Annotated in this window: 96 protein-coding genes and 1 tRNA gene (2 of these 97 only partly in view); 62 read left to right on the top strand and 35 right to left on the bottom strand. The window is 55.3% G+C overall.

Going from position 1 to position 115,343, the window contains the following annotated elements; all coding sequences use genetic code 11:
• Positions 1-1,217: the 5' portion of a sulfatase gene (locus SH421x_RS17730; RefSeq protein WP_488850965.1), read on the bottom strand. It extends 298 nt beyond the left edge of the window; the window shows 1,217 of its 1,515 coding nt (coding positions 1-1,217); it begins with the start codon at positions 1,215-1,217; its stop codon lies beyond the left edge, outside the window.
• Between the two features lie 1,175 nt (positions 1,218-2,392).
• Between SH421x_RS17730 and SH421x_RS17725 the strand changes: the two genes are divergently transcribed.
• From SH421x_RS17725 to SH421x_RS17705, 5 genes are all read left to right on the top strand, one after another.
• Positions 2,393-3,280 (top strand): leucine-rich repeat domain-containing protein, encoded by an 888-nt coding sequence (locus SH421x_RS17725; protein ID WP_488850963.1) that lies wholly within the window; start codon positions 2,393-2,395, stop codon positions 3,278-3,280.
• Positions 3,281-3,545: 265 nt separating this feature from the next.
• Positions 3,546-4,421: a hypothetical protein gene (locus tag SH421x_RS17720; protein ID WP_488850961.1), complete on the top strand. Its 876-nt coding sequence runs from the start codon at positions 3,546-3,548 to the stop codon at positions 4,419-4,421.
• A gap of 27 nt (positions 4,422-4,448) precedes the next feature.
• Complete coding sequence (locus tag SH421x_RS17715) at positions 4,449-4,847, top strand: RHS repeat-associated core domain-containing protein (RefSeq protein WP_488850960.1); 399 nt, start codon at positions 4,449-4,451, stop codon at positions 4,845-4,847.
• A gap of 12 nt (positions 4,848-4,859) precedes the next feature.
• Positions 4,860-5,063 carry an RHS repeat-associated core domain-containing protein gene (locus SH421x_RS17710; RefSeq protein WP_488850958.1) on the top strand — a complete coding sequence of 68 codons (204 nt, stop codon included), beginning with the start codon at positions 4,860-4,862 and terminating at the stop codon, positions 5,061-5,063.
• A gap of 66 nt (positions 5,064-5,129) precedes the next feature.
• Positions 5,130-5,627, top strand: coding sequence for an Imm26 family immunity protein (locus SH421x_RS17705; protein ID WP_488850956.1), 498 nt, complete (start codon positions 5,130-5,132; stop codon positions 5,625-5,627).
• Between the two features lie 87 nt (positions 5,628-5,714).
• On the opposite strand, the gene SH421x_RS17700 is transcribed toward SH421x_RS17705, so the two are convergent.
• Positions 5,715-5,909, bottom strand: a complete 195-nt coding sequence (locus tag SH421x_RS17700) for a hypothetical protein (RefSeq protein WP_488850954.1) — start codon at positions 5,907-5,909, stop codon at positions 5,715-5,717.
• 511 nt (positions 5,910-6,420) lie between these two features.
• Between SH421x_RS17700 and SH421x_RS17695 the strand changes: the two genes are divergently transcribed.
• The 3 genes from SH421x_RS17695 to SH421x_RS17685 all read left to right on the top strand — a co-directional run bounded on the left by SH421x_RS17695 (position 6,421) and on the right by SH421x_RS17685 (position 8,741).
• Positions 6,421-6,972 carry a hypothetical protein gene (locus SH421x_RS17695; protein WP_488850952.1) on the top strand — a complete coding sequence of 184 codons (552 nt, stop codon included), beginning with the start codon at positions 6,421-6,423 and terminating at the stop codon, positions 6,970-6,972.
• Positions 6,973-7,377: 405 nt separating this feature from the next.
• Positions 7,378-7,749, top strand: coding sequence for an RHS repeat-associated core domain-containing protein (locus SH421x_RS17690; protein WP_488850950.1), 372 nt, complete (start codon positions 7,378-7,380; stop codon positions 7,747-7,749).
• Between the two features lie 365 nt (positions 7,750-8,114).
• Positions 8,115-8,741 carry a hypothetical protein gene (locus SH421x_RS17685; RefSeq protein WP_488850948.1) on the top strand — a complete coding sequence of 209 codons (627 nt, stop codon included), beginning with the start codon at positions 8,115-8,117 and terminating at the stop codon, positions 8,739-8,741.
• On the opposite strand, the gene SH421x_RS17680 is transcribed toward SH421x_RS17685, so the two are convergent.
• Positions 8,678-8,986 (bottom strand): transposase family protein, encoded by a 309-nt coding sequence (locus SH421x_RS17680; protein WP_488850945.1) that lies wholly within the window; start codon positions 8,984-8,986, stop codon positions 8,678-8,680. The two genes, SH421x_RS17685 and SH421x_RS17680, sit on opposite strands and share 64 nt — an antisense overlap.
• A 661-nt stretch (positions 8,987-9,647) precedes the next feature.
• Between SH421x_RS17680 and SH421x_RS17675 the strand changes: the two genes are divergently transcribed.
• From SH421x_RS17675 to SH421x_RS17645, 7 genes are all read left to right on the top strand, one after another.
• Positions 9,648-10,880, top strand: a complete 1,233-nt coding sequence (locus SH421x_RS17675) for an RHS repeat-associated core domain-containing protein (protein ID WP_488850943.1) — start codon at positions 9,648-9,650, stop codon at positions 10,878-10,880.
• 10 nt (positions 10,881-10,890) lie between these two features.
• Entirely contained in the window at positions 10,891-11,274 is a 384-nt protein-coding gene (locus SH421x_RS17670; RefSeq protein ID WP_488850941.1) for a hypothetical protein, read from the top strand.
• Positions 11,274-11,420, top strand: coding sequence for a hypothetical protein (locus tag SH421x_RS17665; RefSeq protein WP_488850939.1), 147 nt, complete (start codon positions 11,274-11,276; stop codon positions 11,418-11,420). Before SH421x_RS17670 ends, SH421x_RS17665 begins: the two co-directional genes overlap by 1 nt.
• Before the next feature lie 135 nt (positions 11,421-11,555).
• Positions 11,556-12,041 (top strand): hypothetical protein, encoded by a 486-nt coding sequence (locus tag SH421x_RS17660; RefSeq protein WP_488850937.1) that lies wholly within the window; start codon positions 11,556-11,558, stop codon positions 12,039-12,041.
• Between the two features lie 172 nt (positions 12,042-12,213).
• A complete protein-coding gene (locus SH421x_RS17655; protein ID WP_488850936.1) occupies positions 12,214-13,452 on the top strand; it encodes an RHS repeat-associated core domain-containing protein in 1,239 nt (412 codons plus the stop codon).
• The gene (locus SH421x_RS17650) at positions 13,452-13,724 is read left to right on the top strand and encodes a DUF7660 family protein (protein ID WP_488850934.1); all 273 of its coding nucleotides are present in this window, start codon (positions 13,452-13,454) and stop codon (positions 13,722-13,724) included. The genes SH421x_RS17655 and SH421x_RS17650 overlap by 1 nt, the downstream gene beginning before the upstream one ends.
• A gap of 295 nt (positions 13,725-14,019) precedes the next feature.
• Positions 14,020-14,265: a hypothetical protein gene (locus SH421x_RS17645; RefSeq protein ID WP_488850932.1), complete on the top strand. Its 246-nt coding sequence runs from the start codon at positions 14,020-14,022 to the stop codon at positions 14,263-14,265.
• Here SH421x_RS17645 and SH421x_RS17640 read toward each other — a convergent pair.
• Positions 14,254-15,186 carry a LysR family transcriptional regulator gene (locus SH421x_RS17640; protein WP_488850929.1) on the bottom strand — a complete coding sequence of 311 codons (933 nt, stop codon included), beginning with the start codon at positions 15,184-15,186 and terminating at the stop codon, positions 14,254-14,256. The two genes, SH421x_RS17645 and SH421x_RS17640, sit on opposite strands and share 12 nt — an antisense overlap.
• A 294-nt stretch (positions 15,187-15,480) precedes the next feature.
• Here SH421x_RS17640 and SH421x_RS17635 point away from each other — a divergent pair, with 294 nt between their 5' ends.
• From SH421x_RS17635 to SH421x_RS17610, 6 genes are all read left to right on the top strand, one after another.
• On the top strand, positions 15,481-17,973 hold the full coding sequence (locus tag SH421x_RS17635; protein WP_488850928.1) for a PSD1 and planctomycete cytochrome C domain-containing protein: 2,493 nt from the start codon (positions 15,481-15,483) through the stop codon (positions 17,971-17,973).
• Positions 17,974-17,976: 3 nt separating this feature from the next.
• On the top strand, positions 17,977-19,398 hold the full coding sequence (locus SH421x_RS17630; protein ID WP_488850926.1) for a DUF1501 domain-containing protein: 1,422 nt from the start codon (positions 17,977-17,979) through the stop codon (positions 19,396-19,398).
• A gap of 53 nt (positions 19,399-19,451) precedes the next feature.
• Positions 19,452-20,627, top strand: a complete 1,176-nt coding sequence (locus tag SH421x_RS17625) for an aminotransferase class V-fold PLP-dependent enzyme (RefSeq protein ID WP_488850924.1) — start codon at positions 19,452-19,454, stop codon at positions 20,625-20,627.
• Positions 20,628-20,714: 87 nt separating this feature from the next.
• Positions 20,715-21,965 (top strand): M20 family metallopeptidase, encoded by a 1,251-nt coding sequence (locus SH421x_RS17620; protein WP_488850922.1) that lies wholly within the window; start codon positions 20,715-20,717, stop codon positions 21,963-21,965.
• Positions 21,966-21,996: 31 nt separating this feature from the next.
• The gene (locus tag SH421x_RS17615) at positions 21,997-23,250 is read left to right on the top strand and encodes an MFS transporter (RefSeq protein WP_488850920.1); all 1,254 of its coding nucleotides are present in this window, start codon (positions 21,997-21,999) and stop codon (positions 23,248-23,250) included.
• Entirely contained in the window at positions 23,250-24,197 is a 948-nt protein-coding gene (locus SH421x_RS17610) for an amidohydrolase family protein (protein ID WP_488850918.1), read from the top strand. Before SH421x_RS17615 ends, SH421x_RS17610 begins: the two co-directional genes overlap by 1 nt.
• A 47-nt stretch (positions 24,198-24,244) precedes the next feature.
• Here the strand turns inward: SH421x_RS17610 and SH421x_RS17605 are convergent, their stop codons facing one another.
• From SH421x_RS17605 to SH421x_RS17580, 6 genes are all read right to left on the bottom strand, one after another.
• Positions 24,245-26,392, bottom strand: coding sequence for a DUF7133 domain-containing protein (locus tag SH421x_RS17605; protein ID WP_488850916.1), 2,148 nt, complete (start codon positions 26,390-26,392; stop codon positions 24,245-24,247).
• Positions 26,393-26,423: 31 nt separating this feature from the next.
• Complete coding sequence (locus SH421x_RS17600; RefSeq protein ID WP_488850914.1) at positions 26,424-27,968, bottom strand: N,N-dimethylformamidase beta subunit family domain-containing protein; 1,545 nt, start codon at positions 27,966-27,968, stop codon at positions 26,424-26,426.
• A 123-nt stretch (positions 27,969-28,091) separates the two neighbouring features.
• Positions 28,092-29,606 (bottom strand): sodium:solute symporter family transporter, encoded by a 1,515-nt coding sequence (locus SH421x_RS17595; RefSeq protein ID WP_488850912.1) that lies wholly within the window; start codon positions 29,604-29,606, stop codon positions 28,092-28,094.
• A gap of 358 nt (positions 29,607-29,964) precedes the next feature.
• Entirely contained in the window at positions 29,965-31,485 is a 1,521-nt protein-coding gene (locus tag SH421x_RS17590; protein ID WP_488850910.1) for an HTTM domain-containing protein, read from the bottom strand.
• Positions 31,486-31,528: 43 nt separating this feature from the next.
• On the bottom strand, positions 31,529-31,975 hold the full coding sequence (locus tag SH421x_RS17585) for a hypothetical protein (RefSeq protein WP_488850908.1): 447 nt from the start codon (positions 31,973-31,975) through the stop codon (positions 31,529-31,531).
• A gap of 160 nt (positions 31,976-32,135) precedes the next feature.
• Complete coding sequence (locus tag SH421x_RS17580; RefSeq protein ID WP_488850907.1) at positions 32,136-32,999, bottom strand: DUF1559 family PulG-like putative transporter; 864 nt, start codon at positions 32,997-32,999, stop codon at positions 32,136-32,138.
• A 423-nt stretch (positions 33,000-33,422) separates the two neighbouring features.
• Between SH421x_RS17580 and SH421x_RS17575 the strand changes: the two genes are divergently transcribed.
• The 5 genes from SH421x_RS17575 to SH421x_RS17555 all read left to right on the top strand — a co-directional run bounded on the left by SH421x_RS17575 (position 33,423) and on the right by SH421x_RS17555 (position 41,999).
• Complete coding sequence (locus SH421x_RS17575; protein WP_488850905.1) at positions 33,423-34,412, top strand: leucine-rich repeat domain-containing protein; 990 nt, start codon at positions 33,423-33,425, stop codon at positions 34,410-34,412.
• Between the two features lie 78 nt (positions 34,413-34,490).
• Positions 34,491-35,930, top strand: a complete 1,440-nt coding sequence (locus SH421x_RS17570; protein WP_488850903.1) for a purple acid phosphatase family protein — start codon at positions 34,491-34,493, stop codon at positions 35,928-35,930.
• An 842-nt stretch (positions 35,931-36,772) separates the two neighbouring features.
• A complete protein-coding gene (locus tag SH421x_RS17565) occupies positions 36,773-38,125 on the top strand; it encodes an efflux RND transporter periplasmic adaptor subunit (protein WP_488850901.1) in 1,353 nt (450 codons plus the stop codon).
• 64 nt (positions 38,126-38,189) lie between these two features.
• Positions 38,190-41,393 (top strand): efflux RND transporter permease subunit, encoded by a 3,204-nt coding sequence (locus SH421x_RS17560; protein ID WP_488850900.1) that lies wholly within the window; start codon positions 38,190-38,192, stop codon positions 41,391-41,393.
• Between the two features lie 72 nt (positions 41,394-41,465).
• On the top strand, positions 41,466-41,999 hold the full coding sequence (locus tag SH421x_RS17555; protein ID WP_488850899.1) for a hypothetical protein: 534 nt from the start codon (positions 41,466-41,468) through the stop codon (positions 41,997-41,999).
• Positions 42,000-42,120: 121 nt separating this feature from the next.
• On the opposite strand, the gene SH421x_RS17550 is transcribed toward SH421x_RS17555, so the two are convergent.
• Complete coding sequence (locus tag SH421x_RS17550; protein WP_488850897.1) at positions 42,121-43,572, bottom strand: TolC family protein; 1,452 nt, start codon at positions 43,570-43,572, stop codon at positions 42,121-42,123.
• 129 nt (positions 43,573-43,701) lie between these two features.
• Between SH421x_RS17550 and SH421x_RS17545 the strand changes: the two genes are divergently transcribed.
• Positions 43,702-44,085, top strand: a complete 384-nt coding sequence (locus SH421x_RS17545; protein WP_488850895.1) for a hypothetical protein — start codon at positions 43,702-43,704, stop codon at positions 44,083-44,085.
• Between the two features lie 299 nt (positions 44,086-44,384).
• Here SH421x_RS17545 and SH421x_RS17540 read toward each other — a convergent pair whose 3' ends face one another.
• The 5 genes from SH421x_RS17540 to SH421x_RS17520 form a co-directional block, all read right to left on the bottom strand.
• Positions 44,385-45,125 (bottom strand): IclR family transcriptional regulator, encoded by a 741-nt coding sequence (locus tag SH421x_RS17540; protein ID WP_488850894.1) that lies wholly within the window; start codon positions 45,123-45,125, stop codon positions 44,385-44,387.
• A 129-nt stretch (positions 45,126-45,254) separates the two neighbouring features.
• Positions 45,255-47,990: a sulfatase-like hydrolase/transferase gene (locus SH421x_RS17535; RefSeq protein WP_488850893.1), complete on the bottom strand. Its 2,736-nt coding sequence runs from the start codon at positions 47,988-47,990 to the stop codon at positions 45,255-45,257.
• Positions 47,991-48,283: 293 nt separating this feature from the next.
• Positions 48,284-49,528, bottom strand: coding sequence for an NAD(P)/FAD-dependent oxidoreductase (locus tag SH421x_RS17530; RefSeq protein WP_488850891.1), 1,245 nt, complete (start codon positions 49,526-49,528; stop codon positions 48,284-48,286).
• Positions 49,529-49,554: 26 nt separating this feature from the next.
• A complete protein-coding gene (locus SH421x_RS17525) occupies positions 49,555-50,517 on the bottom strand; it encodes a proline racemase family protein (protein WP_488850890.1) in 963 nt (320 codons plus the stop codon).
• 11 nt (positions 50,518-50,528) lie between these two features.
• A complete protein-coding gene (locus tag SH421x_RS17520; protein ID WP_488850889.1) occupies positions 50,529-51,431 on the bottom strand; it encodes a dihydrodipicolinate synthase family protein in 903 nt (300 codons plus the stop codon).
• 139 nt (positions 51,432-51,570) lie between these two features.
• On the opposite strand from SH421x_RS17520, the gene SH421x_RS17515 reads away from it, so the two are divergent.
• From SH421x_RS17515 to SH421x_RS17500, 4 genes are all read left to right on the top strand, one after another.
• Positions 51,571-52,431 (top strand): GntR family transcriptional regulator, encoded by an 861-nt coding sequence (locus tag SH421x_RS17515; RefSeq protein ID WP_488850888.1) that lies wholly within the window; start codon positions 51,571-51,573, stop codon positions 52,429-52,431.
• A 175-nt stretch (positions 52,432-52,606) separates the two neighbouring features.
• Positions 52,607-55,270 (top strand): AMP-binding protein, encoded by a 2,664-nt coding sequence (locus SH421x_RS17510; RefSeq protein ID WP_488850887.1) that lies wholly within the window; start codon positions 52,607-52,609, stop codon positions 55,268-55,270.
• Between the two features lie 39 nt (positions 55,271-55,309).
• Entirely contained in the window at positions 55,310-56,074 is a 765-nt protein-coding gene (locus tag SH421x_RS17505; protein WP_488850885.1) for an ABC transporter ATP-binding protein, read from the top strand.
• Complete coding sequence (locus tag SH421x_RS17500) at positions 56,055-57,656, top strand: ABC transporter permease/substrate-binding protein (protein WP_488850883.1); 1,602 nt, start codon at positions 56,055-56,057, stop codon at positions 57,654-57,656. The genes SH421x_RS17505 and SH421x_RS17500 overlap by 20 nt, the downstream gene beginning before the upstream one ends.
• Before the next feature lie 115 nt (positions 57,657-57,771).
• Here SH421x_RS17500 and SH421x_RS17495 read toward each other — a convergent pair whose 3' ends face one another.
• Entirely contained in the window at positions 57,772-58,434 is a 663-nt protein-coding gene (locus tag SH421x_RS17495; RefSeq protein ID WP_488850881.1) for a 3-keto-disaccharide hydrolase, read from the bottom strand.
• Positions 58,435-58,529: 95 nt separating this feature from the next.
• A complete protein-coding gene (locus SH421x_RS17490) occupies positions 58,530-59,594 on the bottom strand; it encodes a PA0069 family radical SAM protein (RefSeq protein WP_488850880.1) in 1,065 nt (354 codons plus the stop codon).
• Between the two features lie 183 nt (positions 59,595-59,777).
• Between SH421x_RS17490 and SH421x_RS17485 the strand changes: the two genes are divergently transcribed.
• Positions 59,778-60,650: a S1 family peptidase gene (locus tag SH421x_RS17485; RefSeq protein WP_488850879.1), complete on the top strand. Its 873-nt coding sequence runs from the start codon at positions 59,778-59,780 to the stop codon at positions 60,648-60,650.
• Between the two features lie 3 nt (positions 60,651-60,653).
• Here the strand turns inward: SH421x_RS17485 and SH421x_RS17480 are convergent, their stop codons facing one another.
• Positions 60,654-61,532, bottom strand: a complete 879-nt coding sequence (locus SH421x_RS17480; RefSeq protein ID WP_488850877.1) for an SMP-30/gluconolactonase/LRE family protein — start codon at positions 61,530-61,532, stop codon at positions 60,654-60,656.
• A 289-nt stretch (positions 61,533-61,821) separates the two neighbouring features.
• Here SH421x_RS17480 and SH421x_RS17475 point away from each other — a divergent pair, with 289 nt between their 5' ends.
• Positions 61,822-62,775, top strand: coding sequence for a 3'(2'),5'-bisphosphate nucleotidase (locus tag SH421x_RS17475; RefSeq protein ID WP_488850876.1), 954 nt, complete (start codon positions 61,822-61,824; stop codon positions 62,773-62,775).
• A gap of 69 nt (positions 62,776-62,844) precedes the next feature.
• On the opposite strand, the gene SH421x_RS17470 is transcribed toward SH421x_RS17475, so the two are convergent.
• The gene (locus SH421x_RS17470; RefSeq protein WP_488850875.1) at positions 62,845-63,309 is read right to left on the bottom strand and encodes a cupin domain-containing protein; all 465 of its coding nucleotides are present in this window, start codon (positions 63,307-63,309) and stop codon (positions 62,845-62,847) included.
• A 400-nt stretch (positions 63,310-63,709) separates the two neighbouring features.
• Between SH421x_RS17470 and SH421x_RS17465 the strand changes: the two genes are divergently transcribed.
• The 9 genes from SH421x_RS17465 (at position 63,710) to SH421x_RS17425 (ending at position 73,197) form a co-directional block, all read left to right on the top strand.
• On the top strand, positions 63,710-64,249 hold the full coding sequence (locus SH421x_RS17465; RefSeq protein WP_488850873.1) for a sigma-70 family RNA polymerase sigma factor: 540 nt from the start codon (positions 63,710-63,712) through the stop codon (positions 64,247-64,249).
• Complete coding sequence (locus SH421x_RS17460) at positions 64,246-65,676, top strand: hypothetical protein (RefSeq protein WP_488850872.1); 1,431 nt, start codon at positions 64,246-64,248, stop codon at positions 65,674-65,676. The genes SH421x_RS17465 and SH421x_RS17460 overlap by 4 nt, the downstream gene beginning before the upstream one ends.
• A gap of 308 nt (positions 65,677-65,984) precedes the next feature.
• Entirely contained in the window at positions 65,985-66,968 is a 984-nt protein-coding gene (locus SH421x_RS17455) for a DUF1559 family PulG-like putative transporter (protein ID WP_488850870.1), read from the top strand.
• Positions 66,969-67,071: 103 nt separating this feature from the next.
• Complete coding sequence (locus SH421x_RS17450) at positions 67,072-67,530, top strand: hypothetical protein (RefSeq protein ID WP_488850869.1); 459 nt, start codon at positions 67,072-67,074, stop codon at positions 67,528-67,530.
• A 302-nt stretch (positions 67,531-67,832) separates the two neighbouring features.
• Positions 67,833-70,565, top strand: coding sequence for a hypothetical protein (locus tag SH421x_RS17445; protein WP_488850868.1), 2,733 nt, complete (start codon positions 67,833-67,835; stop codon positions 70,563-70,565).
• 621 nt (positions 70,566-71,186) lie between these two features.
• Entirely contained in the window at positions 71,187-71,588 is a 402-nt protein-coding gene (locus tag SH421x_RS17440; RefSeq protein WP_488850866.1) for a hypothetical protein, read from the top strand.
• A gap of 287 nt (positions 71,589-71,875) precedes the next feature.
• On the top strand, positions 71,876-72,112 hold the full coding sequence (locus tag SH421x_RS17435) for a hypothetical protein (RefSeq protein ID WP_488856510.1): 237 nt from the start codon (positions 71,876-71,878) through the stop codon (positions 72,110-72,112).
• Positions 72,042-72,287: a hypothetical protein gene (locus tag SH421x_RS17430; protein ID WP_488850865.1), complete on the top strand. Its 246-nt coding sequence runs from the start codon at positions 72,042-72,044 to the stop codon at positions 72,285-72,287. The genes SH421x_RS17435 and SH421x_RS17430 overlap by 71 nt, the downstream gene beginning before the upstream one ends.
• Positions 72,288-72,453: 166 nt before the next feature.
• The gene (locus SH421x_RS17425; protein ID WP_488850864.1) at positions 72,454-73,197 is read left to right on the top strand and encodes a hypothetical protein; all 744 of its coding nucleotides are present in this window, start codon (positions 72,454-72,456) and stop codon (positions 73,195-73,197) included.
• Between the two features lie 194 nt (positions 73,198-73,391).
• Here SH421x_RS17425 and SH421x_RS17420 read toward each other — a convergent pair whose 3' ends face one another.
• From SH421x_RS17420 to SH421x_RS17405, 4 genes are all read right to left on the bottom strand, one after another.
• Positions 73,392-74,384 carry an SHD1 domain-containing protein gene (locus tag SH421x_RS17420; protein ID WP_488850863.1) on the bottom strand — a complete coding sequence of 331 codons (993 nt, stop codon included), beginning with the start codon at positions 74,382-74,384 and terminating at the stop codon, positions 73,392-73,394.
• 277 nt (positions 74,385-74,661) lie between these two features.
• On the bottom strand, positions 74,662-74,976 hold the full coding sequence (locus SH421x_RS17415; protein ID WP_488850862.1) for a Rieske (2Fe-2S) protein: 315 nt from the start codon (positions 74,974-74,976) through the stop codon (positions 74,662-74,664).
• 235 nt (positions 74,977-75,211) lie between these two features.
• Positions 75,212-76,297: a 3-deoxy-7-phosphoheptulonate synthase gene (locus SH421x_RS17410; RefSeq protein WP_488850860.1), complete on the bottom strand. Its 1,086-nt coding sequence runs from the start codon at positions 76,295-76,297 to the stop codon at positions 75,212-75,214.
• A 172-nt stretch (positions 76,298-76,469) separates the two neighbouring features.
• Positions 76,470-76,922: a hypothetical protein gene (locus tag SH421x_RS17405; protein WP_488850858.1), complete on the bottom strand. Its 453-nt coding sequence runs from the start codon at positions 76,920-76,922 to the stop codon at positions 76,470-76,472.
• 27 nt (positions 76,923-76,949) lie between these two features.
• On the opposite strand from SH421x_RS17405, the gene SH421x_RS17400 reads away from it, so the two are divergent.
• The 14 genes from SH421x_RS17400 (at position 76,950) to SH421x_RS17335 (ending at position 93,212) form a co-directional block, all read left to right on the top strand.
• A complete protein-coding gene (locus tag SH421x_RS17400; RefSeq protein WP_488850857.1) occupies positions 76,950-78,308 on the top strand; it encodes an ATP-binding protein in 1,359 nt (452 codons plus the stop codon).
• Positions 78,309-78,396: 88 nt separating this feature from the next.
• Entirely contained in the window at positions 78,397-78,930 is a 534-nt protein-coding gene (locus SH421x_RS17395) for a response regulator transcription factor (RefSeq protein ID WP_488850855.1), read from the top strand.
• 262 nt (positions 78,931-79,192) lie between these two features.
• Positions 79,193-79,894, top strand: a complete 702-nt coding sequence (locus SH421x_RS17390) for a cytochrome c3 family protein (protein WP_488850854.1) — start codon at positions 79,193-79,195, stop codon at positions 79,892-79,894.
• On the top strand, positions 79,891-83,016 hold the full coding sequence (locus tag SH421x_RS17385; protein WP_488850853.1) for a TAT-variant-translocated molybdopterin oxidoreductase: 3,126 nt from the start codon (positions 79,891-79,893) through the stop codon (positions 83,014-83,016). Before SH421x_RS17390 ends, SH421x_RS17385 begins: the two co-directional genes overlap by 4 nt.
• A gap of 83 nt (positions 83,017-83,099) precedes the next feature.
• On the top strand, positions 83,100-84,512 hold the full coding sequence (gene nrfD / locus SH421x_RS17380) for an NrfD/PsrC family molybdoenzyme membrane anchor subunit (protein WP_488850851.1): 1,413 nt from the start codon (positions 83,100-83,102) through the stop codon (positions 84,510-84,512).
• Positions 84,505-85,950, top strand: coding sequence for a quinol:electron acceptor oxidoreductase subunit ActD (locus SH421x_RS17375; protein ID WP_488850849.1), 1,446 nt, complete (start codon positions 84,505-84,507; stop codon positions 85,948-85,950). The genes nrfD and SH421x_RS17375 overlap by 8 nt, the downstream gene beginning before the upstream one ends.
• Before the next feature lie 2 nt (positions 85,951-85,952).
• On the top strand, positions 85,953-87,185 hold the full coding sequence (locus SH421x_RS17370; RefSeq protein ID WP_488850848.1) for a quinol:cytochrome C oxidoreductase: 1,233 nt from the start codon (positions 85,953-85,955) through the stop codon (positions 87,183-87,185).
• Between the two features lie 12 nt (positions 87,186-87,197).
• Complete coding sequence (locus SH421x_RS17365) at positions 87,198-87,566, top strand: hypothetical protein (protein WP_488850846.1); 369 nt, start codon at positions 87,198-87,200, stop codon at positions 87,564-87,566.
• A 5-nt stretch (positions 87,567-87,571) separates the two neighbouring features.
• Positions 87,572-88,462: an SCO family protein gene (locus tag SH421x_RS17360; protein ID WP_488850844.1), complete on the top strand. Its 891-nt coding sequence runs from the start codon at positions 87,572-87,574 to the stop codon at positions 88,460-88,462.
• Positions 88,463-88,492: 30 nt separating this feature from the next.
• Entirely contained in the window at positions 88,493-89,473 is a 981-nt protein-coding gene (coxB, locus tag SH421x_RS17355; protein WP_488850842.1) for a cytochrome c oxidase subunit II, read from the top strand.
• 12 nt (positions 89,474-89,485) lie between these two features.
• Positions 89,486-91,186 carry a cytochrome c oxidase subunit I gene (locus tag SH421x_RS17350; protein ID WP_488850841.1) on the top strand — a complete coding sequence of 567 codons (1,701 nt, stop codon included), beginning with the start codon at positions 89,486-89,488 and terminating at the stop codon, positions 91,184-91,186.
• Positions 91,187-91,200: 14 nt separating this feature from the next.
• Entirely contained in the window at positions 91,201-92,094 is an 894-nt protein-coding gene (locus tag SH421x_RS17345) for a cytochrome c oxidase subunit 3 family protein (RefSeq protein ID WP_488850839.1), read from the top strand.
• Positions 92,095-92,110: 16 nt separating this feature from the next.
• On the top strand, positions 92,111-92,479 hold the full coding sequence (locus SH421x_RS17340; RefSeq protein ID WP_488850837.1) for a cytochrome C oxidase subunit IV family protein: 369 nt from the start codon (positions 92,111-92,113) through the stop codon (positions 92,477-92,479).
• A gap of 142 nt (positions 92,480-92,621) precedes the next feature.
• The gene (locus SH421x_RS17335) at positions 92,622-93,212 is read left to right on the top strand and encodes a cytochrome c oxidase subunit 3 (protein WP_488850835.1); all 591 of its coding nucleotides are present in this window, start codon (positions 92,622-92,624) and stop codon (positions 93,210-93,212) included.
• Positions 93,213-93,228: 16 nt separating this feature from the next.
• Here SH421x_RS17335 and SH421x_RS17330 read toward each other — a convergent pair whose 3' ends face one another.
• Positions 93,229-95,115 (bottom strand): ATP-binding cassette domain-containing protein, encoded by a 1,887-nt coding sequence (locus SH421x_RS17330; RefSeq protein ID WP_488850834.1) that lies wholly within the window; start codon positions 95,113-95,115, stop codon positions 93,229-93,231.
• Positions 95,116-95,235: 120 nt separating this feature from the next.
• Between SH421x_RS17330 and SH421x_RS17325 the strand changes: the two genes are divergently transcribed.
• Complete coding sequence (locus tag SH421x_RS17325) at positions 95,236-96,600, top strand: sulfatase family protein (RefSeq protein WP_488850832.1); 1,365 nt, start codon at positions 95,236-95,238, stop codon at positions 96,598-96,600.
• Positions 96,601-96,700: 100 nt separating this feature from the next.
• Here SH421x_RS17325 and SH421x_RS17320 read toward each other — a convergent pair whose 3' ends face one another.
• Positions 96,701-98,659 (bottom strand): vWA domain-containing protein, encoded by a 1,959-nt coding sequence (locus SH421x_RS17320; RefSeq protein WP_488850831.1) that lies wholly within the window; start codon positions 98,657-98,659, stop codon positions 96,701-96,703.
• Between the two features lie 186 nt (positions 98,660-98,845).
• Between SH421x_RS17320 and SH421x_RS17315 the strand changes: the two genes are divergently transcribed.
• Positions 98,846-100,420: a LysM peptidoglycan-binding domain-containing protein gene (locus SH421x_RS17315; RefSeq protein WP_488850829.1), complete on the top strand. Its 1,575-nt coding sequence runs from the start codon at positions 98,846-98,848 to the stop codon at positions 100,418-100,420.
• On the opposite strand, the gene SH421x_RS17310 is transcribed toward SH421x_RS17315, so the two are convergent.
• Together SH421x_RS17310 and xylB are read right to left on the bottom strand one after the other, a co-directional pair.
• Positions 100,409-101,368, bottom strand: coding sequence for an ornithine cyclodeaminase family protein (locus SH421x_RS17310; RefSeq protein ID WP_488850827.1), 960 nt, complete (start codon positions 101,366-101,368; stop codon positions 100,409-100,411). The genes SH421x_RS17315 and SH421x_RS17310 overlap by 12 nt on opposite strands.
• Positions 101,369-101,399: 31 nt before the next feature.
• Positions 101,400-102,926 (bottom strand): xylulokinase, encoded by a 1,527-nt coding sequence (gene xylB, locus SH421x_RS17305; protein ID WP_488850825.1) that lies wholly within the window; start codon positions 102,924-102,926, stop codon positions 101,400-101,402.
• Positions 102,927-103,153: 227 nt separating this feature from the next.
• Between xylB and SH421x_RS17300 the strand changes: the two genes are divergently transcribed.
• From SH421x_RS17300 to SH421x_RS17290, 3 genes are all read left to right on the top strand, one after another.
• Entirely contained in the window at positions 103,154-104,566 is a 1,413-nt protein-coding gene (locus SH421x_RS17300) for an extracellular solute-binding protein (RefSeq protein ID WP_488850823.1), read from the top strand.
• A 128-nt stretch (positions 104,567-104,694) separates the two neighbouring features.
• Positions 104,695-104,767 (top strand) — tRNA-Ala (locus SH421x_RS17295).
• A 312-nt stretch (positions 104,768-105,079) separates the two neighbouring features.
• A complete protein-coding gene (locus SH421x_RS17290; RefSeq protein ID WP_488850822.1) occupies positions 105,080-105,841 on the top strand; it encodes a hypothetical protein in 762 nt (253 codons plus the stop codon).
• A 38-nt stretch (positions 105,842-105,879) separates the two neighbouring features.
• Here SH421x_RS17290 and SH421x_RS17285 read toward each other — a convergent pair whose 3' ends face one another.
• Entirely contained in the window at positions 105,880-106,563 is a 684-nt protein-coding gene (locus SH421x_RS17285) for a hypothetical protein (RefSeq protein ID WP_488850821.1), read from the bottom strand.
• 937 nt (positions 106,564-107,500) lie between these two features.
• On the opposite strand from SH421x_RS17285, the gene SH421x_RS17280 reads away from it, so the two are divergent.
• Positions 107,501-108,037, top strand: coding sequence for a hypothetical protein (locus tag SH421x_RS17280; protein WP_488850819.1), 537 nt, complete (start codon positions 107,501-107,503; stop codon positions 108,035-108,037).
• Between the two features lie 107 nt (positions 108,038-108,144).
• On the opposite strand, the gene SH421x_RS17275 is transcribed toward SH421x_RS17280, so the two are convergent.
• The 6 genes from SH421x_RS17275 to SH421x_RS17250 all read right to left on the bottom strand — a co-directional run.
• Positions 108,145-110,766, bottom strand: coding sequence for a sodium:solute symporter family protein (locus tag SH421x_RS17275; RefSeq protein ID WP_488850818.1), 2,622 nt, complete (start codon positions 110,764-110,766; stop codon positions 108,145-108,147).
• A 149-nt stretch (positions 110,767-110,915) separates the two neighbouring features.
• Positions 110,916-111,371: a hypothetical protein gene (locus SH421x_RS17270; protein ID WP_488850816.1), complete on the bottom strand. Its 456-nt coding sequence runs from the start codon at positions 111,369-111,371 to the stop codon at positions 110,916-110,918.
• A 106-nt stretch (positions 111,372-111,477) separates the two neighbouring features.
• Positions 111,478-112,359 (bottom strand): DUF1559 family PulG-like putative transporter, encoded by an 882-nt coding sequence (locus tag SH421x_RS17265; protein WP_488850814.1) that lies wholly within the window; start codon positions 112,357-112,359, stop codon positions 111,478-111,480.
• 369 nt (positions 112,360-112,728) lie between these two features.
• Positions 112,729-114,657, bottom strand: a complete 1,929-nt coding sequence (locus SH421x_RS17260) for a glycoside hydrolase family 97 protein (protein WP_488850813.1) — start codon at positions 114,655-114,657, stop codon at positions 112,729-112,731.
• 85 nt (positions 114,658-114,742) lie between these two features.
• Complete coding sequence (locus tag SH421x_RS17255) at positions 114,743-115,219, bottom strand: transthyretin-like family protein (RefSeq protein WP_488850811.1); 477 nt, start codon at positions 115,217-115,219, stop codon at positions 114,743-114,745.
• A gap of 43 nt (positions 115,220-115,262) precedes the next feature.
• A protein-coding gene (locus SH421x_RS17250; RefSeq protein ID WP_488850810.1) for a DUF1559 family PulG-like putative transporter crosses the window boundary here: on the bottom strand, positions 115,263-115,343 show its final stretch. Its footprint extends 924 nt past the window's final position; only the last 81 of its 1,005 coding nucleotides appear in the window; its start codon lies beyond the right edge, outside the window; the stop codon is at positions 115,263-115,265.

Here is a 115,343-nt window from a genome sequence, read left to right as displayed (position 1 = left end):
CCTTCTAGCGCCGGTAGAATGCTGACTCCATCGGTGTCGATATTTTCCTGGGGCTTGTCCCCTGGCTTATCGATCGCGGCCAAGATTGTCGGCAGAAAATCAGGACTGGTGACGATCGCATCACTTTCGCTGCCGGCTTGGGTCACGCCGGGATAGCGCACGATCAGCGGTTCGCGAATTCCCCCTTCGTACATCCAACCTTTGCCACCGCGAAGCGGCAGATTGCTGGTCGGGTGACCTTCCGAAGTAGACAAACCGCCGTTGTCTGAAGTAAAGATCACCAGCGTGTTATCGGCCAGTTGCAAGCGATCGAGCGCGTCCAACACTTTACCTACGGCTGCATCCATCGCTTCGACCATGCCGGCATAGACCGCATGCTCTTGCACCAGGCGAACTTTGCTTTTCCCTTCTTCACCCCAGATCGGTCCGGCGATGCGAATCCGTGATTTGAGGTCTTCATACTTCTCTTGCAAGTCTTTCCGCGCCATCAACGGCGTATGAACCGAATAGAACGAGAGATAAGCCAAGAACGGCTCGTCCTGGTGCGCTTCGATAAACTTCACCGTTTCACTGGCCAGCCGATCCGGCAAATGTTCGCCAGCAGGGCCATCGCTCAGGCGAGGATTGCCATACGGCGAAAAGTACTTCTTGCCGCCATAAGGCCCCCCGCGATCGATGCCGCCGATGTTGACGTCAAACCCCTGATCCTCGGGCCAATGACCTGCCGGGCCTAGGTGCCATTTGCCAGCAAAAAAGGTCGCATAGCCGCGCTGCTTTAGCGCTTCGGCCAAGGTCGTTTCTTCCAAGGCCAACTCGGTTTTGTATGGCGCCGGCAATAGCGGCGTGTTGCGGTTCCACTTGTCTGGCTGCGCGGCGCCGATGTAATCGGTGATGCCGACCCGCTGCGGATACTTGCCGGTCATGATGCTGGCCCGCGTCGGCGAACAAACCTGACACGCGGCGTATGCATTGGTGAATCGCATCCCAGCCGCCGCCAACCGGTCCACATGCGGCGTATGGTAAAAGCTTGACCCGTAAACGCCGATATCTTTCCAGCCCAGATCGTCCACCAAAAAGAAGACAATATTCGGCGGTCGAACCTCCTCGGCAGCCTGAGCTTGGTTTTTGCCAAGGCCAAAGGCAAACAACATCAAGGGGACGATCAGCAGCCCCCAAACCAAAGTGGTGAGCCGAGATCGAGACTTCAAATCAAGCATGTAATTTCTCAGATGCGACAAGATCGGAAGGGGGGAATGGTGACTGCTCAGTATCGACCGATTTCAACCGCCAATCAATCCAAGCAAAATAGAGCAGTCAGGATGAATGAGTGGCATGGCAAAAATGCCAAAGCACGGATGTCCTCCAGTTTCGACTGGACTGGACAGCGCACGTTTTTTTTCAGTGGGCGAGTGGACCGAACAGCGCGCGTTTTTTCTCAGCGGGTGAGTGGACCGGACAGCGCGCGTTTTTTCTCAGCGGGTGAGTGGACCGGACTGTGCGCATTTTTTTCTCAGTGGGTGAGTGGACCGGACTGTGCGCATTTTTTTCTCAGTGGGTGAGTGGACCAAACGGCGCGCGTTTTTTTTCGGAACAGTGGACGACCCAGCCGAATAAAGAAACTTCCCTCAGCGCGCAGCAGACCCGACTTTGTTTGCCCACTGGCCAACAAATTTTTTGCAGTCCGCGCGTTCCGTTTCACCCTGCCATCGACCCGAAGTCCGTACGCTCTCTCAAGCAACGCTCCCCAGGACCGCCGCAACCAAACTTGCCGCCAACGCTGGAGACGACGACGGCGAAATCCTTGGTCCAGCCAATTCAAAACCAAGCATCACCCAGCGGCAAAATAACAACCTTTGTCCGCCGAATTGGTTTTGTAGCGAAACAACAGACAAGGGCCAGCAATTCAGTTGCCCACCAGACAAAAATTCGTTCTCTATTGGCACCTTCGTCGTCAGAAAACAGGTCGAAAAGTAAGGCCCAACCGATGCCCTGATACCTGTACAGAATTATATCAAAACGGGGCGAAAAAACAACCTTATTTTTTTTGGGGGGGGGGGGGGGCTTGGCCGCCCTGGCCTGAACTTCCTAGCAATAGATGGCCTATTTCCGAGAGTTTGAACCCGAACCTTTCTAAGCTATAGGATGGAAAACTGGTCACCACTTCGACCAGGCAGGATGCTTGCTTGTCTTCACCCAAAGAGCATGTCACGGTCACCAGATTGGCTACGATACGGTGTTCGGCGAAGAGTTAGAAAACTATGTACTTCGCCCTGCCGCAAATGCATGGGCAGACGCTTGGGCAAATCTTTTCGGCCTAGGCGGCTCGTCCCAAACTGGTCGTGACATAAATGAAGCAATCAGAAAACTAGACGAGTGACTAAAACGGTGATTTATGCCAGCTCCAACATTACCAAAAATGCTGATGGACGCGGTTGAAGGTCGATTTCTAACGCTGCATGCAAATCGCTCTGGAGTGTATTGCAAGGCGTACTTCGAAGGCAATGACCTTCAGTTTGAAGAGCTATGCCGGATAGATAGCTTAGAGGAACTCATCTGTGACAATTCTGCGATTACGGACGATGCCTTCAGCTGCATTCAAAAGTTGACGCGACTTCGTAGACTTACTTTCTGTGACACCAAGGTCACGGGAAAAGCCTTCAGCTCCATTGAAGGCCTGCCGCTTCTGCAAGAGCTTGTTTGCAATCCTCAGCAAGCGACTTCACAAGCGGCAGTTTCATTGACGAAAGCGACTTCGCTCCGAAGCGTGGTTTTAACGCAAAGTGGATTCACGGATGGAGATGTATCCATTTTAATGAAACACCCTCGACTAAACCGGCTTAGCTTGACTCAATGCGAACACATAACGGACAAATGCTGCGCAGTCATCGACCAGTCGCAACTAACACGCATTGATCTTTCTGACACAAAATGTGGCGATTCTGTGTGCACGCATCTTCCTGGCTGCAAGTCATTGGCCATTGTCAGTATCGGAGGGACGCAAATAACAGGCAGCGGGATCGCTCATCTGTCAATGATCGAAAATCTGCAAGAATTGCTGCTGTCGAGTAATTCTCTCACTTCCATTGATGTAATGCGATTGAGGCAGCGCGACTTGCTTGAATCTCTTTACCTGCGTGACACGTTGATTGACGACCAAATCGTTGAGTATTTATTGTCGTTGCAAAACCTGCGGTCGTTGGATGTGGGCGGCACGCGGATCTCTAGTGATGGGATTTGTCGCCTCCAAGGCAAGAATTGGGAATACCTTAATTTTCGTTAGCAATCCAGATTGGACTCAATAATACAAACTCCTATAATCATTCGATCAGTCTGGCTACTTCATCTACGACAACGGCCAAATCCTGCTGCAGCTAGACAGCAGCGGCGATGTCGATCAGCGGCTCCTCTGGGGCTCCGCCGTCGATCAGATCCTGGCCGACGAGAACGGATCAGGCGACGTCTACTGGATGCTGACCGACAATCAGAATGCGGTTCGCGATGTGGTGGAGTACGGAGTCTACGAGTATTGCGATGGAGAAGAATAGATGCTTTCTTGGCTGTTTGACCGATGGTGCAAATCCCGCTCGCTAACATCTGACGAGCTAGCGGTGCTGCGGCTCTTCTTCTCGAACGGAAGCTTGTATGCCGAGCGACTGTATTCCCAAGCGATAAATGCGCCCTATATTGAACGTAGACTTCTCGGGAAAGGCGGATATGAAGCGATAATTCCCTATGTCATAGATGATTCGATGCTTATCGAATGTGAAGAAGAAATCGAATCACCCACGATATTAGTTTCAACCTCGACAGGATCAGCGCTGAAGTTCAGTGTGAAAATCCTCCGAGGAGGCTTTCTTCGTGGGCTTAAAGGCGAGTCTGTTGATGGCTCCATCTGGAAAAAGAACTGGAGCAATTTGGATTTCGAAAACTCGCGCATTCCGGACACTATTGACAAATGGATCCCTCAATCCATGAGCAACATAGCAAAGGAAATCTTGCTCGAACAATTGTTCCAATGGTGCGGCATCGTCGACCAGCAGTCCGATTCAATCGAGTGTCGCGATATAGTCCGACTCGAAGAACCTGCTCCTGAAAGACTCGTTAGTTCTTGTGAAGCACGAATTCAAACTCGGCTGGGCGAACAGTACCGTCAGTTGTTAGCGATCACGAATGGGTTCGGGCTAGCCCGAGATCGTCCGTATGAATTCCTAGGAACGAGAGATGTCTATTTTATAAATGGCGATCAAGAATGGCTATGCCTGACGCCGCTCTATGAAGAGGGATGCGTTGCGATTCATTGCCAAGACGGCATTGCGAGCGATGAGTGTTTTATACTCACGAATGACAGAAAGCCCAATCATATCGGCGACGTCAAGCAATACGTTCGAGATGTCCTACTTCGGCTGAATATCGCGATATAGGCAGTAAGACTTGGTGGGAAGAGAAAGGTGATCAGGTGTTATAGTCACTGCCATGGCACGGTCGATCAGTCAGGCTACTTCATCTACGACAACGGTCAAATCTTGCTGCAGCTAGACAGCACCGGCGATGTCGACCAGCGACTCCTCTGGGGCTCGGCCGTCGATCAGATCCTGGCTGACGAAAACGGATCGGGCGACGTCTACTGGATGCTGACCGACAATCAGAACACAGTCCGCGATGTGGTGGAGTACGATGCCCTGACCGACGCGACCACCGTCGTCAATCACATCGCCTACAACGCCTTCGGCGAAATCACGAGCGAGTCCAACAGCAGCCTCGACACGCTCGATCTTTACTACACTGCCCGGTACACCGACACAGCGACCGGCCTGCAGTACAACACCAACCGCTGGTACAACGCCTAACTAGGCCGCTGGATGAGCCAGGACCCGATTGGGTTTGCGGCGGGGGATGAGAATCTTTATCGGTATGTGGGGAATGGGCATGTTGATAGCATCGACCCCAGTGGATTGGATGAACCTTATTTTGAGGGCTACTGGACTGAAGTCGGATACACTGGTAATACGCTGAGCAACGTGGTAGAGAGCAAATCATTTACGATGCCCACCCGGAAGCTTTGATTGAAAATGGTGGATTGAACAAGGTTCGTGGAATCTGCCCGAAGAATCCAAGACTTGAAGAGTATCTTGAAGCAGGACGACGACTTGATGATGGCTAAAAAGAAGTATGATTATGACGCTGGCTCGATCTTTTGCGTTCCCCTGCGCAATGGCGGCTACGCTACCGGTATCGTTGCAAGGTGCGATCATAACGGATTGGTGTTTGGCTACTTCTTTGGCCCGCGAATGGAGGCCATCCCTGAGTCTGTTCAATGGCGTAATTTGAATGCAGAAGAAGCCGTCTTGATAGGCCAGTTTGGGGATATTGGACTCAAGAACGGAGAATGGCAACTGGTTGATTCAATCAAGCAATGGAATCCCGACGCTTGGCCAATGCCTGCGTTTTGCAGCCCAAATGACGATCCGACCATGGTGACCATTACCTGCTACGACGACAGTACGCTTGACACCAAATCAGTTAGTGCCGTGCCGCGAAGCGAAGAAACCTCAAGACTCCCGGTGGATCGGGTGATGGGCTACGGTGCCGTCGAGATCAGGCTCACGCGGATATTGGAGCTACCGTAAGAATCTCAATGTGGCTTACCGCCGAGTTTTTTCGCTAAACAGGGGAATCGTTCGTTGGGCGAACAAAAGCCTCGACACTCTCGACCTCTACTGCTCCGGCGCAGCACGGGTGCCGTTGCCACGGCCTTGCGTGGCAATAAACGCGGTCGACACCTGGGGCAAGCTACCTCGAAAGCCCTGGAGGTCATCGAAGGGGAGGATCTTCATCACCACGTCGTGGAGAATGCGACGTTGGGAAAAGACGGCGCTAGTGATCCCAGCAAGCCAGAAAATGCCGGTCAAGCCGCGACTCGTTTGATCAATGACTACGGCTTGCCAGCAATCGACGCCATAGATGGCGTGTGTGGGCTGAAAAAACCCGGAAAGATTTCTGATAAACTGGGGGCGAAGAGCAAGAATGCCGCGGATAAAATCGCGGATATCAAGAAAGCAGGAAAGAATGTAGACGGTCCTGTTCCAACATCGGGCGCGAAACGGGGGCCTAGCACAAACCCAACGCTCCGCATAATGCCAAGATTCGATCAGAGGCGGAGAAGCTGCGTGCGGAAGGGAACGAAATTCTTTCTGGCGGAGGTGGAAAAGAGCGGCTCATTCCGACACCCGGGGGGAAGAAGAGCGGTCGGCGGCCTGATATTGAATATCGAAATCCTAGCGGCGAGATTAAGGGGCGAAACGTCGGCAAGACGAAGGCGGATGGCACTCCCGTTCCTCGTGAGCTTGACGCTCTTGACGACTTGAACGGTCCCGGTGGAATTCCGACAGACTTTGTGCCATACGACAGGTAGGTGCGATCATGCCAGACATCTCGGTTCAGTTTTACGCAACGCCAACGGAGCTTCTTTCATTCGTGAAAGAAGTGATGAGCGACTACAAGCTTCACGCCGTCGCAATGCGATTCCGGCCATTTGAAGCCCAAGAAGTGGACCGTGCTGATCTTGATTCGTACTTTTCAGATTCGTCGGAATTCCATCGCTGGGCATTTACGATCGATTCGCCGCATCTCCCTGTCGAACATGAACTAGATCATGCTGACAAAAATCCAGATCATTTGCGATTGCAAGTTGGAAAATGCGATCCAGCAATCCTTGAGCAATCGTGGCTTTCGTGTCGGACGGAGAATGAAGCCGCATACGGCATTTGGAAGAAGATTGCGAGCAAACTCAAGAAGCAGACCAATCAAGGTATTACCGCAGTCAATCGGCAGACTGGAGTGTCTGCGTACTACAAATCGTTTCGATACACGGAGGGGGCAAAATCGCTTGAAGAAGCTGGAGTAACTATGCTTCCGCCACAAGGTCCAAATGGCCCTAAAATCAAACTTGGAATGGCTGATGTGACGGGCTGAGTTTGCATGACCGACAACGCTGGCGGGAAAGTGAATTCTGCCAACCGCATCTTCCCACCCATGATAGCCTGATCTCCATCACAGGCGTTTCATGGCTCGGGGAGAATTGACATGGCGAAGGGACCGCGGCGGGATTTGACGAAGGAGCGAGTTTCGCGGGAGTTGACTTCTGGTCAGGCCACCAGCGGGCTTTCGGTACGGGTCACGGGTGCCGTTGCCACGGCCTTGCGTGGCAATGAATGCGGTCGACAACGCTGCTGAATAGTAAACAATCAATCCGGTTACTTCATCCACTACAACGGCCAGATCCTGCTACAGCTAGACAGCACCGGCGATGTCGACCAGCGACTCCTCTGGGGCTCGGCCGTCGATCAGATCCTGGCTGACGAAAACGGATCGGGCGACGTGTACTGGATGCTGACCGACCATCAGAATACGGTCCGCGATGTGGTGGAGTACGATGACGCCACCGATACGACCACCGTCGTCAATCACATCGCCTACAACGCCTTCGGCGAAATGACGAGCGAGTCCAACAGCAGCCTCGACACGCTCGACCTCTACTACACCGCCCGCTACACCGCCCGCTACACCGCCCGCTACACCGATCAGGCGACCGGCCTGCAGTACAACACCAACCGCTGGTACAACGCCGAGCTAGGCCGCTGGATGAGCCAGGACCCGATTGGGTTTGCGGCGGGGGATGAGAATCTTTATCGGTATGTGGGGAATGGGCATCCGAATGCGGTGGATCCGAGTGGATTGCAACCAGCTTAAAAGCGTCTCTATGACTTGGCTGAAATAAAAGCGACCAGAGAGGCGTGCAAAGTTGCCCCAAGAACAAAAATGGGGGAGTTCCTCAAAGGCGACGATGTGGCGGAGGCAGGTGCACATGCACAAGAGGTAGGAAAGGTAACCGGTGTTGTTGATCGCGCCGGTGCAATTGCTCGGAGAGTCGATAGAATGAAGGGGCATCCAACAGTACCGGGAAAGGACCGCGACGAGTTTCCGCCAGCGGTAATTAAGCCCGACGATCCCTCAAAAGTCTCGATCAAGCCAATTGATCGAACACACAACCGACGTAGCGGTAGTAGGCTTAGAGTTGAGCTTCCGCCGGACGGAACTCGAGTGGAGATTGATCCATGACTATGCTGCAGAAGTTGATTTCAATTTCATCGGAATCCATGTCGCAGTTTCCTCCTCATATCGCGGATTCCACAGGAATGCCTCTCGAACTGAACGTGATGCTCCAGAATCGAAATGGATTCTCAGCTTTTGAATCCTCACTCGTCGCGTTTCCATCCCTGGAAAGTGCTGGCGTGCCTGGAATTCGCGAATGGAATGACCTGATAGGTTGGCGTCGTCATTATCGTAGCGTGATAGCCGACGAGTACATTTGCTTTGCGCAAGACATCTTTGGACTTCAGTTTGCAGTTTCGACTTCGGGAGTTGTCCGATTAAATCCTGAAAGCGGAAGCGTGTGTGTTTATGCTGACTCCTTGGAAGAATGGGCGAAGCGGTTGCTGGAGAACTATGAAGAGGACACTGCATGGCCTTTGGCTCATGAATGGCAATTATCGAACGGCCCCCTTTCTCCAAACATGCGTTTGCTTCCCAGGTCGCCTTTTGTTCTAGGTGGTGAATACGAAGTGGAGAACTTGATTGCGGTGGAATGCAAACAAGCAATGGAGTACTGGGCAAACCTCTACAATGCCATTCGCAATGTCCCTGATGGGCAAAGTATCAGCCTTTCAGGCTGGATTGGCTGATTCACGCGAATCGATGTCTTCTCCGCCAAGCGATGGCTAACCGCGGAAGCTTTCCGCGGCAGATGCGCTTCGGCCCAGATGGCGATCGACCGCGGACCGTCCGCCCCGGCGATCACCGCCAGCACGCAAATGACGAGCAAGTCGCCACGTAAATGCTTACGTTTGATATGGCAACGCGGATCATCAAGCTCCACAAAATATTTGAGAATCGAAACGACATCGTCCTGATCAACCTGGCGAGACATCGGTTCTTCCTGCAGCGCATGACGGGCAATCGGAAAACCGATATCATCGCAGAATCAGGCAGGAGGCGCTACGCTAGATTACCCAAAGTTCGCGCTGGCCGTGGGGCGACCTATGGGTTAGAAATTTGATATTCCGAATAAAAGGTTGCGATGAATCACAAGGAATTAGTGGGTTACTGGAAAGTTCTTGATGCAACTGTTCACGGGCGCCGAAGCGCCACGTCAATCGGATCGTTCTATGTATTTACAGAGACTCATCGATGGTGGATCATGGATGGAATGGAGTCTGTAAGGTATCGCTATCGGGCTTGGGACGGCGATGGATTTGGTTTCATGGATATCTTCGTAGAGGATGAGACGCACAAAGGGATTTACAAGAACAATGAGAGTGGGCAATTAATATTCTGCTTTCCAGAGGAGTATGAACACGCGCGACCGACGGGATTTGGATCAACACCCGAAAGCGAATGGAGTACTCAGATACTGGAAAAAATCTCGGCGTTACCGGAGGGAGTCGAACGCAAGACTAACGCAAACTAGCATAATGATCCGCCTAACACCGGGGCACGGCAAGGCAGTCTATGCGGGAGTGACTGGTCAGCACCTACCAACGGTTTGATTTTCGTGTGGTGCTCTAGGCCCTTTCGCTTTCTGGTCGAACGTGATTGTCGACCAACGCCTCCTCTGGGGCTCCGCCGTCGATCAGATCCTGGCCGACGAAAACGGATCTGGCGACGTGTACTGGATGCTGACCGACAATCAGAACACGGTCCGCGATGTGGTGGAGTACGATGACGCCACCGATACGACCACCGTCGTCAATCACATCGCCTACAACGCCTTCGGCGAAATCACGAGCGAGACCAACAGTAGCCTCGACACGCTCGATCTTTACTACACTGCCCGCTACACCGACGCAGCGACCGGCCTGCAGTACAACACCAACCGCTGGTACAACGCCGAGCTAGGCCGCTGGATGAGCCAAGACCCGATTGGGTTTGCGGCGGGGGATGAGAATCTTTATCGGTATGTGGGGAATGGGCCGACAAACTCTGTAGATCCTAACGGGTTAAAAACCATGGTATGGGATCAATATAAGGACCTAAGACGATTCCTGCCTCGCGGTTTGGGGCATGATATTTATTGGGTCCTTGACAATAAGGAGATTGAAAAGATTGACGAGCTAAGTAATCAAGTAGCTGAACTGGAACAGATGCGTGATGCGATTGAGAATCAAATGCAGCGAGTATTCCTCGAAAATAATGGAGCACAGTATGCATCTGAAACGCATACCCTTTGTGAACCACAGCCCGAATGGCTCACTGAGTTCGCCAAACTTTGGCAAATTCGAGCATCGCTTTACGATCAAATTGCCTATAACGAGCAATATATCTTCGACATTGAATCATGGGACCCGATGTCGGATCCGTTAAATGCATCTTACACTGGACCCATCTTCGGTCCCCATTCTGGTATAACTTACACGTTCCATTTCGATGAATACGAGAGAATAAATCCACCTACATTGACAGAATCAGCGTTGAAGCAACTCGAGGCGGCATTCTGGAATTTCACCATTGGATCCGTTGTGTCGCGAGTATTTCCAGGAGACAGAATTGTAAATCGACTCTGCCCTGCACCAAGTACTAATGGAAATCTGGGAGGTCGAAATGGAAAATCCGGCAGAAACACCTCCGAAGGACATACGCCAGGCCGGGGGCACAATTCAAAATCGGCCGTTCAGAAAACGAAACGTTTCCAGAAGAACGCCGAACAAAATCGAGAGGCTGCGGCTCAAGCTTACGAAGATGCAAAGAAGGTTTGGGAGAACTTGCCTGAAGAAGTCCGGAAACTTCGCGACGACTTGAATCCAGACAACCTCAAGCGAAGGTAGGGACAAGCCAATGAATATTTCCGGAAAACTGCGACAGTTTTGCGACAAAGCAGTTAAGAACAGGTCGCAGAGCATATCCTTGAGCCAAGCCGCGCTGCAAGAACTGGAAAGACTAATTAACGCGATTCCTTCGGATAACATCTCGATCGTCGCAGCAGAAAGCAGGGCGATATACTACGAGGCCCTCGGGAATATTCCCGATGCCATTCAATGGCGTCGTGTGTACCTTGACCGACTGAATCAACTAAGGAAGCACGTGGAAGAGCACGATTACGACGAGCGCACGCGGCAGACTATTTTGAATGGATGCGATGAGACCGCTATACAGGAATGCTCAATCGCTATTAAACGTCTTGAAACCAAGTTGGGCAATGAACCAGAATCAAACTTCTGATGCGACCCACCGTCGCTCAGATGCTAGCCGACGAAAACGGATTCGGCGACGTCTTTTGGACACGGACCGACCATCAGAACACGGTCCGCGATGTGGTGGAGTACGATGCCCTGACCGACGCGACCAAGCGGAACTCCAGTATTTAATAAAAACGGGGAGCTCATTAAGAAAATCAAAGAATACAAAACTGCAGTCGGCCCGAACGGAGAAACTTGTGTCGACGTCCGTTTCAGTAGAGACGATGGGATCCATGGATTCCCTGTAAAAAAGAAACCATAGCTATGACAAAATCAATTGATCAGCTTGTGCTGGAAGTCCAAAAAGCGCTCAAAGACGGTTGCCCGAATGGTAACATCTTGGCTTGGGACAAGGACCGGTATTTCAATGAACTTAACAGGCTGTGCGGTAATTGCATTGTCGCGAACTACACAGACTTTAACTACTCATATTGCAATACGTATGAAATAGAACCACGATTGACTCAAAATGAAAATATTTACGCATTGACATTTAAAGCGAGTTTCATTGCCGATGCTTACTCCATCCATTTAACGAGGTATTCGACCAATCGGCAGCGTGGCAAAGTTGTGGAGGAGAATGAGTGCGTTGAACTGAATTCAATCTTACGATCTTTACGACAGTTCGCCGAATCGAACAGACTTAAGGAAATAATGAGCGCCGATCATGAGGTAATTGTTAATGGAATCTCACTGGAATTGAGTGACACTGCAACGCTAGGCAAGTGCCTTTTTGATGACTTTGAATAGTGCCGTTGCCACTGCCTCGGGTGACAGCAAATGTCGACGTCGATAACGCTACTGAGTTGCAGATGATCAGTCCGCTTACTTCATCTACGACAACGGCCAAATCCTACTGCAGCTAGACAGCACCGGCGAAGTCGATCAGCGACTCCTCTGGGGCTCCGCCGTTGATCAGATCTTGGCTGACGAAAACGGATCGGGCGGCGTTTACTGGATGCTGACCGACCATCAGAATACGGTCCGCGATGTGGTGGAGTACGATGACGCGACCGATAAGACCACCGTCGTCAATCACATCGCCTGCAACGCCTTCGGCGAAATCACGAGCGAGACCAACAGTAGCCTCGACACGCTCGATCTTTACTACACCGCCCGCTACACCGACGCAGCGACCGGCCTGCAGTACAACACCAACCGGTGGTACAGCGCCGAGCTAGGCCGCTGGATGAGCCAGGACCCGATTGGGTTTGCGGCGGGGGATGAGAATCTTTATCGATATGTGGGGAATGGGCATGTCGATAGCATCGACCCCAGTGGCCTGGATGAACCTTATTTTGAGGGCTACTGGACTGAAGTCGGATACACTGGTAAGGGTTATTTCTGGAATGGGCCAGGTAATTTGATTGGCGGAGTTTACACGGCGGTGACCAATCCAGGAAAAACGTTATATGGCATTGGATTCGCCGTAAGACATCCCATTAAAACCGTTCAGCATCTAGGCGCAGAATACGCAGAAAAACTCCAAACGAGTGAGGGGCAAGGTGAAGTAGCTTTTGATGTTGCGTTGACCGTTGTTACGGCGGGAGGGTCGGCTGGCGCCAGCGCTGCTGACAAGATAAATAAGGCCTCCAAAACAGGCACAGCACTAAGCAAGGCAGGAGCAATCGCCGGTAATACAGCCAAACTCACTGATGATGTGGCAATGGCCGCAGGCAATGCGGCAAAACTCTCGGATGACCTCGCCAGGATTTCAGACGATGCTGCACGGCTTGCAGATGGAGCCAATGATCTAGTACAAAAGACTGCCGGAGCTTTGGATAACTGCCCAACTCCCCCGCGCAGTTTCTTTGGTGCTGACGATTTTGCATCGTTGCCCCAGTCAGGCAAGGTTGACCCGAAGTCGATTCGATTCAGCCAAGACAGCATCGCAGGCAACTTCAAGAACGGTGAGTCAGTCCAAGATTTGGCTGCCCAACTGAAAGCCGGAAAGGTCGATCCTTCCGCCATTCCCCCAATACGCATCGTCGGGAAGGATGGGAAGGTCTTCACACTCGACAATCGTCGATTGAAAGCGTTCCAAGATGCGGGGATTGACGTTCCATTTCAACGGCTCGATTCGATTCCCCGAAGTGAACTCTTCAAATTCACGACGAAGAACGATGGCGTGGACATTATCATTCGTGGAGGTACGGAATAATGGGTATACAAGGAAATGAGTTTGTTGAGAGCGCTGAGCAAATCGGTTCCCGAAGTGAGTTCAGCACGTTTGCCAGAGAGTTGGTTCAGAATCTTCGGCAACATCCCGAAGAGTGGGGAAACACATCGCTTGATGAGTTCGTGCAAGGACTTGCCGGATTCGCTGAGAATATGGAAGGGTATTACGCCAATATCGGGGCAAGTGTCGATTGCGATGTTCCGAGTTGGAGAATCTTTGCCGACATTCTTCTGGCTGCACGGGTCTATGAGTGACCGTCAGTTTGCACGGGTGCCGCCTATAGGAAGTCCCCTGTCAAGGCGCACCGCGAACGGTCCGCGTGCTTTTTGCTTTTGCAGGGGGAAGGGGTAGTAGGTTAACAGCCGATCCGTTGTCTGGCGTTTCATTCTTCCGTATCAGTCACTTGTGCGTCGGTTCGCTATCGTCCGCTTGGTAGTCGGGGGCTTTCAAGGCTCGCCCTGGCGCCAATTCGAGACTCTCGCATGCGAGGCCTACGCGGATATCGGAGCACAGGTGCCGTGCTCTTACGGTGTTCTTCACCGAAAGAGCATGGCACCGCAGCAAAAAGTCGCCTACGGCTACGACGCCTTCAACGACCTGATCAGCCGCGACCTCGACAGCACCGGCGAAGTCGACCAGCGACTCCTCTGGGCCTCGTCCGTCGATCAGATCCTGGCCGACGAAAATGGATCGGGCGACGTCTACTGGATCCTGGCCGACAATCAGAATACGGGCCGCGATGTGGTATCCGTGCGACGTGCTGGGCGCGATTGTGGCTCGCTCTTAATGTCCTAGCTTGGCTTTCACTAGATCGATAAATGAGCGGAGGATGGGGTCTTCGGTGATGCGGCGGTTTCGGTAGCCGTTGATGATGGTGGGCGCCAGGCAATGTTTGAGCGAGCGTTCGACCAGTTCTGGATCGCTGGCGGCAGCGGGGATGACGCGACCGACCAGGCCGATGCCGTGCCCTTGTTTGACGCAGCTGCGGATTGATGAGGCGAGAATTAAGTCAAAGCCTCGTTCGGGGAAATCGAAGACGCCAGCTTTGGTGAGGATCGCGCGGCCTTCGTCGTCAGCGTAGGAATCTCCGTGATTGAGCACGGAGTATTTGGCGAGATCTTTGGGCATGATGCGGCGGCGATCGGCCAGCGGATGGCCGACCGGCATGATGACCATCGGCTCGATCTCGTACATCTTTTCGACCAGCAGTTCCTCTGGATTACGACAACACTTGTTGTCGCCGATCACCAGGTCGACTTCACCGGCTTCGAGCATTTCGTTGCCCAGCGACTCAAAGACTTCGCGCATCACCAAGCGAACTTCTGGGAAGTTGGTCCGAAAATCGGCGATCACTCCCAGCAGATCGTCGGTGTAGCTACGTGGAGGCGCCGCGACCGACAGCGTGCGCGGCGCGGTCTCGCAGGCATTTTGAAACCGTTGTCGCAACGTTTCAAATTCGGAGATGATCGGAGTCGCCAACTCGGCCAACAATCGTCCGGCAGGGGTGATCTCGCTGCGGCGCCCGTCGGACTCGATCAGGGTTTGGCCGAGCAGTTGCTCGAGGGCTCGGATCTGTTTCCAGACGGTCGGATGCGAGACTTGCAGCGAATCGGCGGCGGCTGACATGCTGCCGTGGCGGACCGTCTCGCAATAGCTGCGCAATTGGGGGTAAGAGATGTCTTTGTAGAGCAGCGTTAACGGCGTTTTCTGTGGCATCCGACTGATTCCTCAAGATAATTGCATGCAGTGCAACCTGTCGTTTCAAATTATTGTACCAGATGAAGTCTCGATTTAAATCGTAGCAGGGGTATACTGTATTGACGTGATTCGCAGAGCCGCCGAGGGCTATTAGGCCCCCCCGTCCGCCTAGTAGCGTCTGACGATAATCGGCAGTCAGCCCCGCCCCGTCGCTGCTTCCCACGGAGCTTTCCTGGGAAGCGCTTGGTTGCTGCGGATTTACAAGTTCGCTTGTTTTTGAGCGGTACGAAATTCCTGCCAAAAGAGAGCTGTATGTCGACATCCCTCTACCATCGACGACATCTTGGAAGCTTCACGCTTTTCCTGCTCTTGCCGCTGCTGTGGGAGTTGCAAGCCGCCGAACCATCAGAGCCCAGCAGCGAGGATCTGAAGTTCTTTGAGTCGAAGATTCGCCCGCTGCTAATCAGCAAATGCATTGATTGTCACGGCGAGGATACGCAGGAGTCAGCGCTGCGCTTGGATACCTATGCCGGAATGATCAGCGGCGGGGCTTCGGGGCCGGCTGTGACGCCGGGCAATTTGGACGAGAGTCTGCTGCTAACTGCGATCAGCTACAAGCACGAGTTGCTGCAGATGCCGCCGGAAGAGAAGTTGGCCGAGGACGAAATCAAGCTGCTGCAACAATGGGTCAAGCAAGGGGCACCGCATCCCGAGAGCACTGCGGCGGCGGGTTCGATCATGCCGCGGCGCGGTGCGATTGATGTGGCTGAGGCGCGAAAGTATTGGGCGTTTCAGCCGATCGTGCGTCCCGAAATTCCTCAGGTCGAAGGTCGTAAGGAGGGTTTGAATCCGATCGACGCGTTCAACTTTTCGCATTTGCAGCAGCAAGGTTTAACCCCCAGTCCAGCCGCCGACAAACGGACGCTGATCCGCCGCGCGACGTTGGACTTGACCGGTTTGCCGCCTACGCCTGAAGAAATCGCCGCGTTTCTCGCGGACGAAACGCCGTCGGCGTTTGAGCATGTGATCGATCGGTTGTTGAGTTCGCCCCGGTATGGGGAACGTTGGGCCCGGCATTGGTTGGACGTCGTTCGCTACGCCGACAGCAATGGGCTGGATGAGAATCAAGGGTTTGTCGATGCTTGGCGCTATCGAAACTATGTGATCGACGCATTTAACGCTGACAAGCCGTATGACCGTTTTTTGCAAGAGCAAGTTGCCGGCGATCTGCTGGAACAGCAAGAGCAGCGGGGCGCCGCAACAGGCGATTATTCGTCCGTGATTGCGACCGGCTTTTTGACGCTGGGGCCCAAGGTGCTGGCCGAGAAAGATCAAGTCAAGATGGAAATGGACATCATTGACGAACAGATTGACACGTTTGGCCAGGCTTTTCTCGGCATGACGATCGCTTGTGCACGTTGTCATGATCACAAGTTTGATCCGATCTACACGGCCGACTATTACGCGTTGGCGGGGATCTTTAAAAGCACCAAGTCGATGCAGAACTTTACCGTGATCGCCAAGTACAACGAGCAGACGTTGGCGACCGAGGAAGAAATCCAACGCAAAGCGGAACTTGACGAGCAGCTAAAGACTAAGCAGGCCGATCTGGCCGCGATGGTCAAAGCGGCCAATGCGGCGCTGCTGGTAGAAATGGGCGCTGCGGCCGACAGCGCCGTTCCGGCCGATGCCGAGGAGAAATACCCTGCCGAAACCAAAACGCAACTCGCGAGCTTGCGAGCCGAAATTGCGAAATTGACCGCCGCTGCTCCGCCGTTGCCGACCGCGATGGCTGTCGAAGAAGGGACGGCCGCTGATACGAAGATTCACATTCGCGGCAGTCATTTGTTGCTCGGGAGATCGGTCGAGCGCGGCGTTCCGACGGTGATGAATCGATCTGGCGCCCTCGAAATTGGTGAAACCGAAAGCGGGCGGTTGCAACTGGCCCAGTGGCTTACCAATTCAGAAAATCCGCTGACGGCTCGCGTGGCCGCCAACCGGATTTGGGGCTGGCATTTTGGAAAAGGAATTGCGCCGACAACCGACAACTTTGGACGACTCGGAGAAGCTCCCACGCAGCCTAAGCTGCTGGACTGGCTCGCGTCGGAGCTGATGGAGAATGGTTGGTCGATTAAAAAATTGCACAAGCAAATTATGCTGAGCGAGACCTACCAGTTTAGCAGCCAAGCGACTGCCGAGAATCAGCAAATCGATCCCGAGAACAAATCGCACTGGCGCGCCGATGTGCAGCGGATGGACGCCGAATCGCTGCGAGATTCACTGCTAGCGGTGAGCGGACTTTTGGATAGCAGTCGCGGCGAGTCTGTTTTGGATTTGCCAAAATGGACGCTGGTCTTTGATCATACGTCCAAAGATGCGACCAATTATGACACCTATCGCCGTTCGATTTATTTGCCGGTGATCCGCAACAACATGTACGATGGGTTTTCGCTGTTTGATTATGCGACTGCCGATGTCACCACCGGCAGTCGAGGGATGTCGACGGTAGCGCCGCAAGCGTTGTACGCGATGAACAGTCCGCTGTTTCTCTCTGCTTCGCAAGGGTTAGCGAAAAGGTTGATTGAAGAGTTTCCGCAGGATCGAGAGGCGCGCGTGCCGCGGTTGTACGAAATCGCGCTGGGGCGCCTGCCGCAGCCGCACGAAGTCGACCGTCTGTTGAGCTACGCGGCGCGGCTAGAGCCGCTGCTGCAAGGAGACGCCAAAGTGGCCGATCCGCAGCAGGCTGCTTGGTCGGCGGTTTGCCAGAGCGTGTTGGCGTCGAATGAGTTCACCTATGTGGAGTAAGCGATGAACCACGAAATCTCCCCAAACTTACTCAGCCGTCGCTGCTTGTTGCGCAGTTCGGCGGTCGGTTTTGGATATCTCGCGTTGCAGGCGATGCTCCAAGGGCCGGCCGGTCTTGCGACCGCCAGCGCCGCTTCCACGCTCTCGCATTTTCCGGCACGGGCCAAGCGGGTGATCTTCCTGTTTATGAAGGGAGGCCCCTCGCATGTCGACACATTCGACTACAAACCGCAGCTGCAACGCGACGATGGGAAGCCGCTGCCTTTTGAAAAGCCGCGCGTGCAGTTTGCGCCGACAGGCAATTTGCTGGGCTCTCCTTGGAAGTTTCAGCAGTATGGCGAAAGCGGCATCCATGTAAGCGAGCTTTTTCCGCATGTCGCGCAGCATGTGGATGACATTTGCTTTCTTAACTCGGTGCATGGAACCAATCCCTCTCACGGCGGCGCCGCACTTAAACTAAACACCGGCAGTGACAACTTTATCCGTCCTAGCATGGGATCATGGATTAACTACGGACTGGGCTCCGAGAACGACAATCTACCGGGCTTTGTCACCATTTGCCCGACCTTTGCTCATGGAGGCGCCAAAAATTGGGCCTCCGCCTTTTTGCCGGCGCGCTACCAAGGCGTGCCGCTCGGCGTCGCTTCGCAGCCCTCGACCAAGGCCGAGGTCAAATACATCGCGAATCCGCAGTGGGACTCTCAGGTTCAACGGATGCAGCTTGACCTGATGCAAGCGATGAACCAAGAGCATCTGGCGACATCGGGCCCCGAAGCGTCGCTGGAAGCGCGGATTCAAGCGTTTGAGCTTGCCTATCAAATGCAGACCGAAATGCCGCTCGCCCAAAATCTGGCCGAAGAAACGCCGGCCACCTTAGAAATGTACGGGCTCAATGACGCAATGACCGAAGATTTTGGTCGACAATGTTTACTGGCTCGTCGCTTTGCCGAGCGAGGAGTCCGCTTCATCCAGGTGACTCATAGCGACTCCAAAGTGCAATGGGACCAGCATGGCGACTTGAAAGCAGGGCATACCAAGAACTCTGCTGAGGTCGACAAGCCGATAGCGGCGCTGCTGACTGATTTGAAACAGCGCGGCCTGCTGGAAGATACGTTGGTCTTGTGGGGTGGTGAATTCGGCCGGACGCCCACTTGCCAAGGAGCAGGCGCCGACGGACGCGATCACAATCCTGAAGGCTTCACCATGTGGATGGCCGGAGGTGGCGTGAAAGGCGGAATCCGCTACGGGGCCACCGATGACTATGGCTACTATGCGGTCGAGAACAAGATGCACGTTCATGACCTGCACGCAACGCTCTTGCACCTGTTGGGAATGAATCATGAAAAACTTACCTACAAGCATGCTGGTCGCGATTTTCGTTTGACCGACGTCCACGGCGAAGTGCATCACGGCATCCTGGCCTGATTGACTTCGACACGCGCAACGATTTTTGACCCTCTCCCTTGCGAAACCACTTTATGTCGTGCTTTACATCGTCGCAGCAACTATTCAACGCCTCCTATTGGGATGGCAAATCTTATCTCAATACGGCGGCCGAAGGGTTGCCGCTGCAGTCTTGCGTTGACGCCGTCCAACAATACTTAACGGCCAAATCGCATGGTGAACCAGGACGCGTCGAGTTCTGGAAGCAGTACGATCGGGCCAAGCAGAGCGCCGCGCGACTCTTTTCGGTCACCGCGGATCAAATCGCGCTGGTCAGCAGCACGACCGAAGCGCTGAACACGATCGCGCATTCCATCGATTGGCGCCCCGGCGATGAAGTGGTCTTCACTTCAAGCGAGTTTCCTTCCAATATCTTCCCTTGGGTCGCACTGCAAAACCGCGGCGTCATACTGCGGATCGTACATCCCGGCGACGACGGAATCTGTGTCGACGATTTGCTGGCGAAGATCAATGAGCGAACGCGATTGGTCACCGTCAGCCAAGTAAGTTATGCGACCGGAGAGCAGCTCGATCCGACGCCCCTTTGGCGGCGCGTACAAGGAACGCCGACGCTGTTGTGCGTCGATGCGACTCAAGCGGCAGGCCGCGTAGCGGTGGACGGCAGTTGCGCTGATTTTATGGTCGCCAGCACGTTTAAATGGATGAATTCGATTCACGGCGCCGCGATCCTGTCAGCTGGACCAAGGGTCTTTGCCAGCGAATTGATGGGCCCAGCTGGTTGGCTCTCCGCCGCAAGTTGCTTTGCCGATGATCGCCTTGAGACGTTTCATCCCCGCAACGACGCGCAGCGCTTTCAAGCGGGGATGCCCAACTTTGATTCGATCTACTCGTTGGCGGCTGCGCTTGATTTTCATACGCCAGAATTGGTGATCGAACGTGCGGCACAACTAGCGCCGCTGGTCAGTCACTTGCGCGCCAGTTTGGTTGAACTTGGTTTAACGCCGCTGGTTCCAGAAGCCGAGTCGCGACAAGCTGGGATTGTCCCGTTTGCCTACGAAGCGTCTGCCCAGTTAAAGCAGCAGTTGGCCGAGCGACAGATTTTTGTACAAGGAGACGACCGCCGGATTCGTGCGGCGTTGCACTGGTATAACACCGAAGAGGATGTCGAGCAATATTTGACGGCGCTGCGTGAATTGTTGGATTACTCGCAGGCGCCTGCGACGCAGGCGGAAAAGAGTTCGGTTTCGTAATTACTGAGACGCAGATCGATGATTAGCGACACCCCCAAGTCGAGCGCAGTGAGAATGAAGATTATCTCCGAGAGAGGACGAGCCCACGTGAAAACGGAACTTCGCAAGCCGCAGAATTTCAATGGCACGGCATCCATTGCTGAGCCAGATCCGCTAGAAATTCTCCAGGAATTGGTCTCGATTCCCAGCGTGAATCCGTGCGGCGCTGATCTGACTGGTGCGCAATTTTTTGAGCACGGAATGACCCGTTGGTTGATTCAGTTTTTTAATCTGCTCGGCGTTCCGTACGAAGTGCAAGAAGTTGCCGACGGCCGCTGCAATGTGGTTGCCCGCTTAGATTTTGATCCTGCTGCGCCGACGATCATGCTGGAAGCGCATCAAGATACGGTGCCGGTCGATGGCATGGCGATCGCCCCCTTTACGCCGATGATCAAAGGGGGCCGACTGTATGGTCGCGGCGCTTGTGATGTAAAAGGGGGAATGTCGGCGATGTTGGCCGCTTTTGCGCGACTTGCGATCGAGCGACCTGTGGGTTGCGCGAATGTAATCATGGCTTGTACTTGCGACGAAGAGTTCGCCGCGACGGGCGTTCGTCACTTGGCCCGCAGTTGGAACGGCGCCGACCCAAACGAATCCTTTCTGACTTCTCCACCGGACTTCTGCATCGTCGCTGAGCCGACCGACTTGAACATCATTGTGGCCCATCGCGGTGTGGTTCGTTGGAAGCTGCAAACGCTGGGTGTGGCCTGTCATAGTTCGCGACCGCACGAAGGGATCAGCGCGATCTACGGGATGGCCGAGGTGATTCAAGCGTTGCAAAAGTATGCACTGGAGTTGCCGCAGCGTGTGGGCGAGCATCCACTGTGCGGATCGCCAACCTTGAGCATTGGCCGCATCACCGGCGGCACCAGCGTGAACATTGTTCCGCATGAATGCGAAATTGAAATTGATCGTCGGACAAGCCCCGGCGAACGCTCGGATCAGGTTTTGGCCGAGTTGGAACTTTATCTGCGCCAGCAGACCTCGGCCGACTTTGTGATGCACGCGCCTTGGATTGACGCCGATTCTTTGGCGGACGACCAAGACCCGGCTTGGGTGGATCGGCTGATGCAGCAGATCACCGCGATCTCGGGGCCGCGAGAAAAAGTTGGCGCTTGGTACTGCACCGACGCGAGCAGCTTGGCCGCGGCCGGAGCACAATCGGTGGTTTACGGTCCCGGCTCGATCGCCCAGGCACATACCGCCGACGAATGGATCGAAATCGAACAGCTTCGCCAGGCCTGCGAAACCTACTATCAGTTCTGCCTTAGCCCGATCGTCACGCAGCTGCCCGGTTGATTGAATTCTTTTTGGGCGACAGGACCAGCGAATGACTACGAAAACAGCAAGTTCTCTGACGTTACTTGCCTTGATGGTGCTGGCGATCGGCATCAACTATATCGATCGCGGAAGTCTCGCGATCGTCAAGACCGATGTGGCCGGCGAGTTTCAGTTGAGCGACGTCCAGATGGGCTGGCTCTTTTCGGCGTTCTTTTGGAGCTACGCGCTGTCGCAAGTCGCGACCGGCTGGTTGGTCGATCGTTTTGACGTGAAATGGCTGTATGCCGGCGGCTTTTTGATTTGGTCGTTGGCGACCGTCTCGATGGCGTTCGCCGGCAGTTTCGCCATCTTTTTGTTGTTGCGACTGATGCTGGGGGTGGGAGAAAGCATCGCATATCCGGCGACATCGCGGATGATTGTGATGAACTTCCCTGAGCGTCGGCGCGGCATCGCCAATGCGCTGATTGATGCGGCGACCAAGTTGGGACCGATGTTGGCCCTGTTGTTAGGAGGGCTGCTGGTCGCGAGTAACGGCTGGCGATCGTTGTTTATTGTGGTCGGACTCGGCGGCTTGCTCTGGTTGCCGCTTTGGCTGTGGTTGGTCCCTTCGCAAGAGAAACCAGCGGCGGATACGGTGGTGAAGCCGCGTGCGAGCGTACCTTTTTCCGCGCTGTTTCATCGTCTGGAAGTCTGGGGGACCTCGCTCGGATTTTTCTGTCTCGGTTATACGTGGGCCTTTTTGCTGTCGTGGTTGCCAGCTTATTTAGAGGACTCGCGACATCTCTCGAAAGAGTCGATGGCTTTGCTTGGTTCGCTGCCGTTCGCCGCGATGGCGGCGACATCGTTGTGCGGCGGTTGGCTGGCCGATCGTTGGATTCAGGCCGGTGCAACAGCGACTTTGGCTCGCAAGACGTTCTTGATCGGCGGGCTGGTCCTATGCTCGATCTTTATGTTCGCTGCGGTGGTGACCCCAGATCTGAAGTACTGCGTGCTACTCCTCTGTCTGGCATGTGCATCGCTGGGGCTTTACACTTCTAATGTCTGGGCGGTTACGCAAACGCTGGCCGGACCCCACGCCGCCGGGCAATGGACAGGGCTGCAAAATGCAATCGGCAATATCGGCGGCGCGATTTCGCCGGCGCTAACTGGTTGGTTGGTGCAAGAAACCGGCAGTTATTACTCGGCCTTCGCCGCTGCTTCCGTCATCCTGATTGTGGGAGTTTTCGCCTATGTTGCGATGGTGCGACAGATCGCTCCGCTTGATTGGGAAGAAGAAAAAACAGAACTACAAGGGGCTTTGTGATGAGCAACTCGATTGAACAACCGTGGATGTCCCGTCGCCAATATTTGCAAACTGCTGCGGTGGCCGTCGCCGGAGCATCGATCAGTCTAGCGGCAGAAGCTAAGGAGCCTGGCTTTATTGACGCGCATGTGCATGTCTGGACTCCAGACACGACCGCCTATCCGCTGGGGAAGGACTATGACAAATCGGCGATGCAGCCGGCCAGCTTTACGCCGGACGAATTGTTCGCCGAGTGTCGTCCTGTCGGCGTCGATCGGATTGTTTTGATCCAGATGAGCTTTTATCAGTTTGACAATCAGTACATGCTGGACCAAATCGCCAAGTATCCCGGCGTTTTCCGCGGGGTCGCGATCGTTGATCACGACAAGCCGCGCGTCGGTGAGACGATGCGACAGTTGCAAGAGCAGGGGGTCAGCGGATTTCGGTTGTACGCTGACGCCAAGTCCACCCATGCTTGGCTCAGTTCGCCGCAGATGGCGACTATGTGGAAAGAAGCGGCCGATACCGGCCAAGCGATCTGCTTGTTGGCGAACCCCGACGCGTTGCCTGCGATCGAAAAACTGTGCCGCCGCTTCCCAAAAACCAAAGTCGTGGTCGATCACTTCTCGCGGATCGGAGTTAGCGGCACGATCGAGCCTCAGGATCTAGACAATCTTTGCAAGCTGGCGGAGTTTCCGTTGACGCATGTGAAAACATCGGCGTTCTACGCACTCGGAAAAAAGCAGCCTCCTTATCTGGACTTAGGCCCGATGGTCAAACGTCTACGCGATACTTTTGGCGCTCAGCGTTTGATGTGGGCAAGCGATTGTCCCTATCAAGTGCAAAACAAGCATTCCTACGCCGCATCGATTTCGCTAATTCGGGACAAGCTCGACTTTCTCACCGCCGAAGACAAAGCGTGGATGCTGCGCAAGACGGCGCAGGCGGTCTTTTGGAGCGAGGCGTAAAAGCGGAGAGCGATTTTCATCCACTTTCCGGTTTCCGCTTTTCTTCCTTACTTTCTAGTCTCCAAATACTCAATTAAATCGGCCAGTTCCTGGTCTGACAGCACTTGGTGAAAGTCGGGCGGCATGATCGAGACATCACTGCTGCGGATTTCTTCGATGCTGTTGTTGGCGATGCGGACAGAGTTTGCTTTGTCGACTCCTAAATGTAACTCTTGGGTACTTTCGCCCAGGATGATGCCGCTGTGAAGTTGTCCCTGGTCGGTCAAGACCACATAAGTCGCAAAGCCGCGCGCGAACGTGGCGTTGGGATACAAGATAGACTCCAGTAGATCTCGGCGCCCGCGACTGCGACCGATGGTGGTCAAGTCAGGACCGACTTGGCCTCCTTCGCCGCCGATCTGGTGGCACTTGTTGCAGGCCGCTTTGGTCGACTGAAATAGCTGCTTGCCCCGCTGCGGATCACCGGTCAGCAGGTTTTGTTCGCGCTTTAGCAAGTTGCTCCGCTGCTCCGGCGTTAGGGGTTGCCCCAGCGATGCAGCGGGGATCTCCAGCCATTCTTGACTGGCCAAATCAATCTGCGGACGCCGCAACTGTTCGAGGGCGATCGCCGCCGCGCTGGCGACTTCGGCCGCGGGAAGAAGCAGCGCTTTGCTAAGCAGATCGCGCTGTCCCGATTGAATCAGTCCCAGCACCAGCGCGTGCTGAATGCCTGGGTCGTTGTCGGGACGGGCTAACTCTTGCAGCAGCGCCGGCGTGAGTGTGGGGATATCGCTGGCCCAACGCGCTAGGACCGTCGCCGCGACACGACGCTCGCTGGGTTCGCCGGTTTTCAGCATCGATAATAGTTGCGGCGCCAGTGCGATTGTTTCTGTGCTGCGGGGCCAATCTAGTAGCGACCTGGCGGCCGTTTGACGAACGGTGGATTCTGGATGTTGCAAGAACTTCGCTAGTTCGGTAAGCGACTCAGGCGACGCGTCGCGGCGGAGTTTCCAAATCTGCTGTTGCAGCGCGAGCGTCGAATCCTTTACCGGTGGTTGCTCTTTCGTCGGTTCCGTTTTGCGGATCCGATAAATCGCGCCGCGGATGTCAGGCTTGGCCGACTCGGACTGGGGACAACCAATCCGGAACCAGCCGCCGGTATCGATCACCAGCAGCGAGCCATCCGCGTCTTGCATAACATCGGTGGGATGAAAGTCTTTGCTGGGCGAGACGGCGAAGTCTTGCACGCGACTCACGGCGAACGTCGATCCGCTCGGTTGCAAGTCGACCTGGACGATCCGATTGGTGTTGAACTGCGTGATAAACAGCGAGTTGGCTGCAGTCGCATCGCGACAGAGCCCCGAAACGGCGACATGCCCAAAATTATGAACCTCCGGCAGTAGATCGCCGGTTCGGATGAATTCGGTCGCCAGCCCTTCGACAAAATCGATTCGCGGGTAGACGCCCGCCTGTTGCCAATGCACCAGGCAATCGCCGCGCGGTTGTGCGTACATCAGATTGACGGTACCCAGCATCTCGCCGGCAGGGGTAAAGACAATTTCAACCGGATTATCCATGCCGCCGGCGCAGTAAGTTTGCACGTCACTGCCGTCCAGACGCGACGAAAAGATGCGAGCCGCTTTCCCTTTGCTGACCAGCGTGCCGGTGCTATCTTTGATTTCGTGACCATGCCGTCCTTCGCACCAATACAGTCGACCTTCAGGCCCCATAAATGGGCCGTGAATATCGGCAGCGTTGCCGGTGTAGCCAAAGTCGCCAACCAGTTTAACGCGTTCGTCGGCGACTCCATCATCATTGTTGTCAGTAAACTTCCAGATGGCCCCGCTTGATGCAACGTAAAGCGATCCGGCGTGCCAGAGACATCCTTGCGGAAACGTCAGCTTGTCGGCGAACATCGTGACCTTATCAAAGACACCATCGCCGTCGACGTCTTCCAAGCGTTGCACAAAATTAGGCAGTTCTTTTTCAAGCTCCGCGCGAGGTAGATTTTGACCCGAGTTCGCGGCGACATATAGCCGACCTTGCTCGTCAAAATCGGCCATCAGCGGATGTGCAATTAGCGTGGCTGGAGCGGCGAGTTCGACGGTGTATCCATCAGGAACTTGCAGCACGTTGGATGCAAGCTCCGCCGCTTCCAGCGTCGGCAGGCTGCTTAGCAGCAGAAGGCTCAAGCAGGCGAGTATCGGGCGAATCATCGTTGGATTTCCATAAAACTTAAAGCGTAAACTAGCTGCTGATCGCTCGTTTCAGTAGGTTGTGCGTGATCTGTTGGACGCGCGGATCAGGCCCATGAGGGCGACTCCAATGCGACCAAGGCAGAACATGCCCCGGCGGCGCGCTTAGCCCCTGAGCCCAGAAGATAGTCGCGGCGTTAAACACAAAATTGCCTTTGGCTCCGGGATAGATAGTCGCGGTCCATTGCTGCGGATTGACGCCACCTTGCCAGGCGGTGCCGGCGCCAACCACTTGCAAGCCGGGGATATCGGCCGGTTGTCCGTGATATTCCCAGCCGACCAACCCGGGGATGCTTTCCCCTTGCTGTAGATCGGTTCCGGCGAACATCCAATGCTGCGGCTGGGTGACAATCCAATCTCCGCCGCCGTTGACCGGTTCGACATTCCGAGCGCCCATCAGTAATCCTTCGTCCGGACCACGATGGGGAAAGGGGCCATGATCGCGCTCGCGACCGACCGCGTACGCATTGCCGGCGCCGTAAGGTCCGCCGCGTGAGATGATCCGGCTGGCGACGCCGCTGCTGCTTGCTTGGAACGGCGTCACCCAGCAGACCGAGTTGCCGGAGAGAAAGAGCAGATTGACGCCTGAGTCCCGCATTTTCTCGACCGCGCGAAACTGCCGCAAATCCCAGTACTCGTCGTGACCAACGCTGATGAACGACTTGCAGCGGAGACCGCGGTCAGGCGTCAGCATGTCGCTGTTAGAGCAATACGAAACGTCATAGCCATGCTGTTCGAGCCAATAGGCCAGGGGAAACTCAAACGGCAGGAACTCTCCAGAGCCGACGGTGCGGGGATCGTTGACCACCCCTTGGTGTTGGGCTTCGCGGCCGTAAGGACGGTCAAAGCTGACATCCGCCCACGGGCCTTGGTTCCCCTTGGGATGAGTATAAATCGAATAGTTGTTGGGCCAGCGATTGTAGGCTTGCCAGGTGTTGTCGCTGACTTGAAACAGGATGTCGGCGGGGCGCTCATCGCGAACAACAAACACAACATAACTTTGCCAGTAAGCTTCTCCAGGCTCAGGAATCGTAGTGAGTCTGCCGAGATAAACGCCGCTGGTCCAATCCTGGGGAATCGTCAGCTGGACCGTAGATTTCCAGCGGCACTCATGCAAGTTCTTCTCGCCAGGCGTCGGCGTTGATTCGGTTTGGCTGGCCAGCGGGCCGAGCGTCTTCATCAGCCGCGCGCCGCTGCCGCCGTAATACCCCATGCGAAATAGTTCGAGCCGAAAAGATCTCGCCGGATTGGTCGAAACGTAGATGTCGAGCTTCTCACCAGGCAGCACGCTTTGCCGCGAGCAGTACCCTTCGATCCAGGGCGAGCGGAACCCATCGGCATCGACCCGAACCCGAGTCAGTTGCCAATCATCGGCGCCGGGCAGCGCATTTTCAGCTCGAATTCGATCGGGAGTCGGTTGGCTGTCCGCCGCGAGAGCAGGGCGCGAGTTGCTCGGTGAAGCCGCCAACGTGGTGGCGGCGATTGCGCCTTGCAGAAACTGGCGGCGGGGCAACTTTGCCAAAGGGTCGTCAGGCATGTCGACGATTCGCTGCGATAGGAGGGAGGGAGCGGAGGGGAGCTCTCTATCGTAGTGAAACGCGAGAACGATGTCACGAGAAATCCTGCCGGCGACCGGTTTCCTCGTTTCTCCGGCGACCGCCTACTCTTGCTCGACCGCAGGGCATGGCGGTTCGCCGAGATCGAGCGATTCGCTTGCGTCCGGGTTGTCTGCTGACGCTGGTTGCAGAAAGAGTTTACCGCATAGCGCTACCACCAAGCAGGCCAACGCTGAGAAGGGCGCTACCCATAAACTATCGCACGGTGACGCGACGACTACCCAGCCGGTGATGGTCCCGGTCAGCATGCCGACGATCATGCTGCGGCTGCCGAGGCGGACTTGAAATACTGAAAACGCCATGCAGATCAAGAGCGGCCCCAAAAAGACGCCGATCACCGATTGGGCAATATCAAAAATGCTGCCCAAGTAGCTGACTGCGCCGGCGGTCGCGGTCGCGATTAGTCCGATTGCGACGCTCAACTTTCGAGCGAACCTTAATGCTTGCAGCGGGGTGCGATCATGATGGAAGTGGCGGGCAAAGTCGAGCGAGATCGCAGCCGCCAATGAGTTAATGCCGCTGGTCATGCTGCTCATTGTTGCAGCCAGGATGGCGGCGAAGATTAAACCGGCTGCGCCCGGTGGAAGGACCGTCGCCACAAAGCGTGGGAAAACGTCATCGATTTTTTCGGGCGCGATTTGCGACGGCTGACCGTACCACGCGGCCATCGCGATGCCGAGCGTCGTCAGCAGCAGCGTAACGATCACTACGCCGACCAGGTTCACGAAAAACGCGCGGCGAGCAGATCGTAAGTTTCCGGATGCCAGATATCGCTGCAGCGACATCTGATCGGCCATATAGATGCCGACGTTCGAGACCAGGATGCCGGCGAGTAGCGACCAGAGCGTTCGCTTATCGGTCAGGTTCAAGGAGGTGTTCATTGCGCTCCATTGACCTGAGCTTTCCATGTCGGACATGAAGCTGAATAGGCTGACCGGCATGTGCGTGACAACATGGATAATTGGCCACAGGATTCCGAGAATCAGGACAAGAAACTGAATTGCGTCAGTAACAATCACACCGCGCAGACCGCCCCAAGCGGAATAGAGCGTGCTGCTTAGTCCGATCGTTAGAATGATCGGCCAGAACCAGGCAGGAGGAAGCTGAAACCCGGCCATGAGCGCCGCAGTTGGTGCGTAGATCAGCGTTCCCATCCAGCCGATTCGCAGAAGGATGAACATGCTCGAAGCGAGGGCGCGGGTCGGGTAACCAAATTGAGTTTCGATCAATCCGTAAGGTTCGCGCCCGCTGCGTGCAAGATATCTCGGCAGAAACCAAAAGAGCACCGGCAAGCCGGAGAGCGGCAGCGCAAGCGCCGCGATTCCGATGCCGGGCCCGGTTTTATAGGCGACGCTGGGATAAGCCAGCATGCTGATGCCGCTAAAAAATGTCGCGGCGATACTAAGACCGACAAGTAAGGCGCCAAACAGTTGAGAAAAGCCGCCCCCGGCGGTGAAGTAGTCATCGTCCGTTTGCTGCTTGCCGCGACAGGCCAAACCAATGCCAATCGTCGCAAGCAGATAGACAATGACGATCGCAATATCTAAATAAGAAGGCATCTGCGGCCTTAAGCGAAGGATTTGGGGGGAGCGCGATGCAATATTGGACCGCCCGGTAGGCTCAATCATACCGGCGACCATCGGACGAAAAGCGACTTGTCCTAAGTGGTACGTACCACATGATACAGGACTAGCCCTAGCTGTCAACTATTGAATGGAGCTTGGTTCCACGATGGCCGAGGTGGGTTTTCTAGAAAGGATCGAATTTACACGGCAATCTGTGAGGTTGGTCTTATCCAAGCTTCGGTGGTTGCCGGCATGCAGAGGAGGCTTAGGAGCGGAAGATTCTCGTGAGAGGTGTTAGAGAGGTATGACTAGCAGGCGGGCATCTTCAGATGGCACGGATCGCTAAGGCGGGCTAATCTGTTGTGGGGCCGCGCATCATTTCAGGCAGATCCAGGTCTAAAATCTGTTCCCATTGATCTAGCGGAGCGGACCATCCTTGGGTGAGCAGCGGTTCTTCGAGCGGTTTGATCCAGGGCTGAGCGCTCCAGCCCCGCTCGACGGCGGCGTAGTTGATTGTGGGGTCCATCAAAAGTTGTGGCTTGCGTCCGTTCAATGCAGCTATGTTCAGCACATAGATTTCGAGTTTTTTGCCAGATCGCTCGCGATAATGATCGCGGACATGATGCACAAACTCGATGACCATATCGGGATCTTTACCCATCCGACTCAATTGTCGCTCATTCAAAAAATCTTCGACGCGAATCAAGCCGCGCTGCCTGCTTTCTGTGTCAACAACATAGAACCGGATACCGACATCTTTTTCACGCAACATCATGTGCCAAGCGAAGTGATGTCCTTCCTCGGTCCAACTGACGTCGCCGGGATAAGTGAAATGTCGCAGCGGCAGCAGCAGTTGCCAAAAACAAAAGAGGCCAATCGCCCCCAACTGCAGACGTTGCCACAGCGAGATCGCTGAGGAAGCCGCTGCCGAAGGTTCTTCTGGCGGTGGAAATCGCAGCAGCCTTCGCAGGCTTTCGGCAGGAAAGAAGAGGAGCGTCGCGCCGATCATGAACCAAGGAAAAATTCCGATATCCCAGAGGACCGAATTCATCAGATGAAATGCAAGTGCTGCGACGTAAGCGATCAGACGAGTGCGTCTCCAAAGCAGCGCCGGCACAATCAGCAGATCAAGTAGGATGCCAGAGTACGAAAACAAAAACGGCGCCCATTCCCAAGTCAGCAGTTCGCCAACCAGAGGGACTTCGCTGCGTCGCACGAGCCACAGCTTCATCGGTTGAGAGTTCATCCAGTCGTAGTTAAGTTTCGCCAATCCACCGTAAAAGTACGGAATGCCCAATTGCAGTCGCAATAGCCATAACGACCATGTCGGCGCTGAATTGCTTTTGCGCACCAAGCCAATGTAGGCGTCCAGCGAACAGGCCCGATGAGCTGGAATCACAATCAGGATGCCGCTGAGTAAGCAGATCAGATAACAGTGGTTCTGATACAGCGCCTTTTCGATCAAAAACAAATGCGTATACCCAAGGCAAAATACAAACGCACTGCAGCGGTAGAACAAGCCCAGCGAGATCCCCATCGCGGCGATCCCCATTACGGCGACATGCAGATACATCCCGTCACCCGGCCAAGGCTTGACCCACCCAAAGCCAGGATAGGTGAAGTGAAACTCAGGAGCCACGTAAAAGAAATGGATCCAATGATCCACGGTCATGCCGTACAGGTGGTACAGCATCATCACGCCAAAAAAAATGCGGAAGAAGACCAAGGGCGCAATCGACTGCGGTGCAAGCAGCGTTGCGGACCAGTGATCCAGTGGGGACTGATGTGACAAGTTGCGTTGGACGAACTGCGTGTCTGCTTTTGCTTCTGCGATAGCCAAAATTATCATGGCGTGTCGCAAAAGTTGCGACACGCGCTCTCCTATATCCAAGGGGGGACGATCGGCGGTGCAAAACTTAGCCGCCACGGGTGATTTCGGCTTTGCCCCGTTTGTGCAGTTGAATCTCCAGCTGATTCATTTCTGGCTGCACTTCGATCTTTACGGACTTGCCGCCTGGGATGTAGCGATCTTTGACAAACATGTCGTCATCTTCTGGGTCAGGGCGGAAGAAAGTCACGGTATGTTCGCCGACCATGGCGCCATCTTTGTCGCCATAGGTCGAAAGCTCGAACTTGCCATCGCGGTCGATGTTTCCGCTGGCCGATTTGCCTGACGACAAGGGATCGGCGCCGCTTTGCACATCCGGTGTGAATAATACGTAGCCTTCGGTGACCGGCTTGCCATCTAGCTGAACCGTTCCTCGGACTGGCGCGACCTCTTTCATGTAGTCCGGGCGACTACATCCAACCAGCGCGATTAGCAAAGCAGAAGTAGCGATTGTAGAAATTGAGTCTCGTAACATCGACAAGCCCCTTGTGTGTGGTGGTGGTCCGGCAGTTCGTCTTGGCGCGTTGTAGTAATGGATCCTTCAGCAAACGCCTGCAATCGACGGAAAGATGAAAGGCAAGGCGAATCCCAGCGGCAGCTTTCGCCTTGCGAGTTGTGCTGGATTCAGGCCGACTTTACGGTCGCTGAACGACTTCACCATCCGCTTTGTCGGCCAATCGTCCGAACGTCACCATGTCGATGTTTTCAGAGATGAACGAGACCGAACCATCGGCAAAGGTGAACTGCACTCCGCCTGCATGTTGGCTGGCGAACGAGTCATCGCGCGTGCTGTTGGGGATATGCTCTGGGGCGGCTTCTGCGATCACGTTCTGGTGTTGGTCATTCGTGCCAATCCAGACCTTGAAATCGCCAGCATTCGGATGTGTCGGACCATCGATTGCCCGCATGTCTCGCGTATAGGCCTCGCCGACGGCAATCGTGTTGCTCGTTCCATCCAAAACATCGCGCAACTTTGTCGGACGATGTTCGTCCTTGATTTTCCCGAACATGCCGGTAATCGTCGAGTCTGTGCCTAAGCTGCCGCTATAGTCGTTGCGAGCATGTCCACCTAGGGTGGCCGAGCGATAGGGACTATGCGTCAGCGTCATTGAATTGGAAGGGCAGAGATAACCGTTGATCACCTGATCGGTTACACCAGGTTGCAGTGCGATCGCTACGCCATCCGCCTGATTAGTGAAATCAATCTGATCGTAGATATTTTTTTGCTCCATCTGCGGCAGAATCATGCAGGCCCAGCCATATTCGTCGTCACCAAAAAGCGTGCCGGGGGGAAAGGATCGAACCGAATCATGGTAGTTGTGCAGCGCCAGACCAATCTGCTTCAGATTGTTCGCACATTGCATGCGTCGCGCCGCCTCGCGTGCGTTTTGAACGGCGGGCAGCAAGAGGCCGATTAGTACGCCGATGATGGCGATCACCACCAGTAATTCAACCAGGGTAAAGCCGCGACTTGATGTTCGCGCGTGTGTCATGCTCATTCGTGATCCTTATTCGAAAAGTGGAAGAAAGAGAATCGTTCTCGTGAAGAGTCCAGCAAGCTTGTCGCCCAAGTCGCCCAGCTGGCGAATGATTGGTCTTCAATAGAAATTGCAGGTCTTACCAGGCATCCCCTGGGTTTCGCTCGTCGACAATTTATCGAGTCGAGCATCGGATTTCGCGAAAGGTTGATGAAGCTTTGAGGAATAGTCGTTGTGAATGCTGAATCCAGCACGTCGGAAACTAGGCGATAGTCGCAATTTCATTACGATGGGTTACAGGGATACCCCAAGTCGAGCAGGATTTGCCAAGACCCTTTAGCAGCTAACATGACGCGGAGAAGGGAAGGAGCTATTTTGCAGCCTCCTTCCCTGGCGATCGTCGCGACTACCTTCTTCAAAACTTGGTCTGGGTGTGGGATTCAAATGACGATCAAAGCTGATCACCAGCAGGCGGCGCCAAAACGAGTGCGAACCGCCATCTTCGCTTTTTTGGCACTACTGATTTGCGTCCTGGGAACTGCATGGGGCTTTCAGTCGTTTTTCACCGGCAGGTACGGAGAAGAGCAACAGGCGGTTTCCGCACTTAAGCAACTGGCGATGGTCGACGTCAAATATGGGGACGATGGCTCCGTCATCGAACTAAACGCTGGCTCGTCCCAGATGACAGACGAAGCAGCGGCGCATCTGACAAAGCTTCGTTCTCTGCAACGACTCAATCTGAATCGCAGCGGTATTACTGACAAATCACTGGCGATCTGCGCCACGCTGCCGCAGTTAAAGTCGCTTTATCTAGAGCAAACCGCGGTTACCTCGGTTGGCGTTCAGGAATTAGCTTCCTCGAAACAGCTTGAAGAGTTGATGCTTCGAGAGTGTCCGATCGACGATCAGGCGTTGGAGACGATCGGCAGCCTAGAAAACCTGGTCCTGCTCGACCTAAGCACAACAAATATCACCGACGCAGGAATGGCGAATTTAAAATCGCTCACGAAATTAAAAACGCTCTACCTGAAGTCGACCGCGGTTACAGGCAAAGGTTTCGCAAGTTTAGCCCCGTTGTCCAAGTTGGAGCTGATTGATTTCAGTCATTCTAATGTTGATCTAGAAGTAATCAGAACGCTCGGGTCGTTTCCGGAGTTAGATCGATTGAATCTGGGCTATTCCGCCATCGACGATCCGATGGCTGCTGAACTGATGGAAACGCTCACTAGCCGCAATTCAAAGTTACGCGGCTTGTTACTTGCACAGATTCAATTGACCGATGCGGCGGTCGAGTCGCTGAAGCGTCTGGCCGAACTTCCTGAATTGGTGGTGGTCGAGTTGCAAGATACCAAGATCACCAAAGCCGCTTTTTTAGAACTCGCCAAGGCGACGCCTGAGATCAATTACGCGGTCGACTATCCGGTTGGCGACTAGGGGGGCGAGACAATCGTACCGCGTAGTCCTTTCCTGCTTTTCTCCGTTTCTTTTTGCCCTAAGCACAAAGTTGTTCTTATGACGATCTATCGAGTGTTCATGTTCTGTGGTCTCGCTTTCTTACCGATTTGTCAAACCGCTTCGGCTCATGAAGGAGAGGATCACACCCATGCTCCGATCGCGGTGAAACCGGCTGAGATGTACGCACCCACGGCGATGCCGGATCGGATTGTGTTGACCTGGAACGGAGATCCGCGCACCACTCAATCAGTCACTTGGCGCACATCGGTCGCTGTCGACCAAGGTCTAGCCGAAATTGCGGTAGCCGAAGCAGGGCCCGGTTTTCCGGCCAAGGCGACTCAGCACGAAGCGACCTCGGAGGCGCTGAAGACCGACATCAACACGGCCCATTTTCATCGCGTCACTTTTGCCGATCTACAGCCGGGGACGCGCTATGCGTATCGAGTTGGAGATGGCGTCAATTGGAGTGAGTGGTTTCAGTTCTCGACCGCGACCGAAAAGCCAGAGCCGTTCTCGTTTGTTTACTTTGGCGACGCGCAAAACAATCTGCGCTCGATGTGGTCGCGCGTGATCCGCGAAGCGTATCGCGATGCTCCCAAGGCAGCCTTTTTGTTGCACGCAGGCGACCTGGTCAATCGCGGCGAATCAGACGCTGAATGGGGAGAGTGGTTTGGCGCCGGTGCTTGGCTTAACGCAATGGTCCCCAGTATTGCGATTCCGGGCAATCATGAGCATGGGAAGGATGCAGGTGGTGAGCGACGGTTGTCTCCGCATTGGCGAGCAAGCTTTACTTTTCCGGACCATGGCCCCCGTGGTCTCGAAGAAACCTGCTATACGCTGGTCTACCATAACATGCGGATCATTGGCCTCAATAGCAACGAGCTGCAAGCGGAGCAAGTTGCCTGGCTTGAAGAAGTATTGGCCAATAATACTTCGACCTGGGTCATCTGCACGTTTCATCATCCCATCTATTCGACCGGCAAAGGTCGTGACAACGCCGAATTGCGAGCGCTGTGGAAGCCGATCTTTGACAAATACAAAGTCGATCTCGTGCTGCAAGGACATGATCATACCTATGGCCGGACCGGCTTCAACGTGCCTGGCGTTGAAGTGTCGGAGAGCGACTACTCTGGCTTTGGTAGGACCGTAGACCCGGCAAAGCAGCAAGCCAGCAAACAGGTGAAGGTAGGGACGGTGAACGTGCCGAGCGGCGTGCAAAACGTCGACAAGCAAAGCGGTACGGTCTATGTCGTCTCGGTGAGTGGTCCAAAGATGTATCCCAATACCCGGTGGCCGTTTATGCTACGCCTTGGCGAAGATACGCAGCTGTATCAAATCATTAACATCGACCAAGGCAAACTGCGGTTTGAGGCTCGCACTGCGATCGGCGAGCTCTATGACGCCTTTGAACTTCACAAGCAGGCCGACGGCGGGATCAACAAGCTGGTCGAGATCGAAGTCACGCTGCCGGAGAATCTTCGTCCGGCGGCGGAGTAGCTCGAGGTTTGGCAACCGCCGAGGACGTTAGATCTGATTTTTAGCTCGGATTCACGGTGTGAATCCGGCTTTTTTTGTTCAAAACGGGCGTGCCGGCGGCTTGCCGCCTGGTCAGATGTTGCAGAAAGTGCTGTTGCTTGTTCAGGCGTATCGCCGATAATTTAGTCTGGATCAAGAAATCTGCACATCTAGACCAAGTTTTGTGATGCGTCCTTTTATCGTACTTTTGACGATTTCGGCCATGCTTTGGCATGCGATCGTCGGCTGTTGCGCGCATCATGGGCATGCTGCTGGGACTTGTTGCTCGGCTGATCAAGTCGAATGCGAAGTCACGCTAACTGATGTACAGACCGGATGTTGCGGCCACTCGCATGCTGCCGCAAAGCATGCGTCAGATGGCCAGACGCCGACTTGGGTGGCGGAGGATTTGCACCGTGATACGCCCCTTGATGAATCGCATTGTACAGAGCTGAAATGCGTATTTGTCGTATTGGGTTCTAGCGACGCGGTTGCTTTGGATGATAGCTGGACACAACTTAATTTCCTGGCTGCGGTTGCCGCCCAGAGCTTGGTTTGCGAGCTCAATTCGCCCCCATCTGCGGCTCTCGATTCTATCTTTGCTAGCGGCGCCTCTATGCGCCGACATTTAGCGCTAGGCGTGTTGCGGATCTAAATCCGTTTCTATCGACGCTGTTCCATTTTCGCTTGGCGCCGTGGGGGCTGGTCTTGGTGACCTTCCGGCGGTGATTATCGCGAATTGGCAATTTTTGGCTGGTCCTGGATATCCTTCGTGCGACTCACGAAACGTGCATCCAGCTTTGGGCATGAGATCGGAAAATCAGATGAGCGTTCCCCAAAATATGAGTTCAAGTTGGATCTGGCCGACGTTGGTCGTGGCCGGAGTATTGGTTGGCGCGGCTGCTGCGTCAGGTTACTGGATGTGGCAAAGTAGACCAGAGGGCGCCGCCGCGCACGACGATGTTCACGATCACGCCGCCCCCACAAACGTGTCGTCGATCAAGCTAAGCGCCAATGGCTTAAAGAACATTGGTTTTCAGCCGTTGACGCTAGAGTTGGGGACCTATACGCGGCGGATCAATCTGCCGGCGATTGTGGTCGAACGCGCCGGTCGCACGCAGATCCATATCTCTTCTCCCTTGACCGGTGTCGTTTCAAAGATCTACCCGATGCAGGGAACGGCGGTGGCGGAAGGGAGTCCGCTGTTCGAGATTCGCTTGACCTTTGAAGAGCTGGTCACCGCGCAAAGCGATCTGATTCGTGCGACCGAAAACTTGGATGTGGTCAATGCCGAAATCAAGCGTTTGAAGTCGCTGACTGAAGGGGTCGTGCCGGGCAAACGCGTGTTGGAGCAGGAATACGAAAAGCAGAAGCTGGAAGCTTCGTTGAAAGCCGATCGTCAGGCGCTGTTGCTGCACGGTCTAAGTCAGCAACAAGTCGACGCAATCACGCAAGAACGCCGGCTATTTCAAACCTTGACGGTTTCGGCCCCCGAGCATTCGCACGATGGGGCGTCCTGCTCGATGGATCACTATTTCCACATGCAGACCATCACCGTCAATGTCGGTCAGCAAGTTGAAGCAGGGCAGCAACTTGGCGTGCTCGCCGATCATTGCGAGTTGTACATTGAAGGAAATGCCTTTGAAGATGACGCCGCGCGCTTACGAGAAGCTGCCGCTAGCGGTTGGCCCGTCACTGCCGAATTGCTGTCCGGCAAAGGCGAACCCGAAAAGATCGAGGACTTGCAGCTGTTGTATCTCTCGGACGTTGTCGACCCGCAATCGCGAGCGTTTCATTTTTATCTCAGTCTCCCCAACGACGTCGTTACTGACAGAGCCGGTCCCAGCGGACAGCGCTATATCGAATGGCGTTTTAAGCCAGGACAGCGGATGGAAGTACATGTTCCGATCGAGCAGTGGAATGATCGCTTGGTCTTGCCGGTGGCGGCCGTTGTAGAAGAAGGCGCCGAGTCGTACGTCTATCGACAAAACGGCGATCAATTTGAACAGGCGCCGGTTCATGTCGAATTTCGCGATCAAGAATCGGTCGTTGTCGCCAACGATGGATCGATCTCGCCAGGCGACATCATCGCGGCTCGCGGCGCTTACCAGATTCACCTAGCGATCAAAAACAAGTCTGGCGGCGCGGTCGATCCGCACGCAGGGCACAATCACTAGGGTCGTGCCGAAAGTCGCACGTCATTCTATGCTTTCCACGACCATTCACCCTTTCCATTGACGCATGCTAAATTCCATAATCCGATTCGCGCTTTTGAATCGCCTGTTGGTGATCGCGTTCGCCGTGTTCCTGCTGGTCTACGGCGGTTGGCAAGCGGCTCACTTGCCCATCGACGTCTTTCCGAATCTTAATCGCCCGCGTGTGGTGGTGATGACCGAAGCGGCAGGGATGGCGCCGGAAGAAGTCGAGACGCTGATCACCTTTCCGCTCGAAACGGTTTTGAACGGAGCCACTGGCGTTCAAGCGGTTCGCACCCAGTCAGGCGTTGGCCTCTCGGTGGTTTATGTCGAGTTCGACTGGGGAACCGATATCTACAACGATCGCCAAATTGTCGCCGAACGCTTGGCGCTTGCGGCTGATACGTTGCCGCGCACCGCCAAGCCGCAGTTAATGCCGATCTCCTCGATCATGGGGCAAATCATGATCATGGGGATGTACAGCGAAGGAGGCGTGACGCCGCCGATGGAGCTGCGCACTTTGGCCGACTGGGTCGTCCGTCAACGACTGCTCACGATCCCCGGCGTTTCGCAAGTGGTTGTCATGGGGGGCGAACGCAAGCAGTTTCAAGTTTTGGTAAACCCCAACGATATGCTCCGCTACGGCGTCACGCTGCATCAAGTGAAGCTGGCATTGAGCGAAAGCAATCAAAATACCGCCGGGGGTTATCTGGATGATCAAGGACCCAATGAGTTACTGGTCCGTTCGCTGGGACGGGTAACGACAGTTGACGAGCTATCACGCATCGTCATTGCGCATCAAGACGGGCAATCCATTCGACTATCGCAAGTTGCGCGGATCATTGAAGGGGCGCAGACCAAGCGGGGCGATAGCACCGCGTTTGAGCGCGATGCAGCAGGAAAATTCAATGGCGGACCGGCGGTTGTGTTAACGGTGCAAAAACAACCTGATGCTGACACGCGCATTGTTACCGAACAGGTAGTCAAAGCGCTGAAGGAGCTGCAGCCAACTTTACCGAAAGATGTGCGGCTGTTGCCAGATCTTTATCAGCAAAAGTCGTTTATTGATTTAGCGATTCAAAACGTCGTAGAAGCGCTGCGAGACGGCGGCATTTTGGTGGTCGTGATATTGTTTCTATTTTTGATGAACTTGCGGACGACCTTCATCACCTTGACCGCGATCCCCTTGTCGATTGTGATCACAGCACTGGTGTTCGCCGGCTTTGGGTTGTCTATCAATACGATGACGCTGGGTGGCTTGGCGGTCGCTATTGGCGAACTGGTCGATGATGCGATCGTCGATGTCGAGAACATTTTTCGCCGCTTGCGAGAAAATCGGCATAGCGCGCATCCCAAACCTCCGCTGTTGGTCGTGTTTCAAGCAAGTTGCGAAATACGTAACTCTATTGTCTACGGCACTTTGATCGTTGTGCTGGTCTTTGTTCCGCTATTCGCGCTGTCGGGGATGGAAGGCCGCTTGTTCGCACCGCTGGGGGTCGCTTATATCGTCTCGTTGGTCTCGTCTCTCTTTGTTTCGCTGACGGTGACGCCGGTGCTAAGTTACTGGCTGCTCGGGAATGAGAAATTTACGCATGCCGAAAAAGATGGCTTTTTGCTCCGCGGATTAAAGCGAATCGCCGACGTCGTGATGAGTTTCAGCGTTCGAATGGCGTGGCCCATCTTGATGGTAGCGACCTTTGCGGTCGTCATTTCGGGGTGGGGGATGTTGCAACTAGAGAGCGACTTTTTGCCCCCCTTCAATGAAGGGGCCATGCAAATCAATGTGGTTCTGCCGCCGGGGACGTCCCTCGCCAAGTCGAATGAAATCTCGGAACGCGTCGAGCAACGGTTGCAGAAAATTGAGGACATCGCTGCATTTGTACGCAAGACAGGACGCGCCGAATTGGATGAGCATGCCGAGGGAGTGAACATCAGCGAATATGTCGCGACGATCGATCCTCATACGACGCGCTCACGCGAAGAGGTGATCGAGGAGATCAGCGAAGCGCTGGCCGATGTGCCTGGTATTGTCACGGCGGTCGAACAACCGCTGGCCCACTTGATCTCGCACATGTTGTCCGGCGTGAAGGCGCAAATTGCGATCAAACTGTATGGCGACGATTTGGATGTCTTGCGCCGCGAAGCCGAAAACATGCAAGCGGCGATCGCCACCGTCCCGGGCGTTCGCGATCTGCAAATCGAGCAGCAAGTGAACATCCCGCAACTTCGCATCGAAGCGGACGGGCACAAGCTCGAGCAATATGGTTTGCGTCGGATGGATGTCAACGAGTTTGTCGAGACCGCGATGCAAGGCGAAGTGGTCTCGCAGGTGCTGGATGGGCAACGCACCTTTGACCTGTTGGTCAAACTGGATGAACCTTTTCGTGAAGACCGTTACGCGATGAATCGGCTGGTTTTAGAAACGCCGGGGGGCGGATCCGTCAAGCTAGAAGATGTGGCGCGGATCTACAAGTCAGACGGGCCCAATACGATCAATCGCGAGCAAGTTCGCCGCCGCATCGTCGTGCAGTGCAACGTCAGTGGACGTGGATTGGTCGATGTGGTGGGAGATATCAAGCAGCGCTTAAAGCCGATCGAAGCCAGTTTGCCGACCGGCTATTTTACTGAGTATAGCGGTCAATTCGAGAGTCAGCAGTCGGCCTCGCGCATGATTGCCGTCTTGTTCGCCATTTCAATGGTCGGCATGTTCTTAGTGCTTTATAAAATGTTCCAATCGGTGAATCTTTCGCTGCAGGTGATGATCGCATTGCCGATGGCGTTTATCGGATCTGTCGCGGCCCTCTATCTGACGGGACAAACGTTGACCGTGGCAAGCATGGTCGGCTTTATCTCGCTGTGCGGAATTGCTTCACGCAACGGGATCTTGCTAATTAACCATTACCTGCACTTGGTGAAGTACGAAGGTGAGAGCTGGTCGCAAGCGATGATCATTCGCGCTGGTAAAGATCGCTTAGCGCCGGTGTTGATGACGGCGCTTACGTCAGGGATTGGCCTAGTGCCGCTGGCGATGGCGGCGGGCGAACCAGGCAAAGAGATTTTGTACCCGGTTGCGACGGTGATTATTGGCGGGTTGATCACCAGCACTTCGCTGGAGTTCCTGGTGCGGCCGGCCCTGTTTTGGACGCTGGGCGTCAACGCAGCTCGAGCGGTCGTCGAGTCATCCTCACAGCAGGTAGCGCTTGTGGAAGAAGAGGAAGAGCCGCATCGGCACGCGGCCTCAGCATTGTAGAAGTTCGATTTTTAACGCGATTGCGTTTGCAGCGATCGCTTTGGCTTTACCACTTTTTGGGAGAATCGTTGGATGAAGATAATGCAATTTTTCGCCGGTCAGGCGCCGCGGTTTGTCGCGTCCACCTTGCTGGCATTGTCGGTGCCATTGTCGCTGGCTGCGTTGGGATGCACCAGTTCAACTTTACCGGCGCCCGGTGGGGATGAGCACGCAGATCATGACCATCCCAGCGAAGGCCCGCACGGCGGATCCCTGATTGAACTGGGGGAAGAAGAGTATCACGCCGAGCTGGTTCATGACGAGCAGGCTGCGACGGTGACGATCTATATCCTGGATGCTCACGCCGAGAAAGCGACTCCGATTGATGCGACAGAACTGACGATCAATCTGAAGCATGACGGCCAGGGCGAACAGTTCAAACTGGCCGCCGCGCCGGAGGCCACGGATCCGGCAGGGAAGTCGTCAAAATTTGCTTCGACCGAAGCCGAGTTGGCGGAAGACCTGGATCACGAAGGCGCCGACGCTCAATTGGTGGTCACCATCAGCGGCAAGCAGTACCGCGGCGCGATGGCTCACGATCATGACCACGAAGGTCACGATCACTAATTTCGTTTGATCTGCATCAGGCAGCGGGCGTGATCAACCAATGGTCACGCCCGCTTTTTTTATGTATCTGCACAGCAGCGACAAACATCCTGGGATCACTTCGACCAGGTTTTAACGCTCATTATTTACTAAGGCTCCCCTGCAACATCAGGCCGCGAATCTCAGCTGCCGAAATCCACAACTCGCGCTGCGAGTCGAGATAGGCCAGGTTGGTTTGAAAGTAAGTCCGCTGGGCGCTTAGCAGGTCGAGCACGCTAAATTCGTCCGCTTCGTAGCCGGTGCGGATCAAATCCAGCGAACGATTCGCGTTCTCTAAGATCCCGCCTGGGCGGGCGTATTGGTTGACCTGATTGCGAGCGCTCTCGTATCGCTGAAAGGCAATCGCCAAGCGAGCTTGCAGATCCATCGAAAGCTTGTCCGCCGCCCGGGTCGCGGCCGCTGCTTCGGCGTGCGCTTGTTGGATGCCCCCTTGGTTGCGATTCCAAAGTGGTAGCGGCAGCGTGACCTGCAGGTTGCCATCGGTCCCACGGATGCCGCGGTCGTCCTGAATGATCGCTTGCACGTCAATATTGGGGATGACCTGAGCGTAAGCACGCTGCACCGCCCAATGAGCCGCTTCGACATTGGCGAGCGCCGCCGATAGTTCTGGGCTTTCACGTAGCAGGTTGGCCAGCGTTTCGTCCCACTGCAAGCTCACGTCTTCCGCTTTGAGCGCTCCGTTCAACCGTTGCAGTTGGAACTCTGGCATCCCTAGCACGGCGCTCAAGCGGCGCCAGGCTTCGGTATGTTGATTGATGGAGTTTTGCAGCACGATTCGCGAGGTTTCGGCTTCGACCCGCGCTCGCAGCGGATCGGCCTGACTAACCTCTTGCCCTTTGAACAGGGCTTCGGCGCTTTGCTGACCTTGTTCGGCGATTTGCACGAGCTGGGTAGCCAACTCGCGCCGACGTTGGGCGATCAGCACGTCGTAATAGCTAATCCGGACATCGGTCAGCACCCGCAAGCGAAACGAATCCAAATCGCGTTCTGCTTTTTGAATCTCCCACGCGGCGACTTCGCGATTGAGCTTCAGTTTATTGCCGGTGACAAACTCTTGACCGATATACATGCCGGTTTGCGTCGCTAGCCCGCCGCTGCCAAGTTGTTGCCCCGAATAACCTAGGACCGGATTCGGCGCGAGGCCAACTTGCAGCCAGTTGCCGTGAGCTGCGTTGACGCGGGCGACCGCTTCGGCCATGGCGGGATTGTTCTGCAGAGCCATCTGCTCTAGATCGGGTAACGTCCAGTCGCTGGCCCCTTCCCGCGAGGTTGTTGGCGCGGCGATCGACTCTGGCGGCGCGCTATTCTCTTGGAAAGTAACCAATTGGGCCGCGGCCAAGTCTTGTGGAGAAGCGGTCGCCGCCGATGGCAGATCGCTGGAGTTCGCTAGCGCTTGTTCTGCTTGCGCGATCACCGTCGCCGGCGCTGCGGCGGTAGAGACGATGGTGGTTGATTCGTGTCGGGTCGCCGTCGTACGACACCCGGCAGTAAGTGCTGCGAGGCCGAGCGTAAAGGCGATGCTTGCCTTGTTCATGGTACTATCCGTGGGGATCTCAAATGAATCTCGGTTTCCTGTTCGCGCAAGCATCACCAGCGGTTACGAAAGGGTTGTGGTGATTTCTTCGGTTGCGACGATTACGCCAGTTGATTGGTTGACGCGTAAGTGCGCCATTCCTTGAAGGCGCCGCGCCGCTCGTGCGGCCTGGGAAAGCTGTACGGGGCTTTCCATGGGCTGCTAGCGGCTGGCGCGTGGCGAATCGCGTTACGTCAGAAAACGACAGAGCACGGCGCAGGTTTGCTGCGCGGTAGCGGTTTGTCGATCCCTTGCAGCGGCGTCCGCGGCCTGCCGCGTCAGAAGAGTCGGACACGCCGACCTGGCGCAGTCACCCCACAGGAGAGCGATCGGTACGCGAAATTGGTTGGCTTCACAGCCAGACCGCTGCGGCGGGTAGTGGTGATCGCACTGACAAGGGGATCGATCGTTCGCGACCGATTGGGCGTCACAGTCACCAGCATCGCAATCCACAGCAGCGCGGCAGTGCTGTGAGTTGTGCCGTAAGCAGTCGTGTCGAGGTTGGCCAGCAGCGGACTGTTCGACGATGTGAGAATCACCGTGGCAGTGGCAATCGCATCGCAGCGCGAGCAGCGGCTGTGCTGGCGCAAGTAATGCAGCCAGCCAAACGAAGCAGTTCGCGATGATGGAGAGCTGCGGCACGCCGATCGTCTCACACGGAGCAAAGAGAAATAGACTCTATGCTCGCATCGGTTATCGCGATTGTGAGTCTTGAACGAATCAGCACCGCTAGGCAAAGCTTCGCGATTCTTCCCAGCTGACCGCCGCGTCGCTTACAGCGCAAGGCGCGCCGTGATATGGGCCGCGGTTTGCTTAACCGCGGTAATCAGTTGCGGTTGCGACGTGCTATCGACGCGCGCGGTCGGGATGCTGACGCTGACGGCGGCTACAATGTCGCTGCCGTCTCGGATTGGCGCACCGATGCAGGTCACTCCGATGTCGTTTTGATCTTGTTCGATCGCATAGCCATCTTGGCGGACGCGCAGATGGATCTCACGCAGCTTGTCAGGATTGATAACGGTCTGCGGAGTACGGGCGACCAGCTTGACATGCGCGATCAGATCGTCCCAATCGGCTTCGTTCAAATCCGCTGTCAATGCTCGCCCTAGCGCTGTCGAATAGAACGGGTCTTTGCTGTTGGCTTCCACCACCAGACGAAACGGATGACGGCTTTCTAAGATCTGCAGATAGCGAATCGCGGTGCCGCGCAGCGTTCCCAAATTAACCGTCTCACCGGTCAGCTCATGCAACTCTCGCAAAAAGGGATCGGCCGCTTCCAGCAAGTGATCGTCTAGTTTGCCCAAGGTCAACCGCCGCAGCTTGCCGGTCAGTTGATACTTTCCCTTCTCGATACGGGCCACATAGCCAAGCTTGACTAGGTCCTGCAGCAGTCGATGCACGGTCGGCTTGTGAAAGCCGAGTTCACTGACGATTTCGGCCAGCGGCATTTCGCCTTCCGCAGAGGCCAAGACCTCTAGCACGTGAAACGCTTTTCCTAGCGAAGATGTCAGCATCGGTCGTCCACAATTTCTTCAACCTGCCCTCGCCCCACAAACAACTGCTTACTCCAAAGCATCAGGCGAATGCGAAGTTGTAATTCTATGCGGAGAGCAACTACGCTTCGACCGCAGAACCCATTTATTTTACGGGAGACTCGGAGAACGAGGCTCCGTCGCCGCCGAGTTCTGCGCAGTGACGCCATCGACCGGCAGTGTGTTGTTCCATTCCAGCACCGTCTGTTTCAAGCGATTGCTGATCTGGGGATGCTGTTTCGCCAGGTTATTGGTCTCGCCCAGATCCTGGGTCAAATCGTACAGCTGAACGCCGCTGCCATCGAGGTTGCAGAGCAATTTCCAGTCGCCGCTGCGGATCGCCAAGTCTGGATTACGATTTTTGCGTGGGCCGGGGCGATCGGGGGGCCGGCGCCAAAAGAGTGGGCCGCTGCGCGGAGCCTCGGTTTTGCCCAGCAGCGCCGCCGAGAGGTTTTCGCCATCTCCGTGATATCCAACAGGCGTCTCGGCCCCGGTCAACGCAATCAGCGACGCGACCAAGTCGACGCTGGAGACGACGGTCGTCTGATTGGTCTTGCCAACGGCAGACGGATCGATCCAACCGGGCCCCCATACGATCAAAGGGCTGCGAACGCCTCCTTCGTACAGATCCCCTTTGGCGCCGCGTAATGGTCCGCCGCTGCCGGCGCCGGGCTCGTGACCATTGTCACTGGCCAGCAAGATCAGCGTGTTGTCACGCAGTTGGGGATCGTTGCGAATGCGGTCGATCAACAGCCCCAGTTGCTGGTCCATTGTCTTGAGCACGCCCAGATACAGCGTGCGTTTGGCTTGATCGCCGCGTAGCGCTGCCGGCGGAAAAAACGGAGAGTGAACGTCATCCGGCCAAACGTTGATGTAGAACGGTTGATCGGCGGCGACTGAGGTGTCGATAAACTGCAACGCCTCGGCGACAAAGCGCGCAGTGATTTGCGAACGATCTTCCCACTCAATGGGGCCGTGCCCTAACTTGGCGCTCCCCAGGTCGTGACGTTTCGGCGGTTTGCCATCCAACGCGTCGCAAAGAGGCAGCACGCGAGGACCAAGCCCTTCAAAATTGGTCAGCGACGCGTCAAATCCATACTCGGTAATCAGCGGCGCTTCGCCCACATCGCGCTGTCCGCCCATGTGCCATTTGCCGAAATGCCCCGCGGCGTATCCCCGCTTCGCAAGCATCCGCGGCAACGTCGCCGCTTGCACATCCAACCACTGCGCCATCCCGCGTCGCTCGTTCATTTGGCGATCGGACAGAAACGACGTGATCCGATGCCGGGCCGGATAGTGTCCAGTGGTCAGCGCCGTGCGCGAAGGAGAGCAGATCGGCGAGTTGACGTAAAAATTGGTGAACTTCAACCCTTCGCTCGCCAAGCGGTCGATGTTGGTCGTCTCTACATCTTGGCCGCCAAAGCAAGAGAGATCGGCCCACCCCATATCATCAATAAAAAGCGTGATGATGTTCAGCCGCCGATTCGAAGCGGAGAGAAGTGTTGGCATGCCATACACAATCTGCTGGTCCTGCTGCACGCTCAGCCAAGTATCCAGCTTCTGTTGCAACTGCTGCAAGGTCGCCGCATGCGCCGGATCGGCAGCCAGATTGGTTTGCTCCCAGGGATCGGCGGCCAAGTCATATAGCTCTTCGGTCGGCCGCTGTTGGTAGCGTTTTACTTTGCGAGCCGCTTCAGCACTGGTTTTCGCTTTTTCGACCCAACTTTCCCAATAGCCGCCATCTTTTTCGACCTTGGTGACATGCGACTCATACAGAAACTCTGGGTGAAGGTTGCGAATGTATTTAAACCGTGCAGTTCGTACGCTGCGCGTTGGATATACGTTGAAGTTGCCATCGCCGCTATGGGTGGTGAAGATCTCCTCACGATGCTTTGCGGTTTTCCCTTGCAGCAGTGGTAAGATCGAGCGGCCATCCAACTTTTCGTCTGGCTTGCCGCCGGCAGCTTCCACCAACGTTGGCAGCAGGTCGACCCACGAAACCATCGCACTGGTACGCTGCTTCGCCGTAACTTCTCCAGGCCAAACCACCATGAGCGGCGTGCGAATGCCGTCGTCGTACAGGTTCCACTTGCCAAAGGGCCACTGGGCGCCGTGATCACTGGTATGAATAAAGAGGGTGTTGTCGCCCAGCTTTGCATAAGCTGCGTCATAGACTTGCCCTAGTTCGTCATCCATCGTGCGAATTGCTTGATAGTATTTCGCTCGCGCGTCGCGGGTCTCCGGCGTATGAACATGTTGGAGCGGGATCTGGATCGAATCGCGATCGATGGTCGTCGGTTTAGGCCACGGCACGTGCGGCCAATTGGTGCCAACAAACAAACAGAGCGGCTTGTCGCTTTCGCGGGCTTGTAACCACTTGATCGCTTCGCCGACGGCGACATCTTCGTGATAGCCAAAGTGCCGCGCTAGGTCAAAACCATAGCTGGGCGTTTGGGCGTAGTGTCCGACTTTGCCAAACGAGACCACTTCGTATCCTAGCTCTTGCAGGTAGGCAGGCAGCTTTTTGATCTCTTGTTGTGGTCGCGCATGATTCCGCTCGGCGCCGTTGCGCGCCGGCATCAAGCCTGTCAGTAAAGCGGCGCGACTTGGTGCGCAAGAGGGGGAAGCGACAAACGCCTGGTCAAACGTCATGCCGGCATCTGCCAAACGCTGCATGTTGGGGGTGTTTATGTCGGTCGCACCATACACCGACGAATCGGTCATCGTGTGATCGTCCGACAGAAAGATCACGATGTTGGGCGGTTGCTTGTCAGCGGCTAACGTGCTGGATGCAAGCAAACATAGCAGCACCGGCAGGATCAGTGACAAGCGTGCATGGGATGTCATGAATTACAGACTCAAGAACCGGGGGAAACGATGAGTGGGGAGTCTTGAGTTTCGTCGATGACAACGATGTGGTCAAACAAGACTCCGGATAGGTGGGGGAATTGCTAAATCGAGTTGAGAATCTTTTCAGCAGGGCTATCCGCCGTGTGCCTCTGGGTGTCACACAGATTTTGGACACGCAGGTTCGATCGTGCTCGTACTGACACGTCGGATTTTCGCCGCTTCGATGGTCTGCACGGGTGTTACCAATGTGTCAGGTCTGTACACTGTGCGGACCCTACTTGGATTGACGCTTAGCGTGACAATGCGTAGCGCTGCGCGTCTAGATGCGGCGCTTGGTGGTTCATTATCTCGGCGATTAGTTTGCCGGTGCCGGGGGACATTGACAGTCCTAGCATGTTGTGGCCGGCGGCGACGTAAACATTGCCTAGTCGCGGTGAGCGATCGATATACGGCGTGCTGTCAGGGGTCATCGGTCGCCAGCCGTACCATTTTTCGACGATCGGCTCGACGTGCGGATTTTTTAGATAGTGTTCGGCGCCCTGTTTGAGCAGCGAAAGTCGCTTTTCGTTGATCGACGAATCGTAGCCTGCAAATTCCATGGTCGATCCCAAACGATAGCCGCTTTCCCACGGGGTGACGCCGACCCGGTGTTGCTCTAGCAGCATCGGATACTTGGGGCAGATCGCCGGACGCGGCATTGTGATTGAGTAGCCTTTGCCAGGCTGAATCGGGATTTTGCAGCCGATTTGCTGATTCAAAAAGGGAGTCCAGGCTCCTGCCGCGATCAGAAAATCTTCGGCGTCGATCGTGCCGGTCGAAGTTTGGGCCGCGGTCGCCGATCGATCGCTGCGAACAAACTGTTGGAACTCACAGTTTTCGCGGATCTCGACCCCCAGCCGCTCCAGCACTTTGCGCCACGCCGTCATCAGGCGATCTGGGCGCAGATGGGCATCGCCGCTAAAGAGCCAACCGCCAGCCAAGCCCGGTTTGAGCGCCGGCTCTAGCTCGTTTAGCGCTGCGCCGGCATAAGGTGCGGCCACCACGTTGAACTCACGCGAGACGAGCTCGTTGACATGCTCAAAATCTTCATACTCGTGCTGATCTTTGTAGACGAACAGCAGCCCTCGCTCTTCAAACTCGCACTCCATCTGCTCGTCGGCAAGGATTTGGCTATAGAGCTGTCGCGAGGATTGCAGCAAAGCATGAATGCCGGCGGCCGATTGCAGCATCGGACCACGACGGCAGCGCAGTGCAAATCGAGTCAGCCAACTCCACAACGCCGGCGAGCAGCGGAACCGAATCGAGAAGGGGGAATTTGATTTCAGCATCGACAGCAGCGACGGCATCAAAACGCCGGGCTGCGCCAGCGGCAAGACGTGACTTGGGGAGACGTAGCCGCAGTTGGCGTGCGAACAGGCGGCGCCAAATTTTGCTTTGTCGATCAGGACGACGCTGCGCCCCGATTTGGCCAGATAGTAGGCCGAGGCGGCGCCGACGACGCCTCCACCGATGACGATGGTTCGTCGATTGCTCACGGTTGGTCTGTTTCTTGCTGACGGATTTAGCGGGTTTGAATGCCCAGCGCAAAGCGATCGGCTGGGTCAATGATCAACTGAGAGACGGCCGTGACAAAAGCGGATCCCCGAATGGTCGGTACGATCTGGCCATCGATTAAATCATAGCTGGCTTGGAAAATGCTGCCAGTGATTGATTGTTGACGCCAGAGTTGTCCCGGCGCCAATTTGCCTTCGGCGGCGAGCACGGCGACCTTGGCCGAGGTGCCGGTGCCACATGGCGAGCGATCATATTCGCCCCCAGGGCAAAGCACAAAATTGCGCGAGTCGGCGACCGCTTCGCTGCTGGGGTGACCATACAGTTCGATGTGATCGATCCGCCCTTGGTTTGCGCCGGTGATCTTTTGCTTGTCCAGCGTTTTGCGAATCGCTTTGGTAAACCAAAGTAGCTCGTCCCGGTCCGCGTAGTTCAGCTCCATTGCCGGCGATTTGACCAGAAAGAACCAGTTGCCTCCATAGGCGACGTCGCCGATAACGCTGCCGTACCCGGCCACATCCAGTTGTAGGTCGGCTTGATGACGGTAGCTGGGGACATTGCGGACGCTGACTTCTCCGTTGTCATGCAGCGTTGCCAGGATGTCGCCAACCGGGGTTTCGATCAGATGCTTCCCAGGCCGAATGCGGCCTTGGTGGGCCAGCGTCGCGATCACGCCGATCGTGCCGTGCCCGCACATGCCGAGGACATCCACGTTGTTAAAGAAGATGACCCCGGCGGTGGCGCGGGGATTGACCGGCGGCGTGAAGATAGCGCCAACCATCGCCTCGGAGGCGCGCGGTTCGGTACAGGTTGCAGTGCGAATCCAGTCGAACTTTTTTTTGAAGAGGATTCGCCGCTGTGACAGCGGGCCAGTTCCTAAGTCCAGCTCGATCTCAATAACGCGAGTCGGCTCGCCCCCGGTGTGTGAATCGACCACCGAGAGCGTTGTTACCGATTGGGGAAGCTTGGCCACAGGATCCCCTCTTAGGCGGTTAGTACCGGTCGCGTGTTGATCGCCTTACGGATGATGCCGAGAACCTTGTCCCGTTCTGGGCCGATCAAAGCGAGCCGCGGCGGACGCGTGGTCTCTGTCCCATAGCCGCATTCGGCGACCGCCAGTTTGATGTACTGCACCAGCTTCATGTCGGTATCTAGGTGGAGCAGGGGAGTGTACCAGCGGTAGACTTCGACCGCTTCGGCGTAGCGGCCTTCGCCCGCCAGATCCCACAGCAAGCGATTCTCGGCCGGAAATGCGTTGACCAGCCCCGAAACCCAACCGTCGATCCCCAGCACCATGCTTTCGAGCACGACGTCATCGACGCCGCAGAACAACAGGTACCGATCGCCGCAGACGTTACGGAGGTCGGTGATGCGGCGGGTATCTTCGGTCGACTCTTTGATCGCGACAAACTTTGGCTCATCGGCCAGTTCGGCAAATTCCTCAGGAGTGATATCAACTTTGTAGGCGATCGGGTTGTTGTAGATCATGATCGGCAAGTCCGACGCCGCGGCGACCGAACGGAAATGGGCGGCCGTTTCGCGACTGTCTGAGCGATAGACCATCGCCGGCAACACCATCAGCCCATCGACCCCAATCCGAGCTGCATCGGCCGCAAATCGGCAGGCCGTTTGCGTGGTATACTCGGCGACTCCGGTCAAAACCGGAACCCGACCATTGATATGCGCGACGACGGCGCGGAGGACTTCCAGTTTTTCCTCGTAATCAAGCGAGCAGTTCTCGCCGACGGTCCCCAACACGATCATTCCATGCACGCCGGCATCGATCATCGAGTCGAGATGCCGCAATGTCGCGGGAATGTTCAAAGAGAAATCAGCGTTGAACTGGGTTGTCGCTGCCGGAAATACTCCGCTCCAATCGACTTTCATTCGGTCTGTCCTTCGGACGAACAAGGATGTCTTTTGTGTACAAAGACATGTTACGCAATCTGGTTCGCTTCGTCAATTAAATTGCTTAAAATCTTAAGTTCCACCCATTGGAACTCCTTACCCCTCTAGGATTTTGCCTGTGTCGTTGTCTGATCGAATCGCGGAAGAGCTTTCGGACCGCATCAACGCTCACGAATCGTTGCCTGAACCACTTTCGATCGCGAATGTCGCCCGGGCCTTTGAAGTTAGCGCCTCTCCGGTGCGGGCTGCATTTGAGCAGTTGGTCGCAGAGGGCTTGCTGATTCGGGACGCGACAGGGCGGCTGACCCCCAATCCTGTACGCCGTCCGAAGCCTCGCCCAAAACGAGCAAACGCTACCGAAGCGTCGCTGGAGGTGCGGATTCGCGAGTTCATCATTCGCCGGAGTCTCGCGGGGGATGAGTCATTTTTGCGCGAGGAAGCGACTGCCGAGCATTTTGCAATCAGCCGAACCGTCTTGCGGCATTGGCTGGGGAAACTAGCTGGGCAGGGCTTTGTACAGCATGTCCAACGTCGAGGCTGGCGCAGCCGAGCGTTTTTGACCAAAGATTTGGAGTATTACTCCGAAGTCCGCGAGATGCTGGAACTGATGGCCTTGCGGTCAGTTCGAGACCAATTGGATACCGAGCTGCTCACCGAAATGCTAGCCGGTAATCAGCCGCTGGCCGATGGAACGCCGCAGATCGACAACCGCCTGCATCGTTATTGGATTGATCTTTCTGGAAATCTATATATCCGGGACTTCTTTGATCGACACGGGGTGTTTCACGCTGCGATCTTTGACCTGGCGACAACCGAGACGTCGGCCGTCACCGAGATGGCCGAGCAGCATTGCGTGATCCTGCGCTCGTTATTGGCGCGAAATTGGAAAAAAGCGGAAGACATGCTATCCAAACATATTCGCGCCCAGATCCCACGCGTGGAAAAGATGTTGGTCCAGATTCGGTCCGAAAGTCAGTAGTTGCGGACGTAATTGAGGGGCATTCGCCTGGATTCTCGTGCGCGGCTCGGGTTATAAACGTGGTGGCAGCTTGGGAGCTTACGCGATTTTTTGCCATTTTTCTTAGCCCTAGCCCTGGTCGTTTACGCCTAAGTAAGCGGTGGTCACGAAGCTACTTACGAGGAATCATCGACCGATGAACGGTCTATTGCAAAAAATCATGTGGGCGATGTTGCGGTTTTTGCTGCGGTTTCGCTATCGGGTCGAACTGCACGGCTTGCAAGAATTGCGCGATGTCCAAGGCCCTGTCTTGGTCCTCCCCAATCATCCCGCCTATGTCGATCCGCCGCTGGTCTTGAGCCATCTGCGGTTTGGGCGTTCGCTGCGACCGCTGGTCTTTACCGATACCTACCGCAGTTGGATTTTTCATCCCTTTTGCCTGGCGAGCAACGCGTTTGAAGTCCCCAATCTGAAAAGCCATAGCCGCGACGCGCATCGCCAGACGACCGAAATGATTGATCGGGTAGTCGCCGGTGTGGAAGCAGGCAACGACTTTTTGATCTATCCCTCGGGCCGGTTGAAACGTCAAGGAACCGAAATGATCGGCGGCGCACGCATGGCGTACGAGCTGCTGAAGCGGTGCCCTGACTTGCAAGTGATTTTGGTACGGACCGACGGGATGTGGGGTAGCCGCTTTGGCTGCGCCCAAACCGGCGGCGTGCCGGATCTCTCGGGCGCAGCGCGCATGGCGCTGTGGAGTTTACTTTCGAGCTTGTTATTTTTTGTGCCCAAGCGAAAGGTTTCGATCACCGCTCAAGCGGTGGATCGCAGCCAACTGCCGCTGGAGAGCAAAGAATCGCTCAATCGCTATCTCGAAGCTTGGTACAACGCACACGGCGGCGAAGAGCCCACGTTTGTTCCGTACAATCCGTGGTTTGGCCCGCGTGAGTTTGACTTTGACGGCGTCCAACGCGAATTCACGGTCGACGCCGATGCGGTGCAGCCTGCCACCAAACAGGCGATCGCCGAGATGCTGGTCGAACATCTAGGTCGTCCCTTGGACCCGTCGGAGACAGGTCCGGCGACCACCTTAGACGCGCTGGGGCTTGATAGTCTCGAGCGGATGGATATGGCGCTCGAAATGGAGCGTGAGTTCGGCTTTCGCAGCAATCACGTTCCAACCACGATCGGCGAAATGTGGCTGTTGGCCGAAGGGCAACTAGCGTCCGACGAGAGTGATGAAGCGGTGGTCCCTGAGGTTTGGAGCAAGCCGCCGAAAAATGACGGAACCGTCCCCCGAGCGCTGGCCGAAACGTTGGCCGAAGCGTTTGTGCTGCGAGCACTAGAACGCCCCGACGCGGCCGCCGTCGCCGATCAACTCTCTGGCGTGCTGACCTATCGCAAGTTGCTGACCGGCGCGACGCTCCTTTCAAAACGGATCGCCCAGTTAGAAGGGGACGCCATCGGCATTTTGCTGCCGGCGTCGGTCGCGGCTGATACGGTGTTTCTGGCGATTCAATTGGCAGGCAAGTTGCCGGTCATGTTGAACTGGACCACCGGCGACGCAGGCCTGCGGCACGCGGTGGAGAAGTTGGAAGTCAAAAATGTGCTGACCTCACAGCGATTTCTCGATCGACTCGGCATCGAAGTCCCCGGCGCCAACATTGTCAGTCTCGAAGAGATGCGCGGCGGAATCGGCAAATGGGAGCAGCTCTCGACCTATGCGGCGACCTACATCGCACCCAGATCGTTTGTCCGTAGTCTGCCAAAAATAGACCGCGATGCACCGGCGGCCATCTTGTTTACGTCAGGGTCCGAGGCGCTGCCCAAGGCGGTTCCGCTGTCGCATCGCAACTTGATCGCTGATATCAATGCCGGCGTCAATCTGATTCAGTTTGGTCAAAGCGATATTTTGTTTGGCTTTTTGCCCCCGTTCCACAGCTTTGGTTTGACCGCCGCCTTTTTGATGCCGGTGTTGACTGGGATCCGCGTGGTTCACTATCCCGATCCGACCGACGCGCGGGGCTTGGCCCGCATCATTCGCACCTACGGCGCGACGCTGATGTTCGCGACGCCTACCTTTTTGCAGTACATCTTTGGCGTCAGCACGGCGGAAGATCTGCAGACGCTACGGACGGTGATGGTTGGCGCCGAGAAATGCCCTGACGCGCTGCACGATCGGTTTGAAGCGACGCTGCCCGATGCGGTGCTGGTCGAAGGGTACGGCATCACCGAATGCTCGCCGGTGGTATCTGGATGTCGCCCCACCGAGCCGCGTCGCGGTTCGATCGGCAAGCCTCTGGACTGCGTCGAGATGTTGATCGTCCATGCCGAAACGCATCAGTTGCTTGCCGATGGCGAGACCGGACTGCTGCTGGTCCGCGGCGAGAGCATCTTTAGCGGCTACTTCAAGCATGATGGCCCGCAACCGTTTCTCGAAGTCGCCGGCGGCACGTGGTACAACACCGGCGACCTGGTGATGAAAGACGCAGACGGCTTCTTTCACTTTCGCGGTCGACTGAAGCGATTTTTGAAAATCGGCGGCGAGATGGTTTCGCTGCCAGCGCTTGAAGAACCGCTCGCCAAAGCATTTCCGATCGGCGAAGCAGGACCGCGGATCGCCGTCGAAGGGATCGAACTGGACGGGGGACGAAAGATTGTGCTGTTCACTTGTGAAGAGATTTCGCTGCGTGACGCGAATGCATTGATCCGCGAAGCCGGCATGCAGGGAATCATGCGACTTGATGAAGTCCGCCGGGTCGATCAGATCCCTGTGTTGGGAACCGGCAAAACCGACTACCGCACGCTGCGCAGTTGGATCAACGACATGCCGAGTTCCGCCGATCAAAAATCGGCGTAACGTTGGGCCATCGACCGTTTACTGGGGGGATACTACGTCATGATCGCTTTAGATAACGTCTGCAAATCATGGGACGGCGGTAAGTCGTTCGCGGTGCAACAGCTTTCGCTGCAGATCGAGCCGGGCGAAGTTCTGGCATTGCTCGGGGGTTCTGGATCGGGCAAAAGCACGACCGTCAAAATGATCAATCGCCTGATCGAACCAACCTCAGGCAGGATTGAAATCGATGGCGAAAATGTGGTCGAGCAAGATCCGGTGCTGTTGCGGCGGCGGATTGGCTATGTCTTTCAAAGCATCGGTCTGTTTCCGCACATGACGATTCTTGAGAACGTCTGCATCTTACCCAAGATGTTGGGGCATAATCGGCAAGCGTATTGCGAGAAAGGTTCGAGCCTGCTGGAGATGGTTGACTTGCCGGCCGCGCAGTTCGCCGACCGCTATCCGCATCAACTCTCTGGTGGCCAGCGACAGCGGGTTGGGTTTGCGCGAGCGCTTGCGGTCGATCCCAAGGTGATGCTGCTGGACGAACCGTTTGGCGCCCTCGATCCGGTGACCCGCGATAGTCTGCAATCCGAGTTTATGCGGTTGCAACAGGAACTGGGTTTTACCGCTGTGATTGTGACGCACGACATGGCCGAGGCGCTGCTATTGGCCGACAAAATCGCGGTGATGCGAGACGGCAAGTTGTTGCGGTTTGGTACGCCGCGCGATTTGCTGTTGGACGCCGGCGACGACTATGTCGCGCAGTTGCTAGAGACGCCTCGTCGGCATGGGCGATTGATCCATGATTTGGAAAACAACTAGATCCTCCTTCACGCAAAGCCAGATCGACATGCCAACGTCCGAGATATTCGAACAGCTCCAGTTTCTGCCGCAGCGTCTGATGGGGCACATCTTTCTCTCTTTCATGGCGCTGCTGATCGGCGGTGCGATTAGTTTGCCGCTCGGAGTCTGGTGCTCGCGTCGCAAGCAGGCCGAGCGTATTGCACTGACCGCGGCCAGCATCATTCAAACCATTCCGAGCCTGGCCCTGTTGGCGGCGATGGTGTTTGCTTGGGGGAAGATTGGCTGGTTTCCGGCCTTGGTGGCGCTGGTGTTGTATAGCTTGTTGCCGATGCTGCGCAATACGATCACCGGCATTCAATCGGTCGATCCGGCTTGTTTAGAAGCGGCGCAAGGCCTGGGGATGAACAACTCCCAGCGTTTGCGGATGGTTGAACTACCACTTGCCGCCCCCACGATTGTCGCCGGCATTCGCACCGCCGCAGTCTGGGTGGTTGGCGCAGCGACCATCGCACAGCCGGTCGGAGCAACTAGTTTGGGCAACTACATTTTCGCCGGTCTCCAAACGCTCAATCCCGTGGCGTTGGGCGTTGGTTGCTTTTTTTCAGCCGCTTTGGCGCTGTCGATTGATGCGTTGCTCGGCATGCTAGAGATCGCAGTGCAATCGCGCAGTCGCAAGCTGGGTCTGGGAGCGGCGGCGGGGATCGTAGCGATCGTGGTCAGTCCGTTTTTGATTGCGCTGTTGCCGCTGGGGCAGAAGAGCTACGCGTCGCAAGGGCCGCGTGACATTGCCGCGGCTTCCAAGTTTGACGATCGAACTTATATCATCGGGGGCAAAGGTTTTACCGAGCAGCGAATCTTAGCCCTGGCGATTCAAGAGCAGCTTGCGCAAGTTGGACGCCAGGTCGAACTGAAAGAAGGGATCGGCTCGGCGGTGATCTTTCGGGCACTGGAGACTGGGCAGATTGACTGCTACGTCGACTACAGCGGCACGCTCTGGGCCAATGTGTTGGGGCGAGACGAGTTTGTTTCGTCGCCAGAGATGTTGATTGATTTGGCGACAGAGTTGAAAGCCGATCATCAGGTCTATTCGCTCGGGACGCTTGGGTTTCGCAACGACTATGTCTTTGTGATGAAGCAGGAAAAAGCGTCCGAACTGGGGATCAAAACGCTTGACGATCTCGCCAAGCATGCAGACCACCTGAACGCCGTGACCGACATCGAATTTTGGGAGCGTCCTGAATGGGCCCGCGTGCGCGACGTCTACCAGTTTGACTTCAAAAAGAAGCAGTCGATGGATGCGACGTTGATGTATGGCGCAATCGCCAACGACAAAGCCGATGTGGTGGTCGCGTTTCGAACCGATGGGCGAATCGCCGCAGGCGGCTTGGTCGAGATCGCCGATCCAGCACGCGCCTTGCCGCCGTATGACGCAATTTTGTTGGCGTCTAAACGACTCGTCGAAGATCCCGTCGCCGTCGATCAATTGGTAAAGCTGGTCAACTCGATCTCAACCACAGCCATGCGAGACGCCAATCAAGCAGTCGACACCGCAGGCACGCCCCTCTCAGCCGCCGCCAAGCGGATCATGCCAAAGCAATAAGCCGAAATGCTGCGGCGTTCGGGTTCGATTCATCGGCGCCCACCAAGCAGCGGCGCAAAAAACAAGAGGGACGCGGTTTGGCGTCCCTCTTGTTTTGCATTTTCCGATCAGCAGACTACAGCTGCTTGATACGAATGTTCTTCCAGCGAACTTCGTAAGGGCCTTGGTCTTTGCCGATGCCGTGGACTTGCAAACCGATAAAGCCGGTCGGGTGCGTCTTGTAGATTTCGGCGTCGGTCAGATCTTCGATCGCTTCACCGTTGATGAAGGTCTGAATCCGCGGCCCCTTGGCGACGACGCGATAATGGTTCCACTCGCCATTCTTGAAGTGGTCGTGCGGCTTCAAGCGAGACTCAGGGGTCAGCCAGCCGCGGCCGGTCGCTTCGCCATACACGTAGCCAGCTTCGCCGGTACTTTTTTCAATTTCAACCTGCGGACCGTTGACGCGACCAAACTTTTCGTCCCCTTTGGCCTTGGCGGTTTGCGAGCGAATCTGCACGCCGCTGTTCAAACCGTCATCGCATTTGACGTCAAATTCGATCTCGAAGTCGCCGTAATCTTTGTCAGTGCAGAGAAACGAGTTGGGGCTGCCAACTTCGGTCTTGCCGCGGATGATCCCGCCTTCTTCAACCACGTAACTGGCGGTGCCGTTCTTTTGTGTCCAGCCGGTCAAGTCTTTGCCGTTAAACGGTTCGATCCAGCCATCTGCGGCCGATGCAACGCCGGTAAGGCCAAACATCAGCGCGGTCAGCAGCGCCGGGAAGATCATCTTACGCATTCAGTTTTCTCCAAATTCACAGGGCGGGGGTTCATCGATGGGGGAGGGCAGTAGGCCGTATTATGACCCGAAGCCAGTCGACTGGCAACTTGCTGCTAGAACAAGCTCCGCTGTCGGCCGTTGGGATCGGGACGGCGAAACTGGGTGGTATCGAGCTTCAAATTGCTGCGATCCAACTGATAACGCTTCTTGAAAAGGCGAAACGTTTGCTGGATCTGATCGGCGAAGATCCCTGCTCCTCGCATGCGATCGCCAAACTGATTGCTGGTCAGCTCTCCGCTGCGAACGTCACGAATCCGCGACTCGACGCGTTCTTTCGCTTCAGGGAGATGCTGGTCGAGCCAGTGCAGAAAAATCTCTTTGACGCCGTGCGGCAAGCGGAGCATCGTATAGCCAGCGCCCACCGCGCCGGCGGCAGCAACCGCTTCCAGAATCTTAGGGATCTCGCTGTCGTTCAGCCCCGGCACGATCGGCGCTGTCAGCACATGCACCGGAATGCCAGCGGCCGATAGCTCACGGATCGCGCGCAGGCGGGCGGTGGGGCTGCTGGTCCGCGGCTCTAGCTTGCGGGTCAGCGTCTGATCTAGCGATGTTACGCTGATGTTGACCTGCACCAAATTGCGGGCCGCCATGTCGGCCAAGATGTCGATGTCTCGCGTGACCAGGGCATTTTTGGTGATCAGGCCGATCGGTTGGTTGGCTTGATTGGCCACTTCCAGGCAAGCGCGAGTAACGCGAAACTGCCGCTCTGGCGGCTGATAACAATCGGTGACGCCAGACATGACGATCAGCTCACAACGATAGCTGCGCTGCGCCAGAAACTTGCGAAACAGGGCCGCCGCATCGCGCTTGACCATGATCTTGGTCTCGAAATCGAGACCAGCACTAAAGCCGAGGAACTCGTGATAGGGGCGCGCATAGCAATAAGCGCACCCATGGACGCAGCCGCGATACGGATTCAGACTGAAGCGGAACGGCAAATCGGGGCTGTTGTTTTCACTGACGACCGATTGTGATTGATCGTCAAAAAACTGGGTCGCCAACTTGTGCGGCGCCGTGTCGACGTCCGCCGTTTCCAGATGCTCCCAATCATCTTCGACCGCCAACCGCTCGAAACGATTGGTGGGATTAAAATCTGTGCCTCGGCCGATGACATCCATAACAGCTTTCTCGTGAGCGGAATAACTTCTTTTGTAGTGAACGCGTGTATACTTTGCAAGCCGGTTTTTGGGAAGAATTTGTCACCTTCCCCGACTTCTTCACTTCGCCGCTTTGCTCGCCTCAGTTTTGGACTAAGTTGAAGGAGCACCTTCTTTCGTCAAAATTCTTCAGAGCATCCACCTGTGAATCGTTTGCCGCTGCTTCTTTTAACGGCCTGTTTGGGCGCTCTGTGGCTGGGATCCGAGCTGCAGGCGAAGCCAGGCGACAAGACGTTGGTCGCCTCGTCGGTATATCGTTTGGGGGGCAAGGGGTCAAATGCGACCGGTTGGGTTGTCCAACGTGTTGATCCCATGGATGCGACACAGACCCAGTATTGGCTCGTCACGGCAAAGCATGTGCTGGCCACCATTAGCGGGGAGCATGCAGAGTTGACGCTGCGGAAGTTCGACAAAGAGAAAGATCTGTGGGAGCGAGCGCCGTTGCAACTAAAAATCCGCGACGGCGAGAAGAAGCTCTGGACCGAAGCGGACAATTTGGACGTCGCCGTGATGCGATTGCCCGGTGCGCTGGATCCAGCCGTTGATGCGATTCCGTTTGAGTGGCTCTCGCCCGCGAGTGACTGGCAGGCGTTGCCAATCGAAGCGGGACAAATGGTTCGCTGCGTCGGCTTTCCGCATGCGTCGCAGTTTAATCCCAGCAAAGCCGGCTATCCCATGGTGCGGCTGGGCTGCATTGCATCGGTCACGCGTGAAAAAGAGCCGATGTTTTTGGTCGACTTTAATACGTTTGAAGGTGACAGCGGCGGACTCGTTTATCTAGAGACCTCCGACGGTGCGATCAAAGTGATCGGGCTCACCCGGGCTCAGCACTTTTTGGACGAACGCTACAAGTTGGTCTACGGCGAAGGGCTGATCCGGCAGCGACTTGGCCTCTCGATCGTCGTGCCGGCCGAGGAGATTCGCCAACTTATCGAAGCTCCTGCGACCAATGAAGCGCCGACCAAACAAGAATCCAAAGTCGAAGAAACAATCAAAGCGGCAGCGTCGGATAAATGACGCCTAATAAGCGAACTTAACGCCGGCCCTGCCGGTGACGCCGACGTCGGCGACAAAGATGCCGCCGGCCAGCGCTTGGCCCGCTTGCTGTTCGGCCGATAGTCCTTGTCGTGCACAGGTGATGTACAGCCGATCCAGATTCGGGCCGCCAAAGCAGCACGACGTGACGTTTTCGCACGGTAGGTCAACTTTGGCCAACAGCTTGCCGGTAATGGGATGCCAGCGGCTGACGCCCCATCCGCTCCAAAGTGCGACCCATAGCATTCCTTCAGCGTCAATCGTCATCCCGTCAGGCTTGCCCATATCATGCGGAATGTCGAACGCTTTGCGGCGATTGCTGATCGCGCCCGATTCGACGTCATAGTCGAACGCGTCGATCTGTCGTGTCGCCGTATCGATATAGTAAAAAGTCTTCTCGTCGTGCGACCAGGCGAGCCCGTTAGAGTTGGTTACTTTCTCCACCACGCGACGAAGTTGCAGCGTTTCGTCCAGCATGTAGAGACTCGCTTCTGCAGTTCGCTGATCCGAGATCGTGCCGCCAAACAAGCGCCCCCGCGGATCGCATTTGCCGTCATTGAAGCGCGTGGTCGGAATATCACTTTCGGGATCGACCAGCGGGATGATCGCGCCGCTTTCGACATTCAGCCGGACTAGGCCGTGGCGCGTCCCGGCGATCACATCGCCTGAAGTGGTGGGGATCGCAAAACCAACTTGGCAGCCCATCGACCACGATTCGTTCTTGCCGGTAACCGGATCCCAGCGATTGACCAGATGTCGCTCGATATCGACCCACCACAATTTGCCCAGATCGGCGTCCCAGACGGGGCCTTCGGCCAAAATTGCTTTGCCGTCAAACGCACAATTCGCTTTTACCGTTTGCATCGACTATTCTCCTTCCGACGGCTCGCCCCTTGGGGAGTCGTCGAGATTCGCTTATTCTGGCTGTTTCTTCCGGGAGTCGCGACTCAACCTGGCTCATCGTCTAACGATGAATTCGGGGCGCCACGACTCTGTGGGCCGTGCGGGTTAGCGGGATGTCTTTGCCCGCGGCAGCAAGGCTTACAGAGTCGCGGCACCCGCGATTCTAGGTCTGATGCGGCGCCGGTGCTAGGCGTCGCTACCAGCGACCCGGCCAAGTTTTCTTCTTCCGATCTAATTCAAAGCAAAACGCATGCCTGCTTACCAGCGTGAAGTTCAAATTGCCCTCGAAGCCGTCACCTCGGCCGCGGTCCTGTGCCAGAACGTCCGCAACGGAGATGATTTTGTCGCGCTGGCCAAATCCGACCGCAGCCCGGTCACGGTCGCCGATTTTGGAAGTCAGGCGATCGTCTGTCGCGCAATACGGGCCGCGTTTCCGGATGATTTGATAATCGCCGAGGAAAACGCCGATGCGCTGCGGACCGACGAACAATCGTCGCTGCGAGGCCGCGTGGTCGCCGAAGTGCAACGCATTGTTCCCATCGCGGACAAAACGCAAACGCTGGCTTGGATCGATGCTGGCGTCTGTCGTGACGCCGCACCGCGCGTTTGGACGCTCGATCCAATCGATGGCACCAAAGGCTTTTTGCGCGGCGGGCAATATGCCGTGGCGCTAGCGTTGATCATCGATGGACAGGTCGAAGTCGCGGCGCTCGCATGCCCTGCACTGGATGAAGCAGGCGGTATTTTTTGGGCAGTTCGCGGCGCAGGGGCTTTTCAGCGAACCAGCGACGGAGACCAAGCGATTTCGGTCACGGCGACCACCAATTCGGCCGAAGCGGCCCTCTGCGAGTCGGTCGAGTCAGGCCACAGCGACCATGATCAATCGGCCCAGATCGCCAAGACATTGCAGATCGCGCGACCCAGTGTGCGGATGGATAGCCAAGCCAAGTATGCCGCCGTGGCCCGCGGCGACGCCGATATCTATTTGCGATTGCCCACGATCGCCGGCTACGAAGAAAAAATCTGGGACCACGCCGCTGGAGCGCTGGTCATCACCGAAGCCGGCGGCAAAGTCACCGACATTGACGGCAAGCCGCTCGATTTTTCGATGGGTTCCACCCTGAAAAACAATCGTGGAGTAGTCGCGACGAATGGCAAATTGCACGACGCCGTGATCGCGGCGATCAAATCTGGAAATGTCTAATGACGAAGGACGAATGAGTAACATCCTTCATTCGACATTCGTCCTTAGTCATTCGTCATTCAGCCGTCCTTAGTATCCAGACGAATCCCCATGCTGCTCGACTCCTTTCGTCACCTTCTCGCCTTGGATGCCGGCGTAAAAGACGAGGATCTCGGCGTCGACTTTGCCGTTGTTTTTTCCCCAGTGCGGCTTGTTGACCAATTCAATCAAAGAGTCGCCAGCTTTCAAATGTTTGGAGAGGCCGTTCTCGGTATGGACGTCGAGTTCGCCGCGCAGCAGAACCCCGGCGTTGATCACCGGATGGATGTGAAGCGGGGTTTGCTCTCCCGCCGGAATAACGATTCGCAAGATTGTGATCTCCGGCTGACCAGCCGGGTAAGCCGGTAGCGGCTTGCCATCCCACGCATCGGTCGACTTGGCGAGCACCGTAACCTTGAGCGGTCCCCCATCTTCATGCGCCCAGGCAGCAATCCCCAAGCCGCCAACCAGCGCAAGCCCGAGAGCAAACAAACAGCAGCGCGAGAACCGATTCATGGGAAATCTTTCAGGAGATAGCAAGCAGGGCAGGATGACGAAGCAGGCAAGTCTAGCATCTGTGGGAAGTCCTGAGGAAATCGTTGCTGAAGGGAATCTCTGGCCCAAACCGACCTTACCCCGTCTATCGAACCAATGGGAGACAATTACTGCGTCAATCGACCATCTACTTGTTTGCCCTGCTCATTCGTGGAAGGTTCGGAAAGAGCCCGGCTGCTGGAACCTGACAGAAAGGTCGAAGCTTCGGCAAGACGGAAACCTTGCCGCGGCTGGGGGTTTTGTTTCAGCAGAATAATGCAAGTTTTTTCCAATTTCCATGAAAGAAATCTGGAAGTCGGGTTAAGTATGGGAAGAATAATGCATTTCTGATTCCGCTTTCCCGCCCATCCGACCCTCGCCCATGAACTCTAGCGATAGCCAGTTTACAGACGAAGATTTTGTTCGCCTGCTAACTACCTATCATAGCCGCATTCTGCATTACATCTGCTCGCTAGTGTCCAATCGGACCCATGCCGAGGACGTGATGCAGGAGGTGTCGATCGCGCTGTGGGAGAAGCGAGATCAATACGACCCGGATCGTAATTTTTTTGTCTGGATGCGTGCTTTCGCCAAGGTGAAAGTGTTGACGTATTATCGCCAGCAGTCTCGCGCTCCATGTCAACTGACGGAAGAGACGGTGCAAAAAATCTTCTCTCGAGTCGACTCTAACCAGCATGCAGTCGAGGATCAATTGGTCGCGCTGCGTAGTTGTCTTCAGCAACTCACAGACGAGCAGCGGCTGTTGCTGGCAAAGTTTTATGCACCGATGGCGGATGTCGAAATCATCGCCGAGGAATTCAACATTCGGCCGAGCACCGTTTACGTGAGGGTTCATCGTATTCGTAAAACGTTGCTGCAATGCGTCCACCAGAGTTTGGCCCGCCTAAGAGTTCTCGCATGAATTCCTTTCTTCCAGACAACTCGCCCGAACTCCCCCAGCTCTCTGACCAAGACTCAGACCTGATTGGACGCTGCGTCTCTGGGACTGCGACTCCCGAAGAATGGCGCGCGCTGAACGACTTGCTCGACTCAGACGAAGATGCACTCACGTACTTTGTCGCCTATACCGACTTAAACGCGTCGCTTGTCATCACCTCGCCCGATATTCATCAGCAGGCGACGGCGCCCGCGTACGCAGCTTCCTTGGATTTGCAAGGCGCGCTGCGCAAAAAAACGATGGCGACCATGCTCTACGTGGCCTGTTCTGTAATCGTTTTACTGCTGGCGTTTATCGTGCGGACCAAGTTCGCTGCGCCAGACGGCCCGATTGCTCGCATCTCATTTTCTAGCGCCAGCGACTTGCAAGTGATCGATGGAGCGCACTCCAACCGAGAGATCCTCGCAGGAGGCTCTATCTGCTTTTCGGATGGCTCTGTCGGCATTTGCTTGGCTGCCGGCGTCGATTTGGTAATTGAAGGGCCTGCCGAACTTCAGGTATTGCATCGCAACGCTTTGCGGCTTGTCTCAGGTCGATTGATCGCCGACGCCCATGGCGCTGCCGAAGCGATCTCGATCGAAGCGCAACGCTGCACGGTGAACGATCAGGGAGGTCGGTTCGGCCTAGCCTCGTTTGCCGGGCAACCTGACAGCATCGCTGTATTTCAAGGACACATGACCGTCGCCCAAAAAAAGAATGTTCAGCTCTTGCGCAAGGGGGATGCGATTCAGATCGACAATAGCGGAAAGATTTCACGGCTATCGTCGGTCGTCGCGGGGCTGTTTCCTGACGAACGCGATATTAATCGCACTTCGTATCAATCGGGGTTAATTGAATCGGTTCAGGACAACATCATTGACGACGCAGTCTATGGTTTCTATCAGGTAGCCCCCAAAGGGTTCGGCGAAGACGCGTTTGCCTATGTCGATCGGAACCATCAGTGGAACGGGATTGGACCCGAGGCGATTCCCGAGTTTCTTCAAGGCGCCGAATACGTGAAAACGATGGATCACGATCGAATCTACGATAAGGCGTTGCAAATCGATCTTACGCTACGCGCCCCGGCGAACGTCTATATTCTCTATACCGAATGCTTTGTGGTACCAGACTGGCTCCGGCGCGATTACGTTGACACCGGGTTTCGGGTCGGTCTGGACGAGGGCCCTTATTTTGATCCCCGTCTAGGAAGCGATCAGCATGCTCATACAGAACTTGGCGTGGGCCCCAATTGCAGCATCGAAAGCAACTTTTCGGTCTGGTCCCGAAGGGTCATCCAAGCCGGAACGATACGCCTAGGCGGAGTCGATTGCCGGCGAAGAGAACTGCCAGCTCCCGAATACGGAAAGCACGATGGTTCCAATATGTATGGGATCGTCGTAACGCCTCTCTAGGCGTGGGAGATTCGACGTAGTACGGCGAATCAAAAGTCGAGCAGATCAATTATTTCGGTAAAAAAGGTTTAAGTTCATGAAAGAAATACCGCTGATGGGTTAAGTAAGTCTGAAGCGGTTTTAAAGCTTGGCCTGCGACTTTTGTTCTATTACGCCGCCGTTCTTCACGATTTACAGCCCTCCTATTCAATTCTAAATGATGCTTCTCGTTGTATTCTGCGCCTGCGCGGCAAGCAGATCTCTTTTTGCCGAACAAGCATGGATCATCCTTCCCATATTCAATCATGTCTGCCGTAGGAAATCTTTCTATGAAATCAATCCGAGCCCGAGGGTTTACCCTCGTTGAGTTATTGGTGGTGATCGCAATTATCGGAGTCTTAATCGCTCTTCTGTTGCCTGCGGTGCAACAAGCTCGTGAAGCCGCACGTCGCATGCAGTGCAGCAACAATCTAAAGCAGATGGGATTAGCGCTGCAAAATTATCACGATACCAACCAGGTATTTCCGCATGGCGACGAAGGCCTATCAGGCTCGTGGGGAAGCAATTGGCGTTTACGTATTATGCCGTTTTCAGAGCAATCAGCGCTTTACGAGCGATGGCGATTTGGCAACGGGCATGGTTGGAATGGCACGACGATCGGACAAGCGAACCGAGCGCTGATTGACGGTTTTACGGTGAGTTGGGGCGAATGCCCTTCGAGCCCGTTAGAACGCTTCTTGGTCAACAGCAATAACAACCTCTTTCAATTCTCCTATTTCGGCATCTCCGGCGCCGAAAACAGTCCTGATGGAACCTTTGTTAGCAGCACGCGAAACGTCGCCGCGCCTGCCGATAACAATCCTGGCGGAGTCTACACGGCGGACGGAATGTTGCCGGTGAATGAGACGATCGGCATGCGTCATTGTACCGATGGGACATCGCACACTCTGATCGTCGGCGAGATCGCAAACCAGACTTTTAATGCGGCGCGAACATCAAAAGGCGATCGCCGCCCTGGCTACTATTGGGGTTGGCAGATGGGAGCTCCTGATGCTAGGAACCGCGCAAATACGTTCGTCTCGGCTTCCACTGTCACGCTCCGCTATTCTCCGAATGCCGATGTTTTGGACCAGGACGGGGTTGGTTCTGGCGGAGGTTGGCGACGTAACACGCCGTTAACCTCGGCTCATCCCGGCGGTGCGCTAGGCGTGTTCGTCGACGGCAGCGTGCAATTCATGCCAGACACGATTGACCTGAACGTCCTCACTTTTCTTGGCGTTCGTAACGATGGTCAAGTGACGTCCAGCCTGTAACGCAAGACACCGGAATCGGAGAAATTCGCCTCCTTTTCTCGATGTTTTGCAAGGCTGCGGACTCGTTCTTCATCCCCCATTTTGCTGAAAGGCGCAGTCGCCAATGTTGAATCGAAAGTCGCTCAAGCTCTCATCGTTCTCGGCGTTCTCGGCGTTCGTGGCGCTCGGTCTCCTGCTGACTGGCTGCAGCAATGCTGGATTTAGTGGGCCAACCGGTACTGTGAGCGGTACGTTAACCTATCAGGGCAAGCCGATTTTGCCGGGCATGATTGTGACATTCATCGCCTCCGAAGGTTTCATCGCCGCTGGAAACACAGACGCAGACGGCAACTTTACTCTGTTGTTTAAAGGATCTGAGCAAGTTCCTGTTGCGTATTACAAAATCCAAATTGCGCCTCCTCCGCGTGAAGAAGGGGCTCACTTTGATATGACGGCTTCTTCCCAAACGCCAAGAGTGCCGATTCAATTGTTCCCGCCAAAATATGGCGCCAGTTCAACGAGCGGCCTGGAGGTCGAAGTCCGCGAGGGAGAGAACCTGCCGCTGGTCATCGACTTGAAGTAAGCGTTACGTTGGTTTGACACTCCTATCCATCAGTCAAGATGCTTCTGATAAACGACGTCCTTCTGCTGCAGATAACGCTCTCGTTTCAAAAGAACGGCCACTCCTAGCCTGCCCAGTCTCCATCTTCATCCCTGCCAAACCTGGCAATTTGCTAGGCGTTGTCTCGAAATATGCGCCAACATGCCTAGGGAACTGCTAAGTCCTAAATCACAAACGCGAATTACGTCACGCTCGCTTCGCTTGAAACGAGTCCGCTATATCGTTACTTACCTGAACGACCATCCCTGAGAAGAATTTCTGATATGCACATCGATCGAAGCCGTCGGCAGACCATGTCACGGACATTTCCTAATTTACGCGATCTACTCGGACGCTATTTGACCAACTGCGCAGTGGTCCTGGGCCTGATCGTTTTGTCGCCCGGGATACTGCATGCGAAGACGTCGGAGACGGTCCACATCGTGCTGAGTGACGAAATTTCGAAGCCCGTCGAACATGCCTGTCGAGCGCTGAAAACGGTCCTTCAGGACCAATGCGCAGCGGTCGAAGTTGGCGCAGAGTGCGATCTTAACGCTGACGTAAATTTGATTATCGGCATTCCCGGCAATAGCGGACTGATTGACCAATTGCTCAATGAGCAACAACTTTCTGTTCCCGATGACGCCGAGTCGCTGTTGGTCGCCAAAAGTTTGAAAGCCAACGGAACTCATGTCCTGATCGCTGGTCGTGATCCCCGCGGGACTGCCTATGCCGTTTGGGAGATCACCGAGGCAATCCGCTTGACGCATGATCTGACCTCGATATGTGACGCCATCCAGGACTGCCGAGAATCCCCCTACCTGAAGGTTCGGAGCGTTACGAAGCAACTCTTCAACCAAGATGTCGAGCGTGACTGGTACGAGAGTGAAGAGTACTGGCATTGGTACTTTAGCATGCTCGCCAAAAATCGCATCAACAACTACTCGCTCACGTTCGGCCACAATACCAACTACATGATTCCTCCGTATGCGTGGATGCTTCAAGTATCTGAATATCCGGACGTACTAGTCGCCGGGATGACGAACGAAGATCGAGACCAATACTTGCAACGCTTCCGACGCATTACCGAGATCGCGCACGAACACGGTGTCGATTTTACCTTAGGCCTGTGGACTCAATTACCGGTCGTTGAAGTCCGCGAAGGGCTGGACTTTGGCGAATCGCCGGTGATCAATCTCCCTGAAGGAACAGCCCGGGCCAAATACTGTGCGAAAGGGCTAGAGCAACTGCTGAAACTATGTCCGGCAATCGACGGCGTTCAATTACGGATGAATCTAGAAAGCGGGATTCCGCACGAACAGCAAGAGCAATATTACCAAATGCTCTTTGAAGGGATCGCCGCATGCGGTCGTCCCGTTAAGCTGGACTTGCGCTACAAAAGTCTTAGCCAGCAAACGATCAATCTGGCGCGAGAAGCAGGTTTGGAAGTCAACGTTTCGACAAAGCATTGGTGCGAGCACATGGGGCTTCCCTACAATCCGGCTTCGCAAGACATCGCCTACTCGGCCAGTCGTTATGGGTTCGGCAGCATGCTGCACCACGATCGCAACTACAGCGTCACTTACCGACTATGGAACGTGGGAACCTCGCGGATTTTGCTCTGGGGAGATCCGGGCTATGCGTCGCGTTTTGCACAAAGTTGTACCTTAGGGGGCGGAGAAGGATTCGAGGTATTCGTTCCCCTTTCCAATCAAGGCTATGGCAACGCGCCAGGCGCATGGCGTGTTCTCGCGCATAAATCGCTCGAGCACTATCGTTGGGAGCAGCAGCGTTACTGGGGCTTTTATATCGCATTTGGGCGATTCGGATACAATCCAGATACTTCGCGCGAGGTTTGGTCGCGTGAGTTCGCCCACCGCTTTGGCGAAGCAGGCGTTCATGTTGAGAAAGCCATGCAAGCGTCGAGCCAAGTACTTCCTTTGATTACCGCGACGACGCAGTTCAGTGCGAACAATTGGCGTTTCTGGCCAGAAATGATGACCTGTATGCACGTTGACGCCTATCGTGCGATACAGCCTAGCGACTACGCGCAATTTTACGCGATCGCACCTTATGCAAGTCGTCAACAATGGCGTTCTGAAGACTGGGCTTCCAAGCATTCGGCTTACGTAGAGGATGCCATCCAAGGCAAGCTGAACGCCAAATGGACGCCGATTCAGGTTAGTCAGTATCTCACTCAACTTGCCGAGGAAACAGATGCAGCGCTCGTCGCCGCAGCAAAGCTTCTCAATAGCGATGGTGGAATGGCCAAAGAGTATCATGCGACGCAGATCGATCTGAAAGTCGTCGCCTTGCTGGCGCGCTACCACGCCGAAAAGAAGATGGCTGCGGTTCAGCTCGAATTCTTCCGCATAACCAAAGATAAGCTTCGCTTAAAACTTGCCTGGCGGCATATCCAGGCTACTCAGCATCATTGGCGAAAAATCGTCGACCTCACCTGCGATCATTACTACGATGACATGGTGCTTGGGTTTTCCAAAGAGCACAATTCGGATTTCGCCAGCCGATTGCAAGAACATATCGGTCATTGGCAAGATCGACTGCCGGACGTCCAGACAGATCTCGATTTCGTGGCGCATCTGATGGATCAAAACGGGATCAGCGATCGAGAACTCACGGTCGAAGAAACGCAAGCGATGAAACGCTATCCCGGCGAAAAACCGTTTGATTCGCGAATCTCGATCACGCACCAGCGCATCCAATCCACCTTGCCAGGCCAAGCAGTTTTTATGGAGGTTCGCGTGGCGAGCAATCATCCCGTTACGACCGTTTCCGTCTATTATCGCCCGCTCAGACAAACTGCTTCGTGGAAACGAATCGGCATGACGGAGGAGGGGAAAGATGGAATTTATCGAGCGAGGATCCCAGCAGACGGAATTGAGCCCAAGTTCGACTTGCAATACTACATCGAAGTCCTCGATGCGGAAGGAGGCTCGCTTTGGCCTAATTGGCAGCACGAAACTCCGTATGTCGTCGTGCCGGTGATTTCTCCCTAGCACCGGCGCCATGGCCACGCAAAGCCGTAGTGATGGCGTCTGTGTCCCGAAAACGACCCGCGTCCCCTTATTAATCACGCTTTAGATTTTTTGGTGCGGCTCCATGTTCGCAGTATTAAGCTTGGAAGAGCGGGACGCTATCTGAAATATTTGGTGTGATGTTTTTTTTGCAGGGCGTAAGACATGCTCTTTCCGCGAAGACGCGGTAAGAGCATGGCGCCGGGCTTGTGGACAGACCGTCTTCTTGGATGGAACAATTCCAGCGGGAGGGCTGCCGGGTGCCACGCAAATTTAAGAGAGTTTCGCCACGGCAACTTCGCCGCCCCGACCGCAACGAACCGCGACAAGTCAAGCGAAGACCAAAAGCGTATAAAATAATGCAAACGCCCCGAAATCGTTACGCAACAGCGGCTTAGAGTGAAGCTCGTGCCATTCAGTCCTGACACCTTTTCTAATCCCATCTTTTCTAATCCAAGGTGCTGTAGTGTACCTTGCTCCCCAAGAACGAATTACATGGCTGCAAAACCCGTCGTTCCGTCAAGCCTTGAGGAACATACAAACCAATACTCGTGTAATGATCCGTTTTGTTCCTGTGCCTGGATTTAAAAGCCGGAGGTAGTCTTGGCCCTTAATGTGCACATGCTAATCCACCTTTCCGCCCCTCTGCCTGGCGACATGATTCAACTACTGCGCCGTGATTTGTGCGCGCGATTTGGCAACGACTGTTTTGTGGCAGGTGAGGATACCATCGATGAGCGTTTTACGCCTCTCGCCATTGTGGATTCGATTGCGGACATAAGCGATCTCCTACCTAATACCGGTCAGTGGCTGGAAATGAATTTAGCCCTTCGCTACTTCGGCCAAGGTTATAAGAAAGGAGACATCCACCGCATATTGGCAATTGCACAGTGGATTGAACTACATATTCCTGGAGCCTGTATCTGGTATGGAAATGACTCTGACGAAATCACTTTAAGGAGAATGGACGAGGCTTATCGCCGGGAATTGCTCGCGTTGACCTAGGCGAAGAAAAGGGGGCGGTGAAGAAAAGGTGTCAGGACGAATGGCAGGAGCTTAAAGCCTCCGCCCCAGCATCCGGCAACGGGCGAAAGTTGCTAACGCAAGGTCTTGCGATAGCATGCCGTGGGCTTTGCAACTTAGCGAGCTAATTTGAAAAGACGGCGGAGCTTCGCTGAGTTGGTGGTGTAACAATCGCCGCTTCAGGAGGCCCCGCGGCGCCCGATCAGTTTAACGCTTCACCGCAGGAAGTACAAAGCAAGTTCCGTAACGTTTCGATCTTCGTCAGCGAGTTGCTGCTGCCCAGCGGCGTTGTCGCCGCGATCTGTCAAGAGATCGGCTTCTCGTTTCGTCAGCGCATCGATTTGCCGATCGTCGTTGTGTGGATGTTCGTGATGCAGGTCCTGTCAGCCGATCCTATGGCAAGCGGAGTTGCATATCCGGAGCTTGAAAACGCAAATGCAAATGGATCACCTCCGCTGCAAAAGCCCGGCGATGGTTCAGAAGGAACTCCACTGCCACATGATTAGCTACAATCTGGTGCGGGCCGCGATGCTGGCGACGGCGCTGAAGTTTCGCCTGCCTCCCTGGCGACTCAGCTTTACCGGCGCGCTGCAAGCGATCGAAGAGTTCGCCGCCGTGCTCCGCTGGAACACGAAGCAACAAGAGTTCCAGCGGGAAAACGTTCTGCAAACGATCCGCTAACTGGAAGTCGGCGCCCGGCCCGACCGCAACGAAGCGCGAGAAATCAAGCGAAGACCGAAAGCGTATAAACTAATGCAAACGCCCCGAAATCGTTACGCAACAGCGGCTTAGAGTTAAGCTCGTGCCATTCGTGTCCTGGCGCCTTTTATTGACTGGAGGATGTTGCATGTTTCGAAATAAAATAGGCATTGCACTATTGTCCATACATGTTGCAAGTGTCGTAGGATCTGCCTTGAAGTTTCAGCCGGCAAGTTTTCTGCTTGGAATTCAAGTTTTTTGGTTCGGAATCATCGTTGGAAGAATTGGATGCCAGGGTGCAGGCAAGGCTTTTTTTGCTGTTGCTGTTAGCATGTATTTCGCGGCGATTATCTGGCTTTTCTGTGATGTGAGTATTCAAACAGCATTGTTGTTTGCATACTGCGCAGTGTCATTGACGGCTGTTCTTTCAAAGGTGTTCCATGGCGTGTGTGATCCTCAATTCGGAAGGAGTCTGAGGTTTACCGTTTTGGACATATTGTTTTTCACGGCGCTTGCTGCGGGGTGGCTTGTTAGCCTGTTGGCTCTGAAACCGGCGATTATTGTCGATGAAGACTCGATCGGGTATGTTACTTCGCGGTTGCCGAAATTTGTTGATCTCGTATCTTCCGCAGCGTTGTCGGCCCTAATAGCGAGCTGGCTCTGTTTGGGGCAGCGAAGCGACTCTTTCCGTGCTCGTCGTGCATCAGGCCTTGCTCTGTTGGGGATATTCATTCCCGTGCTTTATCCCGCAGCTTGGACGTTATGCGTAGAGTGGACGACCTTTGAAAGCTTTTTAGAGAATCTTGGAAGGTCATATGTATATTTTTTCATATTTTCGACGCTGGTTGGTGCGATGGCGTGGATGTCGGAGTCGTTAGCTGCCAATGACTAGCGGAGAAAAAGAGAGGGAAATCAAAGGGCCGTCCTGTGCAAAAAGTAGGATCGGAGAAGAGGAAGCCCGATGAGGCCTTCCTTACCCTATCGCGAAAAAATAGCAGTTGGTCACTGCCATCCAACCGTCCCCTTTTCTCTGCTTGCAGCTCTTTTCATTTTCCCCGTCGCTTATTTTCGACGGGACAGGACCGACTACTTCCGATTTGAGATCCACTCTTGGTCCGCTTCGCACAGTTTCTCTCGCAGGACCAGAATCGCACTTCCATCTTCTTTGATCAGTTTGACGTTATCGCCGATTACACTGCGGAAGGTTGCGACCAGCGAGAACTTGCCGCTGGCGTCGCGCCATTCTCTGGTGTTCTGTTCTTTGACTAGTTTTGCTTGATCCGCTTGGTAGAGGGACTCGCAATGTTTTTGCAGCCTATGTAGATGACGACCGAAGTGGAACAAATCGCTTTGCTGGCGGACCAAGCCCATCTGCACGGGATAGTTTGCGAATTCCATTACCTTGTTGGTCGCCCCACGCGAGGTTGTGTATTGCCGGGGCCCTTTCATGCGCCAGAGGGTTTCGGTGAAGTAACCTGGTGGCAAGAGCATATCGTCGGTCAGGCGCGAAGTGTTGACGCCAGAGATCCACGCTAGCTCTGCTTCCCCGCCGCTGTACCGCAGGAAGACTAATAAGTTTTGCCCGTCGACTACCTGTAGCACATCGCCCACGCAATTGATTCGGCCGATTTCGCCATCGTAGGCCACATTCTTGAAATACGGCTTGTTAACCAATTCCTCTAACATACTGCGGGCATAGACTCGCACCCCATCTTGTTCTTCCAGTTCCTTGGTGCTTAAGTCTTCTTGATCGCGTCGCGTTTTTTTGGGGCGACGTTGATCGCCGCGAGAGTCGTCTTCAGGCTTGAGGTTGCCGGTTTTTAGTCTTCGCGAGAATTCGCGGAAAGAGGCTTCCCAATCTCGATAAGAGACTTCTAAATAGTATCGGACGCCGGGATCGAGCTTTCGGTGGTCCGCTTCTGCCGCGACCAGTTTCCATAAGGTTCGATAGGCGGTGTCGGCATCACTTTCCGTCGCGATCGCAGTTGTCTCTGGAGCGCTAAGCAGCTGGTAATCGAGGTCTTGAGCGCGCGCGACAGCGGAAGACAGAAAGAGGAGGATGAAGATAAAAAGCCGCATTGCTGAGTCTCTTTGGCGGGTGGGAAGGAATCCCCATTATTGATGGATTAACACTGGCCTGTAAAGTGTAAATATCTCTGGGGGGAAGTGGGGTCCGCCGTGGGATGAAGCAGGCGTAATAAGGATGAGTGAGGATGAAGATTCTTGGATTGTGGAAGTGCAAAGCAGTTGATATCCCGTCCTTGGTCAGGGTGTTGAAGCTTATCCGCCTGCAGGCCAGGGGGCTGTGTTCTTCTCGCGAAGACGCGGTAATCGCCCAGGCGTCCGGGCCGCAGATTTAGAGTTCTGGGAGATCGACTTCGATTTGGTCGTCGATGATTCTTACTACGAAGGTCTGCAGATCGTAGCGTGGTTTGTTTTCGTCGAGATAGCGGCCGTCGCAGATGCGGAAGCGCCATTGGTGGATGAGACAGGTGACGACGCCGTTGCAGACTTCGCCGCGGGTGAGCAGGGCGCCTGAGTGGGGGCAATGCGCGTCGACGGCGTAGACTTGGCCGTCGACTTCAAACAGGCCGATCCACTGTTCGCCGACGACTCGGAAGAGAACTCCTGTTTGCAGGAGTTCGTCGAGACGAGCGAGTGGCCGGAACATGAGGTTGGCTAGGTGGTGCTATTTAATCGTTCGAGAAGAAACAGAACATGGAGCACACGGATAAATCACGGAATTACACAGTAGGAACCAAATCGAAAACTGGGCAATAGCCAACATCGCCAGCGAGGGAATGCGGAGGGCTACTTCGATCCGAGTTAGCATCGCCAAGCGGATTCCCTCGCTGGCGCTGCGGGCTAGTGTTTAGGTGGTTTGAAGTAGAAAGGTATTTGGTTGGCTAGGTGGTGCTCGCAGCGGCTTGCGATAGTTGGGCGTGGGCTTCACGCAGCAGTTCGACTGTTTCGTCCCAGCCGATGCAGGCGTCGGTAATCGAAACGCCGTAGGTGAGCGCCGAGGGCTCGGAGCCTAGTTTTTGGTTGCCGGGGCTGATGTTGCTTTCGAGCATCATGCCGATGATCGCGCGATTGCCTTCGATCCGCTGCGATAGAACATCGCGCCAGACGTTCTTTTGCTGGGTGTGATCTTTGTTCGAGTTGGCGTGACTGCAATCGACCAGCAGATTGGAATGCAGATTCGATTTTTCTAGCTGGGCGATCGCGTCCTTAATATCTTCGCGCGAGTAGTTAGGGCCTGAGCGGCCGCCGCGGAGAATCAGGTGACCCCAGGGATTGCCGTTGGAGTGGACGACGCAGGTGGCGCCTTCGGCGTCGATCCCCAAAAAGCTGTGGGGGCTGCCGGCCGAGGTCATCGCGTCGAGCGCGATTTGCAGCGAACCGTCGGTCCCGTTCTTGTAGCCCACCGGCATGGATAGGCCGCTCGCCATTTGGCGATGGGTGGGGGATTCGGTGGTGCGGGCTCCGATCGAGGCCAGCGAGATCAGATCAGCAATGTATTGCGGCGAGATCGGCTCGAGCGCTTCGGTCGCGGCCGGTAGACCGAGTTCGGCGATGTCGACCAGCAGTTGCCGGCCAATGCGAAAACCGGCGCCGATGTCGAAGGTGTCGTTGAGGTGAGGATCGTTGATTAGACCCTTCCAGCCGACGGTGGTGCGAGGTTTCTCGAAATAGACCCGCATGACAACAAACAGACGATCGCTGACTTCGTCGGCCAGTTTCTTTAAACGGCGCGCGTAGTCGAGCGCCATCGCCGGATCATGGATCGAGCAGGGACCGACCACCGCCAACATGCGATCATCTTCGCCAGAAAGGATGCGCTTGATATGCTCGCGCGATTCAAAGACGAAATCTTGCATCTCTTCGGCGACGGCGATGTCTTGCTTGATTTCGCGGGGCGAAACCAGCTTTTCAAGGCTGCGGACGTTGACGTTGTCGGTCTGGTGCATGGCAAGTGGGCTGTTTTTCACGGCGAGATCGGTTCGTCACGAGAGAAATCAAAGTGGCGCGGAAATCAAAGTTGCAAGTAGCTTATTTTCGCACGGATCGTGCTAAACCTCTAGGCCCGGCGGCCGTTATCAGCCCAAAAATAGGGGCAAACGACCATCTTGGGAGTGGGGGGCGGCGAGGATTAGTGGGGTTCTAGGGATCTTGTTCGCCTGAAATGGTGAAATCCCGTGTCGCGCGATAGCCGCTGACGCGTCGCGCCGCGATACTGACTTCGTTGATTTCAGCATTGGCCGGATCAAACGGTAGCCCGCTGCGACGCAAAAACGCGGTGACCGGCAGCGAAAGTTCCTTCCCCTGGGGGAGGGCTTGTTTGTAGTAGTGGTAGAAAACGCCGTTTAAAGTCACACTCAGATTGGACCAGTCGCTGTCATCGCGGTTGATGACGACGATCTGAGGAGGATTGACGTCGCGGACAATTTGGATGCCGACCGCCAGGGGTGCGCTCGAAGTTGCCGGCAACGTCACGTATAACAGGCCGACAATCAGCAGCGGCATCGCCGCCAAAATCGCGAGCGTTATCAACAGGCCGCGGCGGCTGAGGCGGGGAAGGTCTGGTCTAGAATCTGCGACTTCGTCTTGGGTCATTTGTTTACTTTTCTCGATAGTCGGCGTATGTCACCGCTTATTGCTCCCCCGCTTACCTCTGCTGCTGCCGGCGATCGGATGTCGATCAATGCGGCGTGGCTTATCAAGTTGCGGTGGGTCGCTGTGTTCGGGCAGTTGATCACCATTGTGGTGGTCGGAGCGTTGCTGCACATTTCGATTCGCTGGGGCGTCTTGTTCGCCGCGGTCGCGGTGACCGCAGGTAGCAATATATTGCTGACGTTGTTTTATCGCCGGTTGCGGAGCGCCTTGGATAGCGGCCGCCGGTGGGAAAAAGTGTTATTGGGGGTCATGCTGCTTGATTTGTTCTCGTTGACCGCATTGCTGTATTTTACCGGCGGCATGACCAATCCGTTTTGCATTTTCTATATGGTCAATCTTACGCTGGCGGCGATCGTTCTCCCAGGTCGCAGCGTCTGGGGGTTGGCGGCGTTTACCGCGGTTTCGATGGCTTTTTTGTTTTATGACCATGTCAACGTCTCGATTTTGACGCAGCCAGAGCGGTTGAAAACGCTGCGGACGCTGGATTCGATCCCGATGGGGCAAACCGGCATGTATGTCGCGTTTGTGACCTGTATTTTTGTGATTGTCTACTTTACGACGCGCCTGACCGACGAAGTCCGTCGCCGCGACGCAGAGCTGCGGCGGGCCGAAATGCAGCGTGCCCGCAGCGAGAAACTAGAGGCTTTGGGGACTTTGGCCGCTGGGGCTGCGCATGAACTTTCGACCCCTTTGGCGACGATCGCCGTGGTGGCGAAAGAAGTGCAGCGAGAATTGGCCGGCATGGCGGTTTCGGATGATTTGAAGGCCGATATGGCGCTAATCCGGACCGAACTAGATCGCTGCCGCCACATTTTGGATCAAATGTCGGCCGATGCTGGTCAGGCGACCGGCGAGCAGTTAATTGAGTGCACTGCGATGCAATTGGCCGAAGAAATCCGCAGTTTGTTAGAGGCGCGGTTGGTCGACCGACTGCGGATTTCTGACCGTTCAGATAACGCAATCGTGCGAGTGCCGCAACATTTGTTGGCGCAATCGCTGCGGGGGCTGATTAAAAATGCCTTTGATGCGTCGCCGCAGGGGAGTGAGGTGGTTGTATTGCTAGAGCGGACCCCCCAGCACCTGGTGATGACGATTCAGGACGTGGGGCCGGGGATGTCGCCAGAGGTTTTGGCGCGGATTGGGGAGCCCTTTTTTACGACCAAAGATCCAGGCTCTGGAACGGGGCTGGGGATTTTTTTGGCGAAAAATGTGATTGAGCGCATCGACGGGACGCTGCAGATCGAATCGAGCTCGAACCAGGGGACGGTGGTCGTAGTTCACCTGATCCGCAAACGTGAGCCGTGGGAAGCGGCGGCTGGCAAATAGGAGCGGTGAATTGTCTGGGGGTCGAATGGCCAAGTCATGGTGATCCCCTTATATTGCTGACTGCTTTCACCATCGCAGCAGGACGACCATGACTCGACCCACGCTATTGCTCGTCGATGATGACGATACGTTGCGCAATCGACTGACACGCGCGTTTTCGGCTCGTGGCTATGACGTTTATGCGGCGGCCAACTACGAAGAAGCGATCAGTCAGGCGGCGGAGGCGAAGCCTGAGCGTGCTGTGCTAGATCTGAAAATGCCGGGTCGCTCGGGGTTGGACCTGCTGCGCGATCTTCGAGAGGTTTCGCCCACCACCAAGGCGGTGCTGCTGACCGGCTACGGAAGTATTTCGAATGCGGTGGAAGCGATTCGGCTTGGTGCGGTGAATTATGTGACAAAGCCGGCGGACGCCGATGAAATTTTGGCCGCCTTTGAAGAGAAGGCTGCCGAAGACCCGGCTACCACAGGAATTGATTATCATCCACAATCGTTAGCCGAAGCCGAATGGGAGCATATCCATCGGGTGCTGGACGATTGCGGCGGCAATCTCTCGGAGGCAGCTCGCCTGTTGGGGATTCCGCGGCGAACCTTGCAGCGAAAATTGAAAAAATTAGCGCCCTGAGTTTGGGCAAATGGGATAGGGCTGGAAAGCTCCCCCCAGAGTAGTGCGACTCTTTGACGCGTCGCAGAAAGTTGTGTGGTTTCGGTAACATCAAATCTTTAAACGGGGTCATTCGGCCGCCGAAGAGCGGGGTCAGAGGGTGTTTTGCGGCTTTTTATAAGCCGATATTCATTTTAGGACTTGGCGCTAGATAGTCTCGCCGGTGAGACTTTCGATTGTCGTGCTCAATAAAGACCAGCCGTCCCTAGGACGAATTGCAGTCATGGACCGCTTCCTATTTCCACGTTGGGTAAACCGTTTTGTGCCGCTTGCTGGCGCCGGTTTTGTTGCGTTCGCTGTGTATAGCGGCGTAGTCTTCGTCTTTGCGACGGCCCCTGAAACGATCAACGTCGGGCACGCCCCGATTCAGCCGGTTCCGTTCAGTCATCGGCTGCACGCCGGTCGATTGAAGATGGATTGCCGCTATTGCCATAATACGGTGGATAAAGCGGCTCAGGCTGCTGTGCCGCCGACGGCGACTTGCGGCAATTGTCATAGCCCGGCCGGTGCGGATGGAACTTCTAAGTACGCCGCGCTGTTTGTGAAAAGCCCTCAGCTAGAGCCGGTGCACGAAAGCTTGGCGACCGGCGAATCGGTCGATTGGCAGCGCGTGCATGACCTGCCCGACTTTGTCTACTTCGATCACAGTGCACACGTGACACGCGGCGTTTCGTGCGTTAGTTGTCACGGTCGGGTCGACACGATGGACGTGGTCACCCAGGTCAAGCCGCTCACGATGGCCTTTTGTCTTGATTGCCATCGCAGCCCCGATGCACACATCCGTCCGCTGGACGAAGTGACGAACCTAGCGTGGCAAGCGCCTGGTTCGGAAAAGGACCCTCACGCCGCGGCGCTGTTAGGCGCTGAGGTCCGCAAAGAAAACGGTATCAATCCTTCCACGAACTGTTCGACGTGTCATCGATGAAGTCCGACTCGCAAAAAAACTATTGGCGCAGCCTCGACGAGCTCGAAAATACGCCCGAGTTCGAGCAGTTCCTGCACCGTGAATTTCCGGTGGCCGCCTCGGAGTTTCCCGAAGGGGTCTCACGGCGTCGCTGGATGCAGCTGATGGGGGCATCCCTATCGCTGGGCGTTGGCGCCACGGGGTGTGATGTGCCGACCGCGCTGCGGTTGCCGGAAGAGACGATCGCCCCTTTTGCGGTTCGTCCCGAGCATCGTATTCCCGGCAAGACCGAGCGTTTCGCCAGCACGCTGGAGATCGCCGGTTCGGTTCGCCCGGTGGTTGTAACCAGCTACGACGGTCGTCCCATCAAAGTGGACGGCAATGCTGAGCACCCAGAAGGCTACGGTTCGGATCAATATATCCAAGGGTGCGTCCTGGAAGTCTATGATCCCGATCGTTTGCGTGGTCTGACCGAAATCAACGGCAGCGAGAAGTTCGATCGTTCGTGGGACGAATTCGAAATCTCGTGGAAGCAGACCGCCGAAGAGCTAGGCGCCGGCGGCAAGCTGGCATTGCTGACTCAGGCGTCGGCCTCGCCCAGTTATCATGACTCGCTGAGCAAACTGCGGGAACGATTTCCGCAAGCGAAGCTCTATCAGTATGACTCGATCACTCGCAGCAACGAAGCGGCAGGTATTCAAGCGGCGTTTGGTCAGGCTGTCACCCCCAAATATTTTCTCGAAAAAGCGGATGTAATCGTCGTTATCGACGAAGACTTCTTCGGCATGCATCCCTCGGGGCAACGCAACTCGCGAGAGTTTGCCGCCCGTCGGGCGCCGGAAGAAGGCGAGATGAATCGCTTGTACGTGATCGAGAGTCAGTTTACGACGGCCGGCTTGGCGGCCGATCATCGCGTGGCGGTTCCGGCTTCGCGAATCGCCAGCTTTGTGGCGGATCTTTCTGCTCGCATGGCAGGAGGCGAAGTTGCTGAACCTGCCGAAGACGCCGAGCGACAAGAGAAGTTTATTATCGCGCTGGTCGACGACCTGAAGAAGCATCAGGGCAAAGCGGTTATCGCGGTCGGCCCGCGTCAGTCGGCCGAAGTTCATGCCGCCGTCTGGAAGCTGAATCAACAGATTGGCGCGATTGGCGCCACGGTAGAGCTGATCGACGCCGCGTTGCCGACCTCTGGCAATGTTGGAACGCTGGAAGAATTAACCACGCAGCTGAACGGCGGATCGATCGACACGATCATCGTCATGAGCGGCAATCCGGCTTATGATGCTCCGGCGAACATCGCTTTTACAGAAGCTTTTAAGAAAGCCAAACGGCGGCTCTTTTTTGGCTACTACAACAACGAAACATCTATCGATGCGACTTGGGTGTTGCCTGAGGCGCACGGGCTCGAATCGTGGGGCGATTATGTCGCCGTCGATGGCAGCTACTGCTTGGCGCAACCGCTGATCGAAACGATCTTCAACAAAGGCCGCTCGAAGAGCGAGTTTGTCGCGTTGTTGGCTGGCTCGGAAGAGCGAGACGGGCGAACCATTGTTCGCCGTGTCGCCAAAGATCGAGTCGGTTATGCGACCGAATCGGTTTGGAAGAAGATGGTGCACGACGGTTTTGCGGACGGTGTCGCCGGCCAGGCTCAAAGCGTGCAATTGGCCGACAATATCGCCGAACTGTCGGCTGACAAGGATGCGTGGAAGCAGCGTCCTGCCAAAGACGAAGTCGAGCTGGTCTTTACGCCGGGAACATCGACATACGATGGCCGCTTCGCCAACAATGGTTGGTTGCAAGAACTGCCTGACACGTTGACCAAGTTGACTTGGGACAACGCGTTGTTGGTCAATCCGACAACGGCCGAGCTGCTGGGTCTGAACCAGGGAATCTTGGCGACGATCACCGCCGGCGGCGCGTCGATCGACGCGCCGGTCTACCTGATGCCGGGCTTGGCGCTGGGGACGATCTCGTTGGCGCTGGGTTACGGCCGCACAAACGCTGGCAAAGTTGGCGGTGAGGTTGCGGTCGGCATTGATCCGGTGGGGGTGGATGCAGGCAAACTGCGACGCTCCGATGCGATGAGCGTGGTGAGCGGCGTGCAAGTGAAGTCGACCGGCAGAAAATATTTGCTGGCGACCACGCAAGACCATCATGCGATCGACAAAATCGGGCTGAAAGAAATCGCTCGCCGCATTCCAACGCTGGTTCGCGAAGGGACCCTTGAAGAGTTCAAGCATCATCCTGATTTTGCTCGCCATGTGGTCCATCATCCGCCGCTGGAGTCGCTGTGGACCGAAGTGTCGTACGAAGGGCACGCTTGGGGGATGTCGATCGACTTGACGAAGTGTCTTGGCTGTAACGCATGCGTCGTCGCGTGCCAGGCCGAGAACAATGTCCCGATCGTCGGTAAAGATCAAGTCTCGCGGGGACGTGAGATGCATTGGTTGCGGATCGATCGCTACTTTGCGGGTGATCCTGAAGATCCGGTCGCTGTGACGCAGCCGGTGACCTGTCACCACTGCGAGAATGCCCCGTGCGAACAGGTTTGTCCGGTCGCCGCCACGTTGCATAGCGACGAAGGCTTGAACGATATGGTTTACAATCGCTGTATTGGTACGCGATATTGCGGCAACAACTGTCCTTACAAAGTGCGTCGGTTCAACTTCTTGGATTACCGCGCCAGCGACTATCGCTTTGAAAAAGAGAATCGCCAACTGGCGGAACTGGTCTTCAATCCAGAAGTCACCGTTCGTAATCGCGGCGTGATGGAAAAGTGCACCTACTGCGTGCAGCGAATCCAGAACACCAAGATCGACGCTCGCCGCGATCGCCGCGCGATCGGCTCGAACGAAATCAAAGTGGCTTGCCAAGAGGCTTGTTCGACCGGCGCCATTCAATTTGGCGACTTGAACAATCCAGAAAACAACGCCGCCAAAAATCATGCGAATCCGCGTGCCTATGCGATGCTCGCTGAGTTGAACATCAAGCCGCGCACCAAGTATCTGGCTCGAATCCGCAATCCTCATCCCTGGTTAGCCGATCCCTTTGTGGAGCTTGAGCATATCCCAGGTCATGAAGGAGAGTTGGAGCCGACCAGCACCAGCGCACACTCGCATGACCACGATCATGACCACGACTAAAAGCTGCCGCTGCGACGGAAACCAAAGCCGCCCAATAGCTAAACCTTTCCCTAGCTAAAACCCTGTAGTCCACGCGAAGAAACATGGCCACAGTAGACGAAGTCGCCGACATTACGCTGGAAACCCCAGGCAAGCGTGCACCGCTTGTGACGGGCGGACTCTCTTTCGGTTCCATTACCGAAATTGTCGCCGGCGTACCGGAGCAAGAGAAACCGCCGCTCGCTTGGTATATCGGATTTACCGTTTCCGTAGCGGCGATGGGAATGCTGTTTGCGCTGATCGGCTATCTTTTGCTCACAGGCGTCGGCGTCTGGGGTAACAATGTGCCGGTCTATTGGGGTTGGCCGATCGTCAACTTTGTGTTTTGGGTCGGTATTGGTCACGCCGGAACGTTGATTTCGGCCATTCTCTGCATCTTCCGCCAAAACTGGCGAACCAGCATCAATCGCTTCGCCGAAGCGATGACGATCTTCGCCGTGGTCTGTGCCGGTATTTTCCCTGGCGTTCACATTGGTCGCGTGTGGGTCTTTTATTGGCTCTTTCCGTACCCAAGCTTGTATCTCAACATGTGGCCGAACTTCCGCAGCCCGCTGCTGTGGGACGTGTTCGCCGTGTCAACCTATGCAACAGTGTCGATCTTGTTTTGGTACATGGGGATGATCCCCGACTTAGCGACATTACGAGATCGGACGAAATCACGCATCCATCAGATTGGTTACAGCATTGCGGCGCTGGGTTGGACCGGTTCGGCTCGGCAATGGTCACGCTACGAGAAGGCTTATATCTTGCTGGCCGCTTTGGCCGCTCCGCTGGTGCTTTCGGTGCATACGATCGTTAGTTTCGACTTTGCTGTTTCGCAATTGCCGGGTTGGCATACCACGATCTTCCCGCCGTACTTCGTCGCTGGCGCCGTGTTCAGTGGTTTCGCGATGGTGATTACATTGATGGTGCCGGCTCGCGAGTGGTTTGGTCTGAAGGATTTGGTCACCACGCGGCACTTAGAGAACATCTGTAAGATCTTGCTGGTCACCGGCTCGATGGTGGGCTACGCCTATGCGATGGAATTTTTCATGGCTTGGTATAGCGGCGTGCCGAATGAACAGTTCACGTTCCTCAACCGTGCGTTTGGTCCCTACTATTGGGCCTATTGGACGATGGTGTCGTGCAACGTGATCGTGCCGCAGATCTTCTGGTTTAAGAAGTGTCGCACAACGCCGTGGATCATGTTTGTCGCTAGTATTTTTGTGAATATCGGCATGTGGTTCGAGCGTTTTGTGATTACGGTCACGTCTCTGTCTCGCGACTTCTTGCCGTCAAGCTGGGGTTACTTCAGTCCGACTTGGGTCGACATTGGCATGCTTGTCGGCAGTTTCGGTTTGTTCTTCACGCTGTTCCTGTTGTTCCTTCGATTTTTGCCGATGGTCGCAATGGCCGAAGTCAAAAGCGTCATGCCGCACGGCGAACACGATCCCATAGCTCAGGCCGATCATGTCTAAGAACAAAGACAAAAACCATCCTCAAACGCCTGGCCTGTTGGTCGAGTTTGACGACACGGACGTATTGCTCCAAGCCTGCGAAGCGGTTCGCGACGCGGGGCTGACCAAGACCGATGCGCACGTGCCGTTTCCGGTGCACGGAATCGACGAAGCGCTCGGCATCCCCAAAACGATCCTGCCGTGGATTGTGTTGACGATGGGGATCATCGGCGGTTGCACCGGTTTGGGAATGCAATACTACATGAACGCGACCGTGCAACCCGGCGCGCTCTTCTCGGGCTATCCTTATCTGATTTCAGGTAAGCCGACCTTCAGCTTGCCGGCGAACATACCGGTTACGTTTGAGCTCACCATTTTGTTAGCGGCGTTTGGTGCGTTCTTTGGCATGCTGATCCTGAATCAGTTGCCGACGTTCTCGAATCCGCTGTTTCGGCATCGCAATTTTGCTCGCGCCACCAATGATCGCTTCTTCTTAGCGATCGATGGGTCGGATCCGAAATTCAAATTGAACAAGCATCGTGAGATGCTCGAAAAATTCTCGCCGCTGGCGATCGATGAGATCGAACCCGATCCATCGAGCAACCAGATCCCGACGATTTTCAAATACGTCGCAATCGTGGGACTATCGGCGCTGACGATTCCGCCTGCGATGATTTGGAACGCGCGCAACACGACCTCGCCTTATCCCCGCATCCATCCAATCCAAGACATGGACGATCAGTGGAAGGGTAAGACGCAAACTACTTCGCCGGTCTTCGCCGATAATCGCGTCATGCGACCACGCGTGCCGGGCTCGGTCGCTCGCGGAGAATGGCAACCGCTCGATTATCTGACCGGGATTATCCCGTCCGAGGAGGAAACTTCCGAGGTCGCGCTGTTTCAGGATGCAGAAGCCGAAACTCCGGCTGCTGACCCGATGCCGGCGGAAGATAAACCAGCGGATGAAAAACCGGCAGGCGAAGAGCCAGCAGCCGAGCAACCTGCGGGCGCTCAGCCAGGCGACCCGGTCGCTGCCGATCCTGCGGCCGAAGAGAAACCGCCTGAGCCTGATTGGGTGACGATTTTTCCTGAATCGCTCGAGATCAACTCGCAGTTGATGGAGCGCGGACAGCAGCGGTTTAATATCTATTGCTCGGTTTGTCACGGCATGGCGGGTGACGGCAACGGGTTGGTTTCGATCCGTGCGTTTGAGATGGAGGAGCCGACTTGGGTGCAACCGACCAATCTGCATGATCCCAATGTCACCCAGCAGCCGGTTGGACGGATTTTTAACACGATTACTCACGGCATTCGTAAGATGTCGGGTTACGGCGCTCAAATCGATACGGAAGATCGCTGGGCGATCGTGCTCTACCTGAAAGCGCTGCAAAAGTCACGTGACGGGTCGATTCAGGATGTGCCGCAAATTCAAGCTGACGCGTTGAAGGGTCAAAACTAGCCATGGGCCACGATCACCACGAAATCACGATTTCCAACGACGAGTCGATCCGTCTGGGCGGTATTCGCTCGATCATGATGGTCGGCGGCTACGGCGTCGGCTTGGCGGCGATGGTCGTCGCGTTGATCATGGGCATGATGGCCCAAGATCAACTACGTCACTTCTTTTTCGCGTATCTGACCAACTATTTGTTCTTTTTGAGCATCTCGCTGGGTGCGTTGGGCTTTATTGCGCTGCAGCATCTGACACGCGCCGGCTGGAGCGCCTCGGTTCGTCGGATCACTGAAGTGATCGCGATGACGCTGGCTCCGATGGCGCTGTTGTTTCTGCCGATCTTGTTTTCGGTCTTAGCAGGCAGCCATGTGCTGTTTGAATGGAACGACGCCGAACTGATGGCGCACGATCACTTGCTGGCCGGCAAGCAGCCTTATTTGAATCCAACCTTCTTCACGATTCGCGCAGTTCTCTATTTTGTGGTCTGGATCGCTGCGGCTTGGTTCTTCTTCTCGAAGTCGACGGCTCAGGATGAATCGGGAGACCCGCAATTAACGCTACGGATGGAAAATAAAAGTCCCTTGGTCATTATGGGATTCGCTTTAACGGTGACTTTCGCTTCCTTTGACTGGGCGATGTCGCTGGATCCGAAGTGGTTCAGCACGATGTTTGGCGTTTATTTCTTCGCCGGAGCCATGGTATCCTTCTTTTCGTTCACCTTGATCTGCTGTGCGGTCCTGCAATCGTGGGGCAAGCTGAAAGACGTGATTACGGTAGAGCGCTACCATGACCTCTCGAAATTCATTTTCGGGTTCGTTTTGTTCTGGGGATACATCGCTTTTAGCCAGTACTTGTTGTATTGGTACGGCAATATTCCGGAAGAGACGATTTGGTACTTGGTGCGACAAAATGCCGCATGGCGTCCCGTATCGCTACTGTTACTATTTGGGCAGTTCATCATCCCGTTCTTCGGAACCATGTCTCGCACCGTTCGTCGTAACAAGCCGATCATGGTGGGCTGGGCCGTGTTTCTGTTGGTGATGCACTGGGTCGATATTTATTGGCTTGTCATGCCGCAGTATTCACCAGATAAACTTCCTCTGGGAGTGATGGAAATTGCCTGCCTCCTTGGTTTGGGCGGCTTTTTTATCGGGAACCTGGCTTGGATCGCCGCTGAACGTCCGTTGTTGGCATTCCGCGATCCGCGACTACATGAATCGCTCGCCTTGAAAAACATGTAAAAGGTAGGAACGATGTCCGAAATTGCTGCACATGAAACCCAGCACGAGTCACCCGCTGCCCACGCAGGGCACGGCGCCGGTTTACCGGCCCAGGCTGACGACTTGAATACGCCGGTGATCGCCGTGGTAGGCTTTGTCAGCGCGATCTTGACCTTTGCGATTGTGATGGGGCTGCAGGCTACTTTTCATCAGTACGCCAACGAGCTGCATATCGAGAAGGTTGTGAACGTGAAATCCGATCAAGCGGCGACCATTATCAGTACGCAAAAAGCGACACTCAATGATTACGGCTGGGTCGACAAAGCTGCCGGCAAGGTTCGCCTGCCGATTGATCGCGCCATGCAACTGGTCGTCAACGAATACTCGACAAAATCGAAATAGGTCCGATGTCCACGATCGTGAAGTTCGCAAACGCCGCACTCTTGCTGATCGCCCTGGCGGCGACCACGCAACCGTTGTGCGCTGAAGTTCCGGGCGAAGACCCGAAAGAACTTCGCGAACTGAACGTCACTGAACATTCCAACGAACAGCTTCCGTTGGATCTGATCTTTCATGATGATCATGGCAAATCGGTTCGTTTGGGGGATTACTTCCAGGGGAATGTGCCGGTCATTTTGTCGATGAACTATTCCAATTGCCCGATGTTGTGTCAGGTGCAGTTGAACGGTTTGGTCACCGGTTTAGACCGCGTGCTGTGGACCGCCGGCAAAGAGTACCAAGTCATTTCGGTCAGCATTGATCCGACCGAAACGGCGGAGAAAGCGCAGAAGACCAAACAAAAGTATCTTGATCTTTACGGTCGTCCTGAGAGCGCCGATGGCTGGCACTTTTTGACCGGAGACAAAGCAAGCATTCAAAAGTTGGCCGACGCCGTGGGCTTTCCCTTTCGGTATCTGCCGGAACGTGATGAATATGCTCATCCTGCTCTGATGACGCTTTGCACCCCCGACGGCAGAATCTCACGTTACCTATATGGCGTAGAATTTCCGCCGCAAACGTTGCGGCTTTCGCTGGTGGAAGCGAGCGAAGGCAAAATCGGCACAACCACCGATCGATTTCTGTTATTCTGCTTTCATTATGATCCCAGCACAGGCGCCTATGGCCCGGTGGCGATGAATATCATGAAAATCAGCGGGCTCACGATGCTGGCTGCATTACTGATGTATCTCGTTCCGTATTGGCTTGCTTCGAAGTGGCTTCGCCGGCGACGGCAAGCAGCAGACGCACACAAGGCGAATCGGCCTGTCGAAGAGAACTTCTCTGTCACCACGCGCTAAAGCACAATGAATTTGCTCAGCAATTTACTCATGTTGGCGGAAGCCGACGGTAGTCTGTTTTTCGGGCCGCCGAACTCGACGTTCGCGCCGATGGTCGACAACCTGTTCGACTTGATCTATTGGGTCTCGGCGTTCTTCTTCGTCCTGATCGTTGGGGTGATGGTCTACTTCGTGTTGAAGTACCGCCGTCGCCCGGGACATAGTCCGCAGCCTTCGCCATCGCACAACAATGTGCTGGAAATCAGCTGGTCGGTTTTGCCTTCGTTCCTGTTGGTCTTGTTCTTTGTGTTGGGGTTCACCAACTATATGAACATGCGGACGCCGCCGGATGACGCCTACGAAATCCACGTGCAGGCAAGGAAATGGTCTTGGACGTTTGTTTATCCGAACGGCGCCGAATCCGATAATCTTCACCTCCCCGTGGGACGTCCGGTTCGTTTTATTTTGGAGTCGGAAGATGTGCTACACAACATGTTTGTGCCGGCGTTCCGCACCAAGATGGATTGCGTTCCGGGACGCTATAACGACATCTGGGTTGAAGCGGTTCATACCACTGGTTCTGGCATCAACCCAGAAGACCACAAGCCGCACGATCTGTTCTGCGCTGAGTACTGCGGCCGCGATCACTCCAACATGCATCGCCTTGTGTATGTGTATGAGACCGGCGATTTTAACGTTTGGTTAGAGAAAGCCGCCAACTTGTACGAAGGCCGCACCATGGCCGAAGTGGGCGAACTGCTCTACACACGCAAAGGTTGCATCAGTTGCCATTCGATCGATGGAAGCAAGAAGGCGGGGCCGACGTTCCTCGCCAGCTTCGGAGTCGAGCATAAGTTTGCTGACGGCAGTCAAGCTGTCATGGACGAGAACTATATTCGCGAATCGATTCGCGACCCGCGCGCCAAAGTTGTCGCTGGATACGATCCGGTCATGCCGGTCTTCCCCAGTTCGCGTCTAAGCGACAAAGACATTACGGCTATCGCTGAATACATTAAGAGCCTGAAGAAGTAACGAGAAATTCCCATGAGCGTTGGATCGACGCCAGACCGTTTTCAAGCCTCCAATTTGGATGGCCCCCAGAATCTGGAAGATAATTACCTCACCGCATCCAGCGGGATCGGGTCGTGGTTGTTCACGCTCGATCACAAGCGGATCGGGGTGATGTACCTGGTCGGCATTCTGGTATCGTTTTTTGTGGGTGGGATTTTTGCACTCATCCTACGATCCGAATTGATCACCGGTAAACAGCTCTTCCTGACGGAAGATCAATACAACCAGATGTTCACCCTGCATGGGGCGATCATGACGTTTTTGTTCGTCATCCCCAGCATCCCGGCTGCGCTTGGTAACTTTGTGCTGCCTGTCATGCTGGGAGCCAAGGATGTCGCATTCCCGCGAATGAACCTGGGGAGTTTCTATCTGTGGGTTGTCGGCGCGATCTTCTTTCTCTGTGCGATGATCTTCGGGGGGCTCGACACCGGCTGGACGTTCTATACGCCGTATAGCGTGACAACCAACACGCAGGTTGTGTTAGCGTTGATCGGCGTCTTTGTGCTAGGTTTTAGTTCAATTTTCACCGGGCTCAACTTTGTGGTGACCATCAATACGATGCGTCCGCACGGGATGACTTGGTTTAAGATGCCGCTCTTCCTGTGGTCGATTTATGCGACGGCGATCATTCAGTTGTTGGCGACGCCGGTTCTCGGTATTACCGGCTTGCTGCTAATCGCCGAGCGAATGTTGCACATCGGGATTTTTGATCCTGAGATGGGGGGCGATCCCGTCCTGTTCCAGCACTTTTTCTGGTTCTATTCGCACCCTGCCGTGTACATCATGATTTTGCCGGGGATGGGGATCATCAGCGAACTGATCGCGGTCTTTAGCCGCAAGCATATTTTCGGTTACCGCTTTATCGCCTATAGCTCGATCGCGATCGCATTGTTAGGGTTCCTGGTTTGGGGACACCACATGTTTGTCAGTGGGCAATCGCAATTGACGGCGGTGGTATTTAGCGGGCTCACCTTCAGCGTCTCGATTCCGTCGGCGATCAAAGTGTTTAATTGGCTCGCGACGATGTACAAAGGCTCGATCAGCTTGGCGACGCCGATGTGCTACGCGTTGTCGTTTATCTTTTTGTTTACGATCGGTGGTTTGACGGGCTTATTTCTCGGCGCCTTGGCGACCGACATTCAATTGCACGACACCTACTTTGTGGTCGCCCACTTTCACTATGTGATGATGGGGGGAACGCTGGTCGCGTTTGTCGGCGGGTTGTATTACTGGTGGCCCAAGATGTTTGGCGTCATGTATAACGAGAACGCGGGTCGATTGTTCTGCTTGATTGTCTTTTTGGGCTTCAACCTGACGTTCTTCCCGCAGTTCATCATGGGCGCCCGCGGCATGCCGCGTCGCTATGCACGCTACGTCGATGAATTCACGATTTATCACCAGTTGTCCACCGCTGGTGCGTTTTTGCTGGGGATTGGTATGGTTGGCGCGATCGGCGTGCTGCTGTATTCGCTGTACCGCGGCAAGAAGGCTCCGGCGAATCCGTGGGGCGCCAACACGCTTGAATGGGCGTGCAGCTCGCCGCCGCCGTTGGCGAATTTTGACATCACGCCGTCGGTCGACGATCCCTACGATTTCAGTAATTTGCGGTACGATGAGCGGGAGGGCGGTTATGTCACCGTGCCCGGACCAGCAAAGAAGACGTCTAGCCACTGATGGAAACAAGTACGATGACGGTCGCTGAGTCGACGCACGAACACGACGCACATGGTCACTTCAGCCCTGAGGCGCATGTCGCCCACCACTTCGAATCGCCGCAACAGCAATTCGATGCGGGGAAGTTGGGGATCTGGATGTTCCTGGTAACAGAACTCCTGTTCTTCAGCGGGATGTTTTGCGCCTATGCAATTTTCCGTTCGTTGCATCCTGAAATATTTATTGACGCCGCCAAAGAGCTGAATGCGATGCTCGGCGCGCTCAATACGGTTGTGTTGATCGTCAGCAGCTTGACGATGGCCTGGGCGGTCCGCGCCGCACAACTTAGCCAGAAAAAGTTATTGATCGTGTTGCTGTGGCTGACGTTCGCTTTGGCGGCCGTCTTCCTCGGCGTGAAATCGGTGGAGTACACCACCAAGTTTCAGCACGGGCTTTTCCCTGGCATTTACAACCACTTCGCCCAAGAGCAGAACCCGGCGGTCGCCGACAAGTATGTGTCGAAAGCGATGCAGTACAAGTCGAGCGAAGCGAAGCCAGATGCTACTGCCGCCCCCGACCACGCGGCCGAAACGACCGCTTCTGGTGAAGCGGCGCACGGCGCAGAGCATGCTTCCTCTGCTGGGGAACATGATGAGCACGCACACGCGGAAGCAGGCGATCATGGACATGGCGGCGCTCAAGGAGTCCGTAATATCCATATCTTTTTCGGCATCTATTACATGATGACCGGGATTCACGCGATTCATATCATTGGCGGCATGGGAGCGATCGGCTGGTTGATCTACCGCGCCAATCGGGGCGAATTCAGCAGCCAGTATTTTGGTCCGGTTGACTATGTCGGCCTGTACTGGCACTTGGTCGACTTGATCTGGATTTTTCTCTTTCCCTTGCTTTACCTGATCCACTAAACGGAAGATCGACGCGATGAGCGATCACGCACAACATAACGACGATTCGCACGAGCATGGCCTAGCGCACGTGATGTCGCTGACTACCTTGTTCAGCACGTTCACGGCTTTGATCCTGCTGACCGTGCTGACGGTGACGGTGTATGAAGTCGACTTTGGGTCGATTGACATTTGGGTCGCCATGGGGATCGCCACGGTCAAAGCGACCTTGGTCTTGGTTTACTTCATGCATTTGCGCTATGAGAAACCGTTTATCACGCTCTCGTTCATCTTCTCGATGGCGTTTGTCGCACTGTTCATCATTGTGACGCTGAAAGACGCCGTCGAGTACGAACCGCAAGTCGAGTTGCTGCACAACGTTCAGATGGAAGTAGCGGCCGAGTAACCGTAGCATCGGCTCAAGAGCACAATGCTTGTTCACTCGTTGTCTGCTGCGACTCGGTTTTCACGCGTGATGCTCTGACGGTGATCCCGCAGAGACTAACGCCCATCGAACGGTTTTGATTGTCCGTTCACTGAGTCAACCTATGATCAAGGATTCCCTCTCGGTACTTCCTATGCGCCGCGAGATGCACCAAGCACGACTTGGATTTTTCCTGTTCATTCTGACTCTCTCCGTCTTTTTTGCGGCCAGTTTGGTCGCTTATCTGATCATTCGATATACCAGCTCGGTCGATCGAACGGTCTCTTACGGCGGAGTTCCTAACAGTTTGTGGATCAGCACCCTGTTTATGCTGGGGGTGGGCTACTCGCTGCATCGCGCAGTGCAGGCCGTCCGATTTGAAAAGCAAGTTCTGTTTCGCCGCTGGCTGTATAGCGCAGGCGGGATGGCGCTGGTGTTCCTCATCTTTCAGGCGATAGGGCTGAATCGCCTTTTGGCCGAGCACTATGCCAGCGGCCCGGATGTCAAGCTGTATGGCCTGATGTTCGCGCTGGTGTTTGTGCACGCATTGCACGTCATCGGCGGACTGGTGACGTTAGCCGTGGTCACCAACCGTGCTCGGCACGACCGATACGATCACGAGAGCTACGTCACCGTCTCGATCTGCTCTGACTATTGGCATTTTCTCGACGTGGTCTGGGTGGTGATGCTGATTGCGTTCGCACTGACCAGCTAATGCTCCCCTGATTTCCTCAGACCGACTCTAGATCTTCCCAACGCTCCATCGCGGCCAGCATTTCTTCGCCGATTGCGTCTAGGCGGTTGGTGATTTTTTTGATTTCTTTGGCCGGTTTTTGGTAGAAATTTGGCTCGGCCATTTGCGCTTGCAGTTTGGCCTGTTCCGCTTCGAGCGCTTCGATCTTGGCCGGCAGCGACTTCAGCTCTTGCTGCTCCTTGTTGGTTAGCTTGCGATCGCGAACAGGCTCGCTTTTTTTGGAGTCTTTCCCCGAGAGTTTCTCCAGGGCTTTGGCTTCGTCCGCTTGGCGTTTCCGCTGGTCGAGCCAATCGTCGTAGCCGCCGGCGTATTGTTTGACGAAGCCATCTCCTTCAAACGCGATCGTTGACGTCACAACATTGTTGAGAAAGCTCCGATCATGGCTGACCACGATCAGCGTGCCGGCATAATTGACCACGAGATCTTCCAGCAGGTCGAGCGTATCGGCGTCGAGATCATTGGTCGGTTCGTCGAGGATCAGCAGGTTTGACGGTTTGGCGAACAACCGAGCCAACAACAGCCGATTTCGTTCTCCGCCTGAGAGATTTTTGATCGGGCGATTGGACTGCTCCGGCGTGAACAAAAATTCTTGCAGATAGCCGATCACGTGCCGGGATCGCCCGTTGATGTTCACAAATTCGTTCTCTTCGCCGATGTTCTGACGCAACGTTTGATCTTCGTTCAGCGCGGCGTGCAACTGGTCAAAGTAGGCGATCTCCACTTTGCTGCCGACGGTGACTTCGCCGGCGGTCGGCTTCAATTCGCCTAGCAAAATGCGGAGCAACGTCGTCTTGCCGACGCCGTTGGGGCCGAGCACGCCGATCTTGTCTCCCCGCATAATGGTGGTCGAGAAGTCTTTGCAGATGACAAAATCGCCAAAGGATTGACTGATGTTCTCGGCTCGGATGACGACCTGGCCCGAACGCTCGGCTTGTTGCACGTCAAATTTAACCGTGCCAATCCGAGTGCGCCGACTTTGATACTCTTCGCGCATCTTCTTGAGCGCTCGTACGCGACCTTCGTTGCGTGTACGGCGAGCTTTGATCCCTTGGCGGACCCAAACTTCTTCTTGCGCCAAACGTTTATCAAACAGCGCGTTTTGCTTTTCTTCGGCTTCGAGGGCCGCTTCTTTGCGGAGGACATATTCGTCAAATCCGCAGCTCCAACTGGTTAGCTTGCCGCGATCGATATCGACCACGCGAGTCGCCAATTTCTGGGCGAACATCCGATCGTGAGTCACAAAGACGATGGTGCCGTCGAAGGAAAGCAAGAACTCTTCCAGCCACAGGATTGACTCGATGTCGAGATGGTTCGTCGGTTCGTCCAGCAGCAGCACATGCGGTTTGCTGGCCAAAGCCTGGGCGAACAAGGCGCGACGTTTTTTACCGACCGATAGCTCGGCAAAGTTGGCGTCCCCATCCAGCTTGGTGGCTGAGATCGCTTGCTCCACCCATTGGTGCTGATTCCAGCCATCTTCCATGTCCAGCTTGTGCTGCACCTGATCCAGCCGGTTGATCACTTCGTCGGTCGCTTCAACCGCAATCTGGTGGGTTAGATGATGATACTCGGCCAGCGTTTCGCCCATTTCGCCCAAACCAGCGGCGACCAGGTCAAACACCGATTGATCCTCGCCGGCCGTCGCGGTTTGCGACAACGTCGCCACGCGGATATCGGGGCCGACGACCACATCGCCCGAGTCAGTCGGTTGCTCGCCGGCCAGCATGCGCAGCAGGGTCGATTTTCCGGTGCCGTTTCGACCAACCAGACAGATTCTCTCGCCAGGCTCAATTTGCAAACTGGCCTGATTTAATAGAGGCGCCGAATGGAAGGTGATGGAAACGTCGCGAACAGAAATTAACGCCATTGCGGTCCTTCGAAATCATCAAAAACAGGCCAATTTGATCGAGCGCGTCGAAGCTGGCTAGAATAGAGCCTTCGCCCGCCTAAACCTAACATCCTGCCATTTTCCGCAACAGGACGTCTTATGCTCCGGATTTTGCTCCCTGTCATCGCGGCAGTTAGCCTTTCGTGCGCGATGCTGTCTGCCGCTGAGCGGCCCAATTTCCTTATTATTATCGGAGACGACGTTGGGTGGAATGACGTAGGCCCATACGGACATCCTCATGTCCAAACACCAAATCTTGATCGGATGGCCGCGGCGGGGATCCGCTTTGACGCTGCATTTTTGACCTGTAGCTCTTGTAGCCCCAGTCGCTGCAGTATTGTGACGGGAAGATATCCCCACAGCACCGGAGCGGCCGAACTTCACCAGCCGCTGCCGGCCGATCAGATTGTCTTTGCCGGTCTCTTAAAAGAGGCCGGCTATTACACCGGAGCGGCGGGAAAATGGCATCTCGGCAAGCCGGCGGAAAAGAATTTTGATCGAATCATGGGGGGACACCCCAGTGGCTGCGAGAACTGGTTGACGATGTTGCGAGATCGCCCGCGTGATCAACCTTTTTTTATGTGGTTCGCTTCGTTAGACGCGCATCGCCCTTACACGTCCAACACTATTGAGCAGCCGCATCAGCGCGATGAGATCGTCGTTCCCCCCTTTTTGCCCGACGAACCGCCGGTCCGCGACGATCTGGCGATGTATTACGACGAAATTGCTCGGCTGGATCAGTATGTTGGCAAAGTAATGGCCGAACTCACCCAGCAGGGAATTGCTGACAATACGCTGGTCTTGTTCATGTCAGACAACGGCCGCCCTTTTCCGCGCAGCAAAACGACTGTCTATGACAGCGGCGTGAAGACGCCGTTTATTGTGCAGTGGCCGGCCAAAGTAAAGCCGGGACAAACGACTGACAGTCTGGTCAGCTCGGTTGATATTGCGCCGACGATTTTGGAGCTGGCTGGACTTCCCAGATCGCCTAGCTTCCAGGGGCGATCCTTCGTATCGATTCTGACAGACCCGCAGGCTCAAACGCGTGACTATGTTGTCTCTGAGCATAACTGGCACGACTACCAAGCATTCGAGCGCAGCGTTCGCTCGCACGATTATCTGTACATCTATAACGCACTTCCCAAGTTAAGCGGATCGCCCCCGGCCGACGCAGTGCGCAGTCCGACGTTTGAGACGATGCTAAAACTGGAAGCAGCCAAAAAACTGTCTGATCAACAGCGTGGCCCGCTGATAACTCCGCGTCCTCAGGAAGAGCTGTACGATGTACGCAGCGACCCATTTCAGTTGAAGAATCTAGCTGCCGATCCGCAGTACGCCAAAAAGCTGGAAACGATGCGCGGCGAGTACAAAGCTTGGGCTCAGCGGACCGAAGATGACGTGCCGCAGCAGTTCACCCCGGATAAGTTTGATCGTACAACAGGGAAACCGCTAAATAAGAAGTGAGTGAAACGACGATTTTCCCCATCTTAGGGCGACAGAGCAACTGAGAATCCGCAAGGAAGCAACGAGGGGGGATCGATCGAGATTCGTGCTTCGTCGATTACTACAACTTGGGGATCGGCGTCGGTGGTGGCGCCGGGCCCTTGCCGCGTAGTTGTGGAAAGCGGGTCGTATCGAAGAACGAGGGAACCAGCGCGATGCCGAACCCGCGGTCGAGTTCCCACTTGGCGCGGGACGCCCAGGGAGTGCCGGGATGTTCGGCGATGATTTCGGTTAGCAGCTCGCTTGAATGTTCAATGTCGCTGCGTGTGATCGCTTCTGCCGAGAGTCTTTTGACCGTGTCGAGGCTCCAACCTCGAAATTCGTGCATCCTTGTAGGAGGCGGTGGAATCGCCGGCGGATTTTTGACAAACTCGGTTAGGTACGCCCCATATTCATAGGCGCGGACGCGATAGGCCAGCAACTGGGCATGCAGCAGATCGTAATTGGCTTGCTGCCGCGTGCTGGGAGATGCGTCCCGCAGCGGTTGCGCCTTTTCGATCGCGCTAATCGCTTTGTCTAGATAGTCGATGTAGGTCAACATCTTCGCTTGTTCCATTCGAACTTGCGTTGTCAGTTGCGACCAATCTTTGGAGAAGTAGCGGCGGATCTCAATCACGTTGGCGACCGATTCGTCGTACGGGTTCAGGTCGTAGATCACTTTCGAGATCACCCCTTGCAGCGGATCTTGCATCGCGTCCCGCATCTGGTCTTTACGCGAGCGAAGGTCAGGGCGATACGGCTCCATCGCCGCGACTTCATAGCGGCGGTCGTTCAATTCGTTGAGGTTCGATTCTTCGCCGGGCAGCATAAAGAAGATGCCGCCTGTCTCTTTGGCTAGGCGGACTTGCTCGTAGGGACCAAAGCCGCTGGGCATTGCATCGCGTCGAATCCCAAAGCCATCAGTCTGAAGTTGTTCGATCAGCGCGGTCTCGGGGCCGCGATCGATCGGCAGCAGATGAATGTTGCCGTTCTGCGGATCTTCCCAGCGAACTTGAGCTTCGGGATAGCCGAACATCGCTTCGCGTCCTAAGACATAAACGCGGCTTTCGGCTCGGCGCGCCGCTTGGATGGCGTCTTCCAGATAGCGCTGGTTGTTGTCGGCGTTGCCGCTTTCGTCCGTGACCAAGATGACTGCTAGTTGTCGTTTGGCGATCTGGGCGTAGCGGCGGTGACGATTGATCACTTCGACAATCGATTGGCACATCAGCTCTTGGCCGCTGGGATCGACCGGAACTTCGGCGATCGCCTCGTCGATTGCGGTACGATCGCTGGTGGGCGTACGCGTATGTAGATGAAAGCTGGAACCAAAACTGGCGACGCCGGTGGTCAAAGCTTCGTCTTTTGAGACGCCCACGATCCCCAACTCGTCATAGACGCGCCCGATTCGAACGCGAATTTTGTCTTGGTCATCCTTCATACTGCCCGATTGATCGAACAGCCAAACGACGACGACCTCACCCTTGTCGAGCATCCAGACCAGCTCTTGGGTAATGCGGTCCATCGCCTCGTTGTAGTCGCCCACGACGGCGCTGACCGCACCTTGCGTTCCGACCGGCAGCTCTTGCATCAGCGCGTCATTGGGCTGATGGATTATTTGCAAATCAACCTGCGAAACCTGCGGGCCCACCATGTCTTCCAACAACTTTGTTTCTAGCTGAGGCGCTGACAGCGATGCTGGCGCCAAGCCGGCTAGCCCTGCTGCTGAACTCGGCATTTGGGTGATCGACATCTCGGTCGCAAGATGCTGCAGTTCGTCCAGCTCATCTTCCAGCGGTCGATCCAGCGGCTCTTCGATAATATCTTCAAGGATTACCGAATGCGCGGCTCGATCCGGGGTTGGTTCAAAAGTAAGCAGCGCCAGCAAGATCACCAGCGCCATGTGAAAGATCAGCGACGCCAAAAACGAACTGCTGCCCCGGAAGAAATCACCCAGCGTCCCATCCGATTGATCGGGGGCGTAGGCGATTTCTGGCAACGGTGAGCTGGCCGGCAGTCGGATTGGTGAAGAGACCGGTTGCATAGGCAGGTAGTAGGCGTGGGGGGATGGCGATTAGGAAAGTCAAGCTCCGCCATTTCTTATCTTACGGCCAATTGCGGAATTTACCAAAGGATTGTTTCTAACGAATTGATCTAGAAATAGCTGCGCCGATTTGGTAGTGGAAGCGGCTGGATTAGAAGTACTCGACACAAACCGGAGTGGGCCGCAGTGTCTATCGCTCGAAATATATTTGTTCTGGGGCTGATCGCTTGCGTCGGTTACTCGGGCTACATCATTTATCAGAAACATTACAGCGGGGCTGCGCAATCCGCGGAAGTTGCGGAGTTCGACGAAGCTCCGTTGTTTTCGCCTGATTCGTTTCCCAGCTTGGGCAGCAACGCACCGCCGCAACCGCCCACGATTGTGTTGTCGACCAGCGCTGCGCCTACTGAGCCCGCTTCGCCCGCTGAGCTGTCGGTGACGCTACCCAATCCAGCCGCAGGTGCACCTGGGGGAGGATCGCGATTTTCTTCGGCAGCACCCATCACCGCTCCGCCGCTTGTAACCGCGCCAAGTTTGCCGGAGATGACGGCAGCAGATGGAGACGCGGAAGTGCCTGGGGTTGCAGAAGCCAAAGCTCCTCTCGCAGAGGAGCCAGCAGTCGCTACGCCGCAACTGTTGGCCGAAGCCGAGCAAGCGTTGGTCGATGGCCAATCACTGCGCGCTTATCGCGTGCTCTCGTTAGCAGTACAGCGCGATGACTTAAGTAGAGAAGCACGAGCCCAAGCTTTTGCCCAGCTAGAGCCGCTTGCCGACAAAATTGTCTTTGCGCCCCACAAGCATTTGGCGCTGCCGGCTGTCACCATCAAATCAGGCATGACTCTTGAACAAATTGCCAACGAGCATCAGATTCCGGTGTCGCTGCTTCGGACCATGAATGGACTGGAAGCCGACCAACAACCAGAACTGGGAGACGCATTCAAAGTAATCGAAGGGCCACTGACGCTACAACTGCGAGCCGACCGTAATGAGCTTACGCTATGGGCCGGCAAAGGGTTCGCGCGCCGCTATGAGTGGAATGAACTGCCGACCGCACTGCAAAACGGGCGGAGCAAAATTAGCCGCAGCGTTACCGATGAATCGACGACGTTGATGCTGGCCGATGTGGCGATCTACAACAGCGCCGCCGAAACGAGCGCAGACACTTGGAAGCAACTGGCGGCTTGGCTGGATGCAGAAACGACGATGATCGTCTCCGGCGTACCGCAAGTCACCGTTGCCGAAGTCGCCGCGAAACCGGTTGCCGATGCAAAAGTGGTTTCGGCCGAAATGCCGGCCGCGGAGCCGATCTTGCCGGAAGTAGGGACTTCTCTAGAGTCGCGAGCTGCAGTCGATGCGCTGCGAGTCGAAGTTTTTTCCCCCTCCAAGCCGATCGCCGTCGGGGCTGGCGCTAATTTTGGTTTGCGGATCATTAATCTTAGTGATAAGCCGGCGCCTGACGTTTCGGCTAATATCTTTTTCTCCGAAGGTTTAGACCCGGTCAAAGTCGGCGGCGCCGAAGGACGATTAGCGGCTGGTCAGGCAGCTTTTCGCCCGCTGACGATCGCTCCGCGGGGACATGTTGACCTGCAAGTTTTGGCGACCGTCAACGCGAATGGTCGCCAGATTTATCGCGTAGAAGTGCGCTGCGAAGCGTGGGAAACGCAGCTGGTTTCGGAGGTCGCCGTATCGACGCTCAATCAAGCGCCGGAGCCGCCGAAGCTGGAACTGACCGAGATGCCGTCAGAACCCTCAAAGCGGTAGCGAGACGCCGAGGCCAGGGTTGGTGATGGCCCGTTGATAGAACTTTTCGGCCAACGCGATATCTTCGATCGCTAGGCCGACTGATTTAAAAATCACCACGCTCTCTTTATTGTTGCGACCGACCGCGGTACTGGCCAGTACTGCGCCGAGTTCGACCGGCTTATCCCAGTCGAACACTCCTTTCTCTTGGGCCGCGACAAAGTCGCCTGCTTCTAGCTGGCAGGCCGGTATCGAATCGCAAACGATATTGTCAGCGATCCGAATTGCGTCCACGTCTAGCTCCGACTTTTGCAGCCAGTTGCTTCCCATCGCGCAGACCAATGCCCCTTCGGCCAACAGCGTCCCATCAAACACCGGCGTCTTGCTGGCGGTCGCCGTAATGATCAGCGGCAAGTCTTCGACCGCTTCGCGCGGGGCGTGCACCGGAATGACCTCGATCTGCAGTTCTTCACTCATTCGCGCGGCGAAGGATCTCCGCCGCACTTCGTCACGCGAGTAAACGTAGGCCCGCGAGAGCGGGTGCACCGCTTTGATCGCGGCCAGTTGCGACTCGGCCTGCCAACCGGCGCCAAACAGGCCGATCTGCGTGATCGGCCCCGGCGCCAAATAACGCGCCGCGACGCCGGTGACCGCGCCGGTCCGCATTTGCCCCAAGCGATCGGCCTCGATCAGCGCTTTCATCTTGCCTGTTTCGCAGTCGTACAGACCGACATGAAAGCGGGCGCCCGACTTGGTGGTCGCATATTGTTTCCAGCCAGAGACATTCAAGTATCCGGCGGTAGCGCTCATCGAATGCAGGACAAAGCCAGGGGCTCGCGAACGTTGGCGCGGTACATTCTCGGCGCCGCCGATTGCGAGTTGCCTAAGACATTCGTCCACCACCTCGACGGCAGTGGTCATGTCCAGAAGCTGATTGACTTCCGATTCACGATAAAAACGAGGGGTCATCTTCGGCTCTCCTAAGCTGAGTTAGCCAAGCCTATTGGCTTAGCTCGGCAATTCGCTGAAAGTCTTGCTTCAGCGATTGATATAGTCCTTGATATACCGGAAACGCCTCGTTGTAAATCTTGGCCGTTTTGCGATCGACGGCGGTTTCGTGGACCACCTGGATCGTAGCGGCACAAGCTTCCTGAATATTTTTGTAAGCGCCGGCGCCGGTTGCCGCCAACAGCGCAACGCCGTAGGCGGGGCCTTGCTCGGCGTTGATGGTGACCACTTTCTTGCCGAAAACGTCGGCCTGAATCTGTCGCCACAGCGCACTTTTGGCGCCGCCGCCGCCGGCTCGAATCTGTCGCACCGGAACTCCTAGTTCTGAAATAATCTCCAGACTGTCACGCAGCGAGTAGGCGACCCCCTCCATGATCGAGCGAGTCAGATGGGCCCGCGTGTGACGCAGCGTGAGTCCAATAAAGCAGCCGCGCGCGTTGGGATCGGCATGCGGAGTTCGCTCGCCGGCAAGATACGGCAGTGTGAACAGCCCTTCGCTGCCTGGCGAGATCTCTTGCGCCTCGGCGTTGAGCACCGAGTAAGGATCTTGCTTGCCGCGACCTGACTTGAGGTCGGCACAAAGCTGTTGGACAAACCACTCGAGTGTGCCTGCGGCGCAGAGGGTGACTCCCATCATGTGCCACTTGCCGCGCACCGCGTGGCAAAACGTGTGGAGCCGCCCCGCGGGATCAATGGCGACTTCATCACTATGCACAAACATCACGCCGGAGGTTCCCAGTGAACTGGCCAAGGTTCCTTGCTTGACGATGCCGTTGCCGACTGCGTTGGCGGCGCAATCACCGGCGCCGCCGACAACCACACAATCGGTCGTCAACCCAAGCAACTTGGCCGCTTCGGCCGTCAGCTTGCCAGTCACTTCTTCGGACTCATACACGGTGCCGAGCAGCGATTCGTCGAGTTCTAGTTTCGAGAGTAACGGCTTCGACCAGGCCCGTTTGGCGACGTCCAACAGCAACATTCCGCTGGCGTCACTCACTTCGGTCGCGTACTCGCCGGTCAATCGCCGTCGCACATCATCTTTGGGCAGCAGAACTTTGGCCAAACGGGCATAATTGCGAGGCTCGTTGTTTCGCAGCCAAAGAATTTTTGGCGCCGTAAATCCGGTCAGCGCTGGATTGGCGACCATCTTGATTAGCTTGGCGCGTCCGCCGGCGCGCTCTTCGATCTCGGCGCATTCTTTGGCCGTCCGCTGATCATTCCAGAGCAGAGCAGGGCGAATCACTTGATCCTGTTTGTCCAAAAAGACCGACCCATGCATTTGGCCCGACAACCCAATTGCTTTGACTTCGCCGGGTCGCGCTTTGGCTTCTTTGACAACTCGGCGCACGGTTTTGACCACGGCGCTCCACCAATCGTCTGGGTCCTGTTCGCTCCACATCGGTTTGGGGTGAGAGAGAGGATAGGTGGCGCTGGCTTCGGCGAGGATCTCGCCTCCTTCGCGGATAGCGATGGTCTTGGTGCCGGAAGTGCCGATATCAATTCCCAAATAAATGCTCACAGGAATTCCTTAGCGTGCGGGGCGTTGTTGCGATGATTCTGGATCGCCTATTGTGGCCCATTTTTCGCTTGTCACCAACGGCGCCAGCAAGTTTTCTTTTTCGTGAAGTTCACCGAAAATTGGGCCCCTGCGCCGCGTTGACCGAGATTAACCCTTTGACCCACGGGGAACTGCGCGACTACATTGCAGTTTGGACTATTCAAGCTCTTCTCTGAATTGTGCGCCCTATGAGTCGCTTCTGTTATTTGGCTTTGCTACTTTTGACACTAGTCGGCACGCTCGGCTGTCCGCAGCCCAAACCGCCGGTGGTGGAAGAAAAACGACCCTCCGGCCCCTTCAAACTGCTGGTACTGGATGATCCTCCGTTGGCCGAAGCGATCGAGCGGGAATGGAAAGCTCGCGAAGAACGCCCGTTAGAGCTGACGCAAGCGACCTGGGCCGAACAGCAGCAGAGCGACAAAATCGACGCGGACGCCGTGATCTATCCGCCAGCGCTATTGGGCGAAATGATGCGCCGCAAATGGATCCAGTCGATCTCCCAGCCATTGCTGGTCAACGAAGCGCTGGCGCAGGACGATATTTTTCCGGCGGTGCTGCGGTTTGAATTGCAATGGAAAAACGAATTGGTCGCGGTTCCCTTTGGTTCGCCCACCTTTGTCCTGATGTACCGCCCCGAAGTTCTGGAAGAGTTAGAGCTGGCGCCGCCTGAGACTTGGAGCGAATATCAGAGCTGCGTCGAGCGAATCGCCACGAGCCGATTTTGCACCGGCGATACCAAGACCTTCGCTACTGCGACCTTAGAACCGTTGGCCGCTGACTGGCGCGGCAAGTTGTTTCTCGCGCGCTCAGCCGCCTACGCAAAAAACCCCAGCAACTATGCGGTGCTGTTGGGGCTTTCAGCTGGCGAAGCGCTGATTGGGCAGCCTTCGTTTGTGCAAGCCGCCGCAGAGCTAAATCACATCGCAGAGACGATTCCGCCCGAGCTGAGATCTTTATCACCGGCCGCGGTGGGCGAGCAATTTTTGGCCGGCAAATCGGTGTTGGCGATTGGTTGGTTGCCGCGTAAAGCGCCCAGTGGGGTCGCGAAGATCGATTTTACGCCTGACTTTGCGCCGATTCCCGGCGCGATCGGCTATTGGAATCAGCTGACCGGCGAGTGGGAGCAGCGTCGTGGAGAACGGACGGCGGTCGTGCCGTTTTTGACCGTCAGCGGTCGGATTGGTTCGGTATCCGCCAGCAGTCGCAACGGCCGCGATGCAGCGCTGGGACTGATTTTGCTCTCGGCTGCTGAATCGGCGCCGCAAGTTTCACCTGCCAGCGAAGCGACGACCGTCTATCGCAATTCCAATCTCTCTGGCGTCACGCAGTGGGTCAACGGCTTGGTCTCGTCGGACACCGCCAGCGAATACGGAGCAGCGCTGGCGATTGAATTGAGCTCTAACGAAGCGATCACCATGAACCTGCTCGGGGCGGATCAATATCTCCAAGTCTTAAATGACAGCATCGGCGCCATTTTGAACGACCAGGCCGACCCCAAAACAACCCTCGAAAAAGCGGCCCAAGATTGGGACGCAATCACCGACAAGCTAGGTCGCCCAGAACAAATCAAAGCCAATTCAGCCAGCCTGGGCATCCGATAACCGCAGATTTGCCGAGCATGACGATTGTCCCACGTGTCAGGCGCGAACCCCACAGCAAGATCCCCCGTCCAACCACCGTGGGACCTAGACAGCCAAACGCCGACCCACTAAAATCCTGCAATAAGTTTGGGGCTGTAGCTCAGCTGGGAGAGCGCTGCGTTCGCAATGCAGAGGTCGTGAGTTCGAATCTCATCAGCTCCATCGCTAAACTCTTTGTTTTCAAGGGTTTAGGCTAAGTCCTTCGGTGACGACCGCAAAGCGGTTTGATACTGATTCGGCGATAATCTAAGATCGTTGGTACCAGAAATCGGTACCAACGATCTTTTTTTATGGAGTCGCCGCAATGGGGATGATTCATCAAAGCCGATAAAAGCTCTCGTGGATGAAGGACGGTAGGTCAAGCGAATGACTGACGAGAGTAAATCGACTCGATTGCAAAGGCTATATAGGTGGTCGTCTGAGAATCCGCACTTAGTGCTAATCCCGATGCTTTCCCTCTGCGGCGTCGCTCTCATGTTCTATCAATGGTGGTTGACGCCGCGATTGATTTACGACGCTCACGTATCTGGCGGATACACTCCGGAGCAAGCGATTGAATTGCGAGGCGTCTATGGCGATATGTTCGGATCAACGAACGCCCTCTTCTCTGGCGTTGCGATGGTAGCCGCGATCTCGGCGATTATTCTTCAAGTCTTTGAGTTCCGCTCCCAGCGTGAAGAGCTAGAGCTACAGCGGAAAGAGATGATCGACGCCAATGCTACGAGCAAGGAGCGGTTCGATCTCGATACCAGGGTCTACGAATACAATCGTCGTCTTCGGCTTCAAGAGCTAATTAGATATTACGAAGACCCGAAACTATCCGTTGTGAGTTCGCTTGGCATTCTGGGCCGTTGGCAAAATGGAGACGTGGATGTGCAGGAGGTTGCTTATCTGTTCTCAAATAGTGCCGCCTTCTCAGAACGCCACGCAAGGAACGCTACTGATTTCGACAGCATTACGGGTTTTGCTACTGGATATGTACGAGATTTTGAAGAACTTAGGCGGCGTGTTGATGAGGCCAAAGGGCTAATGGATCTGATGAGATTCTTGCAGGAACTCGCCATTTTTCAGCCAAATAGGGCAGAGTTTCAAATCTGGCAATCGATGTTTCGGCGATATGCGACTGACTTTCGAGGATTTGCCAACGGCGTAATAAAAGGCGATTCAATTAAGCCGCCAAGTTGGCCCGCCGCCGTTCTTGAACTTTGTGAGCGATACGACAAGATCGGACGATAGGCGACTTTGTCACGCATCCGATCTCGATAACGATCGCTTCAATCCTTTTTTGTAGTGGCGGGATGGTTGCGATCGTTTTCGGATGTTTTTTCTTTTTCGATGATGCCGGGAAAGAATCTCTGTCGAAATTCCGTGTGTACTTTCGAAATGCTCCAAGGCTTCATGGAGGCGGAATTGGATTCAGTTCCCGCTCGAAAAATCGTGGTCATCAACCCATTGGCTGTAATAGCATCTCCATTCCAGCCAAGATGAGGTGCCACGCTGGATAGTCGCTCTGCGTCGTTGTCTTTACTGTTGTTCGAGGTCCACGAGAAGTGGGCGGCGATCTTGTCGCGAAACGATAGTACTTCTGGCATTACAGTTCGGACGTATTCAGGCGGTTTAGGGCGTCTACTGTCTTGCTGGTACGCAATTGCTCCAACGAGTCGAGCGTAATTGCAAGCCGAAACCGAATACCAGTGAAAGAAGCATGTCAGCATCGCGATCTGCGGTCCGACTAGTCCAGGAATCCGTCCGTACATTACCGTCCTGATATTGGGGCCTTGGGGTTCGAGTTCCTTTTGGACGATTGCTTCAAACTGAAGAACTTGGTGGTAGATGGATTCCAGGCCATGAGCTAAGCACATAAGAGCCCAATACTCGTTTCTCGGTTCGTCGAAAGGTTTCCCCGGTACGGTAATTCTGTCGATGAAGTCTAAGGTGGTTTCTGTTTTGTCATTCATTCAAGACGATCTCCATTCGTCATTTTGACCATGGAATTCCGAAAAAGGTTCGCGTTGCGGACTCTAGCTCTAAATCTTGGAAGGAATGCTGGCGAAAGAAGCAAGTCCCTTCCATGTCTCCGCGTCAGCATGATACATCGTTGCGACCGCTCCCGCGATGTTTCCGCATGCTTCAAATAGATGCCTTGTAGACTCATTTCGGACAATCGGATCGAGGCGAAGCTTCTCTAACGTCTTTCGGCTTGCCGTGAAATGCAGCCACGCTACCCGCTGGCTGTCCTCCTCGTCAAACGCGATCCCCTCGATTGTCCCGATAAGCGAGATTCGAGGCTTTCGCTTGAAGGGGTCTCCCTTAGGGAATCCCGCTCGTTGACTATGGTAAAAAGCGAGTCCGTCTCCGGAATTTGGTCGTAGCCCCTTGCGATGGATCTTTCCCCAAACGTCACTTTTGATATCGAGCGTCTCCTCTCCCTCTGAGAATCCTTCGGTCATGCTGGCGTAAAATGCGTCGATTTCGCCCCAATTCGTCTCAACTTCGTTTGCCAGCGAATACAACCAGCCGACTCCGGTCCTTCCAAACATGATCGAATCTCCTGTAGACGGTCGGTCGAAGAGAGCGGCATACTATCCGCAGTTATACCGCCCCTCATTATGCGAACAGTTTTCAACGGGTTCTACCATGAAGGATTGGCAACGAATACGACAGGCGAGAACCGACCTCACGGATTACGTCATTCACTTTACGAAGCTCCGTAGCAATCCGAACGACGTTAGGTTTCCCGCCTATGTTTTCGCCGACATTCTATCCGAGGGACGTATCCGACCTACGTTCGCTCCAATCAAAAGCAAGACAACAAATGTCGTTAACAGTACGGTTCGCGGTCCTTATCCCGCTGTTTGCTTGACGGAGCAACCGCTTTCCGCTGTCGTCGACTCTATGCGTTCCTCCGGAATCAGGTACTCCGGGTATGGGATTGCCTATCACAAATGGGCGTTGTCGATGGTAGGCGGTAATCCGGTTCTCTATGGAGGCTCGCGGATCATCGGCAAGCGGATCAAGCAGGGAGAACCGGGCTACGAATCGGGAAAGGATATCTATTCGGGAGGTTTGCCTCTGGAGCTTCAATACTTGTGGGTTCAGTACAAGCCCGCCTCTCCCAACGAATCGGGCTACCCAATTGATTTTACTTGGGAGCGAGAATGGCGAGTCCGCTACGACAGCATCTTTCACGGACTACCTGTTTACCTGGAGAGATACGAGTACGCATTCACTCCAGAGATGCCTGTCGGAGCATTGATCGTAGAGTGGGATATCGAATTGCCCGCAATTCGACAGCATCTCGCGGGGCTCTCTCAATGCGGTCACTCATGGGCTGCAAAGCTTACTCGTATCATCTCCCTAGAAACGGTTCGGAGAAAGCTCGGGGAGGGAGACCTTCGCTACGCTCGAATCGAATCATGGCCCGAAAGCTAAAGGAAAATTACGATGCAGTCGAGCGGACCGCGTAACAAAAAGTGTTTCGGCGGCGCGTAAAATTCTTTGAATTTTTTGCGGCGCAGCACGCAATCAGGCAGTTGCCCTTAAATCTTAGCTATTTCGCCATTGAAGTCAGTCTCTTGCTGACCGCTCGGCTGTTGCTCAAGCGTATGGATCGTTAGCCCGGTCAGGTCTTTGGTTTCGCTGCCTGTGAGGAGACTGGTAAGGTAGCCAACGGCGACGCAGACGGTGATTCCGATCGCGGTGTAGATATAGCCGTTGATGCGACCGTCGAGCCAGACACCGCACATGACTCCGGCCCCGGCGAGGGCTCCGGTCATTGCTCCTAGTCCGGTTGCGCGCCGGGTCAGTGCGCCCAGGACGAAGAGCCCTCCCAAGACGCCCATGAACAGGCCGATCACCATTAGGAATGTTTCAAATAAAGAGCGAATGCCGGGGTCGACAAAGGCTAGGCCAAGCAGCGTCCCTGCGATGCCGATCAGCAGCGTCAGCAGCCGAGCCGCACGCAGATAGCCAGGTTCTGTCGAGCAAAAACCGATCGGCCGCAGCAAGTCGGTAACGATCGAAGTGGAAGTCGAGTTCATGCTGGTCGAGACGGTCGATTGCGCTGCGGCGAAGATGCCTGCGACGATCAGGCCTGACAGTCCAATCGGCATCTCGGTGGCGATGAACCACGGGAAAATCTGATCGGTGGTAATGGTGGGCGCAAGTCGCTCGGGATGAGATTGATAAAACGCAAACAGTGCCGAGCCGATCCCGAAGAACAGAATCGTCGCCGGGATCGTCAACAAGGCGCTGGTCCAGATCGAACGTGCGGCGAGCTTCGGCGAAGCGGTCGTCATGTAACGCTGCACCACTGCTTGATCCGCCGTGTACGACGAGATGTTCTGCGCGAAGGCGCCAACGATGATGACCCATAACGCAATTCTGGCGTTGCTGGGATCGGCGTGGAAATTGGCGACCGCAAATTTGTGATTGAGCTGCGCGGTGGTCAGAAAGCCTGAAAAACCGTTGTCGACGTCCGAAATCAATAAGCAAAACGCGACCAACGCTCCACCCAGTAAGACCACGGTTTGGATCGTATCGGTCCAAATCACCGCTTCGACACCTCCCATGGTGCAGTACAAGATGCTCAGTACGCCCATCAATAGCACCGATTGACTGGGGGTCAACGGAGTCGCGACCGCCAGCGCCAAGCCGGTAAGCGACATCACCACGGACATGCGGAAGAGGTGAAACACGACAAAGCTGAGACTGCCAAAGACGCGCACGTATTGATTGAATCGCTTCTCCAAATATTCGTAGGCGCTGGTCGCATCAATGCGGCGAAAAAATGGCATGGCCACAAAGACGGCGATCACGGCGACGACCGGGATCATGAAATTGCCAACGGCATAGACCCAGTCTTGGGCGTACGCTTTGGAGGGAATGCCGGTGAAGGTGAGCGAGCTGAGCATGGTTGCAAAAATACTGCAACCAGCGGCCCACCACGGAATGTGCATCCCTCCCCGAAAGTAATCATCCGTGCTCTTGCTGCGATGGGCAAACCAGACGCCGACGCCGACCATCGACAACAGATAAACGATTAGCACTGCATAGTTCACCCAGCCGAATGCTGGAACGCTGGGCGCCGGGAGAATCCTCCAGACTTGCGGAGTTCGGATCCGCGGGCGAATCTCGCCGCTGGCCAGGATGATCGCTCCGTTCCAAAGTACAGGGATGGTAGTGACTTGATTGGCTGGAGTTTCGCCCAGTGAAATCCAGGTATCAGTGATCGTATGGTACGAGAAAGCTTCGCGGGGAAAGCCGGGATGCTTGTCGGCCAATTCGGCGGCCGCATCCCAGAGCGATCCGTCAGCACCACTCAGGACAAAGATATGACTTTGACCAAAGCCAATTCCGGCGCCGGCGGCGATCGGCCGGATCGAACTGGTCCGTTGTCGCCATCGGTTTTGCTGCGGCGAAAATTCCCAAACGTCGCTCAGAAATGTCACCTTACCGGCAACCTCGCAACGTCCGCCGATCACGTAAACGCAATCGTTGAAGCCATTGTGTTGTGCGGCCACAATGTTAAAAGCACGCGCAGTCCCTGGAAACGGCTCAAGTTCTTTCCAGCCGAAGTCTGGGCTGTCGGCGGTCGAAAGATCGAGCGACCAAAAATTGTTTCGCGCCGATTTTAGCTCGTGATTACGCTGGCCGCCTGCGACGTAGATCACATCCCCAATCGCAGTTGCTTGACCATAGGCGCACGGTTCTGGCAATTCTGGTAGATCATCGATGGTGATTTGCTGGCCATCCCAACGCAGCCGCAAGACATTGTTGAGCGTTTGCTTGCCGTTATCGCCGCCGATGCAAACGACGCCGGTGGATGTCGATACGGCGGCGCCATAGGCGATCGGACTCGGCATGCGGCCGGCTTCTCGCCAGGTCAGTTTGTGCTGCAGAGGATCTTCGGCAAGGACGTAGATTGTATCGAGCCATTGCTTTTCGCTATCCCAGGTAGGCGCCGGGAAATTAGCGCCGCCTGCGACGATCAAAGCATTTTGATGGACGCCAACAAAAGGGCCGGCGACTCCGATCGGATTGGGGAGCGGAGGCAACGCCTCCCAGTTTAGGCGTTGCGGCGCCTCTGCTCGCGCGATCCCACAGGCTGCTAGAAAAAATGCAACAACACAGAAAAAGGATAATAAGCGGAGCGCACGCATCGGAACCAGTTTCTTTCGGCGGCGGTTGGTATTGGGGCCAACCACCGCGGGCATTTGGCAGGCACAACAGGTCGGTTCTCAAGCCACACAGAGTCAGATTAAGCCGCCGCAGTACAACCGCAAAACCTGACGATAATTTGAAGATCCGCTCAACGTTTGCCGGTGGATCGGGCGGCGTGATTGGCTGCGTCCACTTGGAAGTCCAGCTCTGAATTATGCGAATCGGGGAAGGTGATTGCGGTCGACCAGCCGGAGAAGATGGAGGTTCCTTCTGGATTGTCTTCGGTGGCTTGGCCATCGTAGCCGGTAATGGTGACGATCTGAGCGCCGCCGATTGTTGCGCGACCGCTGCTGGCGGTGTCATACTTTCCGTCGATGATTTCTGCAAACCCTTGAGGGCCAGAGTTGCCTTGCCGCCCATCAGGCTCGAAGCTGATCCCGCCGCGAGGAACCGGCTTGCCCTCGTTGGTGATTTCTCCATGAGCGTGAAAAACGCGTGGATCATCCCCTTGCTGTCCGCAGCCGATCAACGCGATCAAGCTCATAAGCACAAGCAATTTGAAGCCATCAAATCGGCCGTATCTTTTCACTACTGGCTCAATCATAAAGTTCATACCCAATCAAAGCTCACAACAAAGTCTGGATCGTATCGGTCTGTTGGCTTGCCGCTTTCGATCAGCAAAACGGCAAGCACCTTCGCGCGTTTACCGGCTACGGCAAGGTGGCGACTTCGCCATAGGCGCGAGTTGACAGGGCTCGATAGGTTTCCATATCGATCGTTTCTGCAACGAAGTGAGAGCTTCCGTCGCACGCTTGAAACTGCGCTCCGCCGGGGTGATGGCTGCTGAAGGGAATAAAGGAGAACGAAGAGCCCAGCGTGTTGATCCCATGCTTGATGTATTTGGCCGAGGCGTCGGTTTCGCCGCGGATCCAGCTAGAGCCGTCAAGCTTTTGATCGCCGGTCCCCAGCAGGCCGGTGATCTCTCCGACTTGAAGCGTATTGGAGGTTCCATCTGTGATGTCACGAAACTTGATCGGGGCTCGATTTAAAAACGCGCCAAGTTGGGTGCCTGCGACATCGGGGTAGGTGTTGCCGGCAGGCTGACCAAGGACTTGCCCAGTCCGTGGGCCTTGGTTGCCGTAGTAATGAGAGACATACCCTAGTCGGCCATCGGTCAGCGTGCTGGAGCCGTGCACGACTTGTTCAATCGGACCGCTTGGACAGAGATAGCCGGAGATTCGATTCAGCCCATGCACCAGCTTGTTGGGGCCTTCTTTATTGGCGCCTGCGTTGAATGCGCCGCTGTCGAAATTGAATTGATCGTACAGCGGGCCTTGTTCGATAAACGGCAACACCAGCACATTCCACGAAAGTTGGTTGGTAAGAATGCTGGCCGGTGGAAAGGTCTGAAACGTGTCGTGATAGTTGTGCAGTGCTAGTCCGGTCTGCTTTAAATTGTTGCTGCAACTCATCCGCCGCGCTGCTTCGCGCGCTTGTTGAACCGCCGGCAACAGCAGCGCAATCAGAACCCCAATGATGGCGATCACCACCAAAAGTTCAACCAAAGTGAACCCATGTTTCTTTAACAGCATGACGAAGTTTCCCGGGGATGAAACAGAGTGGATTAGAAAAGCTGAGTAGCGGTGACGGGGGGCGTCGGACCGATGGATGATGTGACATGTGTGTGCGACATGCCCATTTTTCACCAAGCGCAAAGGAATAACAATGTACATTTACAGGAAAAAAATTATCGTTTTCACTACTTGAGGCGCGTGAAAAACTCGACCATGTACTTGGCGAAATACCGGGTACTTGGCGAAATGTTGAAAACGCCGACTGCGCATTTTCAATCAGCGGCTAGAAACGGCTGAGAAAGCCGTGGAAGGTAGAAGAAGTAGGATCGCCCCTGCCTAGCTCAGGGGCGATGATCAGAAATCCGACTGGTTGTAAGCCGTTGTTAGCTAAGGAGCTGCTTTGGCGCCAGCTTTGGTCGGCGTGATCCAGATTGCTTCGCCAGCGTTGGGTGCAAGCTTCAGACTTAGTTTGGTAGCTGCGTTAACCGCTTGATTTTCGATGCGGATCTGGGTCGGCGTCTCAAGGCTCGCGTCGTCGCGGTAGATGCGTGCCTGATAGGTCGTCTGCTGCGCTAAGAAATCGAGCGGCAAGGTCAGCTCTCGCTGCTGGTTGGCGTTGATGGCCCCCACATACCAAACTTGACCGCTGCGGCGCGCGATCACCGCGTACTCGCCGATTTCGCCGTAAATCACTTGGGTCTCGTCCCAGACGGTCGGAACCTTGGCGAAAAATTCGAGTTCTGGAGTGTCAAGAATACGATTGCGTGACGCTTGTCCCTGCTGGCCTGGCGCTAGCGGCCGATCGTACCAATACATAAACTGCCACGGCGAGTAAGTGCAGACAGCTTTGGCAAGCTGCTGCCCATGCGACCAATTCTTATCGACCCGCGAGTCAAAGTAACAGATGGTATGGTCAGCCGCACCAGCTAGATTGCGCGTAAACAGCGTCGTGATCGCCAAGCTGGTGGACGGCGTCGCCTCGTCACCGCGAACCCCTTCCTGCGTCATCAGATTGGGGTACGTTCGCGAGTATCCGGTGGGGCGGTATTCGTCATGAATATCGACCATCAATTGGTGATCGGCGGCTTGGCGAACGGCGTCATGTAGCCATGTGGTCCACTCTTGCGAGCCGGTGTTGACGAAGCCGTATTTGACGCCGGCAATGCCCCATTTTTTGTAGAGCGGCAAGATCTCATCGAGCTGCTTTTCTAAGGCGCGGCGGTTTACATAGACAATAATCCCTACGTCTCGTTGGCGAGCGTATTCGATGATTCCTTGCAAATCGAGCGGCCCGGCCGATCGTTTGGGATCGATCGTGACCGTCGTCGCATCGGACGCATCTTCGTATTCGTGGCCATACCAGCCGGCGTCAAATTCGACGTAACGAAAGTTATTACGCTGAGCGAAGTCGACAGCGAGTTTGGCGCCTGAGGTGGTGAGGGTGACCTCGCGTAGGACTTTACCCGGCTTGATCCAGGAAGTGTCCGCGATAGCGCACGGCTCGTTTAGATTCAGAATCAAGTCGTTCGATTCCAGCAGTTGGCCGGGGCTGTCGGCGATCATGATCACGCGCCAAGGGGTGGTCAGCGGGGTCGCCGCAGTTACCTTGCCGCGCAATTGAGTGACCACAACCGGTTCGCCAGCTTCCGGGGCTTGCAGTCGCATCGCAGCATAGTCGACCAGTTGGGCTTCGGCGATCGCGACGTAGCGCTGGTCACTGACTTGGATTGTCAGAGGACGCTCGACGTTGTCACCTAATTGACTGAGGGGAACCTGATCGTAAGTTCCTTGAGCACTGGTCGTTCGCCAAGCTGGATGATCACTGAGAAAGCGAAACTCCGTCTGCTCGGCTTGAATGGTCAGTTGTTGATTGGAATCGCCGGTTCCTAAGGTCGTGCGGAACGCGACGCCAGAGTCATAACAGCGGAGTTCGACCGAGAAGTCGCATTGGGCCTGCGAATCGTGGTAGTGCAAGGTTTGTGAGTTGTAGTGATCGCGAACAACGCTCCGTTCGCCGTAGACCGGTTTCCAGGTCTCGTCATGACTTTCGGCGGCGCTCGCCGAGACAAATTGCAGGTGATCGCCGAGGATGACCTTGTCGTCTCGGACAAAGGTAATCGCCGAATCGTCAATCAGTAGTTGGCCGTCGACCGAGATGCGATACTGTAACCGGCTCGCCGCTTGGGGATTTTGTAAGTCAATCTGGACTTCGATGCGCCCATCCGGAGATTTCAGCTGATGGGCCAGAGCAGCCGAACTACCAGCGATAATCGAAACAGCACAAATCGAAGCGGCGAGTGATCTTAGCAAGTGCATCGTGAGTTATCTACTTTTCAATGGAGGCATGGGCTTGCTGCGCGGCTGTCTTTGGTCGGTCGCACCGGCGGCGAAACGGGGAGCATTATTCGCTGAGATTCAGCGGACCCAGATCATTTTCGTCGGTGGCCAAAACTTCTACTTTAATCCCGGACTTCGCGAACTTGGCGTATTTCTCGGGCAGGAAGTTTTTTTCACGAATGCCGCCGGGCTCGCGAACTTCGGTCACGACATTGCCGTCACGATCAATCAGTTGCGTTTTTTGAACCGCCACCAGATGCGAGCCTTCGGTTAGACCATCACCTGGATCGAAGGTTTGGGCTGCAAAATAGCCATCGGCGTCGGTCACGGCCGAGCCACCTTTGCCGGCGGGATCAACCGGTTGAAAAGTAACGGTCGCTTCCGAAACTGGCTCGCCGTTCAGCAAGATTTGTCCCGTCGCCCGATAGACCGGCGGACGAGATTCGGTCCACTTGTCGGTCTGCTTGGAACAGCCAGCCGCCAGAGTGATCAAGCCGGCGACAATCAACAGCGTGGTTCTTGAAGCGAAATCGGAATACATCAGAAACAACCTTTCGGGAGAGGAGGCGAAAAGGAGTTGACGGCTAGAGCGAACCGTTGGTTTCGCCGCCGCTCTTCGATCCCAAAGCTCCCCAGACGCCATAAGAGCTGGCTCCGCTGGTGGC

The organism is Blastopirellula sp. SH421 (assembly GCF_057808535.1).
This window is presented reverse-complemented; position numbering and strand designations above follow the sequence as displayed.

Excerpts from the sequence above, each read along its gene's own strand:
- SH421x_RS17260 (WP_488850813.1), bottom strand. The coding sequence starts at position 114,657 with ATGCACTTGCTAAGATCACTCGCCGCTTCGATTTGTGCTGTTTCGATT.
- SH421x_RS17290 (WP_488850822.1), top strand. The coding sequence starts at position 105,080 with ATGTTCTATCAATGGTGGTTGACGCCGCGATTGATTTACGACGCTCAC.
- SH421x_RS17500 (WP_488850883.1), top strand. The coding sequence starts at position 56,055 with ATGATTTGGAAAACAACTAGATCCTCCTTCACGCAAAGCCAGATCGAC.
- SH421x_RS17415 (WP_488850862.1), bottom strand. The coding sequence starts at position 74,976 with ATGTTCCGGCCACTCGCTCGTCTCGACGAACTCCTGCAAACAGGAGTT.
- SH421x_RS17490 (WP_488850880.1), bottom strand. The coding sequence starts at position 59,594 with ATGGATGTCATCGGCCGAGGCACAGATTTTAATCCCACCAATCGTTTC.
- SH421x_RS17640 (WP_488850929.1), bottom strand. The coding sequence starts at position 15,186 with ATGCCACAGAAAACGCCGTTAACGCTGCTCTACAAAGACATCTCTTAC.
- SH421x_RS17280 (WP_488850819.1), top strand. The coding sequence starts at position 107,501 with ATGCGTTCCTCCGGAATCAGGTACTCCGGGTATGGGATTGCCTATCAC.
- SH421x_RS17615 (WP_488850920.1), top strand. The coding sequence starts at position 21,997 with ATGACTACGAAAACAGCAAGTTCTCTGACGTTACTTGCCTTGATGGTG.
- SH421x_RS17330 (WP_488850834.1), bottom strand. The coding sequence starts at position 95,115 with ATGGCGTTAATTTCTGTTCGCGACGTTTCCATCACCTTCCATTCGGCG.
- SH421x_RS17645 (WP_488850932.1), top strand. The coding sequence starts at position 14,020 with ATGGCACCGCAGCAAAAAGTCGCCTACGGCTACGACGCCTTCAACGAC.
- SH421x_RS17685 (WP_488850948.1), top strand. The coding sequence starts at position 8,115 with ATGACTATGCTGCAGAAGTTGATTTCAATTTCATCGGAATCCATGTCG.
- SH421x_RS17535 (WP_488850893.1), bottom strand. The coding sequence starts at position 47,990 with ATGACATCCCATGCACGCTTGTCACTGATCCTGCCGGTGCTGCTATGT.
- SH421x_RS17430 (WP_488850865.1), top strand. The coding sequence starts at position 72,042 with ATGCAAATGGATCACCTCCGCTGCAAAAGCCCGGCGATGGTTCAGAAG.
- SH421x_RS17660 (WP_488850937.1), top strand. The coding sequence starts at position 11,556 with ATGACAAAATCAATTGATCAGCTTGTGCTGGAAGTCCAAAAAGCGCTC.
- SH421x_RS17340 (WP_488850837.1), top strand. The coding sequence starts at position 92,111 with ATGAGCGATCACGCACAACATAACGACGATTCGCACGAGCATGGCCTA.
- SH421x_RS17270 (WP_488850816.1), bottom strand. The coding sequence starts at position 111,371 with ATGATTGAGCCAGTAGTGAAAAGATACGGCCGATTTGATGGCTTCAAA.
- SH421x_RS17390 (WP_488850854.1), top strand. The coding sequence starts at position 79,193 with ATGGACCGCTTCCTATTTCCACGTTGGGTAAACCGTTTTGTGCCGCTT.
- SH421x_RS17450 (WP_488850869.1), top strand. The coding sequence starts at position 67,072 with ATGTTGAATCGAAAGTCGCTCAAGCTCTCATCGTTCTCGGCGTTCTCG.
- SH421x_RS17555 (WP_488850899.1), top strand. The coding sequence starts at position 41,466 with ATGAAGATAATGCAATTTTTCGCCGGTCAGGCGCCGCGGTTTGTCGCG.
- SH421x_RS17465 (WP_488850873.1), top strand. The coding sequence starts at position 63,710 with ATGAACTCTAGCGATAGCCAGTTTACAGACGAAGATTTTGTTCGCCTG.
- SH421x_RS17505 (WP_488850885.1), top strand. The coding sequence starts at position 55,310 with ATGATCGCTTTAGATAACGTCTGCAAATCATGGGACGGCGGTAAGTCG.
- SH421x_RS17710 (WP_488850958.1), top strand. The coding sequence starts at position 4,860 with ATGAGCCAGGACCCGATTGGGTTTGCGGCGGGGGATGAGAATCTTTAT.
- SH421x_RS17480 (WP_488850877.1), bottom strand. The coding sequence starts at position 61,532 with ATGCAAACGGTAAAAGCGAATTGTGCGTTTGACGGCAAAGCAATTTTG.
- SH421x_RS17425 (WP_488850864.1), top strand. The coding sequence starts at position 72,454 with ATGTTTCGAAATAAAATAGGCATTGCACTATTGTCCATACATGTTGCA.
- SH421x_RS17475 (WP_488850876.1), top strand. The coding sequence starts at position 61,822 with ATGCCTGCTTACCAGCGTGAAGTTCAAATTGCCCTCGAAGCCGTCACC.
- SH421x_RS17575 (WP_488850905.1), top strand. The coding sequence starts at position 33,423 with ATGACGATCAAAGCTGATCACCAGCAGGCGGCGCCAAAACGAGTGCGA.
- SH421x_RS17625 (WP_488850924.1), top strand. The coding sequence starts at position 19,452 with ATGTCGTGCTTTACATCGTCGCAGCAACTATTCAACGCCTCCTATTGG.
- SH421x_RS17370 (WP_488850848.1), top strand. The coding sequence starts at position 85,953 with ATGGGCCACGATCACCACGAAATCACGATTTCCAACGACGAGTCGATC.
- SH421x_RS17320 (WP_488850831.1), bottom strand. The coding sequence starts at position 98,659 with ATGCAACCGGTCTCTTCACCAATCCGACTGCCGGCCAGCTCACCGTTG.
- SH421x_RS17275 (WP_488850818.1), bottom strand. The coding sequence starts at position 110,766 with ATGCGTGCGCTCCGCTTATTATCCTTTTTCTGTGTTGTTGCATTTTTT.
- SH421x_RS17385 (WP_488850853.1), top strand. The coding sequence starts at position 79,891 with ATGAAGTCCGACTCGCAAAAAAACTATTGGCGCAGCCTCGACGAGCTC.
- SH421x_RS17360 (WP_488850844.1), top strand. The coding sequence starts at position 87,572 with ATGTCCACGATCGTGAAGTTCGCAAACGCCGCACTCTTGCTGATCGCC.
- SH421x_RS17405 (WP_488850858.1), bottom strand. The coding sequence starts at position 76,922 with ATGACCCAAGACGAAGTCGCAGATTCTAGACCAGACCTTCCCCGCCTC.
- SH421x_RS17585 (WP_488850908.1), bottom strand. The coding sequence starts at position 31,975 with ATGTTACGAGACTCAATTTCTACAATCGCTACTTCTGCTTTGCTAATC.
- SH421x_RS17605 (WP_488850916.1), bottom strand. The coding sequence starts at position 26,392 with ATGATTCGCCCGATACTCGCCTGCTTGAGCCTTCTGCTGCTAAGCAGC.
- SH421x_RS17375 (WP_488850849.1), top strand. The coding sequence starts at position 84,505 with ATGTCTAAGAACAAAGACAAAAACCATCCTCAAACGCCTGGCCTGTTG.
- SH421x_RS17600 (WP_488850914.1), bottom strand. The coding sequence starts at position 27,968 with ATGCCTGACGACCCTTTGGCAAAGTTGCCCCGCCGCCAGTTTCTGCAA.
- SH421x_RS17560 (WP_488850900.1), top strand. The coding sequence starts at position 38,190 with ATGCTAAATTCCATAATCCGATTCGCGCTTTTGAATCGCCTGTTGGTG.
- SH421x_RS17630 (WP_488850926.1), top strand. The coding sequence starts at position 17,977 with ATGAACCACGAAATCTCCCCAAACTTACTCAGCCGTCGCTGCTTGTTG.
- SH421x_RS17420 (WP_488850863.1), bottom strand. The coding sequence starts at position 74,384 with ATGCGGCTTTTTATCTTCATCCTCCTCTTTCTGTCTTCCGCTGTCGCG.
- SH421x_RS17395 (WP_488850855.1), top strand. The coding sequence starts at position 78,397 with ATGACTCGACCCACGCTATTGCTCGTCGATGATGACGATACGTTGCGC.
- SH421x_RS17670 (WP_488850941.1), top strand. The coding sequence starts at position 10,891 with ATGAATATTTCCGGAAAACTGCGACAGTTTTGCGACAAAGCAGTTAAG.
- SH421x_RS17635 (WP_488850928.1), top strand. The coding sequence starts at position 15,481 with ATGTCGACATCCCTCTACCATCGACGACATCTTGGAAGCTTCACGCTT.
- SH421x_RS17565 (WP_488850901.1), top strand. The coding sequence starts at position 36,773 with ATGAGCGTTCCCCAAAATATGAGTTCAAGTTGGATCTGGCCGACGTTG.
- SH421x_RS17350 (WP_488850841.1), top strand. The coding sequence starts at position 89,486 with ATGAGCGTTGGATCGACGCCAGACCGTTTTCAAGCCTCCAATTTGGAT.
- SH421x_RS17550 (WP_488850897.1), bottom strand. The coding sequence starts at position 43,572 with ATGAACAAGGCAAGCATCGCCTTTACGCTCGGCCTCGCAGCACTTACT.
- SH421x_RS17300 (WP_488850823.1), top strand. The coding sequence starts at position 103,154 with ATGAGTCGCTTCTGTTATTTGGCTTTGCTACTTTTGACACTAGTCGGC.
- nrfD (WP_488850851.1), top strand. The coding sequence starts at position 83,100 with ATGGCCACAGTAGACGAAGTCGCCGACATTACGCTGGAAACCCCAGGC.
- SH421x_RS17400 (WP_488850857.1), top strand. The coding sequence starts at position 76,950 with ATGTCACCGCTTATTGCTCCCCCGCTTACCTCTGCTGCTGCCGGCGAT.
- SH421x_RS17345 (WP_488850839.1), top strand. The coding sequence starts at position 91,201 with ATGACGGTCGCTGAGTCGACGCACGAACACGACGCACATGGTCACTTC.
- SH421x_RS17455 (WP_488850870.1), top strand. The coding sequence starts at position 65,985 with ATGAAATCAATCCGAGCCCGAGGGTTTACCCTCGTTGAGTTATTGGTG.
- SH421x_RS17665 (WP_488850939.1), top strand. The coding sequence starts at position 11,274 with ATGCGACCCACCGTCGCTCAGATGCTAGCCGACGAAAACGGATTCGGC.
- SH421x_RS17725 (WP_488850963.1), top strand. The coding sequence starts at position 2,393 with ATGCCAGCTCCAACATTACCAAAAATGCTGATGGACGCGGTTGAAGGT.
- SH421x_RS17365 (WP_488850846.1), top strand. The coding sequence starts at position 87,198 with ATGTCCGAAATTGCTGCACATGAAACCCAGCACGAGTCACCCGCTGCC.
- SH421x_RS17325 (WP_488850832.1), top strand. The coding sequence starts at position 95,236 with ATGCTCCGGATTTTGCTCCCTGTCATCGCGGCAGTTAGCCTTTCGTGC.
- SH421x_RS17470 (WP_488850875.1), bottom strand. The coding sequence starts at position 63,309 with ATGAATCGGTTCTCGCGCTGCTGTTTGTTTGCTCTCGGGCTTGCGCTG.
- SH421x_RS17335 (WP_488850835.1), top strand. The coding sequence starts at position 92,622 with ATGATCAAGGATTCCCTCTCGGTACTTCCTATGCGCCGCGAGATGCAC.
- SH421x_RS17695 (WP_488850952.1), top strand. The coding sequence starts at position 6,421 with ATGCCAGACATCTCGGTTCAGTTTTACGCAACGCCAACGGAGCTTCTT.
- SH421x_RS17510 (WP_488850887.1), top strand. The coding sequence starts at position 52,607 with ATGAACGGTCTATTGCAAAAAATCATGTGGGCGATGTTGCGGTTTTTG.
- SH421x_RS17255 (WP_488850811.1), bottom strand. The coding sequence starts at position 115,219 with ATGTATTCCGATTTCGCTTCAAGAACCACGCTGTTGATTGTCGCCGGC.
- SH421x_RS17495 (WP_488850881.1), bottom strand. The coding sequence starts at position 58,434 with ATGCGTAAGATGATCTTCCCGGCGCTGCTGACCGCGCTGATGTTTGGC.
- SH421x_RS17540 (WP_488850894.1), bottom strand. The coding sequence starts at position 45,125 with ATGCTGACATCTTCGCTAGGAAAAGCGTTTCACGTGCTAGAGGTCTTG.
- SH421x_RS17460 (WP_488850872.1), top strand. The coding sequence starts at position 64,246 with ATGAATTCCTTTCTTCCAGACAACTCGCCCGAACTCCCCCAGCTCTCT.
- SH421x_RS17265 (WP_488850814.1), bottom strand. The coding sequence starts at position 112,359 with ATGCTGTTAAAGAAACATGGGTTCACTTTGGTTGAACTTTTGGTGGTG.
- SH421x_RS17445 (WP_488850868.1), top strand. The coding sequence starts at position 67,833 with ATGCACATCGATCGAAGCCGTCGGCAGACCATGTCACGGACATTTCCT.
- coxB (WP_488850842.1), top strand. The coding sequence starts at position 88,493 with ATGTTGGCGGAAGCCGACGGTAGTCTGTTTTTCGGGCCGCCGAACTCG.
- SH421x_RS17595 (WP_488850912.1), bottom strand. The coding sequence starts at position 29,606 with ATGCCTTCTTATTTAGATATTGCGATCGTCATTGTCTATCTGCTTGCG.
- SH421x_RS17610 (WP_488850918.1), top strand. The coding sequence starts at position 23,250 with ATGAGCAACTCGATTGAACAACCGTGGATGTCCCGTCGCCAATATTTG.
- SH421x_RS17310 (WP_488850827.1), bottom strand. The coding sequence starts at position 101,368 with ATGACCCCTCGTTTTTATCGTGAATCGGAAGTCAATCAGCTTCTGGAC.
- SH421x_RS17680 (WP_488850945.1), bottom strand. The coding sequence starts at position 8,986 with ATGTCTCGCCAGGTTGATCAGGACGATGTCGTTTCGATTCTCAAATAT.
- SH421x_RS17720 (WP_488850961.1), top strand. The coding sequence starts at position 3,546 with ATGCTTTCTTGGCTGTTTGACCGATGGTGCAAATCCCGCTCGCTAACA.
- SH421x_RS17285 (WP_488850821.1), bottom strand. The coding sequence starts at position 106,563 with ATGAATGACAAAACAGAAACCACCTTAGACTTCATCGACAGAATTACC.
- SH421x_RS17650 (WP_488850934.1), top strand. The coding sequence starts at position 13,452 with ATGGGTATACAAGGAAATGAGTTTGTTGAGAGCGCTGAGCAAATCGGT.
- SH421x_RS17580 (WP_488850907.1), bottom strand. The coding sequence starts at position 32,999 with ATGAGCATGACACACGCGCGAACATCAAGTCGCGGCTTTACCCTGGTT.
- SH421x_RS17570 (WP_488850903.1), top strand. The coding sequence starts at position 34,491 with ATGACGATCTATCGAGTGTTCATGTTCTGTGGTCTCGCTTTCTTACCG.
- SH421x_RS17520 (WP_488850889.1), bottom strand. The coding sequence starts at position 51,431 with ATGAAAGTCGATTGGAGCGGAGTATTTCCGGCAGCGACAACCCAGTTC.